Consider the following 113,477-nt stretch of genomic DNA (forward strand, 5'->3'; position numbering starts at 1 on the left):
AGTTTGATTATGACTGGGCAGATGACTCGTGAGGCAGCGCTTCAGCGTATTGCGAAACCGGAATTGGATGAACAGTTTCTTAAGTCAGAATTTGAGTATGTTGCAAATAAATTGGATTTGACCGTAGAAGAGCTGCAAGGCATTTTCGAAGGAGCTAATAAAAAGTGCCTTGATTACAAAAATAAACGTTTCATGATCGGAGTCGGTTCGCGTGTGATGAGTGCACTCGGGCTGGAAAGAAGGTTATTCAGATGATTACGATCATAGATTACGGTTTGGGCAACATCCAAGCTTTTGTGAATGTTTATAAGCGCCTGCATATCCCTGTTTCCGTCGCGAAGAGCATTGAAGAATTAGACGGTGCGACTAAACTGATTTTGCCGGGTGTTGGCGCTTTTGATCATGCGATGAAGACGCTCAACACCTCTGGTATGCGTCAAGCTTTGGATGATCTGGTTATCAATCAGAAAGTTCCTGTTATAGGCATTTGCGTTGGAATGCAGATGCTAGCCGAGTCTAGCGATGAAGGCGAGCTGTCGGGCTTAGGCTGGATTCCCGGCCGTGTGCGCAATTTTGGATCCGTTGAGAGCCTTAAAAATTTGCCGCTGCCCCATATGGGGTGGAATGATGTAACTCCAGTTTCCGGATGCCCTTTGTTTAGAAATTTCGAGGATAATCCGCGATTTTATTTTCTCCATTCCTATTATTTCGAGTGCTACCAGCAGCAAAATATCTCCGCGACAGCCTCCTATGGCTTGGATTTTAGCTGTGCGGTATCTACAGATACGGTTTTCGGTGTGCAGTTTCATCCTGAAAAAAGTCATCATTATGGCGTAGCGCTTCTAAAGAATTTTGCGGAGTTGTGAAATGCTGAGGCCAAGAATCATTCCCTGCCTATTGATTCAGGATGGTGGGTTAGTAAAAACGGTCCGTTTCAAGGAGCCGAAATATGTCGGCGATCCAATCAACGCCGTAAAAATCTTTAATGAGAAGGAGGCTGACGAGCTTATTGTTCTTGATATTGATGCCACAGTACGCGGTGTGGAACCGGACTATCGTCGTATTTCGAATTTGGCTTCCGAATGCCGAATGCCGTTGTGTTATGGCGGCGGAATTCGTTCGGTGGAACAGGCTCAGAAGATAATTTCTCTAGGGGTGGAAAAAATTGCGATCAGCTCCGCCGCGATTGAAAATCCTAAACTCATTTCGGAAATAGCTGAAGAGATCGGAAGACAAAGTGTTGTTGTTGTTCTAGACGTCAAGCAGCGGCTTTTATCACGCGGCTACGATGTATGGACTCACAATGGAACGCGCAATTCCAAACGTGACGTGTTGGAGCTTGCAGCGGAAGTTGAGAGGTTGGGGGCTGGTGAGATCGTTATCAATTCGATCGACAATGATGGTCGCATGAAGGGGTATGACCTTGGATTGGCTGCCAAGGTACGTCAGAGCGTACGAATTCCTGTCACCTTATTAGGTGGAGCAGGATCATTGGCTGACATCGGCAAGGTCATGGAGGCCTGCGGCGTCGTAGGAGTAGCCGCCGGCAGTCTTTTTGTGTTCAAAGGGACTTACAGGGCGGTATTGATCAGTTACCCTGATGCGTCACAAAAGGACGAGCTGATTCACTCTGCGCTAAAGTCTATCAAATAATCATCGAAATACACGCATTGCTCTAGGGTCTAATATGTTCAGCGGAAAAACGCTCCTCATCACTGGTGGTACAGGCTCCTTTGGGAATGCGGTCTTAAAACGCTTCCTCGACAGCGACATCGCTGAAATCCGAATCTTCAGTCGTGATGAGAAGAAGCAGGATGACATGCGTAAGCGATACTCCAACTCCAAGCTGAAGTTTTACATCGGTGATGTGCGTGATTACCAGAGCATATTAAATGCGACTCGCGGGGTCGATTACATTTTTCATGCTGCGGCACTGAAGCAAGTACCTTCATGCGAATTTCATCCTATGGAGGCAGTCAAGACTAACGTTGTCGGCACGGAGAATGTGCTGGAAGCAGCTATTCAAAATCTTGTCAGGCGCGTGGTCTGCCTAAGTACGGACAAGGCTGTCTACCCCATCAACGCCATGGGTATTTCCAAGGCAATGATGGAAAAGGTAATGATTGCGAAATCTCGAAATGTTGATGAACAGAAGACAATTATTTGTGGGACCCGTTACGGTAACGTAATGGCATCCCGCGGCTCGGTTATCCCTTTGTTTATCGAGCAGATTCGAGCTGGTAAGGCGTTGACGCTGACGGATCCCAACATGACCCGCTTCATGATGACGCTGGCCGATGCGGTGGATTTGGTGCTCTACGCCTTCGAGCATGGCAACAATGGTGATCTCTTCGTCCAGAAAGCTCCTGCTGCCACTGTCGAAACCCTCGCTCAAGCGTTAACAGCCATGCTCGGGCAACCGGATCACCCGATTCAAATCATTGGCACGCGCCACGGTGAGAAGCTTTACGAGGCACTGCTCAGTCGTGAGGAGATGGCCTGTGCTGAAGACATGGGTGCCTATTTCCGTGTACCACCAGACCTGCGCGACTTGAACTACAGCAAGTTCGTCGAGCTAGGCGAGGAGAAAATTTCACGCACCGAGGATTACAACTCGCATAACACCGAGCGCTTGGATGTTGAAGGCATGCAGATGCTGTTGTTGAAGCTGGACTTCATGCGGGCCATACAGCGTGGCGAGCCCGCCACTCCAGAGGAGTGATGCCCATGAAAGTGCTTATTACCGGCGCTGGCGGCTTTGTCGGCAAGAACCTTGTGGCTCACCTGCAAGAGCGCCAGGATGTTCAGGTGGTTCGATTTGGTCGTCAGGATGCTCCATCCGATCTGTTGTCGATGCTTGATGGTGTGGACTTCGTGGTTCACTTGGCGGGCGTCAATCGACCCCAGCGTGTCGAGGAGTTCAGCGAAGGTAATAGTGGCCTCACTGCAATGCTGTGTGCTGCCATCAGGGCCGCCGGCCGATCGATACCCGTGATTTACACCTCATCCATACAGGCTGAGGTCGACAATCCTTATGGGACGAGCAAGCGCGACGCTGAACGTGCCTTGCTAGAACTGTCGAAACAGCGAGGTTCACCGGTTTATCTTTATCGTTTGCCCAACGTTTTCGGCAAATGGGCGCGGCCAGACTACAATTCGGCGGTGGCGACGTTCTGCCATAACATCGTCCGTGGCTTGCCAATTACCGTCAATGATCCCGCAGCGCCTTTGCAGTTGGTCTATATCGACGATGTAATCAGAAGCTTCATCGACGTGATGGATGGCAACGCCCCGGAAGGTCCTTATCTGGATGTCCAACCGGTTTATGCCACGACGGTCGGGGCGTTGGCCGATCAGTTGCAGGCGTTCAAGCACAGCCGAGAGACGATGGTGACCGAACGGGTAGGGACAGGGTTGGTCCGCGCCTTGTATTCGACTTACCTGAGCTATTTCACGCCTGACGTGTTCACCTATGAGTTGCCCAAGCATGGTGACGCGCGTGGCGTATTCGTTGAGATGCTCAAGACCCCAGACGCCGGTCAGTTCTCCTACTTCACCGCTCATCCCGGCATTACGCGTGGAGGGCATTACCATCACAGCAAAACCGAAAAATTCCTAGTCATCAAAGGTCAGGCTTGCTTCCGTTTTCGGCACATTGTCAGCGGAGAGTTCTACGAGCTCTACACTGACGGCGAAACGCCACAAGTCGTTGAAACCGTGCCGGGTTGGAGCCATGACATCACCAACACTGGCGAAACCGAAATGATCGTAATGCTCTGGGCCAACGAAATTTTTGATCGTGAGCGGCCAGACACCTACACCATGGCTGTTGGCACTCAGGCCTGAAGGATTAGCGATGAATACTGCACTGAAGAAACTGAAAATCGTCACCGTAGTGGGCACGCGCCCTGAAATTATCCGTCTTTCCCGGGTCATGGCCGCATTGGATAAGTATTGCGAGCACGTGCTGGTGCATACCGGTCAGAATTACGACTACGAGTTGAACGAGATTTTCTTCCAGGATTTGGGCATCCGAAAGCCTGACCACTTCTTGAATGCTGCCGGGAGCACCGGCGCGGAGACCATCGGCAATGTGATCATCGCGGTAGACCGGGTACTGGCTACCATTGAGCCTGAAGCCTTGCTGGTACTGGGTGATACAAACAGTTGCATGGCCGTTATCCCCGCCAAGCGACGCAAGATTCCCACGTTCCATATGGAAGCCGGAAACCGTTGCTTTGATATGCGCGTGCCCGAAGAAATCAATCGGCGCATCGTTGATCACACGGCAGACATAAATCTGACCTACAGCACCATCGCCCGAGATTACTTGCTGGGTGAGGGGTTGCCTGCCGATCGTGTCATAAAGACTGGCAGCCCTATGTTTGAAGTGCTCAACCATTATCGCGAGAGCATCGAGGCGTCGGACGTCCTGAAGCGACTTGGCTTGGAGGCGGGCAAGTTCTTTGTGGTCAGTGCGCACCGCGAAGAGAACGTTGACTCGGATAAGAACTTCCTCAAGTTGGTCGAGGTGCTCAATACCGTGGCCAGTACGTTTGGTCAGCCCGTTATTGTCTCTACCCATCCGCGCACTCAAAAGCGTGTTGATGCCATGGGCATCGTATTTCATGAAAATGTCCGACTGCTCAAGCCCTTGGGATTCATGGACTACAACAAGCTGCAACTCGAGTCGCGTGCGGTCTTGTCCGACAGTGGCACCATCAATGAAGAGTCGTCGATTCTCAACTTCCCAGCCTTGAACCTGCGCGAAGCTCATGAGCGTCCAGAGGGGATGGAAGAAGCGGCTGTGATGATGGTGGGGCTGGAAGTCGGGCGAGTCCTGCAAGGACTGAATATTCTCCAGACGCAACTCTCGGGTAGCGAGCGCAGCCTTCGTCTGGTCGCGGACTACAGCATGCCTAATGTTTCCGAAAAAGTAGCCAGGATCGTGCACAGTTATACCGACTACGTAAACCGTGTCGTTTGGAAGCGGTATTGAGTCGAGTCGTGGATATGCCTGAGAGCAAGCTGAATATTTTGGTGGTCACGCAATACTTCTGGCCAGAAAACATGCGCATCAACGATCTGGTGCGTGACTTCACCGAAAAAGGACATTCGGTCACGGTGCTCACCGGGGTGCCTAATTATCCGGAAGGTAATGTGTTCGAGGCCTACAAGTCAGCGCCTGAGCAGTTCACCGAGTACCATGGCGCCCGCATTGTCCGGGTGCCCATGATCCCGCGCGGTAAACGCAGCATCCAGTTGATCCTCAACTACCTGAGTTTTTTTTCCAGTGCTTCGACCGTTGGTGCCTACGCTTTGCGGGGACGTACTTTCGATGCCGTATTCGTCTACGCAGTTTCCCCCATCATGGCGGCTATTCCTGCATTGGTGATCGGTCGCCTGAAAAAAGCCCCCGTGTTTATTTGGGTTCTGGATTTGTGGCCGGAAACACTGAGGGCGGTTGGTGTACTGAAAAAACCGGCGTTGCTATCGATGGTCGGTCGAATGGTGTCTTGGATCTATAATCGCGCCGACTACCTTTTGCTGCAATCGAATGGTTTTCTCGAAAACGTCAAAGGCTATTGTACTCGGCCCATAGACCCGCAACGCTTGGTCTACTTCCCCAGCTGGGCTGAAGACGATTTCTCTGCGACTTCGGATTATTCGAGCTCGATACTTGCACGCGACGAGTCGGTATTTACCGTGGTGTTCGCTGGCAATCTGGGCGAGGCCCAGGATTTTCCTGCCGTACTGGATGCTGCGGAGCAACTGCGTGGGAAAGTCGCCGTACGTTGGGCCATCGTGGGTGATGGCCGGATGAGCCAGTGGCTGAGTCAACAGGTAAGTGCGCGAGGTTTGGATAACGTCCTGCTCTTGGGCAGGCATCCGTTGGAGGCCATGCCGGCCTTGTTTGCCAATGCGGATGCTCTGTTGGTTTCACTGAAGACCAATGATGTGTTTGAAAAAACCATTCCCGGCAAAGTCCAGGCTTACCTGGCCTCGGGCAGGCCTCTGCTGGGCATGATCAATGGCGAAGCCGCGCGTGTAATCAATGAGTCCGGTGCAGGATTTACGTGTGCATCCGGTGATGCAGATGGCTTGGCACGTATCACTGAGACCCTGGCGGATTTTGCGCCATCCCAACGCAAGATCATGGGGGAGAGCGGTCGTGAATATTACCTCCAGCACTACTCCAAGCAGCGCTTGCTGGCGCGTTTGGAGGATATCTTCAGAAAAGCCACGCTACGCAAGGTAAACCACTGATGCAGAAAAGTATTCTTGTGACCGGAGCGAGCGGGTTTGTCGGTGGAGCGGTACTTACACGGTTGGAAGGGGACGCAGAAAAATCCGTGATCGCAGTGGTTCGTGGTGACCAGCATTTATCAGGTCCTATCAGCACTGTGCGGATCGAGTCATTTTCCGCGCAAACCCAATGGCAGTTGCATCTGGCCAAGGTGGATACAGTCATTCATTGCGCTGCTCGTGTGCACGTGATGAACGATACGGAGGCTGATCCGCTGGCTGTCTTTCGGCAGGTCAACGTGGAAGGTACGCTCAATTTTGCAAGGCAGGCGGCTGAAACCGGTGTTCGTCGATTTGTTTTCATCAGCTCCATCAAAGTGAATGGGGAGGGTACGACGCCCGGCTCTCCTTACACTGCCGACGATACCCCCGCGCCGGCGGACCCGTACGGCATATCCAAGCAAGAAGCCGAGCAAGGCCTGCGAGAAGTGGCGCAGGCGACAGGAATGGAAGTGGTCATCATCCGGCCTGTCCTGGTATACGGGCCTGGCGTGAAGGCTAATTTCTTGAACATGATGCGTTGGTTGGACAAAGGCGTGCCTTTGCCATTCGGCGCCATCGATAATCGGCGCAGTCTGGTGAGCATCGATAATCTGGTCGACCTCATCGTCACGTGTATTGATCACCCTGCGGCGGCGAACCAGACCTTCTTGGTCAGTGACGGGGAGGATCTGTCGACCACGGCGTTGCTCAGCCGGATGGCCGGTGCGCTGGGTAAACCTGCCCGGTTGATTCCTGTTCCCAGCTGGATACTCGAGCGCGGCGCCAGCATGCTGGGCAGAAAAGCACTGTCCCAGCGCCTGTGTGGTTCGCTGCAGGTCAATATCGAGAAGACCCGTACTCTTTTGAATTGGAACCCTCCCGTGAGTGTCGATGAGGCATTGGCCAACACCGCACGGCATTTCAGGATGAATCAAGCTAAATGATGTACTTCTGGTTGTTTGCCTCTGTCGCGGTGGCTTCGCTGCTCATGACCGCCGGGCTGCGGCGCTATGCTTTGGCGCGTAGCATCATCGATATTCCGAATGCACGTAGCTCCCACAGTATTCCTACACCCCGGGGCGGGGGCGTCGCCATTGTCGTGGCGTTCCTGCTGACATTGCCCTTGCTGGGTCAGCTGGGTCTGGCGCCGCTTCACTACCTGGTCGCGTTGGGCGGGGCAGGTGCGCTGGTCGCTATCGTGGGGTTCATGGATGACCATGGACACATTGCGGCGCGGTGGCGATTGCTCGGGCATTTCAGCGCCGCTGTCTGGGCGTTGGGATGGCTTGAAGGCTTGGCGCCGCTGAACCTGTTTGGTGTCAGTGTCGATCTATCCTGGATAGGGCATGCCCTGGCTGCCTTTTATCTTGTCTGGATTCTCAACCTGTACAACTTCATGGACGGTATTGACGGTATTGCCAGCATAGAGGCGGTGTCGGCCTGCCTGAGCGCGAGTGCCCTCTACGTACTGTCGGGTTTCACAGACTTGATCTGGCCTCCGTTGATCTTGGCCGCCGCGGTGCTGGGCTTTCTGTTTTGGAATTTCCCACCCGCGAAAATTTTTATGGGAGACGCGGGCAGTGGTTTTCTGGGGATCGCGCTTGGGATCATGTCCTTGCAAGCCGCCTGGGTCTCGCCGGCCTTGTTCTGGGCATGGCTGATCCTGCTGGGGGTGTTTATCGTCGACGCGACTGTCACCCTGATTCGGCGGTTTTTGCGGGGTGATAAAGTCTACGAGGCTCATCGTAGTCATGCCTATCAGTTTGCCTCGCGCCGTTATGGTCGCCATCGTCCGGTCACGTTGGCAGTGGCGGCGATCAACGTGCTGTGGCTGTTTCCCCTGGCGTGGTGCGTCGTGGTCCTGAAACTGGATGGGCTGACAGGTGTTGTGTTGGCCTATGTACCCCTTGTTTTATTGGCCTTCAAGTTCAAGGCCGGGCAGTTGGAGGGCGCCTGAATACTCAAGTTAAGTGTGAAATGGCTCATGGAAGGCTGCCGTCGGGCAGCCGGACATAACGAGAATGAACAGGAACAACAAGGTGCTGGAAACATTCATGGATAGACTTCGCGTTGCATTGCTAGGCCTGCCGCGTCGGCAGAAACGCTTGCTTCAGGTCATGACCGATGTGCTGCTGGTCTGGCTCGCCTTGTGGTTGGCGTTCGTGGTGCGCCTTGGCTTTGACGAGATGGTCAATCCGATGACCCACCATCCATGGCTCCTTGTCAGCGCCTCTTTGATTGCTATCCCATTATTCGTTCGTTTTGGCATGTACCGGGCTGTCATGCGCTACTTGGGTAACGATGCCTTGATCGCGATCATTAAGGCGGTCAGCTTGAGCGCGTTGATACTAGCGCTCGTGGTGTATTGGGGGGGCTCTTACATGGCGCCTGTTCCACGTTCAGTCATCTTCAATTATTGGTGGCTCAGCCTGGTGATGATTGGCGGTTTGAGATTGTTCATGCGCCAGTATTTCATGGGTGATTGGTTCATTCCCTCCAGTCATATGCCCTTTGTCAATCGTAATGCCAGTCTTACCAAAGTGGCGATCTACGGAGCCGGCGCCGCCGGTAACCAACTAGCAGTGGCCTTGCGCATTGGGCGAGATATGCAACCGGTGGCTTTCATTGACGACGATGCCAGTATCGCTAATCGAATGATTTCTGGTCTGCAGGTGTTCAAACCCAAGCATATCCAGAAGATGATTGAACTCACCGGGGCTCAAGAAGTGTTGCTGGCCGTTCCTTCGGCGAGTCGTGCACGGCGCCGGGAAATCCTCGGGTATTTGGAAGGTTATCCCCTGCATGTACGCAGTGTGCCGGGTTTCATGGATCTGGCCAGTGGTCGTGTGAAAGTCGACGATATCCAGGAGGTAGATATTGCCGACTTATTGGGTCGAGACGCGGTGCCTGCGCAACCCGAGCTTCTGTCACGTTGTATTCGAGGCAAAGTCGTTTTGGTCACGGGAGCGGGTGGGTCGATCGGCTCTGAACTCTGTCGTCAGATTCTCGCCCTGCAGCCGTCCACTTTGCTGTTGTTCGATCACAGCGAGTTCAATCTCTACAGTATCTTGAGCGAACTGGAAGAGACCATCGTCCGACAATCGATCCCGGTGACGTTGTTGCCGATTCTGGGATCGGTGCGTAATGCGTCTAAATTATTCGACGTCATGAATTCCTGGAGCGTCGAGACGGTGTATCACGCAGCAGCCTATAAGCATGTGCCCCTCGTGGAGCACAATATCGCCGAAGGTATGCTCAACAATGTCATCGGTACGTTGAACACCGCGCAAGCTGCGTTGAAGGCTCAGGTCCAGAACTTCGTGCTCATTTCCACGGACAAGGCCGTGCGTCCGACCAATGTCATGGGCAGCACCAAGCGCCTGGCAGAAATGGTTTTGCAAGCCCTGAGTCAAGAGCTCGCGCCGGTCCTATTCGCAGACAGCGGTAATGTGGCCCGGGTCAATAAGACCCGTTTTGTCATGGTGCGCTTTGGTAATGTGCTGGGGTCGTCCGGCTCAGTTATTCCGCGTTTCCGGCAGCAGATCAAATCCGGGGGGCCCATCACTGTTACGCATCCCAATATCACCCGCTATTTCATGACAATCCCGGAAGCTGCGCAGTTGGTGATTCAGGCGGGGTCGATGGGACGAGGCGGCGATGTGTTTGTGCTGGATATGGGGGAGCCGGTGAAAATCGCCGAGTTGGCTGAGAAAATGGTCCACCTGTCTGGCTTGAATGTGTGCTCCGAGAAGAATGTGCACGGTGATATTGCGATTGAGTTCACGGGGTTGCGGCCGGGTGAGAAGCTCTATGAGGAACTGTTGATCGGTGACAACGTGGTTGCGACCCAACACCCCATGATCATGAGCGCCGATGAAGACCATCTGCCGTGGGAGCAACTCAAGGCTAGACTGGATGAGTTGATGGTCGCCGTTACCCAGGATGAATATTCACGGGTTCGCATGCTGCTACGCGAAACCGTAAGCGGGTACACGCCCGAAGGAGAGATTGTCGATTGGATATTCCAGCAACGGCGCTTAATTCCAAAACACAAGGATTATTGAAGGAGCACTTAAGCTTCCTATTGGTGCTTGAGTAAGTCTAATCTGAGTGGCGGCGTAGGTTCGTTTTCAAATGATCGTTTTTACTAAGCGATGTCTAACGCTGCTACGTACAATAGAAAATGGATTCAAGGCGGGAATGTCCAAGGTGAGCAAGGGGTTTATGGGTAAGTTAAGAATAGCCCTGTTGGGATTGCCAAGACGCCACAAGCGGGCGATACAAGTGGCAACAGATATTGTCCTTGTCTGGATCGCCCTCTGGCTGGCGTTCGTCGTTCGTCTGGGCGTCGAAGCATTGGCCAGCCCAATTGCGACCCATTTGTGGCTTTTCGGCTCTGCACCGCTGGTCGCCATTCCCATTTTCATCCGCTTTGGCATGTATCGCGCGGTCATGCGGTATTTTGGTAACGACGCGCTGATCACGATTTGCAAGGCGGTCAGCCTTTCGGCCTTGTTGCTGGCCCTGGTGGTGTATTGGTACAGCAACCATAAAACAGTGGTGCCACGCTCCATCATTTTCAACTATTGGTGGTTGAGCCTGATCATGATTGGCGGTTTGCGCCTGATGATGCGGCAATACTTCCTGGGGGACTGGTTTACCGCGGCCCAGCATGTGCCCTTCACCAACCGTGACGACGGCCTACCCAAGGTTGCTATTTATGGTGCCGGGGCCGCAGGTAACCAGCTCGTGGCCGCCCTGCGAATGGGGCGAGTGATGCGCCCGGTCGCGTTCATCGATGATGACAACAGCATCGCTGACCGTGTGATCGCCGGGTTGCAGGTCTACGAGCCCAGGCATATCCAAAAGATGATCGACACAACCGGCGCACAGGAAGTTTTGCTGGCCGTGCCTTCCTCATCACGTGGGCGCCGTCGAGAGATCTTGACGCTGCTTGAAGGCTTCCCCCTGCATGTTCGCAGCGTCCCTGGGTTCATGGATCTCGCCAGTGGCCGGGTCAAGGTCGATGACATCCAGGAAGTGGACATCGCCGACCTTCTAGGACGCGATCCGGTTCCCGCACAACCTGACCTGCTGGAGCATTGCATCACTGGCCAGTCGGTCCTGGTCACTGGGGCCGGTGGTTCGATCGGCTCCGAGCTTTGCCGGCAAATCCTGGCGCTGAAGCCGACTACACTGCTGCTATACGAGCATAGCGAATTCAATCTCTATAGCATTCTGTCCGAGCTTGAGCCTCGGGTGATTCGGGAATCGTTGTCGGTTCGGTTGCTGCCTATCCTTGGATCGGTACGAGACCAAGACAAACTGCTGGACGTAATGAAGACCTGGAATGTCGACACGGTCTATCACGCCGCCGCTTATAAGCATGTCCCGATGGTCGAGCACAATATCGCTGAAGGCATCCTGAACAATGTGATCGGCACGTTGAACACAGCACAGGCTGCGTTGCAGGCAGGTGTATCGAACTTCGTGCTGATCTCTACGGATAAGGCGGTGCGTCCGACCAATGTGATGGGCAGCACCAAGCGGCTTGCAGAGCTGACCTTGCAGGCCCTAAGCCGCGAACTAGCCCCCGTGTTATTCGGCGATAAGGCCAACGTCTCAAGGGTCAATAAAACCCGTTTCACTATGGTCCGCTTTGGCAACGTGTTGGGGTCATCCGGTTCGGTTATTCCTCTGTTTCATAAACAGATCAAATCCGGCGGGCCGTTGACCGTCACGCACCCAAAGATCACACGTTACTTCATGACCATTCCCGAGGCCGCTCAGTTGGTGATTCAGGCGGGTTCCATGGGCTTGGGCGGAGACGTTTTTGTGCTGGATATGGGCGAGCCGGTAAAGATTGTCGAGCTGGCGGAAAAAATGATTCGGTTGTCCGGACTGAGTGTCCGTTCGGAAAAGAACCCCCACGGCGACATTTCAATCGAGTTCACCGGCCTGCGTCCAGGCGAGAAACTTTACGAAGAGTTGCTGATTGGCGACAACGTCGTCGCGACCCAGCACCCAATGATCATGAGTGCCAACGAAGACCATCTGTCTTGGGACGCTCTCAAGATCAAGTTGGCCGAGTTGCTGACCGCTATTGAGCACGATGACTACACCAGGGTCCGCCAGCTGCTTCGGGACACCGTCAGTGGTTACGCTCCGGACGGCGAGATTGTCGACTGGATCTACCAGCAACGCCGTCTCGAACCCTGATTGTTACATACGCTGTAACGTACACATTTTTGACAGCGAAGCATCATCGCCTAAGTTTGAGAGGCAGCTTCGGAAAAGCTGCTTCTCTCTTAACGATGTCATGGAGCGTCATTTATGCGTACAGGCTACTTCTACTCTTTGATTTTTGCCCTTCTGACCAGCGCCTCGATTGCTACCATCGCCGCCCCAGCGGTTAAACCCGAGTATGCCGCTACGCCGCAGGCCGTGGAGCAGCCAGCCAAAACACAGAGCGCCAGGGTGGATTTGAACGGGGCGGATGCTGCAACGCTGCAGCGCGAGTTGACAGGGATAGGCAAGGGTAAGGCTGAGGCGATTGTTGCGTATCGGGAGAGTAATGGGCCGTTCTCCTCGGTGGAGGAGTTGCTGGAGGTCAAGGGAATCGGCAAAGCGATTCTCGACAAAAATCGTGACAAGCTTGAAGTGAATTGAGTGTTTGCTTGAAGAAGGGCCGGTCGAACTGACCGGCCTTTCACTGTCTGGCCGGAGAAAATACCGGCCGAATGCGGAAGGTGTCCCTTTATAAGCGATTAGTATCCAATAGCATCTGAAAACATCCGAAATTTCTGCGTGGATGTTTACTTCCAGAGAACTACGGGTGCCATTCTGTCAGCTTAATCTCTCCGTTCAGGTTTTTCGTCACGCTGAGTATTGCAGAGTTTCCGGGTATGCCAACTTTATCAAAAGCGGAAGGATAGGCTTGTTGTAAAGACTGTAGTCCGTTCCCAATGAATACGTAGTGGAAGTTACCCAGTGCACGAATGAACTGTTCCTTAGACCAATTACAAGTTGTAGTGTCTCCCGGATAAAGAGGTGGGCCGAATGAGAAGCATCCACCCGTTTGAGTAGTCCGAGGCGTCAGTTCGTAACGCAAAATCCAGTATTCCAACCCTACATACGAAGGTTTATCAGCCTGCCAGATGACCAAGACGCTAACACGTGGATAGGTTTTATCTACAAAAGGATGTATCAGTGGTGAAATTAATGCATCGCGAGTGGGGAAGTACTCGGGGCCGCCCGCCCACAAGTATGACTGGATACTGTTTCGCCCTAATAACGCGCTCGGAATAATCAAAGCTAAACATAACCCTATGCTGATTGTTTTTTGACTCTTGGAGCGAAGTGGAAGAGTTGCCACACCCGCCAATAGCATGAAGGCCATCCCCAAGGCATACGAGCCAAAGTAACGCTCAAAAGATGTTAGTACGCGGCCTTCATAATCACTGAATCCATAAAGATAATATAGAAGCATTAAGCCGCAGTATAAAATGCCACCCGTGGCAAGACCAAGAGTTAGCAACCCAAACGTATATCGATCGACCTTGTTGGCTTGCATTACAGAAATAATGAATCCAATCAGCAACAAGGCAAGAACCAGTTTGCCGGGAGCATTCCAGTGAGTCCGGAGCATTTTCTCAACCGAGTCCCGGGTAGAAACGTGTGCATCTGAAACAGTCTTTTTTTCTATGCCAAGCATGCGGTCTGAGAAGGTTGATAGTATCGCCTGCTCTCTCTCAGTCGAGCAGCAATGTGACGCTTCCTTAACCATACCCATTAGGGAAATGCCAGCAAGTGAACGATTAAGTGATTGAGACTTTACATGTCCAGCCCACAACTGACTGACAGTGACGGGAATGACTATGCAAAGGAGGATAATCTTCCATATGCGACTAATACCGGAAAAATCGAAGAGAGCAGTACGCGTTCTAAACCAATGAGCGAAAATAATTAAAGCTATCGCAGCTACTGCAAAACTTACTCCTGAATCTTTCGTCAATACCAAAAAGCCAAAAATTGGGGGCAAGGCTACCCAGGCTTTAGGATTGTCACGTGTAACCCAATATACTGCTAATATTGAGCCAAACAGCGCACCAACCATTTGGTCAATCAAGATACTTGACCAGCCCTGCCCCATTAGCACAATTACCAAAAATGTTAGAGTAGCTAACAGCAGGGCATGAATCCGAGAGGATAAGTTAGACGCCGCGACCGCTGGCATGGCCGCAAACATCAGTATTGTAGCGTGAGACAGTATCGCTACATTTTCATAGAATCCGGTAAAGCGCACGAAAAAATAACCGAGATACGCAGTGCCTGGTGGGTAGTCCTGAAAATAGAGCCTATATCCTTGATTCTTTAGGTCAAGCGCGGTGTTAGTGAATTCAAGCAGCTTGATGATTGTTCCCCAATGGGAAAACATATCCCAGCTTACAAATTTTGAGTTCCAGTTAAAATCTATAAGAAGTGCCAGCGCCAAGCCAATAGATCCGCCTCCGACCAAAAATAGTTGGGACGCCGTAAAGCCATGAAGTTTGATGTAACGAACACTTTCAGCGAGCAGGAGCATCACGCCCAGCAACATCAAAAAAAGGCTGACAGGGCGTAATAATGAAATAAAATCCGATAAAAAAAGTACGAGAACTATCGTACTAACAATCGAAATCGGAGCAATACTCCATCCTATAATATTGCGTCGTACGAGTGCCGCAGCATAACCAAAAATCGAAAGTAAAGGAAAAATAATCAACCACGACATCACACCATATCCTTCTGGGTATTTGTAATGTTTGACACGACCTTCGACCTATGTGCGAGTGCTGGATGTACAGCGCGCTTCGGCACTGCGAGCATGTCATAGTTGAAGAATGCAAGAAAAAATTGAAGCCCTGCTAGTGTTGGCAGGGCCGCCAACATAACGGCTCCTGCCGATGCAGGGACACCTTCCTGTGCTGATAAATACCAGCGTGTGGAACCGTAAATAGCACCAAACGACATTAGAACCAAGCCAGCAATAAATTCAAGTGTTGCCAGAGAGAAGTCACGTAGTATGTAGCGATAAAGGAATCGCTTGGCTGCATTCCTGCAATGTTTGAATAAAAACTCTGGAATGATTTTTCTAATGTTTAGATTGCTTTCTTCGTCTGCATAATGGGCAAGCATTGGAAGGTCATAAACGACCGCTCCCTGAAGCCCCAAACGAAATAACAAATCCGTTTCAAAAAAATAGCGCCGACTGATTTTATGGAAATGAAGATGTTTGGCAACTTCAGAGTGGATGGCGGTATAGCCATTAGTTGGGTCAAATAAATGCCAGTATCCCGTGGATAATTTGGTGAAAAAAGACAGTACGGCATTTCCGAATAAGCGAATAAAAGGCATGCCAATCAACGATTCGGGATCAAAAAAACGATTTCCTTTCACGTAGTCTGCGTCGCCCGCAATAATGGGGGAGATAAAACTTGGTATCAAGGCCGGATCCATTTGGCCATCACCATCTACTTTTACGAAAATATCGTGACCGTCATTAATAGCAGCGCTGTAGCCCGCCATCACGGCGCCACCAACGCCTAAATTGACACTATTATAGAGAACATTAACGCGGGGATCGCTGCACTCATTTTTTACATGGTCGCCGGTGCCTTCGGGGCAGCAGTCATCAACCACATAAATAGCACAAACTTCAGGGCCGATTCGGCTTAACAGATCCAGAATGTGTTTTCGGGTTTTATAGCACGGGATGACTACCGCAACGCTTTCTGATATGTATGTGTTATTGATCATGAAGAAACCTAATCATCCAGAACTAGAGATATGAAATATGTATGTGTGGACATTGTATTTGTGTCCTAACGGGGCCAAACATACTTGAAAATCTCATAATTTGGAGTTGTGGATGGCAGCTCTAAATCTTTAAAGAATGCATTGCCCTCGCGCACATGGGCTCCGGTCCTTTTTGCATGCAAAGCAAACTCACTAAATAGCGGGATGGACCTATTTGCAATGTCAAGGGTCGTATTTGAATCCGCCGTCGCCCAGTATGAAAATTGATAAAATAGTCTAGTTGGTTGCCGTTCATCAACTTCAATTGCAAATGCTGGCGAGCCGCCAATCCTTGCTTCTTGTAAGCAGGCGGCGGCGTTTTGACACGCTTCGGCTGTCGAAAAAAAAGCATGCCCATCATTTGTCATACATTGTTCAACACGTGTTGGCTGTAAACCAATTCGCTGTAAAAAGCCTAAAGGGTTTATTTGCCTGTAGCAATAAAGCGCATCTTGATTGACGTTTTTTTGTGTGAATGCATTAAGCACAAGTACTCGTTGGGTCGTGTTGTCATTCAATAGTATGCCAAGAATTCGATTCAGGAATTCGAATACTGCGCGAGAGTCTTCGTCGATTTGATTGACGTTTTTCCAGTCATGATGTTGAAAGTGCGCGATGAGATTCAAAAAAACAAAGCTCACGTCGGGGTTGTGTTTTTTTCTCAATTTTACGAACAGTCTTGTCGACAGTAATTCAAAAGCACCAAACAAAAAGCAAGTATTAAATTTGGAGCCGCGCATTTGACGAAGTAGGAATACAAGGTCTCTGCTTAACATGCTAAATGGCAGCTGCTTGAAAATAGTGATCAATGTGGTGAAGGCGGCTTTAGCCGCTTGAATATATGATAAATCCATGTAGTTTTTTGAATAGTACACGGGTAACGCAAAGAAGCCTGCAACTGCTTTAGGATAGGGAGTTTCGGTGAAATTCCATGGGTCGGTGGTAAAAAAATGATTTAGCCGAGCGCCATTACGCCGAGCGTTCATTACCCCCCATACGCCGGTGCTGATTCCTTCCTCTCCCAAACGCTCCCAAATTTGTGGATGTTGAAGCTTATCGACATCCCCGAGTCGAATTACTTTGTGGTTCGCGGAAGGTTGTTCGGTATGTATCGATACCCATTGGCACCAAGGATCAAGCCCCTCGTGCTCTTTGTCGTGATCGGCTTGTGTTTCGCAATGAGACCAATTTAGAACCGACTGTACATGCTCCAGCCCGAAACGTTCAGCTGCTTGCTGCAGAAGTCCGACATTGAATTCATTAAGTTCGATAACTAATGTACGCTTCATCGCATCAACCCCCATCCTTAAGAGATACTACTACGTGCAAAAGAGGCTAAGGAAATACCCGCCATAATGAGTAAAGAAGATCCGATATTGATCCAGTCGAATTTTTCCGCGAAAAATAATGCGCCCGCTATCGGAACTAATAGAAAAGTGATCGACATGAGCGGATAGGCTTGCGAAAGCGGGACATGCCGCAGTACGTAAATCCAAACCAACGAAGATATACCATACACTGAAAATGCTAAAAGCAACCAAGATAATGTACGAATGGCGAGTAGTCCAGATTCGTTCCAGGAACTACTTGCTACTTTCATGAGTATTTGGCCGGCGGCAACTGCAACTGCACAACCGATGCAGACTAAAATATTAGTTTGATTCATGTCTGATATTGCGCCCCAATTAAAATTTTGATGGCCAGTATTTGTGTTTTGTTTAACGTCAAGGCCATATATATAGGCGATGCTGCGTAGGTTTAATTGCCATTTAAGCGAGCGCCTTTATTATCTGGTCTTTAAGTTTTTATGAGTGGCTAGCTAATTACATCCATGTCGATTGTAAACATGCATGTTAGTCTTTTTTTCAAATTGAGGCCACCCCCTATGGGGGCATGCGTTTAAATTTGGCAGAGGGATTTCTGCGGGAGAATCGTTTGCAAAGGTCAGCCCGTTGCTGGATGGAAGCTACATCAGCAATTGGGATTGTCAGGTGACAAGACACAACGGTGAATGCTGAAGGTCCTTACCTTGGGTAGGATTGCCCCTTGATCACGCGAACCCGTTGACTGTCAGTTGGAGCTGTGCCGCAATCGATAAGGCGCATGGGGTTGCTCCATGCCTCGTATGGCACGTTTGCAGTGGAATGAGCGGTTTTTGGCGAACTCATGGGGGCGATGTCCCCTTCATGAGAGCTACGCAAGCATCTTTCAACTCGCTTCGCAGTATGCAGTAGTTCTATATATATGAATCTGTATGGGGTCAGGTGACTCCCATTTCTATCGCGACCGACTCACCCCCTGATCAAGGACCCACCCCATGCACAAAAACTACCCAGCCGCCTACCAAGTCAGCAAAGGCTCGGCTCTGCAAGTGGACAAACCCTTCTACGACCGCATCCGCACCCAGCAGGACAAGCGCACCCTGATCGAACAGTTCGAGGTCCCCATCCGTACCGGCCGCGCTTGGCACGTACCCGCCGGGCATGTGTTCCGCGTTACGGCTCCGGTGGGCCCGCAGGTGGGGGACTTCAACGTGTGGAATGCCCACGATCCACGGGAACGCCTGTGGGCTGCGCGCACGCGTCAGCTGCAGGGCGCTCATGTCAGCACTCATGATCGGTTGTGGTCGAACCTGCCATTCTTGCGTCCATTGGTGACCATTACCGATGACAGTCTGGCCGATTATGGCATCGACGAGCATGGTGGACGATTGCACGACCTGCTGGGGACGCGCTGTGATCCGTACGTGAACAGGATGCTGACCGGCGAGGATTTTCACCATCACTGCCACTCGAACCTGACCCGTGCGGTATTACCCCATGGGCTGACCGAGTTCGATGTGCACGATGTGCTGAATATTTTCCAATGTACTGGGCTCAATCATGATGACATGTACTTCATGAAGGCCTGTCCGGCGAAGAAGGGCGATTATTTGGAGTTCTTTGCCGAGATCGATTTGCTGTGTGCCTTGTCCACTTGCCCCGGCGGCGATCTGTCGCTGGCGATGTGGGGGCCGGATGCGCAGGATCCCCTCAGTGTCTGTCGTCCGTTGGGGGTGGAGATCTATCGATTGGAGGATTCATTGCTGTCGGGCTGGAGCCAGCCTGAGCGGGCGGCGTACAAGGGGTTGCATGGCTTGCAGATTGCCAAGGCGGATTGGGAGCAGTGATGTAGCAAGCTCTGGCTTTTTGTGGCGAGGGAGCTTGCTCCCGCTGGGCTGCGTAGCAGCCCCAATAGCCCAAACCCGATTAGCCTGACACTCCGCGCCAGCAGATTCAGGGCCGCTTTGCGCCCCAGCGGGAGCAAGCTCCCTCGCCACAAAGCGTCATGCAATCAGGACTGTAGCGGCTCAACGATCCTTGGCCTCCTTCGCATCCATCTCGGCATTGCGCTCGGCAACACGCTTGCGTTGTTCATCCGTCAGTTCGACCTTGTGGGCGGTGTCGCGCAGCATCATCAAGCCACCCACGATCGAGCCGATTGCAACAATCAGAATTAACCAGGCGTACCAGGGCATAGGGTTCTCCTTGAGGGGGCGATGGACGACGAACGTTTCGCCTGTCCACCGCACCTACCACTTATGAGCGAAGGTTGTTCGCAGTGGTTCCATATTACGCCCGTTGTGCCGGGTTCACCTCAAAGCCCGGTGAGCATCGCATCGGCCGGGGCATCGGCGCGCAGTTGTGCGGTCAGCACAAAGTACAAGAAGCCTACCGCCATGAAACCGAGGAAGATCAGCCCGATCAGCGCATTGAACCAGGCCATCGCTACCAGGCACACCACTGCCAGTACCAGGGCGATACCCGGGATGATCGGATAGCCCGGCGCGCGGAAGGTGCGTTCCAGGTTGGGTTCGGTTTTACGCAGTTTGAACAGGCTGAGCATGCTCATGATGTACATGACGATCGCGCCGAACACCGCCATGGTGATCATGGCGGCGGTCAGGGTCATGCCGCCGAGGTTGATCAGGCCGTCGCTGTAGATCGCCGCGATGCCGATCAGGCCGCCGGCGATGATGGCCCGGTGCGGGGTCTGGAAGCGTGAGAGTTTGGCCAGGGAGGCGGGCAGGTAGCCGGCGCGGGCGAGGGCGAAGAACTGGCGCGAGTAGCCGAGGATGATGCCGTGGAAGCTTGCCACCAGGCCGAACAGGCCGATCCACACCAGCATGTGCAACCAGCCGGAGCTTTCGCCGACTACGGTTTTCATGGCTTGGGGCAGCGGGTCGTTGATGTTGGACAGGGTGCGCCAGTCGCCCACGCCACCGGCGAAGAACATCACGCCCATGGCCAGGAACACCAGGGTCAGGATGCCGCTGATGTAGGCCTTGGGAATTGTGCGTTTCGGGTCCTTGGCTTCTTCGGCGGCCATGGCCGCGCCCTCGATGGCCAGGAAAAACCAGATGGCGAAGGGGATTGCGGCGAACATCCCGGCGATGGCCGGCGCGCCGAACACATCGGAACCGGCCCAGCCGTTCAAGGCGAAGCTACTGAAGCTGAACGCCGGGGCGACTACGCCCATGAACACCAGCAGTTCGGCCACCGCCAGCACGCAGACGATCAGTTCGAAGGTCGCCGCCAGTTTTACTCCGAGGATGTTCAGGCCCATGAACACGATATAGGCACCGACCGCTGCGTGTTTCGGGTCCAGGGCCGGGAATTGCACGTTCAGGTAGGCACCGATGGCCAGGGCGATGGCCGGTGGTGCGAAGACGAATTCGATCAGCGTCGCCAGGCCGGCGATCAACCCACCTTTCTCTCCAAAGGCCCGGCGGCTGTAGGCGAATGGTCCGCCAGCGTGGGGGATGGCGGTGGTCAGCTCGGTGAAGCTGAAGATGAAGCAGGTGTACATGGCCGCGACCATGAATGATGTCACCAGAAAGCCCAGCGTTCCGGCAACGCCCCAGCCGTAGCTCCAGCCGAAGTACTCGCCGGAGATCACCAGCCCGACGGCAATGCCCCATAAATGCAGGGTGCCCAGGGTGGGTTTGAGTTGTGTGTTCATCGGTGGCTCCCCCTCGATCCATAGCAAAAGCGCTGGGGTGGGGCAGTGCAGTGGGCGTGCCAGTGTGGCGGCGGTGGTCGTAATGGGTGAAATTGTGTCGTATCGGGGATGTTCGCTGCCTGATGGCTCGATTTTGTGCTCCAGTTCGGAGCGTCAGCGCCGGGGCGGGCCTCATCGCGAGCAGGCTCGCTCCCACATTTGATCTGTTGTGAATAGAGAATTTGCCTCCACTGAAGATCCCCTGTGGGAGCGAGCCTGCTCGCGATGAGGCCCACCCAGCCAATCACCAACCCCTTTTTTACACATTCTTTATCCCCCAACCCCTCTCTCGATCTCGTTCCTTTACGCCCTCCCTGCCGACAATCACTCCACACACGGCATGACGCCGTACGACGGAGAAATCCCATGAGCCTTCTGGACGGGGTGTCGCTGCTGCTGGCAGCGGCGCTGTTCATTTATCTACTGATTGCGCTGCTGCGCGCGGATCGGAACTAGGAGTGGCTATGCACGGTTATGACTACGGGCTGATCCTCGCCTTCTTTGCGCTGGTGCTGATCCCTGCACCGTTTCTGGGGCGTTTCTACTACCGGGTGATGGAAGGCCAGCGCACTTGGCTTTCACCTGTTCTTGGCCCGGTGGAACGTGGTTGCTATCGCTTGGCCGGCGTCGATCACACCGTTGAGCAGAGCTGGCAGAAGTACACCCTGGCCTTGCTCGCTTTCAATCTGGCCGGCTTTTCGCTGTTGTTCGCGATTCTGCTGTTACAGGGGCATTTGCCACTCAACCCCGAAAAAGTGCCGGGTATGGAATGGACCCAGGCATTCAATACAGCGGTGAGTTTCACCACCAATACCAATTGGCAGTCCTACAGCGGTGAAGCGTCGTTGAGCTACCTGAGCCAGATGCTTGGCCTGGCTGTGCAGAACTTTGTCAGCGCAGCTACCGGCCTGGCCGTGCTGGTGGCGCTGTGTCGCGGAATTGGGCGCAAATCCGCTGCAACGCTGGGTAACTTCTGGGTCGACATGACCCGCGCCACCCTCTACGGGCTGTTACCGCTGTGCCTGTTGCTGGCCCTGTTCCTGGTGTGGCAGGGCGTGCCGCAAACCTTCGCGCACTATGTGCATGGGTTGACGATGCAAGGCGCGGATCAAGTGATTCCATTGGGCCCGGCCGCGAGCCAGATCGCGATCAAGCAACTGGGCACCAACGGTGGTGGTTTCTTCGGCGTCAATTCGGCACACCCCTTCGAAAACCCGACGGCCTGGAGCAACCTGTTCGAAGTTGCGTCGATCATCCTGATTCCCGCCGCGCTGGTGTTCACCTTCGGCCATTACGTCAAGGACCTGCGCCAGAGCCGGGCGATCATCGCCTGCATGCTCGTACTGTTTCTGATCGGCGGCGCTACCTCGTTGTGGGCCGAATCCCAACCCAACCCGGCGCTGCATAACGCTTCGGTGGAGCAGACCGCGCCACTGGAGGGCAAGGAGGCGCGCTTTGGCACCACGGCCACGGTGCTGTGGTCCGTCACCACCACGGCGGCCTCCAATGGCTCGGTCAATGGCATGCATGACAGCCTCAATCCTCTGAGCGGCATGGTCTCGCTGGTGAACATGATGGTCGGCGAAGTCATTTTTGGCGGCGTCGGCGCGGGGCTCTACGGGATGCTGCTGAACGTGCTGATCGCAGTGTTCCTGGCTGGATTGATGATTGGCCGTACCCCGGAATACCTGGGCAAGAAACTCGCAGCCAGAGAAGTGCAACTGCTGGTGGTGACCCTGTTGGTCATGCCGGTGAGCGTGTTGGGGCTGGGGGCCATTGCTGCGAGCCTGCCCGGACCTGCTGCAGCGGTGAGCAACCCTGGTGCCCATGGCTTCAGCCAGTTGTTGTATGCCTACACCTCGGCGGGTGCGAACAACGGTTCGGCCTTCGCCGGTTTTGGTGCCAACACACCCTTTCACAATCTGATGCTGGGCCTGGGCATGTTGATCGGTCGTTTCGGCTACATCCTGCCGGTGCTGGCCTTGGCCGGTAGCCTGGCGCTGAAGAAAACCGCGCCGATCGGCCCGAACAGCTTCCCGACCCACGGCCCGCTGTTCGTGACCCTGCTCACCGTGACCATTTTGTTGGTGGGCGGCCTGACCTTCCTGCCGACCCTGGCCCTGGGGCCGATTGCCGAACACCTGAGCCTGGGTTTCTGAGGATCTGATGATGAATATGCCAATGAGCAAAACCGTCGTCGCCAAGGCGTCGGAGCAACCGAAAACCGCGATTTCGGCCTTGTGGCGGCCAGCGCTGGTGCAAGCTTTCGTCAAGCTCGATCCGCGCCAGTTGCACCGCGCCCCGGTGATGCTGGTGGTGGAGCTGACCGCAATTCTCACCACGGTGTTGTGTTTCGTTCCGGACAGCAGCGTGCCGACTTTTGTTGCCGCGCAAATTGCCCTGTGGCTATGGTTCACGGTGCTGTTCGCCAACTTTGCCGAAGCCCTGGCCGAAGGTCGTGGCAAGGCTCGGGCAGACAGTCTCAAGGCCGGTAGCGAAGGCCTCAGCGCACGTCGCCAGACGGCCAACGGCTTTGAGGTGATAGCCGCCACCCGCCTGCGAAAAGGCGACGTGGTACGCGTCGAGGCGGGGGAGATGATTCCTGGCGATGGTGAAGTGATCGAAGGCATCGCCGCAGTGAACGAGGCGGCGATTACTGGCGAATCGGCCCCGGTCATCCGCGAGTCCGGCGGCGACCGTTCAGCCGTCACCGGCAACACGCGCCTGGTCTCCGACTGGCTGCTGGTGCGCGTCACCAGTAACCCCGGTGAATCCACCCTGGACCGTATGATCGCCCTCGTCGAAGGCGCCAAGCGGCAGAAGACGCCCAACGAAGTGGCGTTGGATATTCTGCTGATCGGCCTGACGCTGATCTTCCTGCTGGTGGTGGTGACGCTGCAGCCGTTCGCGCATTTCGCCAACGGTAATTTGCCGCTGGTGTTTCTGGTGGCGCTGCTGGTGACGTTGATTCCCACCACCATCGGCGGGCTGTTGTCGGCCATCGGCATCGCCGGGATGGATCGACTGGTACGCCTGAACGTGATCGCCAAGTCCGGCCGCGCCGTGGAAGCGGCGGGGGACGTGCATGTGCTGATGCTGGACAAGACCGGCACCATCACCTTCGGCAATCGTCGTTGTGCCGCGGTTCACGCCGCGCCCGGCGTGAGCGTCAAGGAGCTGACCGAAGGCGCGTTATTCGCTTCGTTGGCCGACGACACGGCGGAGGGCAAGTCCATCGTCGAGTACCTGCGGGGGTTGCATTCGCAACCCGAGCCTGGCGCCGAACTGCTGACCGCTGTGCCGTTCAGTGCTGAAACCCGCTTGTCCGGTGTCGATTACCAGGGCCGGGTGTATCGCAAGGGTGCCGTGGATTCGCTGCTGAGTTTTATCGGCCTGTCGAAAAGCGAACTGCCACCTGCACTGGCGCGGGAGATGGACAAGATCGCCCAGAGCGGCGGTACCCCCTTGCTGGTGTGCGTTGACGGCAAGCTGCTGGGGGCGATTCATCTGAAGGACGTGGTCAAGCCCGGTATCCGCGAGCGCTTTGCCGAGTTGCGCAAGTTGGGGATTCGCACGGTGATGGTCACCGGCGACAACCCACTCACCGCCGCCGCCATTGCTGCCGAGGCCGGCGTCGATGACGTGCTGGCCGAGGCCACACCGGAGAAAAAACTGGCGCGCATCCGTCATGAGCAGAATGACGGTCGTCTGGTGGCGATGTGTGGTGACGGTGCCAACGATGCGCCGGCCCTGGCCCAGGCTGACGTCGGCATGGCGATGAACGACGGCACCCAGGCGGCGCGAGAGGCGGCCAACATGGTCGATCTGGACAGCGATCCGACCAAGTTGCTGGACGTGGTGCAAATCGGCAAGGAACTGCTGGTGACCCGTGGGGCCTTGACGACGTTTTCCATCGCCAACGACATCGCCAAGTACTTCGCCATCCTGCCGGCGCTATTTGCCTCGATTTATCCACAACTGGGTGTGCTGAACGTGATGCACCTGAGCAGCCCGCAGAGCGCGATTCTGTCGGCCATTGTGTTCAACGCCTTGATCATCGTGGTGCTGATCCCGTTGGCGTTGCGTGGCGTGCGGGTGCAGGCCGCCAGCGCGGCGGCGCTGCTGCGGCGCAATCTGCTGATCTATGGCCTGGGTGGGATCGTGGTGCCGTTCGTGGGGATCAAGGCGATCGACATGTTGCTGACGGCGTTGGGGTTGGTTTGAGCGGATAACCAACGCTCGCCTTCACCTTGCGGGAGCAAGGCTTGCCCGCGATGAGCGATGACGCGGTGTTGGTTCAGACCGAGGTGACCGCATCGCGAGCAAGCGTTGCTCCCACAAAGTGGTTCCCACAGGTAATTTTTTCATTCAATTCGAGGATTTCTGGATGTTCACTCTGATACGCCCGGCCTTGAGCCTATTGCTTCTGATGACCCTGATCACCGGCGTTGCGTACCCCTTGCTGGTTACGGGCGTGGCGCAAGTCGCGTTTCCCGCCCAGGCCAACGGCAGCCTGATCGTTGATGCCGACGGCAAGGTCCGCGGCTCTCTGTTGATCGCCCAGGATTTCCAGGGCGATGCCTGGTTCCATCCACGTCCATCGGCGGGTGCTTTCGCCACGGTAGCCAGCGTCGCCAGCAACTTTTCCCCGAGCAATCCGGCCCTGGCCGCACGGGTGATCGGTGACGCCCAGGCCTTGCAAGTGCCGGGTCAAGGCCCAGTGCCGTTGGCGCTGCTGACCACCTCGGGCAGCGGACTGGATCCCCACTTGCCACCAGCAGCGATTGCCTATCAACTGGCGCGTGTCGCCGCCGCACGCAATCTGCCGGTATCGTCCGTGCAGCAACTGCTCGACGCTCACATCGAACAACCGCTGGTGGGGCCGCCGGTGGTGAATGTGCTGGCCTTGAACCTGGCGCTGGAAAAACTGTAGACCCCTGTGGGAGCAAAGCTTTGCTCCCACAGGGCGTTTGATCAACATCTGAAAGAGAACCCGAACACATGAGCGACTCCGGCCGCGCCGATGCACTGTTAGCCAAGCTGCCCCGCAATGACCGGGGCCGGCTCAAGGTCTTCCTGGGTGCGTCGCCGGGTGTCGGCAAGACCTACGCCATGCTGCAGGCGGCCCACACGCAACTGCGCCAAGGTGTCAGGGTGGTTGCCGGCGTGGTGGAGACTCACGGCCGCAGTGAGACTGAAGCGCTGCTCGGTGGTCTGGTGCAGCAGCCGCTGGTGCGTTCGGAGTATCGCGGTGTGATGCTCGAGGAAATGGACCTTGATGGTCTGCTCGCGGCTCGACCGGCCTTGGTGCTGGTGGACGAACTGGCCCACAGCAACGCGCCCGGCAGCCGACATGCCAAACGCTGGCAAGACATTCAGGAGTTGCTGGCCGCCGGCATCGATGTCTACACCACCGTCAATGTCCAGCACCTGGAAAGTCTCAACGATCAGGTGCGCGGTATCACCGGCGTGCAAGTTCGCGAGACGCTGCCCGACTGGGTCCTGCAGGAGGCCGATGAACTGCTGTTGATCGACCTGCCACCGCGCGAGCTGCTGGAGCGCCTGCGCGATGGCAAGGTTTATGTGCCGGAACAGGCGCGCGCTGCGATCGATGCATTTTTCAGTCAGACCAACCTCACCGCATTGCGTGAGCTGGCCATGCAAACTGCCGCTGCACAGGTGGACAACGATCTTGCCCAGGGCTATCGCCAACTGGGCCAGGCGGCTCCGGCGGTGCGGGGACGATTGTTGGTGGGGGTTGACGGTGATGCCCAGGCCGAACGTCTGGTACGCCACGCCAGCCGCGTCGCCCAGCGTCGGCATCTTCCCTGGAGCCTGGTACACGTGGACAACGGCAGCACGCGGGACGAGCCATCGCGCCAGCGCCTGCAAAATGCCCAGCAATTGGCCGAACGCCTGGGTGGGGAAGTGGTGCTGCTACGGGCCGGTGAAGTCGCCAGGACCTTGATCCAGCACGCCACCGAACGTCGCGCCACGCTGGTGCTGGTGGGGCAGTCCAGGCGGCGTCTGCGTCGGCGGCTGTTCGGTGGTGGCTTGGCTTCGCGTTTGCTGCGCGATGCCAGAGGGTTGGAAATCAACGTACTGGACCGCGATGAACAGCCCCCTGCGGCCCGTGAGCGTTCAAACGCCGCCCTGGCTGGTTTCGACTACGTGCTGGCGCTGTTGGCGACGGCGGCGGCCAGTGCGCTGGCTTGGGGGGTCTCCGGGCTTCTTCCCTTGCCTAATATCTCCCTGGTGTTTCTGATGGCGGTGTTGCTGGTGGCGGTTCGCAGCAGCCTCGGCCCTGCGCTGGCCTGCGCGGCGCTGTCGTTCCTGGCCTATGACTTTCTGTTCATCCCACCGAATTTTTCCTTCACCATCCAGCGTGAAGAAGATGTACTCACTCTGGTGTTCTTCTTGCTCATGGCGGCCCTGACCGGCAATCTTGCGGCCCGCCAGCGACGACAGTTGCAGGCGCTGCGCGAGACCCAGCAGGAAACCGGCGAGCTGCTTGATCTGTCCCGCAAACTCACCGCCGCGACCGACCGCCAGGCGGTGATCAGCGCCGCCGCGCAACACCTCAACGGCTGGCACGACCTGCAACTATGCCTGCTCAACCGTGACGGCCAGGACGGCTGGAAGGTTGAGACAGCTGAACCATTGACCTTCACTGAAGCTGAGCGCGCGGCCGCCGATTGGGCTTGGCAACACGACCAACCGGCCGGCGCCGGCACCGGGACGCTGCCGTCCGGGCGCTGGTGGTGGTGGCCGTTGTCGACAGAGGAGGGCCCGCTGGCGTTGCTGGGCGTTTGCCCGAAAGAAGGCAAGCCGTTGAGCGGCCAGCGGCGTCGTCTGCTGGCGGCCCTCAGTCAGCCACTGGCGCAGGCCCTGGCTCGGGCGCAACTGGCCCAGGATCTGGAAGCGGCGCGCCTGCACGGTGAAACCGAGCAACTGCGCAGTGCGTTGTTGGCGTCGGTGTCCCACGATTTGCGCACGCCGCTGACCTCCATGCGCGGCAGTATCGACAGCCTGCTGGCGTTGGGAGAGGCGATCCCGCTGGCCGATCGCCGCGAACTTCTGGAAGGCACCCGTGATGAAGCTGAGCGCCTGGATCGCTACATCCAGAACTTGCTGGACATGACTCGTCTCGGCCATGGGGCTCTGAAGCTGGCGCGGGACTGGGTGTCGCCGGCCGATATCGTCGGCAGCGCGTTGAACCGGTTGCGGGCGGTGCTGGCACCGTTGACGGTGGGCATCGAAGTGCCGGCCGAGTTGCCGTTGTTGTATGTTCACGCGGCGTTGATCGAACAGGCCTTGGTGAACGTGCTGGAGAACGCCGCACGATTTTCACCGACTCACGGGCGATTGCTGCTCAGCGCAGGGGCGACGGACAGCGAAGTTTTTTTCGCCGTGGCCGACGAGGGGCCCGGGATCCCTGAAGAAGAGCGCGAGAAAATCTTCGACATGTTCTATACCGCTGCGCGCGGGGATCGCGGCGGGCAGGGCACGGGGCTGGGGCTGGCGATCTGTCAGGGCATGGTCGGTGCCCATGGCGGGCGGATCAGCGTGGACACCGGCCTGGACGGACGCGGTACCTGCATCACCCTGCACCTGCCATTACAGACACAACCGGGCCTGGACGATGAAGCCTGAGCGGCGCTGGGTTACTCTCTTTCCACCTGATTGCATTGAACGGACCTCATGAGCCAGACCGCGACCCTTTTGGTCATCGATGACGAACCGCAGATTCGCAAATTCCTGCGCATCAGCCTGACTTCCCAAGGCTACAAGGTTCTCGAAGCCGGCACCGGCGCCGAAGGCCTGGCCCAGGCGGCGCTGAACAAGCCCGATCTGCTGGTGCTCGACCTGGGCCTGCCGGACATGGACGGCCAGCAGGTACTGCGCGAGTTTCGCCAATGGTCCACGGTGCCGGTGCTGGTGCTCTCGGTGCGGGCCAGCGAAGCGCAGAAAGTCGAGGCACTGGACAACGGCGCCAATGATTACGTCACCAAGCCGTTCGGCATCCAGGAGTTTCTGGCGCGCATTCGTGCCTTGTTGCGTCAGGCCCCGGCAGGCGAGGCGCGGGAAGCGGCGCTGACGTTTGGTCCGCTGACGGTGGACCTGGCTTATCGCCGGGTCCTGCTCGATGGCACCGAAGTGGCCCTGACCCGCAAGGAATACGCCGTGCTGGCGCAATTGGCGCGCCATCCCGGGCGGGTCATTACCCAGCAGCAATTGCTCAAGGACATTTGGGGCCCGACCCACACCGAAGACACCCATTACCTGCGGATCGTGGTCGGTCATCTGCGGCAAAAACTGGCGGACGACCCGACCCGGCCCCGGTTCATTGCGACCGAGGCGGGGGTTGGGTATCGGTTGTTGGGGGAGGGTGGACTTTGAGTTTGATGTTGGCTGAGCTGCCGTCATCGCGAGCAGGCTCGCTCCCACAGGCGTTGTGATGTTCTTGAATCCGCAGATCTAGTGTGGGAGCGAGCCTGCTCGCGAAGAGGCCCTCACCGCCACGAGCGCTCTATCAGTTCTGCTCATTCTCATAGCGATCCAACGTATCGCTGGCAATCTCCCGTCCCAGGGCGATCAGCTCCGGCGCCTTGTAGAATTCGAAAAACCGGCACACCCGTTTCGGCACGTTGATCAGCACATCCGGTGGATACCCGGCGATCTTGTATTGGGCCAGGGACGTCTGCATCACCTCGAAACTCTGGTTGATCAGATCCAGCAGCGAGGCCGGGCCAACGTTGTCGATGATGAACGAACCGGTCGCCGATTTCGGCGCACCTTCGGATTCCGGCGCGGCGGCCGGTTGTTGGCCCTCGGGCTCGGCGGATTCCAGCCATGGATTGATCTCGGCGGCTTCGGCTTTTAGCGCCTCCTGTTCCAGCAGCAGCAACTGCTCGGCTTGCTTGCGACGGAACGGTAGACGCGAGCCCAGGGAACTGACGAGGGTGTCGAAGCGACGCTTGAACGCTGCCGGGCGCTGGATGACCGGCAGTCGGTACTGTTTCTGGTTGGTGGCGTTGAGGTTGACCGCAATGATCAGGTCGCAATGGCTCGACACCACCGGCACGATGGGCAACGGATTGAGCAGGCCGCCATCCACCAGCATGCGGTTGCCTTGCATCACGGGGGTGAACAGGCTGGGGATCGCCGCCGAGGCGCGCATTGCCTGATGCAGGCAACCTTCCTGGAACCAGATTTCCTGCTGATTGGTCAGGTCGGTGGCCACGGCAGTGTAGGGAATACGCAGGTCTTCGATATTGAGTTCGCCGACGATCTTGCGAATTTGCCCGAAGACTTTCTCGCCGCGAATCGCCCCCAGGCGAAAGCTGACGTCCACCAGTCGCAGCACATCCAGGTAATCCAGGCTTTCAATCCAGTTACGGTAATCGTCGAGCTTGCCCGCGGCATAGATTCCGCCCACCACGGCACCCATGGAGCAGCCGGCGATGCAAGCGATGTCGTAGCCACGTCGTTCGATTTCTTCGATCACCCCGATATGGGCGTAGCCCCGGGCGCCACCCGATCCCAGTACCAATGCGACACGTTTTGTCATGACCCGGCCTCTTGTAAAACAGACTTTAACAATGCACTTATCGACGGCTGGGCTCAATCGTTGTGGCGCAGGTGTCGTTTTTTGATACGCCGTGCCGGCATTTGCGTATGCTCGCCCACACTTGTATTTACGCGGTCGGGCATTGGCACTTTTTGCGGGCTGGACCGTCTTACTTGCACGACTGTTGACCTGACTTGAGGTGTAATTGATGAAAGCCCGAATTTGTCTGCCCCTGGTGGCATCCTTGATGGTTTTGGCTCTGGCCGGTTGTGCCGGCAAGACCGCTTACCGCGATAGCTGCGGCAGCCAGCTCGACAGCGCCTGGCGCGAACTGGACCTGGCCAAGGCCGAAGGTTTTGCCGGCACCGTGAGTTATTCCAAGGCCCTGTCGTTGTTGACCGGCGCCAAGACCCAGCAGCAGTTCGAAGCGTTTGAGGGGTGCACCAAAAAGGCCGAGAAGGCCCGTTTCTACATCCGCGAATCCCGCGCAGGGCGTTAATAGCAGCGACAAGCTGTCAGCGGCAAGCTACAAGTTAGGGGAGCACTCTGCTCCTCACTTGAAGCTTGCCGCTTGACGCTCAACGCTACGTACGGAGTACGTCCCCATGATTGATCGGCTGGTGGCCCGGATACTGGGCCTGGAAGTCCGGCTGCTGGCCTGTCAGGCCCGCCTCAATGCCCATACCGACAGTGAAGCCCTGCATGACCTGCGGACCACAGTTCGCCGTTTGCGCAGCTTGCTTCGTCCGTTGCGCGGGTTGCCCGGTGTCGAGCAACTGGAAACGGCGGCTTCGGCGGTCGGCGCGCTGACCACGCCCCTGCGTGACCGGGAAGTGCTGGCCGCCTACCTTGAGCAGCACGGCAAGATCGAAGCCGCGCGGCGGCGCCAGGTGCAAATGGCCGATGCTTATCCCGCCGTTGCCGGCAGTCCGGAGCTGGCCCAATTGCTGATGGTGCTCGATGCTTTCCCGCGCTTCATTCGCGCGGCGCAACGTCAGGACCTGCTTAAAGGTCTGCGCCAACGCATCGAAAAGCGCCTGGACAAACAATGGAAGAAACTCGGCGAAGCCTTGGGCGATCCGGCCCATGATCGCCATCGTTTGCGGCTGCTGATCAAGCGCGTGCGCTACGCCATTGAAGCCTACCCCGAACTTGACCGCCTGCCCGAAGCAGCCATGCCACGGCTCAAGTCCGCCCAAGGCGCCTTGGGGGACTGGCACGATTGCTGGCAATGGCTGGCCCGGGCCAAGCAGGAAAGCGACTTGCAATCCTGCGTGCCGGTCTGGCTCAGCACCATGGAAAAGGCCGAGGCCAAGTCCGATAAAGTGCTCGATAAACTCGTTGCCAGTTGCTTCAAAAAATCCTGAGTCCTGCAGATATTCCCTTGTGGGAGCGAGCCTGCTCGCGATAGCGCCGCGTCAGTCACCAGTTATTCAAGCTGACTCACCGCTATCGCGAGCAGGCTCGCTCCCACAGTAGATTGGTGGGGTTGGGATGCCGCGGCCTATCTGTCAGTCTCTTTGGCCAGAATGAGCGGTGTGCCACCCGTCTGGGCTGGTTAAGATTCCTGCATCTTTTCCCATGTTTTCGAGGTTGTCATGCGCTTTTCCGATTTGATCGATGCCGTGCGTCGTCAGCCTGACTGCGTGATCATCGCGCCTGAATGGGGCCAGGGACGCGCCAGTTTTGGCGGGCTGGTGGCGGCGCTGCAATATGAAGCGATGCGTGCGCGGGTTCCGGCGGATCGCCCGGTGCGTTCGCTGGCGATCACCTTCGTCGGGCCGGTAGCGGCCGACGTACCCGTCAGTTTCGAAGTCGACGTATTGCGTGAAGGCAAGGCGGTCAGCCAGGTATTGGGGCGAGCGGTACAGAACGGTCAGGTAGTGACCGTGGTACAAGGCAGCTTCGGCGCCTCGCGCTCTTCCGTGGTGGCGGTCCAGGCCGACCCCGCGCCTGAGTTCAAAAGCGTGGAGCAATGCCAGGAGCTGCCCTACATCAAGGGCGCTACGCCGGAATTCATGCGTCACCTGGCGCTGTGCTGGAGTGTTGGTGGCCTGCCGTTTACCGGCAACAAATCCCGCAGTATGGGGGGCTGGGTGCGCTTGCGTGGTGATGTCAAAGAGGAGCCGCTGAACGAGGGGCACATCCTGGCATTGGTCGATGCCTGGCCTCCGGCGTTGCTACCCCATCTCAATCAAATGGCACCGGGCAGTACGCTCACCTGGACCATTGAATTCGTCCAGCCACTGCTGGAACTCACGACACTGGACTGGTGTAAATACCTGGCCGAGATCGAGCATGCTCAGGACGGTTACGGCCATGTCGCCGCCAGGTTCTGGAGCGCGGATGGTCGCTTGATCGCCCTGAGCCGGCAGACAGTGACAGTTTTCGCCTAAGGCTCTTCATGACCGTGGCACTGCAACACGAGTGCGGCAATCATGCCGAGGGAGCCGATGGCGACATTGGCCAGGCTTAGGCTGAACACCCCCGATACCATCAGCAAAAACGCGACGATGAACAGCGGCACGGCAATCTGGTGCAACACCGGATTGCTCGGGTGACCATGATGGTCAAGGCAGGTGCGCCATTGCCAGGCCGGGAAGTGGGGGTGACGTTTGCCCATGATGCTGATCCTTGAGTTCGCTAAACCGAATAACCCAAGCGTAAGCCCGGCCGGGCAGCGCGACGAATCGCGGTTGGCTATCGACGTGATAGGTGGCCATAGCCTTTCACCGTTGTGGGAGCAAGGCTTGCCCGCGATGCAGGCGCCTCGTTCCCCAGGGAGACCATATTGTCTTCATCGCGGGCAAGCCTTGCTCCCACAGATAACCCCCAGGCCAGGTCAATTGGCAGCGGGGCCCTAGAGCCTGAGCTGCCCGATCGCCTTGTTCAGCTCACCGGCCAACGTCGCCAGTTCATGGCTGGTGGTGGCCGAGTCCACCGTCTGGCGCACGGTGTTTTCAGTGACGTCACGAATACTCACGACCGCCCGGTTCATTTCCTCGGCAACCTGGCTTTGCTGTTCGGCCGCCACGGCGATCTGGGTGTTGCTCTCGCGCATCTGCGCCACCGCCCCGGTGATCTGCTCCAGAGCCTCACCGGCTTCCCGGGCCTGTTGCACGCAATCGTCGGCCTTGTAGGAGCTTTCCTGCATGAAATCCACCGCGTCCCGGGTTCCCGCCTGCAAGGCCGACACCATGGCGGTGATTTCATCCGTGGAGGTCTGTACCCGCTTGGCCAGGTTGCGTACTTCGTCGGCCACCACTGCAAACCCTCGACCCATTTCCCCGGCTCGCGCCGCCTCAATGGCCGCGTTGAGGGCCAGTAGATTGGTCTGTTCGGCGATGCTGTGGATCACGCTGACCACGCTGTTGATCTTCTGGCTGTCCTCGGCCAGGCGCTGGATCATTTCGGCGGTCTGCTGCACGCCGCGGGAGAGCCCGGTGATCGACTGTTGCACCCGGCTGACCACTTCGCGGCCATTGCCGGCCAAGGTATCGGCGCTTTTCGACAGGTCGCGGGTGGCGCCGGCATGTTGGGCGATGTGATAAACCGTAGCGGACATCTCGTTGATCGCCGTCGCCGCCTGATCGGTTTCGCTTTGCTGGCCGAGCATGCCGTGGCGAACATCGTTCATGCTCGATGCCAAGCGTGCTGCACCGCTGTCCAGTTGCCGGGCAGTGCTGGCAACGGTGTCAACCACACGTTGATATCCGGCTTGCATGGCATTGAACGCCGCCGCCATCTGGCCCACTTCGTCCTTGCAGGCCAAGGGGACGCGGGCGGACAGGTCACCGGTTTTTTCCACGTGCAGCATCACATCCTTCAGGGTGTTGAGTTGGCTGAGCAGAAACCGGATTAGCAGCTGCGATGCGCCCAGCATGGCCAGCATCAACACGAACACCGCCACGGCGTATTGGCTGAAGCGTTCCCTGAACACCTGGCTCAGGCTTGCGCCTTGGGCCAGCACGGCGAGCTGTTGGCCGTCACCGCCACGGATTACTTCGGCGCCCAGCAGTGGGTTGTCGCCCAACAGGGGGCTGGCCGAGAGTGCTACCCAGCCGTTGGCCTCTGCCAATGAAGGTAATGATTGATCGTTCAACGTGAGAGTCTGGCCGCGCTGGAATGCCAGCAGGTGATCGGCCTTGGGCAATGGCTGCCCGGCAGGCCAGGCATTGAGCAAGCGTGCCTGGGCCTGGGCGTTCGCCTGGGCCGCATGGTTGCGCGCTTGTTGTTCAAGCTGCACCGCGTAGAGTACGAGCAGCAAGGTCGTGACAAAGGCGACCGCATTGACCGCCCAGAATTTGTACTTCAGTGAGATATTGCTAAGCCAGGCACCCATGGAAGGTCTTCTCTGATAGCGGAAACAGTTTTGGCAAGGTGCCATTATTGTGCCGCTATCCAAGGTGCGGGGTGTTGATATGGGTCAACAGACAACGCCTATCCCCTGTGGGAGCGAGCCTGCTTGCGATAACGGTGTATCAGTCGGCCTATGGGCAAGCTGATCCACTGCTATCGCGAGCAGGCTCGCTCCAACAGGTTTTCATTGGGTCAGGAGAGGGTGGGCAAGCCAAAAAACGCGCGGGCACAGGCGGTGCTATGGGCAGCGAGGTCTTCCTGGCTTTCGCCCCGGTGCAAGGCGACTTCGCGCAACGTTTCCGTCAGGTAGGCCGGTTCGTTACGACCATTCTTGGGTTTGGGGCGCAGTGTGCGAGGCAACAGGTACGGTGCATCGCTTTCAAGCATCAAGCGAGTGCGAGGAATTTCCCGTACCAATGGATGCAGATGGGTGCCCCGGCGCTCGTCGCAGATCCAGCCTGTGATGCCTATATGCAAGTCCAGGTCGAGATAGCTGAACAGGGCCTTTTTCTCACCGGTAAAGCAGTGCACCACCGCTGCGGGCAATTGGTCGCGAAAATCCCGCAGGATTTCCAGCAGTCGCTGATCGGCATCACGTTCGTGAAGAAAGACCGGCAATTGCAACTCCACCGCCAGGGCGAGGTGTTCTTCCAGGACTTTTTCCTGCTGCGGGCGCGGGGAGAAGTCCCGGTTGAAATCCAGCCCGCATTCACCCACTGCGCGAACGCGGTCTTGTTTCAGCAGGTCTTTGAGGTGCCTGGCGCTATCGGCGGTCCAGTCGCTGGCGCTATGGGGGTGAACACCGGCGGTGGAAAACAGCCGCTCCCCGGTGTCATCGAGGCGCTGGCACAGCTCAAACGCCTGTTCGCTGCCGTCGACGCTGGTACCGGTCAAGACCAGTTGGCAGACACCGGCTGCATAGGCGCGCTCAAGCACGGCCTCATGTTTGTCGGCAAAACTGGGGTTGGTCAGGTTGACGCCGATATCGATGAGTTGCATGGTGCTACCTCGACCCAAAGGCCGCAAAGCATATCAGAGCTGTAGATTTATAAGAAAAGCCAAGAACTACAACGAGTTGAGGCTGTCTGTTGAGGCCGCCAGACCGGTCGGGTTGGTATAAACGCCAGCACTGTGCCAGTCTTTCGCACTTTTCAGCGCCCCAGGTGCTCTGTTTCTGTCGACCCCAGCTTCGATATTTCAAGGCTGCGGGCCGCGGTATCCTTTCGGAGAGTGGATGACACGTCCCCAAGTGTTGTTGCTGCTGTGTTGTTCGCTGTTGCTGCCGATGCCGGCCGAGGCGCGGCTGCCCGGCCCGGTACAGGTGGTAGCGCCGACTACGGTGCGCGACCTTGCGCAAATCCGCAGCAGCCGGGTGCTGAAAGTTTTGGTCAACCAGAGCCGCAACAGCTCTGGCGAAGTCAAGGGGCAACCCATTGGCGTCGAATATCATCGCTTACGTGCCTTCGAGCAATACCTCAACGGCCACGCTCGGGATGACCAGAAAATCACCCTCAAGATCATTCCCAAGGCCAAGGACCAACTGCTGGGCGCCTTGCAGCGCGGAGAAGGCGATCTGGTCGCGCCCGGCGAGTTGCTCGAGCCCCTGGCTGGCCTTGCGGTCAGCGCCAGCCATCCGATTCGCACCGACGTGCCGTTGCTTCTGGTGGGAGCCAAGGGCCAACGGCGCTACACACGCGTAGAGCAACTGTCGGGCAAAACCCTGGCCCTGCCCAACGGTAGCGCCGCAGGGGAGGCCTTGAGTCAGATCAACCAGAAGCTGGCACTGCGTAAATTACCGCCGGTGAAGATCGAGTGGGTCGACCCGACCCTGGCGGTGGAAGATGTGCTGGAAATGGTTCAGGCCGGGATTTTCCATCTGACCATCGTCGAGCAGCCCATTGCCGAACGCTGGAGCAAGATCCTGCCCAAGCTGCGTTTCGACCGGCAGGTGCTCATTGGCGAGCCGGCTGACGAGTACTGGTTTGTCCGTCGTGACGCCGCCATGCTGCGAGCGAGCATCGACCGCTTCCTGACGACTTATAAGGCGCCTTCCAATCAGGACGCGGCGTTTCTGCGCATCTATCGCCGCTTGTACCGGGTTCACTATCCGCTGGCCCGTGCCAATCGCCAGCGTCTTGAGAAACTGCGCCCAGTGCTGCAAAAACATGCCACGGCCCAAGGCATGGATTGGCTGAACCTGGCGGCACTGGCGTTCAAGGAGTCTTCCCTGCAACCCAATGCCCGCAGTGGCAGCGGCCCTACGGGTCTCATGCAGATTACCCCTTCAGCAGCCCAGAGGGTCGGGGTGCGCAACATCCAGAACCTGGACGCCAACGTGCAGGCTGGCGCCAAGTACCTGGCCTTGATACGCCGAAAGTTTTTCGCCAGCCCCAAGCTCAATGAGCGCGAGCGAATGGCCTTCGTCCTGGCCGCCTACAACATGGGGCCTGAGCGTGTCCAAGGCATGCGGGCCGAGGCCAGGCGGCGGGGACTCAATCCCAATCAGTGGTTCTTCCAGGTCGAACGCATCGCCATGGAGCAGGTGGGAATGGGCGCAGTAAGCTACGTTAATAGTGTGAACAAATACTATCTGGCATTTGATCGTGAACGGGAGTCGCTGGAACCCAGGGAACAAAAGGTTGTTGTGCGTAAATGATCGAGTAAACTGATTGGTATCACGGATTTTTTCCGCTTTTATCATGCATTTTGTTGATTAATATAGCGGCCAACCCACTTATCCCAAGGAATGAACCTAATGAGCACTTTCATCAACAAAGTTCTGTTTACTCGCGCTGGCTATGGCCTGACTGTCCTGCGCATCGTTGTCGGGATCATCTTCGCCGCCCACGGCTCCCAGAAACTCTTCGGTCTGTTCGGTGGCTACGGCCTGACGGGGACGGCGCAGTGGATGGAAAGCATTGGCCTGACCCCCGGTTATCTGATGGCGACACTGGCCGGCGGCACCGAGTTTTTCGCCGGGCTGGCCTTGATCATCGGTCTGCTGGCCCGTCCAGCGGCGCTGGGACTGGCCTTCCTGTCGCTGGTGGCGATTTTCTCCGTGCACATTGGCAACGGTCTGTTCATGGCCAACAACGGTTATGAGTTTGCCCTGGCTTTGCTGGCAGGCAGCGTCGCGGTGCTGATCGAAGGTGCTGGCAAGTTGTCGGTCGACCAGGCCATCGCCCGCTGATTGCATACCTGAATCATTGAAGGCCCGTCTGGAACGGGCCTTTTTTGTGCGCGCAGATTCTTGACACTGGCCGGTCAGCTTCTCTAGGATGCCGCTCATGCGCCGATTTAAACAGCTACTTGCGGGGCGCCAGGTGACTCATTCAGTCACCGATAGAAGCCGGTCACACGGGGCTTCGAAATACCGCTAAAGCGCTGGTTCGGTGTTGCCTCTCACCTGCCATGCAGACTTTTGAGGCAGAGACACGACACGATGAACGCATCCAGCCCCCTTGTACGTCTTGCGCCGATCACGGCGAACCTTCTGCAACGCAATCCAAAAATCCTTCTGGGCGGTACTCACCAGCCTACGTTATTGCGCTATCTCGACGGCTGGCCGCGACGCAACCACGGGCCGGCGGCGTTCCTTATCCAGTTTGTCGAAGACGGTGAGTCTCTGGCGCGTTTTGCCGATGACAGTTTCGATCTGGCCGTTATCCAGTCCCCCAGTGCGGCGCACGCCAGCGAAATGATCCGGCAATTGACCCGGGTGGCCCGACAGGGGCTGATTACCCGCCGCTGAGGTGAGCTGAGATGACTGGGTTTTTCGGGCCTTGGGCCGGTGAAGCTTTATATGTATTCAATGTGAGTGACATATAAAAGTTGTTCACCTGCGGGTGTCTGAACCTTGATCTCAGCATCCAGCGCTTTGCCGATCAACGCCCGCGCCAAGGGCGAGTCGATGCTGATGAGGTTCTTTTTCAGGTCCAGTTCGTCGGGGCCGACGATGCGATAGCGAGACTCTTTGCCGTCCTCATCTTCAACCGTGACCCAAGCGCCGAAATACACTTTGTTCGGGTCACTGGGTTTTTCACTGACCACCTTGAGGGCTTCCAGGCGCTTGGTGAGGAAACGCACGCGGCTGTCGATTTCCCGCAGCATTTTCTTGCCATAGGTGTATTCGGCGTTTTCCGAACGATCCCCCTGGGCCGCCGCCTCGCTGACTGCTTGGGTCACCTGAGGGCGGCGCACATGCCACAGTTCATGAAATTCAGCGCGCATCCGCGCCTCGCCCTCAGGGGTGATCAACGCGGTGCCGGCGGTGCGGGGTGGGCGATAACGGCTCATGGCAACTTCTTGTGGTGGCGAAGCCGGGAGTCTATCAACCCTCGCGCAAGACTGTCAGCGGGCTGGCATTGAGGGCTCGACGCGTGCCGAACACACCAGCAGCCCCGATCAATAATGCTCCCACCAAAGGCAGTACCAGCAGCCATGGATGCGGATGCCAGGGCAGGTCGAACGCGTAACGATAAAGCACCAGGCTCACCAGTTCCGAACCCAAGGCCGCGAGCAAGCCACTGACCGCACCCAACAGCCCGAACTCGATGCGCCGGGCCTTGACCAGCAGGGCTCGTTCGGCACCCAGGGCGCGGAGCAGCGCACCCTGGTGGATCCGTTCATCGAGGGTGGCTTGCAGGCCGGAGAACAGCACGGCCATTCCCGCAGCCAGTACAAACAGCAACACATATTCCACGGCCAGGGTGACCTGGGCCAGGATGCTGCGCAACTGCTCGAGCAGGGCTTCGACTTGCAGGATCGTCACCGCCGGGAAGGCCCTGGACAGGTCGACAATCTGCTGGTCGTGGCCCGCCGCCAGATAGAAGCTGGTCAGATAGGTGGCCGGTAGATCCTTCAGCGTGCCGGGTTGGAAGATCATGAAAAAGTTAGGCTGGAAGTTGTCCCAGTTGATTTCTCGCAAGCTGGTGACCTTCGCCTCGCGATTGACGCCGCCCACGTTGAAAACCAGACGGTCCCCCAGCTGGATCTTGAGGTTCTCGGCCACCTTGCCTTCTACCGAAACGCCCGGAATATCGTCCGGCGGTTGCTGCGGCCACCAGGTCCCGGCCGTGACGACGTTGCCCGCCGGCAGGTCCGCAGCCCAGGTCAGGCTCAGGTCGCGCTGCAGGGCCCGGTCACCAGCCGAGTCCTTGGTGACAAACTCCTTGGCCGGCTCGCCGTTGATACTGATCAGGCGTCCCGGTACCACGGGGTAGAGCGGCGCCGATTGCGCCGACAACGCTAGCAGCTTGTCGGTGAAGGCCTGCTTGTCGTTGGGCAAGATATTCAGGGCGAAATAGTTCGGGGCGTTTTTCGGCAACTGGTTTTGCCAGGTGTCCAGCAGCTCGCCGCGCAAGAGGGCGATCAGCGCCATGGACAACAGAATCAAGCCGAATGCCAACGCCTGGCCGGCCGCCGCCAAGGGGTGGCGCAGCAACTGGCCCAGGCCGAGCCGCCAGGGTAACGAGGCGCGGGCCAGCATCCTGCGCAAGCTTTGGAGCAGCAGCAACAGCAGGCCGCCGAGCACCAGTGCTGCGATGACGCCACCGCCGAGCAGGGCGAACGTCAGGACCAGGTCCAGGCTCAAGCGCCACATGATCAGGCCAAGGGCACCCAAGGCGGCCCCATAGACCACCCAGGTGCTGGAAGGAATCGGCAGCATGTCCCGGCGTAAAACGCGCAAGGGGGGTACCCGTCCCAGCGCGGCCAGAGGGGGCAGGGCGAAGCCGGCCAACGCCACCATTCCGGTGCCGATTCCGGCAATGGCCGGCAGCAGGCCACCCGGCGGGACGGTCGTGGGTAACAGGTCATGCAGCAGTGCAAACAGACCCAGTTGGGCGACCCAGCCAAGCAGCGCACCGCTGAGGCTGGCCAGCAGGCCCAGCACGGTCAATTGCAGGCTGAACAGCACCATGGTTTCCCGGCGTGACAACCCCAGGCAACGCAGCAGTGCGCTGGCATCAAAGCGTCGGGTGGCAAAGCGGTTGGCCGAGAGGGCGACGGCGACGCCGGACAGCAGCACCGCCACCAGGCTGGCCATGTTCAGATACCGTTCGGCCTTGCCCAGGGCGCCACCGATCTGCCGGTTGCCATCGCGTGCATCCTGCAGCCGCTGATTGGGCTCCAGGCCCGGCTTGATCAGGTCGCGGTAGGTTTGCAACGCTGGTGCCGGGCCGCGCCACAGGTCGCGATAACTGACGCGGCTGCCGGGCTGCACGACGCCGGTAGCGTCCAGGTCCTTGAGGTTGATCATGACCCGGGGCGTGAGGCTATAGAAATTGCCGGCGCGATCCGGTTCGTAGGTCAACACACGGCTCAGGCGCAGGGGCTGGTTGCCGACGTCGATGCTGTCGCCTATTTTCAGGTCCAGTGCCGTCAGCAGCCGTGCTTCAACCCAGGCCTCGCCTGGGTTCGGTCGCCCGCCGGTTTCTTCCGGGGCGAACGGGGCAGGGGCGCTTTTCAGTTCGCCGCGCAGGGGGTAGATGTCATCGACGGCCTTGACGCTGGAAAGTTGAATGCCATTGTCGGTGGCCACGACGCTGGAAAACTCCACCACCCGGGCATGTTCGAGGCCCAGATCGGTGCCGCCGCGAATCTGTTCGGGACGGGCAGGCGAGCTGCCTTCGAGCAGCAGGTCGGCGCCAAGGAATTCGGTGGCGCGCATCATCATCGCGCCGTTGAGACGGGCTCCGAAGTAACCGATGGCGGTACTCGCCGCCACCGCCACCAGCAGGGCGAAGAACAACACCCGCAGTTCGCCGGCGCGGGCGTCGCGCAGCAATTGGCGGACAGCGAGACTGAACAGACGCAACAGCGGCAAGCGTGCCATCAAGGCTCCAGGGGGGCGACCATCTGGCCGGCTTCAAGTCGAATCAGGCGCCGGCAACGATGGGCCAGGCGTTCGTCATGGGTGACCAGCACCAGGGTCGTGCCGCTTTCTTTGTTCAACTCGAACAGAAGATCGCTGATGCGCTCACCGGTGTGGCTGTCGAGGTTGCCAGTGGGTTCGTCGGCAAACAGCACGTCCGGCTCGGCCGCAAAGGCACGGGCAATCGCCACGCGTTGCTGCTCGCCGCCGGAGAGCTGGCGGGGCGAATGGGTCAGACGCTGGCCCAGGCCGACCCGCTGCAGCAACTCCGTAGCGCGTTCGCGGGCATCCTGGCGACCATCAAGTTCCAATGGCAGCATGACGTTTTCCAGCGCATTGAGGCTGTCGAGCAACTGGAACGACTGGAAGACAAAGCCGACATGCTCGGCGCGGATCCGGGCCCGCTGGTCTTCATCCAGAACGCTGAGGGCTTGACCTGCGAGAGTCACTTCACCGCTGCTGGGCAGGTCGAGGCCGGCCAGCAGGCCCAGGAGGGTGGATTTGCCGGAACCGGATGCGCCGACAATGGCCAGGCTGTCGCCCTTGTTCAGTTCCAGGCTGAGTTCGTGCAGGATAGTCAGTTCACCTTCCGCGCTGGGAACCACTTTGCTAAGGTCCTTCGCGGTGAGAATGCTTGAGCCCATGGAGAATCCGATGCGTGTGTGGTTTTTGAGTGCCGGCCTGGCCCTGATGTGCATGGCCCAGAACGCAGCGGCGGGTACAGTCCTGATCGTTGGCGATAGTATCAGCGCCGCTTTCGGCCTGGATACCCGGCAAGGTTGGGTATCCTTGCTCGAACAACGGCTCAAGGCCGAAGGTTTCGACGACAAAGTGGTCAATGCTTCTATCAGTGGTGACACCAGTGCAGGCGGCCAGGCGCGGCTGCCGGCGCTGCTTGCAGCCCATAAGCCGGACCTGGTGATCCTGGAACTGGGTGGCAACGATGGCTTGCGTGGACAGCCGCCAACGCAATTGCAACAAAACCTTGCAGCGATGATCGACAGCTCCCGCGCCAGCGGTGCCAAGGTACTGCTGCTGGGCATGCAGTTGCCGCCCAATTATGGGCAGCGCTACACCGATGCCTTCGCCCGGGTCTACAGCACCCTGGCCGAGGAGAAAAACGTGCCGCTGGTGCCATTTTTCCTTCAGGACGTTGGCGGTGTTCCGGGGATGATGCAGGGCGATGGCTTGCACCCGTCCGTCGCGGCTCAGGGCAAGTTGCTGGAAAATGTCTGGCCGACGCTAAAACCGCTGCTGTGACGCTTTTCTACAGGCGGTCTTTCGGCTAATGTGGCGCCCCCGATTTGGAGCCCCCGATGCCGCGTCCCGCCTGGTCCCTGTTTGCCTACCAACTGATCGAGCCTGACGAACAGCTGGACCTGTTCGCCTGCCAGGAAGTGCGGGTGCATCTGGTGACCCGGCAACTGGAGCTCGGTGGCTCGGCCGACCGGACCCTGTGCGGCAGCCTGCTGCCGGCCCAGCCGCGCTGGTCGGCTGTTGACCGCAAGATATTCCAGGACCATCGCCTGTGTTCATTGTGCCGGGCGATCCTGGAGTCCCAGAAGCGCGGCACCTCGCCGATCTGGCCGGAACTGCGGTTCGAATTGTAATTCCCCAGATCCCCGGTATGCCCCCTTGTGGGAGCGAGCCTGCTCGCGATGGCGGTGGGCCTGCTTGCATTGATGTTGGATGTGCCGCCGCTATCGCGAGCAGGCTCGCCCCCACAGGTTTTTATTTCAGTCTCCAGACATGCTAGGCATCGGACGCCTCATTGTCGCCCTCCCCGAAATAACGGGGGGCGGTGTACAATCACAGTCTTCATACCCTCTGTTCGACCTGCAAAGGATTTCCCGGATGTTGCTGCGCTTGCCTGCCGTCACCCGCTGCCTGTCTCTTGCCGCCCTGTGCATGGCTGGTCCCGTTGCCGCCCTGGAGCTGCCTCTGCCACCGCCAGGCGAAGACATTGTTGGCCAGGTGCAGGTCATCAAGGCCAAATACGAAGACACCTTCGCCGACCTGGGCACTACCTACGACCTGGGCTACACCGAGATGGTCGCTGCCAACCCGGGCGTCGATCCCTGGTTGCCGGGTGCGGGCACCGAGGTCGTGCTGCCGACCCGTTTCATCCTGCCGCCTGGCCCGCGCGAAGGCATCGTGATCAACCTCGCCGAGTACCGTCTCTACTACTTCCCCAAGGGCCGGAATGTGGTCTACACCTTCCCGCTGGGCATTGGCCGTGAAGGTTGGGGATCGCCGATCGCCCACACCAGCATCATTGCCAAGACCCCGAATCCGACCTGGACTCCGCCGGCCTCGATCAAGGCTGAGCATGCCGCCGACGGCGATCCGTTGCCGAACGTGGTGCCGGCCGGTCCCGATAATCCCTTGGGTCCGTTCAAGTTCACCCTGGGCACCCCGGGTTACCTGATCCACGGTTCGAACAAGAAGTTCGGCATCGGCATGCGCACCAGCCACGGCTGCTTCCGCATGTTCAACAACAACGTACTGCAGATGGCCGGCATGGTGCCGGTGGGCACCTCGGTACGGATCATCAACGATCCCTACAAGCTGGGTGTGAGCGGTGGGAAGGTTTATCTGGAGGCCCACACGCCGCTGGACGACAACGGCAACCCATCGGTGGTGGACAAGCACACCGCGGTGATCAACACGATGCTCAAGCGTGAGGACATCACCAGCAACCTGCGCATGGACTGGGATGTTGTGCGTGATGTGGTGGCGGCCGAAGACGGCCTGCCGGTCGAGATCGCCGTTCCGAATACTTCGGCACCGATGGTCTCCAGCGCGCCGATCGATCTGCAACAGTAAAACCTGCAATAGAGACCCGCCGGCGTTTCGCGATGTCGGCGGGTTTTTTATCGCCTGGGGAAACGCCGGGCAATAAAAAAGCCGACCCAAAAAATGGGTCGGCTCGATAACAATCCCGGAGGACTATTACTTGCGGCTAGCTTTTTCCAGCATGCGCAGAGCACGCTCGTTAGCTTCGTCAGCAGTCTGTTGTGCTTTTTGAGCAGCAGCCAGAGCTTCATCAGCTTTACGGTAAGCTTCGTCTGCACGAGCTTGGGCGCGAGCTGCTGCGTCTTCGGTAGCAGTCAGACGTGCTTCGGTTTCTTTCGATGCGCTGCTGCAACCGGTAGCCAGAACTGCGGCCAGGGCCAGAGCAGAGAATTTCAGAACGTTGTTCATCGTGTTCCCCTTCAAGGACTTTCTATTAAGTGACTGTCTCCTCACAGCGAGGAGTTAGCCGGCGTACATACTACCCATTACTTGTAGTAAGTAAACTGACGTCGCGCAAGAAGCAAAAAAATTGTAGGCGGTGATTCTTTTTCGAGCAACTTTTTGGGGTGTTGTTTAAAAAATATGCAGCCTCCGGCACCTGGCTTGAGCGCGTCATTGAGCAAAAGTTCCGTGCCCGGGAGAACTTTCCTTAAGCCGTTAACGTCGTTGTTTATTGATTCGTCTACACTTTTGAGCGTTTTTTGCTCAGGGGGGCGGCTATCTTTATTGGTGTTGGCGGTGACTTTAATAACCGGCGCTCGTCTCACGACTCAACAACTGGCGATGTTCAGCTATTGCGCCTTGGCCGACTAGCGCGTGACGGTGGCGCTCAATCGATAAACCCGACCGGGTTTTACCCCCATTGACGGGCGTGCCTTGAGCATTTGCGTCATTGGTGCCTACTATTCACGACGTGCTCGGGGTTGAGCGGTGGGTGTTGGCGCTCGGTGACCAGACAGGCACGGGGTGGCGTAGATGTTCCTTCGCCGGAAAAACATCGGTAAGGTAGGGGTCAGCATTCAGACCCGCGAGGAGTAGTGATGAGCGAGGCGTTGTCCATCCACCATGACCAGGCTGGTCATCAGTTCGAGACCAATGTGGACGGTCATCGTGCCTATCTGACTTATATGGACCTGGGCAAACAGACCCTGGATATCTATCGCACCTTCGTGCCCAATGCCTTGCGCGGACGCGGCATTGCGGCGGCGCTGACCGAAAGGGCGCTGCAATACGCCGACGAAATGGGCTACACGGTGATCCCGTCCTGCTCCTACGTGGAGCGCTACATGGAGCGTCACCAGCGTCACGCGGCCAAGCTCTGACCTTACGGATTCCCCAATAAAAACGCCGGGCTGAAAAGCCCGGCGTTTTTTTTAGCCTTGAAAAGAGCAAAGGTCGCAGCCTTCGCCTACACATAGCCGGCCTAGGCGCCGTCGAGTGCCACGAGGCTGCGATCCTTTTAGCCACGCTGACGTTTAGGCAACACGTCCTTGAGCTTGGCATGCATGCTGCGCAGGGTGTTCTCGGTTGCGCTCCAGTCGATGCAGGCATCGGTGATGGACACACCGTACTGCAAGTCCGCCAGATCCTTGGGGATCGCCTGGCAGCCCCAATTCAAATGGCTTTCGACCATCAGGCCGATGATCGACTGGTTGCCTTCCAGAATCTGGTTGGCCACGTTCTCCATCACCAGCGGTTGCAGCGCCGGATCCTTGTTGGAGTTGGCGTGGCTGCAGTCGACCATGATGTTCGGCTTGATCTTGGCCTTGTTCAGTGCCTGCTCACACAGCGCGACGCTGACCGAATCGTAGTTCGGTTTGCCGTTGCCACCGCGCAGCACCACGTGACCATAAGCGTTGCCCTTGGTGGTGACGATCGAGACGCCACCCTCCTGGTTGATGCCCAGGAAGCGGTGAGGGCTGGAAACCGACTGCAAGGCGTTGATCGCCACGGTGAGGCCGCCGTCGGTGCCATTCTTGAAACCCACGGCCGAGGACAAGCCGGAGGCCATTTCACGGTGAGTCTGGGATTCGGTGGTCCGCGCACCGATGGCCGACCAACTGATCAGGTCCTGCAAGTATTGCGGGGAGATCGGGTCCAAGGCTTCGGTGGCGGTGGGCAGGCCCATTTCGGCCAGATCCAGCAGCAATTGGCGACCGATGTGCAGGCCATCCTGGATCTTGAAGGAGTCGTCCAGGTACGGGTCGTTGATCAGGCCTTTCCAGCCGACGGTGGTGCGCGGCTTTTCGAAATACACCCGCATTACCAGGTACAGGGTGTCGGAAACTTCCGCCGCCAGCACTTTCAGGCGCTCGGCATATTCGTGGGCGGCCTTGATGTCATGGATCGAGCAGGGCCCGATGACCACGAACAGGCGATGGTCGGTGCCGTCGAGAATGTTGCGAATGACTTCCCGGCCCTTGGTCACGGTGCGCAGTGCAGCGTCGCTCAGGGGGATATCGCGCTTGAGCTGGTCAGGCGTGATGAGGGTCTCGTTGGAGGCGACGTTAAGGTCATTGATCGGTAAATCAGCCATCGTGTTACTCGTCAGGTCACGGGTGCCGGCCGCCAGCGATCCCCGCGCGGCGGTGCACAGCGGATTTAAGCGCGTCGGGGAGCGGAACCTTAGCGCGTTACGAGGTTGCTCGACAATGGGCAGGGACGGGTTAATTGCGGCGGGGGAGCTTGCTCGCGCTTGACGGCGCAGCCTTCACAAAAGGACCTGCTGCGCCCGAACGTGAACCGGCCCGGCGGAACCCGGCTGTCTCGCCACGTTGGCCCGCACCTATGTAATGATGCGCAGGGACTGTTAGCTGAGGAGTGGCAATGATGCAGGCAGGCGTTAAACCGCGGATCGGGATGATCGGCACCGGTGCGATCGGTGGGTTCTATGGCGTGATGCTGGCTCGCGCCGGTTTTGACGTGCATTTTTTACTGCGCAGCGAATTTGGGGCGGTGGCCGAGGGCGGCTTGCGAGTCGACAGCGCGGTTCACGGCGCCCTGACGCTCAACCCGGTCCAGGCGTATCGTTCGGCGGCGGACATGCCGCCCTGCGACTGGCTACTGGTCGGTGCCAAGACCACCAGCAATGCCGACCTGGCCCCGGCCATCATTCAAGCTGCCGCTCAGGGTGCAAAAGTCCTGTTGCTGCAAAATGGCCTGGATGTTGAGGACGACCTCCGACCGTTGCTGCCCGATTCGCTGCATCTGCTGGGCGGCCTGTGCCTGATCTGTGTGCATCGGGTCGGTCCTGGCGTCATTGCCCACCAGGCCCTCGGTGCAGTCAACCTCGGTTACCACAGCGGTCCTTGCCACGATCAGGCGCAACGCATGGCGATTGTCGAGCAGGGGGCCGGGCTGTTCCGTGCCGCCGGCCTGGATTCCCAGGCCATGCCCGACCTGCGGCAGGCGCGCTGGCAGAAACTGGTGTGGAACGTGCCCTACAACGGTCTTTCGGTTCTGTTGGGTGCCAGTACCACGCCGTTGATGGCCGACAGTGACAGCCGAGGCTTGATCCAGGCCCTGATGGGGGAGGTGGTGCGGGGTGCTCAGGCTTGCGGTCACCAGATTGCGCCGGGCTATGCCGAGTATCTGTTTGCGATGACCGAAAAGATGCCCGACTACTGGCCGAGTATGTATCACGATTATTCCCACCAGCGCGCGCTGGAGCTGGAGGCTATTTACAGCCGACCATTGGCGGCGGCGAAAAAAGCCGGTTGTGAGCTGCCGAAAATCGAAGCCTTGTATCAGGCGTTGGCATTTATGGACCGACGAAACCGCTGATCAGGCGAAAGGGGGAGCGACATGGCAAACAACATCGACGACAAACTGGTGCTGGCGATTTCGTCGCGGGCGCTGTTCGATCTGAGTGACAGCCATAAGGTGTATCTGTCGGGCGGCGTCGAGGCTTACCGGCAATATCAGATTGAGCATGAGGACGAAGTCCTCGAACCCGGCGACGCCTTCGCTCTCGTGCAAAAGCTGCTGAGTCTCAACGAGCATCTGGGGCGTGCGCGAGTCGAGGTAGTTCTGGTTTCGCGCAACAGCGCCGACACCGGCCTGCGGGTGTTCAACTCGATTCATCATTACGGGCTGGCGATTTCCCGCGCGGCGTTCGTCGGCGGCCGCAGTCCTTACCCCTATCTGAAGGCGTTCGGCTGTGATCTGTTTCTGTCCACCCACGCTGAAGATGTGCGCAGTGCCCTGGACGCCGGATTCGCCGCTGCGACCATTCTGTCGGGTGGCGCCAGCCGCGCCGCCAGCGAGGAACTGCGTATCGCTTTCGACGGCGATGCGGTGCTGTTTTCCGACGAATCCGAGCGTGTCTATCAGAGCGGCGGCCTGGCTGCATTCCAGGCCAGCGAACGGCAAGCGGCTCGTGAGCCGCTGCGAGGCGGGCCGTTCAAGGGGTTTCTGGCGGCACTCAATGCACTGCAACGCGAGTTCCCCGAAGACGCCTGTCCGATTCGCACGGCGCTGGTCACTGCCCGTTCGGCACCGGCCCACGAGCGCGTCATCCGGACGTTGCGCGAATGGGACATTCGTCTGGATGAGTCGCTGTTTCTCGGTGGCCTGACCAAATCGGCGTTTCTCGAAGCCTTCGCCGCCGACGTCTTTTTCGACGACCAGACCGGTCACTGCGAACTGGCTCGCGAGGTGGTCGCCACGGGTCATGTGCCTCACGGCATCAGCAATGAAGTGAAGCTCTGACTGCCCGTTGTTCAGGGCGTTACGCTGGACGTCGTACTCCTCAAGGCGCTGCTAAGCTGAATCCATCTCCGCCATTCTGGCACGCGAGGAGGTCACATGATTCGTTCGATGCTGTACGCCACAGACCTGGGACTTTACGCCCCTTATGTGATGCAGCATGCCTTGGCGTTGGCACGGACGTTCGAAGCCGAGTTGTATGTGGTGCATGCGGTAGAGCCGATGGGGCTGTTCGCGGAGTCGGTGTTGCAAAGTTATCTCGATGAGCAAGCGCTGAACGAATTTCATCGCCAGGGTCTGAATACGGTGATGGCCAACATTGAACAGCGGGTGCTCGACAGCTTTCGCGAAGAGTTGGGCGAGGGGCAGCAGGACTTGAAGCTGATCAAGTCGGTGCGGGTTTTCCAGGGCGATCCATCCCAGGTCATTCTCGATCAGGCTGCGAAACTCTCAGTCGATTTGCTGATCGTAGGCAGTCACTGTCAAGGGGCTAGCGGTGAAACACCGCTGGGCAGGACCGCTGCGCGGGTATTGCAGTTATCCCGGGTACCGGTCTACCTGGTGCCGCTGGTGCAGCGGCGACGTCAGGGGGAGGCTTGAGGCAAAGTAGTGGCTTTTTTATAAAAAGTTCTAGATTAATTAATACAACCATTCATATAGTTATATACCGTCGCTGATGCCCGTGGCGTCCAACTGCTTTGAGGGGTACATATGAAGCTTCAACAACTGCGCTACATCTGGGAAGTGGCGCACCACGACCTCAACGTTTCCGCTACTGCCCAAAGCCTCTACACGTCGCAACCCGGCATCAGCAAGCAGATCCGCCTGTTGGAGGATGAGCTGGGTGTCGAAGTTTTCGCCCGCAGCGGCAAGCACCTGACCCGCGTGACCCCGGCCGGTGAGCGCATCATCACCACGGCCGGAGAGATCCTGCGCAAGGTCGAAAGCATCAAGCAGATTGCCCAGGAATTTTCCAACGAGAAAAAAGGCACGCTGTCGATTGCCACCACCCACACCCAGGCCCGTTATGCACTGCCTCCGGTGATCAGCAACTTCATCAAACAATACCCGGACGTGGCCTTGCATATGCACCAGGGCTCGCCGATGCAGATCGCCGAAATGGCGGCGGACGGTACCGTGGATTTCGCCATCGCCACCGAGGCTCTGGAACTGTTCGGCGATCTGGTGATGATGCCGTGCTACCGCTGGAACCGCTGCGTGGTTGTGCCTCAGGGCCATCCGCTGACCAAGCTGCCAAAGTTGACGCTTGAAGCCTTGGCCGAATACCCCATCGTGACTTATGTGTTCGGTTTTACCGGCCGTTCGAAACTCGACGAAGCCTTCAGCCATCGCGGCCTGACCCCGAAAGTGGTGTTCACCGCCGCCGACGCCGACGTCATCAAGACCTATGTCCGCCTTGGCCTGGGCGTGGGCATCGTGGCGAAAATGGCCGTCGATACCAAGCTGGACGGCGATCTGGTGGTGCTGGATGCCAGCGAGTTGTTCGAGTCCAGCGTGACCAAGATCGGTTTCCGGCGTGGCACCTTCCTGCGTGGTTTCATGTGCGACTTCATCGAAAAGTTCGCCCCACACCTGACCCGGGAAGTCATGGCCAAGGCCATCCAGTGCCACAACAAGCAGGAACTCGAAGAGCTGTTCGACGGTGTGGAATTACCGGTGCACTGAACAGTGAGTGCTAGATCGCCTCGGTGACAGCGAACTGTTGCCGGGCGCCTGCGACGACGATCTCTACTTCATCCCCTTCGAACTTGCCCAGCAGGCTTCGTCCCAGCGGCGAGCGAGGGGTGATGACGGTGATCGGCTGGCCCACCAGCGACACTTTCAAGCCCGCGGCATCCGGTCCCAGAAACAACCATTGCTGGCGGTCATCTTCATCCGCCAGCCCGATCAGGGTGCCAATCTGAATGCCGCGCTGTTCGTCGTAGGGCCGGAGTATCAGGTTCTGGCAGAGGGCGAGGGCCTGGCGGATTTCTTCGACACGCCTGGCTTGCCCGGCAGCGAGGTAAGACGCTTCAAGACCCAGGGTGTCGTATTTGTTCTCGGCGATGTTTTCCTCGTGGGTCGCGGTTTCGTAGGCCGTTTGCGCGGCGCGCTCAGCGATACCCAGGTCAATCCTGAGTTTGTCGAGAATCAGTTGGTGAACGATCTGTTTGTTCATGATCAATCGCAAAACTGCAAAACGTTGGCCCGGCTCTTTTCACTGGGCGCGTTCTGGTCCTGTTGCAACCAGAACTGACACTTGGGGTTGGACAGGTTGCGAGGATCGCTGCGGGCTTGATCCAGGGCTTGTCGTTGTTCGTTTCGTTGCAGATTTTGCTGGTACTGCTCGAACATGGGGGTTGGCGGTTCCGGGGCCGGTTGCACCGCTGGCGGTTGCCCCAGTTGCTGCACGGCTGCGGCCACTGGCGCCAGTTGTTCGTTGAACAGGAATCTGGACAGCAGCCAGCCGGTCAATACGATGGCGAGGAACCCCAGCCACAGGCCCAGGGCAATGCTGACGGTCAATTGCAGGGCTGTAAGGCGTGGCGCTGGCGGGTGATCGGACATGGCTGCTTCCTGGCAATGAACACGTGATAGGCGGCGATTGTCGCATGAAGATTAATCGCCGTCGGCTCTTCTGCATCATCGGTTTAATGCGGGACAATCAGGCCTTTGCCACAGGGAGTCGGGAATGACCGTGCGCTGGGATATTTTTTGCACCGTCGTCGATAACTTTGGCGACATCGGCGTCACTTGGCGCCTGGCTCGGCAATTGGTGGCCGAGCATCAATGTGCGGTGCGGCTATGGGTAGATGACCTGCGGGCCTTTGAACGACTGTGTCCGCAAATCGACATCACGCTGTCCGAGCAATGGCAGCAGGGTGTGCAAGTCTGCCATTGGCCTGAGGTCTGGCCGTCCACCGACGCCGCCGATGTAGTCATCGCCGCGTTTGCCTGCCAGTTGCCGAGCGCCTACATGGATGCGATGGCCGAGCGGCAGACCACGCCGTTGTGGATGAACCTCGATTACCTGAGTGCGGAAGATTGGGTGATCGGGTGCCACGGATTACCCTCGGTCAAATACAAGCACGTGCAGAAATATTTCTTTTTTCCGGGCTTCCGCGAGGGCACGGGCGGGCTGCTGCGTGAAGCCGGCCTGCTGGAGCGGCGTCGGCAGTTTCAGCAGGATGCCCAGGCGCAACGGATTTTCCTGGAGGCGTTGGGCGTCCATCGGACGCCGGGCTCGCGTCTGATCTCGCTGTTTGCCTACGAAAACGCCGGGCTTGCCAGTTGGTTCGATGCCATGGCGACCGATACCCAGGCCTCTCATGTATTGATCCCCGAAGGTCGGGTGCTCGGCGATGTCCAGCGTTGGCTCGGCATCGATGGCCTGAAGGCCGGTGCGGTACAGCAACGTGGTGCCCTGACGGTGCAGGTGCTGCCGTTCGTCCGCCAGGATCAGTACGATCAACTGCTATGGTGCTGCGATTTCAACGCCGTGCGGGGTGAAGACTCCTTCGTGCGCGCCCAATGGGCGGGTCGGCCGCTGCTCTGGCATATCTACCAGCAGGAAGAAGACGTTCATCTGGAAAAACTCGAGGCATTCCTCCGGCTGTACACCCACGGCCTTTCGGAGCCGGCTGAAAAAGCGATCAGCGGTCTCTGGCGATCCTGGAATGCTGGTCAGGACATGGCCGAACACTGGAAAATGGTCGATCAACAGCAGCAGGAACTGCTCGATCATGCCCAGGCGTGGTGTCTGGAACAGGCCTCGCGACCCGATCTTGCCGCAGCGCTGGTGAAGTTTTATGTAAATTGGATATGATACGCGGCCTAGATTTTTGTAAATCCCATCCAAATTCGGATATTCGCAATGAAAACTGGTAAAGAACTGAAACCCGGGACCGTGATCCGTCTCGAAAACGATCCTTGGCTGGTTCAGAAAGCTGAGTTCACCAAGTCGGGTCGTAACAGCGCGATCATGAAGACCAAGCTGAAGAACCTGCTGACCGGTTACAAAACCGAGATCGTCTACAGCGCCGATGACAAACTGGACGACGTGATCCTCGACCGCAAAGAAGCGACCCTGTCCTTCATCAGCGGCGACACCTACACGTTCATGGACACCACTGACTACACCATGTACGAGCTGAACGCCGAAGACATCGAAAGCGTTCTGCCGTTCATCGAAGAAGGCATGACCGACGTCTGCGAAGCCGTGTTCTTCGAAGAGCGTCTGGTCTCCGTAGAACTGCCGACCACCATCGTGCGTCAGGTTGACTACACCGAAGGTTCCGCTCGCGGTGACACTTCCGGCAAGGTAATGAAGCCTGCCAAACTGAAGAACGGTACCGAGCTGTCGGTTGCTGACTTCATCGAAATCGGCGACATGATCGAGATCGATACCCGCGAAGGCGGTTCCTACAAAGGCCGCGCTAAATAAGCGAAGTCTTGTGTATGAAAAAGCCCGACCATTGAGTCGGGCTTTTTCATGCCTGCGGATCATGTTCAGACAGAGGGCAGGATGGAGGCGGTGGCGAGGGGATTTAATCCTGCCCTGTGGGAGCAAGGCTTGCCGCGATCCAGACGCCTCGGTTCCGCGCTGTGTTCATCGCGGGCAAGCCTTGCTCCCACAGGGTTGCGCCACAAGTCACTTCAGATGTTGTTTCAGTTCTTGGGATACCTGCAACATCGCCGAACGCACCGCTGGCACCTGGCTCACCACATTGAGCAAACCATAATCGTGAATCATGCCGTTGTAGCGCACCGCCGTGACCGGCACGCCAGCCGCGTCCAGTTTACGGGCGTAGGCTTCACCCTCATCGCGCAACACGTCGGCCTCCGCGGTCTGTACCAGCGCGGGCGGCAGGCCCTTGAGTTGCGCGGTGCTGGCGCGTAACGGAGAGGCATAGATCTCGCTGCGTTGCCCGGCATCGGTGGTGTAGTTGTCCCAGAACCACTTCATCATGTTTTTACTGAGGAAGTGTCCCTCGGCGAATTGGTTGTAGGACGCCGTCTCGAAGCTGGCATCGGTTACCGGCCACAACAAGGCCTGGAATTTGATCGCCGGGGTACCTTTGTCCTTGGCCATCAACGCCACGACCGCTGCCATGTTGCCGCCGACGCTGTTGCCCACCACGGCCAGGCGCTTGCCATCGACATTGATTTGCTTGCCATGCTCGGCCACCCATTTGGTGGCCGCGTAGGCCTGGTTGATCGCTACCGGGTAATGCGCTTCCGGCGAAGGCGTGTAGTTGACGAACACCGCGACGGCACCTGATCCGGCCACCAGATCCCGAACCAACCGTTCGTGGGTTGGGAAATCTCCCAATACCCAACCACCGCCGTGGAAGAACATGAACACCGGCAGCTCACCCTTGACGCCGGCCGGCCGGACGATGGTCAGGCTGATCGGCTGACCATCGACCTCAATAGTTTTCTCGCTGACGTCGGCCTTGGGCAAGCTCAGTTTCACCCCGGCCTGGGCGCCGACCAGTACCGCGCGGGCGTCCTTGGGCGACAGTTGCTCCAATGGCTTGCCGGTGCCGGCATTCAGCGCGTCGAGAAACGCCTGGGTGTTGTGTTCCACGATGCCGTCGGCGAACGCGCTGCCGACGCTCAGTGCCAGAAGGGTGCCGGTCAAGGCTTTGCTGAAGGTGTTCATGTGCATCTCCTTAAGTGCAGGCTGGAAGGCGTTGGTTAAACGGTGACGTGCAGGCGCACATCGACGTTGCCACGAGTGGCGTTGGAGTACGGGCAGACTTGGTGAGCTGCGTCCACCAGGCTCTGTGCATCGGCCAGGTCCAGACCGGGCAAGCTGATGTGCAGGTCGATGTCGAGGCCGAAACCACCGGGAATCTGGCCGATACCGACATGGGCGGTGATCGAGGCGTCATCCGCAATCTTGCGCTTGCTTTGGCTTGCGACGAATTTCAGGGCACCGATGAAGCAGGCCGAGTAACCGGCAGCGAACAGTTGTTCCGGGTTGGTTGCCGCGCCGCCTGCACCGCCGAGTTCTTTGGGGGTGGCGAGTTTGACGTCCAGGATGTTGTCGCTGGAGATTGCACGACCATCACGGCCACCGGTGGAAGTTGCGATTGCGGTGTAGAGCGTTTGCATGGTGAGAGCCTCGTTTTTGGTTGCTGTTGCAGCGCTAAATGTTTGTGCGCTAAGTAGGTGTGAGGCAAATGTATAGCGCTAATATTTTGCGCGCAAGATAAATTTTTAAGGGGAATTGAATTTCGCTCGCTCAAACGGCGTAGATCCCTTGAGATAGAGCGGTTTCATCAGCTGGAATTTTTTTTTAAGAGAGGGGGCAGGAGGTGATCGGACTGGTGCCATCGCGAGCAGGCTCGCTCCCACAACGATCTGTGTTGAACACAAAAAGTGCGTTCACCAAAGATCAAAATGTGGGAGCGAGCCTGCTCGCGATAGCGTTGGGGCAGTTGACGGTGCTGCTGGACAGGCTGCGTTTCAGAGGCTGTCTTGCAAATTCCCGCGCAGCTCTTGCAGGTCATGCTGCAGCTTCTTCAATTGCTCCAGGGTCTGGCCACTGGCGCCGAGAATGCACTGGGGAATGTTGAGGGCCTTTTCCTGCAGGGCGCGTCCCTGTTCGGTGAGCTCGACGATTACCACGCGTTCATCCTCACGACTGCGGGTGCGGCTCAGCAAGCCCTCGGCCTCCAGGCGCTTGAGCAACGGGGTCAGTGAACCCGGATCGGTGAGCAGGCGGTTGCTGATTTCCCCGACAGTCAGGCCGTCCTTTTCCCACAGCACCATCATCGCCAGGTACTGCGGATAAGTCAGGCCCAGGGCTTGCAGCAGCGGCTTGTAGACTTTGGTCATCAGCAGCGACGTGGAGTGCAGGGCGAAGCACACCTGGTTGTCGAGCAACAGGGCTTCGCAGGGGTCGGGGGTGTCGCGTTGGGTGCTCATGGCAGAACCTTCAATCAATGATCGCTACGAATCTAGCGGGCGAACCTTTAATGCGCCAGATAATTCTGACGTTCTGATCGGAAGTTGCGTTCCCCCGCGAGCGCCGACTGCGTAGGATAAGCGCCCTGGTCAAGGGGGAATCGGTGTGATCGAAGGTGTGGTGTATCTGGCGTTCGGTGCCGCATTGGGCACTTTGGGGGGATTGTTCGGGATTGGTGGCGGGTTGATCGCCATTCCGGTGCTGGGCCTGTTGTTCGGCCTCGATCAGCAGATCGCCCAGGGCACGGCCCTGGTGATGGTCGTGCCAAACGTGATGCTCGCCTTGTGGCGCTACCACCAGCGCAATCGCATTGAAATGCGTCATGTACTGCCACTGGCCTCCATGGGTTTTTGCTTTGCCTGGCTTGGCTCGATCTGGGCCGTGGGCATCGACGCGCAAAGCATGCGAATCGGCTTCGTGGCCTTCCTGATCGTGCTGGCGGCCTACAACCTGATCCGCATGTTCGCCGCCAGCCCCCCGGCTTCGGCGCAGATGCGTTATGGCTGGCCGTGGCTCGCCGTGTTGGGGGCGGCGTCGGGGACCATGGGCGGATTGTTCGGTGTCGGCGGGGCGGTCGTCGCGACGCCGTTCCTGACCAGCCTGTTCGGTACCAGTCAGGTGGTCGCCCAGGGATTGTCTCTCTCGTTGGCCTTGCCCAGTACTGGTGTGACCCTCGCCACGTATGCGGTGCATCACCAAGTGGACTGGTGGATCGGCCTGCCGCTGGCCGCTGGTGGCCTGCTCAGTATCAGTTGGGGGGTAAAAGTCGCCCACGCCATGCCGGAGCGGCTGCTGCGCGGGCTGTTCTGCGGTTTCCTGGTGCTGTGCGCGATCTTGCTCGCCTTTAAAGTTTGAAACCTTCGACGATGTGCTCGGCCAGGCACTCGGTGATCGGCGACGGATTATGCAGGTTGCGGATCAGCATGATGCTCGCTTCGGGCAACTGCGGCAGGTTTTCCGCCTCGCCCAGCACGCGCATGTCCGGGGTCAGCAGGCTTTCCAGTTGCGCGGTGATCGCCAGGCCCGCGCCAACCACTGCCATGAGCGCCGACAGGCTCGAGCTGTTGTACGCCACGCGATAATCGCGGCCCATGGCATCCAGTGCATTGCAGGCCCATTGCCGGCAGAAGCAATCACTGTTGAACATCGCCAGCGGCAACGGTGTTTGTTCGTGGACGTTGAAGCATGCCGCTTCGGCCCAGACAAAGCGCTCCTTGCGCAATAACTGGCCGATTTCGTCCCCCGGTTTGCGGGTGACGATGGACAGGTCCAGATCCTGGCGCAGCAGCAACTGCTTGGACGACTCGCAGTGCACTTCAATTTCGATCAAGGGATAGAACTGGGCGAAGCGCTGCAGGATCCCCGGCAAAAAACGCATCACATAATCGTCCGGGGTGCCGATGCGCACCGTGCCGACCATGTGTGGCTCACGCAGGGTGTTGAACACTTCGCTGTGCAGCTTGAGGATCCGCCGGGCGTAGCCGAGCAACACCTGGCCTTCGGCGGTCAGCTTGACCTGGCGCCCGTCACGCTCGAACAGCCGCCGCTGCAATACATCTTCTTCCAGTCGCTTCATCTGCATGCTGACGGCGGACTGGGTGCGATTGACCAACTCACCGGCACGGGTGAAACCGCCCTGGTCAGCGATGGCGACAAAGGTACGCAGCACTTCCGTATCGATGCTCGGGTAACTCGACAATTGATCAATCTCCGAGATGTATTGCATCAGAAACATTCGTTGGATTGATCTTAGCGTTAGCGTGAGACTTGAGCCATCCCCAACGGAGGACATCACGATGAAAGGTCAAAAAGGTTATCTACTGATAGAAAAACTCTCATCCCATGGCTTTTCCATCAGCGCTCTGCTGCACAAGTTTAGCCGCTGGTACGAATTGCACCACGAACGTGAACTGCTTGCCGGAATGAGCGATGAGGCGCTCAAGGACATCGGCGTCAGCCGTGCCGACGTCGAAAAGGAAGTGGTTCGGCCATTCTGGGATGACCCGATGCACAAATGAGCCATCCTTCCCTACACAAACCGCTTAATGGTGAGGTAGGTTGCGAGCAGACAAGGAGATCTTCATGCCCGCGACTCTGTCCTTTACCCTCAAACAGGCCCGGCGTCTGGCGCTGGCCGCCCAAGGATTCGACGGGCGGCCGACGTCAGCTTCGGTGCAACCGGCGCGCCTTAACCGCCTGATTGAACGCCTCGGCGTCCTGCAGATTGATTCGGTCAATGCATTGGTGCGTTCGCACTACCTTCCGCTGTTTTCCCGTCTCGGTCACTACCCCCCTGATTTGCTCGACCAGGCAGCCTGGAGCCAGGGCCGACGCCGTACGCTGTTCGAATATTGGGGGCATGAAGCCTCATTGCTGCCGCTGGCGATGTATCCGCTGATGCGCTGGCGCATGGAGCGTGCGTCCCGCGGTGAGGGCATTTATCGACAGTTGGCGCAGTTCGGTCAGGAGCGTCAGGATGTCATTCGTCGCGTACTGGCTTCGGTCCGCGAGCAAGGCGCCGTGGGGGCGGGCAGCTTGTCCACGCGCCAGGAAAAGGCCGGCCCCTGGTGGGACTGGAGCGCCGAGAAGCATGCGCTGGAATGGCTGTTCGCGGCGGGTGAAGTGACGGTGGCGGGGCGGCGGGGCTTCGAGCGGCTTTACGACTTGCCGGAACGCGTGTTTCCGTCCTCGGTCCTGCAACAACCGCTGCCGGACGAGCCCCAGGCTCAGCGCGCCTTGCTGCTGCATGCTACCCAAGCCTTGGGTGTGGGCACCGAGAAAGATTTGCGCGACTATTTTCGACTCGATCCGGCCGATAGCCGTGGACGACTGGCCGAACTGGAGGAGGCCGGTGAACTGGTGCGCTGCCAGGTGCAAGGCTGGAAGCAACCGGCCTGGTGCCGACCCACCGCGAAGATTCCCCGCAAGGTGGCGGCCAGTGCGTTGTTGTCGCCCTTCGATTCACTGGTCTGGGAGCGCAGCCGTACCGAGCGGCTGTTCGACTTCCGTTATCGACTGGAGATTTATACCCCGGCTCACAAGCGGGTGTACGGCTACTACGTGCTGCCATTCCTGCACAACGAACGTATCGCCGCGCGGGTGGATCTGCGGGCGGAGCGGGCTTTGGGTCGATTGGCGGTGCATGCCGTGCACGAGGAGGCGCCGGGGCTGGACGAGGAAGGGATGCAGGCTTTGGCGGTGAACCTGCGACGCTTGGCCGACTGGCTGGGGTTGGCGCGGGTCCAGCTCAATTGCGCTCGGGCGGGTGGGGTTCGGCTGGCGGGGGCGTTGGCTGAGGTGGGGGGTGACTGAACTGGCCTCATCGCGAGCAGGCTCGCTCCCACAGTTGACCTTTGGTGAACACAGGATTTGTGAACGCCGCGGTCAATGTGGGAGCGAGCCTGCTCGCGATAGCAATCCAACAAACGGCGAATGACTTACTGACTCACCGCCTCACCTGCTTCAACGTCTCGGCAATCAAAAACGCCAGTTCCAGCGACTGATCGGCATTCATCCGCGGATCGCAATGAGTGTGGTAACGGTCCGACAGCCCGTCCTCGGTGATCGGCCGCGCGCCGCCAATGCACTCGGTGACGTTCTGCCCGGTCATTTCGATGTGGATGCCCCCGGCATAGGTGCCCTCGGCTTCGTGAACCTGGAAGAACTGTTTCACTTCCCCGAGGATTTGCGCGAAGTCCCGGGTCTTGTAACCGCTACTGGCCTTGATGGTGTTGCCGTGCATCGGGTCCGAACTCCACAGCACCTGCTTGCCTTCTCGTTGCACGGCGCGCAATAGCTGCGGCAGGTGATCGCCGACCTTGTTCGCGCCCATTCGCGCGATCAGGTTAAGCCGCCCCGGATCATTGTCCGGATTGAGCACGTCGATCAGACGGATCAAGTCGTCGGGGTTCATGCTCGGGCCGACCTTGACGCCGATCGGGTTGTTCACCCCGCGCAGGAATTCGACATGGGCACCGTCCAACTGACGGGTGCGGTCACCGATCCACAGCATGTGGGCCGAGCAGTCGTAGTAGTCGTTGGTCAGGCTGTCGCGGCGCACGAAAGCTTCTTCGTAATTGAGCAGCAGCGCTTCGTGGGCGGTGAAGAAGCTGGTTTCGCGCAATTGCGGCGAGCTGTCCATGCCGCAGGCGCGCATGAAGGCCAGGGTTTCGTCGATACGGTCGGCCAGGTGGCTGTACTTCTCAGCCAGGGCCGAGTTGGCGATGAAGTCCAGGTTCCACTTGTGCACCTGATGCAGATCGGCGAATCCGCCCTGGGCGAAGGCCCTTAGCAGGTTCAAGGTGGCGGTGGACTGATGGTAGGACTGCAGCAGCCGCTCCGGGTCCGGTACGCGGCTTTTTTCGTCGAAGCCGATGCCGTTGACGATGTCGCCGCGATAGGCCGGCAGGGTTACCCCGCCAATCGTCTCATCGTTGGCCGAGCGCGGTTTGGCGAACTGTCCGGCCATACGACCGACCTTGACCACCGGGCAACCGGCGGCGAAGGTCATGACGATGGCCATTTGCAGCAACACCTTGAAGGTGTCGCGGATCTTCGCCGCCGAGAACTCGGCAAAGCTCTCGGCGCAGTCGCCGCCCTGCAGCAGGAAGGCCCGGCCTTGGGTGACTTCGGCGAACTGACGGCGCAACTCCCGGGCTTCACCGGCAAACACCAGCGGCGGATAACTGGCCAGGGTCTGCTCGACCTGCAGCAAATGCGCCGCGTCGGGGTATTGGGGTTGCTGCTGGATCGGCAGGGCGCGCCAGCTGTCAGGGCTCCAGGGTTGGCTCATCATGATCTCTAGGTGGTTTACGCTCGGGTTGCCATGTTATCAGCAAATTAGTGCGTGACCTGTTTGCGTCGCTTCGCGGACAATCGCGCTTTTGCCCCGGTTATGTTCAGGGTCAGCGCAGCCACAGGAGATGAAATGACAGAGGAGCGCGTCGAGCATTTGCTCGCCGAAGTGCATGACGAGTTCGGTGTTATCCGGGTTCTCGAAGTGGCGGACTACCGTTTTCTGGAATTTGGCGATGCCATCGAACAGAGCTGCGTGTTCACGGCCGACCCGAGCTGGCTCGAATATGATTACACCCGCGCCATGTTGATTGGCGCGTTGTGCCACGAGCAGCCGGAAAGCGCGCTGTTTCTTGGGCTGGGCGCCGGGACGCTGACCCAGGCTTGCCTCAAGTTTCTGCCGCTGGAAGATGTCGAAGCCATCGAACTGCGCCCCGATGTGCCGCGCCTGGCCATCCAATACCTGGGGCTGGACGACGATCCGCGGCTGTACATCCGCGTCGGCGATGCCCTGGAGCTGCTTGAAACCGCCGAGCCTGCGGATTTGATCTTTGTCGACCTCTATACCGACGTCGGCCCTGGCGTCGGGCACCTGGCCTGGGGTTTTCTGGAGAACTGCCAGAAACGCCTCAACCCCGGCGGCTGGCTGGTGATCAACCAATGGGCCACCGACGACGGCAAGCCATTGGGCGCGGCGCTGCTGCGCGGCTTGTACCACCGGCATTACTGGGAGCTGCCGGTTAAAGAAGGCAATGTCATCCTGATCGTGCCGGCGGATCTGGATCAGGAACTGGACATGCAAGGACTGGTCGCCCGGGCCGAAGGGCTGGCGCCGCGGCTGGGTTATTCGTTGCAGTCGTTGATCAAGGCCATTCGTCCGGCGACTTGATAGGCAAGCTGTCGGAAGGTAAATCGTTTAAGCCGGCTGTCCCGACGCCCACGACAGCCAGTCCCATAACCGGATTTGGCAATAAAAAATCTCCCTTTTCGGGCGATTTCCGGTATAGTGCGCGCCGGCCTTTAGCCGGGCCGCGTCAAGGTAGCGCAATTCCCCGAAGCCAGCTTCGGTTGCATGTCCGCACAACGGATGCTTCCACGACGTTCTTTTTCATTCATTCGTTTTCGCAAATCCCCGCCGACAAAGCAGCCAGGGCGACTCTTGAGTCTCAACACGGCATGCGCAGCTTTGGAGCATGGGTCTTTGCGGATGCACTTAGAGGCAGACCCATGACCCAGGAAACCGGCGGCTTCGTCGCTTTTAATCTTAATCCGAACATTCTTGCAGCCGTCATTGCGACTGGTTACGAAGAACCTTCGGCTATTCAGCAGCAATCGATCCCGATCATCATGGCCGGTCACGACATGATTGGTCAGGCACAAACCGGTACGGGTAAAACCGCCGCGTTCGCCCTGCCGATCCTGCATCGCATCGATCCTGCTAAGCGCGAACCGCAAGCCCTGATCCTGGCGCCAACTCGTGAGTTGGCGCTGCAAGTAGCAACCGCTTTTGAAACCTACTCCAAGCAGATGCCTGGTGTAACCGTTGTGGCTGTTTACGGCGGCGCTCCAATGGGCCCGCAACTCAAAGCCATCCGTAACGGCGCGCAGATTGTTGTCGCCACTCCGGGCCGTCTGTGCGACCACCTGCGTCGTGACGAAAAAGTCCTGGCCACCGTGAACCACCTGGTTCTCGATGAAGCCGACGAAATGCTCAAGCTGGGTTTCATGGATGACCTGGAAGTCATCTTCAAGGCCCTGCCAGCGACCCGTCAGACTGTATTGTTCTCGGCCACTCTGCCGCAGTCGATCCGCGCCATTGCCGAGCGCCACCTGCGCGATCCGCAACACGTAAAGATCCAGACCAAGACCCAGACCGTCACCGCGATCGAACAGGCTCACTTGTTGGTTCACGCCGACCAGAAGACCTCGGCCGTACTGAGCCTGCTGGAAGTCGAGGATTTCGACGCCCTGATCATGTTCGTACGTACCAAGCAAGCGACCCTGGACCTGGCCAGCGCCCTGGAAGCCAAAGGCTACAAAGCCGCTGCGCTGAACGGTGACATTGCCCAGAACCAGCGTGAGCGTGTGATCGACTCCCTCAAGGATGGCCGTCTGGACATCGTTGTGGCCACTGACGTTGCCGCCCGTGGCCTGGACGTTCCGCGCATCACCCACGTGTTCAACGTGGACATGCCGTACGATCCGGAATCCTACGTTCACCGTATCGGCCGTACTGGCCGTGCCGGTCGCGAAGGTCGTGCACTGCTGCTGGTCACCCCGCGTGAGCGCCGCATGCTGCAAGTGATCGAGCGTGTAACCGGTCAGAAGGTCGCCGAGGTTCGCCTGCCGGACGCCCAGGCAGTTCTCGATGCCCGCATCAAGAAGCTCACCAACAGCCTGTCGCCACTGGTGGCTGACGCCGAATCGACCCACGGTGATCTGCTCGATCGCCTGACCGCCGACATCGGTTGCACCCCACGTGCCCTGGCCGCTGCTCTGCTGCGCAAGGCCACCAATGGCCAGGCGCTGACCCTCGCTGCGATCGAGAAAGAACGTCCACTGGTGCCGAACAACGCACCGCGTGGCGATCGTCCAGAGCGTAGCGGTGATCGTCCGGACCGTGGTGATCGCGAGCGTCGTGCGCCGATCCCGCTGGCCGAAGGCCGTGCGCGCTGCCGTACTGCGCTGGGTGCCCGTGACGGCATCGCGGCCAAGAACCTGCTGGGCGCCATCCTCAACGAAGGCGGTCTGGCTCGTGAGGCCATCGGTCGCATCCAGGTACGTGACAGCTTCAGCCTGGTAGAGCTGCCGGAAGATGGTCTGGAGAAGTTGCTGACCAAACTGAAGGACACTCGTGTCGCCGGCAAGCAGCTTAAACTGCGTCGCTATCGCGAAGATTGATCCGCTCTCGGGCTGATTGATCGAACATAAAAAATCCCCGACTGGTTCGGGGATTTTTTTTGCCTGAAGCTGGGTGTCTTTTCAGGGCGAGCCCATCGCGAGCAGGCTCGCTCCCACAGTGGCACAGGTAAATGCAGTCAAATGTGGGAGCGAGCCTGCTCGCGATTGAACGCGACTCGGTTCATCAGTCAAACCGATAGATGTCCATCCCCAAAGCCCCCAGGGTGAACCCCTGATGGGCAACGCTGAATTCACCTCCCGCACCTCGGGCAAAATACAACGGCAACAAGTGCTCGTCACTGGGATGGCTGCGCACGGCGTGGGGTGCCTGGCGACGGTAATCATGCAGCGCGGCTTCGTCGTCCTCTGCCAATTTCTCCACCATCCAGTCACGAAAAGCCTTGGCCCAGGGCTCAATGCTTTCGGGGCCGGCGTTCCAGTCCAGGTCGCGCAGGTTATGGGTGATGCTGCCTGAGCCGATCAGCAACACGCCTTGCTGGCGCAGGCTCGCCAAGGCCCGGCCGACCTGGGTTTGCAGGGCCGGCCCTTGTCGGCTGGGCAGGGAGATCTGCACGACGGCAATCTCGGCCTTGGGGTACATCAAGGACAACGGCACCCACACGCCATGATCGGAGGGTCGCTCTGTGTCCAGGCGTGCCGGCAGGTGTGCGGCGTTGAGCAGGGCCGCCACTTGCCCCGCCAATTGTGGATCGCCCGGCGCCGGATATTGCACCTCGTACAGAGCCGGCGGGAAGCCGCCGAAGTCGTGCCAGGTTCGTGGATGCGGATTGGCGCTGACCAGCAGTTCACTGCTTTCCCAGTGCGCGGACACGATGACGATGGCTTTGGGTGTGGGCAGTTGCGCGGCGAGGCGAGCCAGTGCCGGGCCGCTGTCGCCGGGTTCCAGGGCCAGCATCGGTGAGCCATGGGAGATAAACAGGCTGGGCAGCATGAACGGACTCCTGAGCGTTAAGATGTCGCCATCTTCTGTCAGGTCTATGATCTAAATCTAATATAAGTTTTAGCCCGTTTTAATCGGTTTTTCTGGAGTGAGTGATGGAGCCTGAGTTTTGGCACAAGCGCTGGTCAACGAATCAGATCGGTTTTCATCTGCCAGAGGTGAATCCCTATCTGCAACGTTTCTGGTCGCAACTGGGGGTTGAGCAGGGCAGTCGGGTGCTGGTGCCCCTATGCGGGAAGACGCTCGACCTCTTGTGGCTTGCCCAACAGGGGTATTCGGTACTGGGGGTGGAGCTGTCGGAAAAAGCCGCCGCGGATTTCTTCCTTGAGCATCAGCTTGAGCCGAGCGTGAGTGAAGAGGGCGCATTCAAGGTGTTCCGTGCCGCTGACATTGAAATCCGCTGCGGTGACTTCTTTGCCCTGAGCCCGGAGGATGTGAGCGATTGCACGGCGCTGTACGATCGCGCTGCATTGATCGCCCTGCCTGGGCCGATGCGGGAGCGGTATGCGGCTCATCTGCAGAAGATTCTGCCGCAGTGTGTCGGATTGCTCATTACTCTGGATTACTCACAGGATGAAATGCCTGGCCCGCCGTTTTCCGTAGGGGATGGCGAAGTGCAGAGGCTGCTGGGCGAGGTCTGGCGGCTGGAGGTATTGCAGGAGCAGGATGTGCTGGGGGAAAGCTGGAAGTTCTTGCAGGCTGGGGTCAAAAGGCTGGATGAGCGGGTGTATCGGGTTTCCAGTCGTTGATGTGGCGTGCCCGCTGGCCTTATCGCAAGCAGGCTCGCTCCCACAGTTGATCCGTTGCGAACTGTGAATTGGCGCTCGCCGAAGACGCCCTGTGGGAGCGAGCCTGCTCGCGATGGGGCCAGACCAGGCAACTCATAAATCAGGCAGAAAAAAAGCCCGCATCGCTGCGGGCTTTTTCTTGAAGCTTGAACCTGTCAGCCGCGACGACGCAGTGCGTCGATACGCTCTTCCAGTGGCGGGTGACTCATGAACATGCGAGCCAGGCCTTGCTTGATGCCACCGTTGATGCCAAAGGCATTGAGGGTGTCGGGCATGTGTACCGGCAAACCTTGCTCGGCACGCAAGCGTTGCAGTGCGCCAATCATGGCGCTGGTGCCAGCCAGGCGTGCGCCGGCATCATCTGCGCGGAACTCACGTTTGCGCGAGAACCACATGACGATGGCGCTGGCGAGGATGCCCAGTACCAGCTCGGCGAAAATGGTCGCCACGTAGTAGGCGATGCCCTGGCCTTCTTCATTCTTGAAGATCACCTTGTCGACGAAGTTGCCGATGATGCGGGCAAAGAACATGACGAAGGTGTTCACGACGCCCTGGATCAGCGCCAGCGTCACCATGTCGCCGTTGGCGACGTGACCGATCTCATGGGCCAGCACAGCCTTGACTTCATCCGGCGAAAACCGCTCGAGCAAGCCCTGGCTGACGGCGACCAGCGCGTCGTTCTTGTTCCAGCCGGTGGCGAAGGCGTTGGCCTCGTAGGCTGGGAAGATGCCCACCTCCGGCATCTTGATGCCGGCTTCGCGTGACAACTGCTCGACGGTTTGCAGCAGCCATTGTTCGTGGCGAGTGCGCGGCTGAGTGATGATCTGGGTGCTGGTGCTCATCTTCGCCATCCACTTGGAGATGAACAGCGAGAACAGGGAACCGGCGAAACCGAACACCGCACAGAAGATCAGCAGCTGACTGAGGTTGAGGTCAACCCCGTTGGCCGCCATGAACCCGTTGAAGCCAAAAAGGCTCAGGGTGATGCTGGCAATCAGCACGACCGCCAGGTTAGTGGCCAAAAACAGCAGGATGCGCATCATGGTTGTGGAAATCTCCTCATGCTAAAGATGTAGCGTTATGCGGGGTATATAAGGTGCCGCCGCAGGCTATTCAACACGCCGACTATTTCAAACTGTGTCCTACACGCGTCGCAAATGTTTGAAAGACTTTTCTGAAAGTGACCGCGGAAAAGAAAAGGAGCGCCCGTACCCCGTGAACGTTGAGTCGCGCCGCGCACCGTCTGCCGCGCCTTCAGTGTAGAAGGCCTGCCGCAACGGGCGAAACGGATGTGTTGCTGAATCAAACAGCGTGCGAGTCGTCCCCTCGCACGCCACCTGGATTACTGGCGGTAGGACTTGAGGAAGTTGCCGATCCGGCCAATGGCCTGGTCCAGGTCGTCGACCCGGGGAAGGGTCACGACGCGGAAGTGATCCGGCCATGGCCAGTTGAACGCCGTGCCCTGGACCACCAGCAGCTTTTCGGACAGCAGGAGGTCGAGGACGAATTTTTCATCGTTGTGGATCGGGCAGACCTTCGGGTCGATCCGCGGAAAGGCGTACAACGCCCCCATTGGCTTGACGCAACTGACACCAGGAATGTCGTTGAGCAATTCCCAGGTACGGTTGCGTTGCTCCAGCAACCGGCCCTGGGGCAGGACCAGGTCGTTGATGCTCTGGTAGCCACCCAGCGCCGTCTGGATCGCGTGTTGGCTCGGTACGTTGGCACACAGGCGCATATTGGCCAGCATGTCGATGCCTTCGATGTAGCTCTGGGCGTGATGCTTGGGACCGGAAATAACGATCCAGCCGGAGCGGAAACCCGCCACCCGATAGGATTTGGACAGGCCGTTGAAGGTCAGGCACAACAGGTCCGGCGCCAGTGACGCGGTGCAGACGTGCACGGCATCGTCGTACAGGATCTTGTCGTAGATCTCGTCGGAAAACACCACCAGGTTATGCTGGCGAGCCAGTTCCAGCATGCCCAGCAGGACCTCCCTGGAGTACACCGCGCCAGTGGGGTTGTTCGGGTTGATGATCACCAGTGCCTTGGTGTTCGGGGTGATCTTGGCCTTGATGTCCGCCAGGTCGGGAAACCAGTTGGCCTGTTCATCGCACAGGTAATGCACCGGGTTGCCGCCCGACAGGCTCACGGCGGCGGTCCACAATGGGTAGTCCGGGGCCGGCACCAGCACCTCATCGCCGTTGTTGAGCAAGGCCTGCATCGACATCACGATCAGTTCGGACACGCCGTTGCCCAGGTAGATGTCTTCGATGCCGACACCTTCGACCTGTTTCTGCTGGTAGTACTGCATTACGGCCTTGCGGGCGCTGAACAGGCCCTTGGAGTCGCTGTAGCCCTGGGCGGTCGGCAGGTTGCGGATAACGTCCTGGAGGATTTCATCGGGCGCTTCGAAACCAAAGGGTGCCGGGTTGCCGATGTTCAGCTTGAGGATGCGATGGCCTTCCTCTTCCAGGCGTTTGGCGTGCTTGAGCACCGGGCCGCGAATGTCGTAGCAGACGTTGGCGAGCTTGTTCGATTTGCTGACCTGCATGGCGATGTGTTCCCGAAAATGAACGATCCAGGCGGCGAGTGAACTACCGTACTGGGGATCCTGCGTCTGTGCCCAGGCTTGACGCGGTACATGCGTGACAATCCGTTTGAATGCGCATGACGTGACTGCCAGACTGGCGCCTGACGAGGCGCAATCATACGTGCCGCCCGATCTGCGGAAAAGCGTCGGATCGGGCTTTTTCAATTGCCGAGGTAGGACGATGGAAAAGTTGCAGAAAACCCTTGAAGAATGGCGCGCCATGCTTGACCCGGAGCAGTACAACGTCTGTCGGTTGAAGGGCACCGAACGGCCATTCTCCGGTAAATACAACGACACCAAGACTGATGGTGTGTACCACTGCATCTGCTGCAACGAGCCATTGTTCGATTCGCAGACCAAATTCGATTCCGGTTGCGGCTGGCCCAGTTTCTACGCGCCGATCGAAGGCAGCGCAGTGGTGGAAGTGCGCGATGTCAGCCACGGCATGATCCGCACCGAAGTGGTCTGCGCCAAATGTGACGCGCACCTGGGCCACGTCTTCCCTGACGGCCCGCCACCCACGGGCTTGCGTTATTGCATCAATTCGGTGTGCCTGGATCTGGTGCCCCGAGGGTAACTCTGTGGGAGCAAAGCTTGCTCGCGATGAAGGCACCTCGATCTCTGAAAGACCGTGTCGCCTTCATCGCGGGCAAAGCCTGGCTCCCACAATCTGTGATGCGGGTATTTTTGGATAATTAAATTGCATGCAATTTAATTGCTCGCTATCTTCAGTGTCCTCTTCTTCCCATCTGGAGCCTTGCCATGAGCGACAACCTGCTGAGCATCCCGTGCACCACGATCAAGGGGGAGCAAAAGACCCTCGCCGATTTCGCCGGCAAGGCTGTGCTGGTGGTCAATACTGCCAGCCAGTGCGGTTTCACTCCCCAGTACAAGGGGCTTGAGGCGTTGTGGCAGACCTACAAGGACCAGGGCCTGGTGGTGCTGGGCTTTCCCTGCAATCAATTTGGCAAGCAGGAGCCGGGCAACGAGGGGGCAATTTCTGAGTTCTGCGAGCTGAACTTTGGTGTGAGTTTTCCGCTGTTCAAGAAAATCGAGGTCAACGGCGCCAATGCCCATCCGCTGTTTGTCCAGCTCAAGCAGCGGGCGCCCGGCGTACTGGGGTCCAAGGGCATCAAGTGGAATTTCACCAAGTTCTTGATCGGCAAGGACGGCCAGGTGGTCAAGCGGTTTGCGCCGACCACCAAACCCCAGGACCTGACCGGTGAGATCGAAGCCTTACTCAAATGAATGATCTGTCAGTCGATGCGCTGAAACTCGACAGCCAGTTGTGCTTCAAACTGTACGCCGCGTCGCGGGCGGTCATTCGTGGCTACAAGCCCATGCTCGATCAGCTCGGCCTGACTTATCCGCAATACCTGGCGATGCTGGTGCTGTGGGAGTGGCAGATAAATGCGCCGGAACAACCCACGGTCAAGGCTCTGGGTGAACGGCTACTGCTGGATTCGGGCACGCTGACGCCGTTGCTCAAGCGCCTGGAACAACTGAGCCTGGTTCAGCGCCAGCGTTCGGCCCGCGATGAGCGGGAGGTGCATCTGAGCCTTACGCAAACCGGCTGGGAATTGCGTGAGCAGGTCGGTCCGCTCAAGGCCCGCCTGTTATGCGACAGTGGGCTTGACCTGGACCGCCTGGGAGAGTTGCGAGACGGTCTCGATCATCTGTTGGGGCAGATCAAAGCGCTGACGTAAGCGGCACCCACTGGTCCAGTAACGCCGCCAGCTCTTCGCGCCGAAACGGCTTGGACAGGTAATCGTTCATGCCGGCGGCCCGGCATCGCTCACGTTCCTCAGGCATGGCGTTGGCTGTCAGTGCGACAATCGGCAGATCCGGCCAGCGCCCGCTGCGACGGATCTGGCGACTGGCTTCGTAACCGTCCATGACCGGCATGTTGCAATCCATCAGGACCAAATTGAAATCCCTCTGTTCGAGCAGGTCCAGGGCTTCGGCGCCATGGGCCGCGACGATGACTTCGCAACCGAGCTTCACCAGCATGCCCTTGGCCACCAGTTGGTTGACCGGATTGTCTTCCACCAGCAACACCCGCCCGCGTTTGGACGGCGCCAGGGTTTCGATCTGAGCGTCATTGATGGTGGTGGCGTCGCTTTGCAAGGCGCGACGCAGGATCTGATAGAGGGCATGGCGCGCCAGGGGCCGGGCCTGCTGTAACAAGGGGGCGAGGGCGGCGGCTTCTTCGCTGGGCAGAAAACTGCCATATGCGGTGACCAGCAGGATGGGCGCGTCGAAGGTGGGACGCATAGTGAACAGGCATTCCGGGCAGTCGGTAATCAGGACATCAGGCTTGAGGCCCAGCAATCCGTCATCCACCGAACGTCTTTCATAGTCCAGCCCCCAGCCGGGCAATAGCATGTTGAGCAATTCGGCCAGGCCGCTGCTGCGGTCGGTGATGGCCACAATATTGCCGCGCAAGGGCTCGACGGGCGTCGCCGGGGTATGGCAGGGCAGGGGCAGGTCAGCGCAGAACTGGCTGCCGAAACCGGCCTCGGAGGTGATCGTCAACTGGCCTTGCATGGCTTCACAGAGGTTGTAGGTCAGCGCCAGGCCCAGCCCGGTGCCACCGAATTGGCGGGTAATGCCAACACCGGCCTGGGTGAACGGCTGGAGAATTCGTGCTTGGGCTTCCTGGGGGATGCCGATGCCGGTGTCACAGATCTCGATTCGCACGCCGTCTTCATGTGGACTCAAACGTACGTCGACCCGGCCGAAGCGAGTGAATTTCAGCGCATTGGACAGCAGGTTGCTGACGATCTGGCGCACCCGGGTAGGGTCACCCAGGACCTGTGCTGGAAGCGCCGGGTCGATCAGGCAGGCTAGCTCGACGCTGGGAGCTGCGTTCTGGGAAAGCAGGTTGGCGGTGTCTTCGACCAGCGAGCCAAGGTCGAACGGGATGCGTTCGAGTTCCAGTTGACCGGCGTCGAATTTCGACAGATCAAGGATATCGTTGAGCAGTTCAACCAGCACCTTGCCCGAGTCATGGGCGATCGATAGCTGTTGCTGTTGTTCGGCCGTCAGGGGGCCATCCAGTGACAGCGCGATCATTCCCAACAGACCGTTGAGCGGCGTGCGGATCTCATGGCTCATGTTGGCCAGAAAGACGGAGCGGGCTTCGGCCATATCCAGGGCGGTGCGCCGGGCCACTTCCAACTCCTCGTTGGACTGGCTGAGGCGGGCATTGATGGCTTTGAGTTCGGCGGTACGGGCCGAGACAATGTTTTCCAACTGCGCCAGGTAATCGGTGAGGCGATTTTCGGCCGTGCGCCGTTGCTGGATCTCGGTGGCGATATTTTCGAACTGCTGGTTGGCCACCGAGACCAGTACACCGATCTCGTCCTGCTGGTGGCCGGAGGGGCATTCCAGACGACTCTGCTCGCCGCTACTGGGATCGCGGCTGCTCAGTTCGCGGATGACCCGAACCAGCGGCTTGGTCAGCATCACATAAAACAACGCCAGCAGCAGACCGGTCAGGATCAGGCTGCGGGCGAAACCATTGAGCAGCGTCACTTCGGCCCGGCGCAGGAACCGGCTGCCGAAAGCATAGGTGTCGACCTCCAGCCGCAGCACGCCCAGGGACTCGGCCGGCAGGTGGTCCAGATAGAGGCGGTCTTCGAACTGGCGCTGGGCACCGAAGAGAAAGTCGCTGATGAACCGGTAACTGCTCTGCAGTTCGGGGCGTTTGACGCTGGCCAGCACGGTGTTGTTGTTATCGATCAGTTGGGCACCGATGATGGCCGGTGAGCGCAACAGGCCCAAGGACAGCTCCTGGGCGAGTTCGGCATCGATGTTATAGGCGATACGCGATGCCGGGTTGTGGCTGATTTCCAGCAGCGACAGGATTTCACGGTTGATCGACGCGTCTTCGCTGGCATAATCGATGCCGATCTGCATCAGGCTGAGCAAAGTACCCAGCACGAAACCCACCAGAACGGTCAGCCGGGCCTGCTTGTAGGACAGCCGTTGGGTGAATCTGATGTCCATGGAATGATGAACCACTTACGTTTCCCTTCGCCGCTCAAGCATAGCTGATCATCTCTGAATACCGATGCAGCCGGTTTATGTTGTGTGGGATAGACCCGCCATTGGGTACGGCGTTTCGTCGCTGTAGCGCCATCATCACTGTGAACCTGTCCGAGGAGAAGACATGGACTCTCGATTGAATGCTTTTCTTGAGCGTGCCGATGCGGTGCTGGCTCGCATAGAGCCCTTGTTGCCTGCTCCACGGCCGGCTATCGATTGGACCCGAACGCTGGCGGCCCGTTGGCAGCGCGACGGGCGCAGTGGTTACCTGCTGCCGCTTGAAGTCAGCCTCGACATGCGCCTGTCGGACCTGATTGGCGTGGATCGTCAGGTTGAACAGCTGGGTCGCAACACCCGCCAGTTCATCGATGGCATGCCGGCCAACCATGCGTTGCTGTGGGGCTCGCGTGGCACTGGCAAGTCGTCTCTGGTGCGCGCGTTGCTGGCCGAACATGCCCAGCATGGCTTGCGGTTGATCGAGATCGAGCGCGATCACCTGGCCGATCTGCCGCGGGTGGTCGAACAAATCGCAAAGCTGCCGCAGCGCTTTGTGCTGTTCTGCGATGACCTGTCGTTCGAGTCCGGGGAGGGCGATTACCGCGTTCTTAAAAGCGTGTTGGACGGGTCTCTGGAACAGGCGCCGGACAACGTGCTGTTGTACGCCACCTCCAACCGCCGTCACCTGGTGCCGGAAAAGGAAAGCGACAACGAGAACTGGAAGCGGGTCGATGGCGAGCTTCACCCCAGCGAGGCCGTGGAGGACAAGATCGCCCTGTCTGACCGTTTCGGGTTGTGGCTGTCGTTTTATCCGTTTACCCAGGAGCATTTCCTCAACGTGGTGGAGCACTGGATCGGCGAGCTGGCGGCCAAGGCCGGGCTGGCCTGGCAGCGTGATGAAGCGCTGGATGTGCAGGCAGTGCGTTGGGCCACCGGGCGCGGCAACCGCAACGGACGTTGCGCTTATCAGTTTGCCCGATATTGGGTGGGCCTCAAACTTCTGGAGAATAAGGCATGATCGATTTGAAAGGCACGGGCGAAGGTCTCGACGGCTATGGCTTGTTAGCGGCACAGCTTGAGTCCTTGCTGGCCGATGAGCGGGACTTCATCGCCAATGCCGCGCAGTTTTCGGCCTTTCTGTTCAGTCAGTTGGACGACTTGAACTGGGCCGGCTTTTACCTCAATCGCAACGAAGAACTGGTGCTGGGCCCATTCCAGGGGCAGATCGCCTGCGTGCGAATTCCCTTTGGCCGTGGTGTGTGCGGGACAGCGGCGGCGACCCGCCAGACTCAGCGTGTTGAAGACGTCCATGCCTTTGCCGGGCATATCGCCTGCGACAGCGCGTCGAACAGCGAACTGGTGGTGCCGCTGGTCAAGGGCGGGCGCCTGATCGGCGTGCTCGACCTGGACAGTCCGAAACTGGCACGTTTTACCGAGCATGACCGGGCCGGTATCGAGCAACTGGCCGATATCTTCCTGCGCCTGACAGACTGCTGACCCGCTTGCCGTAGCAGTTGGCCAAAGCTCGGACCGCGTTCGGCTCGGCAGCGCCTACAACGGCGGCTTTCATGCCTTCAGTCCAGCCTTGTCCAACAGGCTGTCCGGGTCGACCTCATCGATCTGGCGCGGATCGAGAAACTGGTTGGCGTAGCTCAGGTAGATCTTTTCATCGATGAACAGCCCGAACAGCTCTGGATCGATGTGGGCGTCACGGCACATGGTGGCCATGATGCCCAGGGCTTCACTCAGTTTCTTGGCCTTCTTGTAAGGACGATCGGCAGCCGTCAGTGCTTCGAAAATGTCCGCAATCGCCATCATGCGTGCCGGCAGGCTCATCTCCTCGCGTTTGAGCCGCTTGGGATATCCCGTGCCGTCCATCTTCTCGTGATGCCCGCCAGCGATCTCCGCCACGTTGCCCAAATGGCTGGGAAAGGGTAACTGGCTGAGCATCAGGATTGTTTGCACCATGTGATGGTTGATGACGTAACGCTCTTCACGCGTCAGCGTGCCTCGTTTGATGCTGAGGTTGTAAAGCTCGCCGCGGTTGTACTTCCAGGGCGGCACGTCGAGCTGGAACCCCCACGGGTTGTCTGTCGGGATCAGCTCGGCTTCGTGCCGCTCCAGCAGGTGCTCGGGCTTGTCCGCCAACAACCGTTCAGTGACTGGAAGCGCAGGCTTGGGCGTGCGTGCCTGGCGCCGGTTCTCTTCCCAGGAAACCCCCAGGCGGTCATCCAGGGTCCGGGTCCAGGGGCGTTGGGCGATATCTTGCAAACGTTGCAGGTCGGCGTCGGCCATGGCCTCGGAGCCGAGGTTGCAGCGGGCGACGAAAGCAAAGTCGTCATCGAGGCTGGCCAGTGTGGCGTCGCGTCGCTGGGCCAGGGATGACGGCTCGCCACCCGTTGCCAGGGCCTGCCAATAATCGACCCAGGCGTCGCGCTTGAGCACCTCGAAGCGCGTGCGGATCTCGTGGATCCGGTCGTTCAGGGTTTCCAGTTTGGTGGCTTTGTCGACCACGTATTCGGGGGTGGTGACCTTGCCGCAATCGTGCAGCCAGGCGGCGATGTGCAGCGCTTCCCACTCATCTTCCGTGGGACGGTAGGCCTGGAATGCCGACGCCTGGCTGGCAGCGGCGGCCTGGGCGAGCATCAGCGTCAGGGCTGGCACCCGCTGGCAATGACCGCCGGTGTAAGGACTCTTGGCATCGATCGCCCCAGCCAGCAGTTGAATGAACGAATCGAGCAGTTGTTTTTGCCGGGCTTGCAGGCGCTGGCCTTCAATGCTCACGGTGGCGGCGCCGGACACGGCCTGCAGGAAGGCGATGCGGTCTGGCTGCAGTTTTTCCAGGTCGGCTTCGGTGCCGCTGTCGGTTATCAGCAACACCAGAACCCCGACGGTTTCCTGGTGACGATTGCGCAGGCGGATGCCGATCAGGTGAACCCGTGGCGCATCCAGTGCCAGCAGGACACTCTTGAGGTCGCCGACCTGCTCGAAGCCCAACGAGGTGACGAGGTTGTCCGAGGCGTCCAGTTGCTGCAGCCATGGCGGGCTGTCCTGTGCCTTGAGCGCATGACCTTGCAAGCCGAAGGCAGCAAGGTCCCGAGGCCTTCCATCGATGACCAACCCATAGGGCCTGACCTGATCGTCATCGTTCTCGCGCAGGTAAATCAGGCCGGCCTGGGCCTGGCCGATTTTCACTGTTTCGAACAGCACCCGCTCCAGCAACGGGGCAAAGCGGGTTTCGGCGCGCAGACTGGCGGTGATTTCGAAGAAGCTTGCCAGGGTCTCTTTCATTCGCGCCATCGAGACGCCCAACTGATCGACCTCCAGCACGGGGGAGCGACGGGACACCGGGTAGTTGAAATCGAAGCTGCGAATGGCGTCCGCCTCCTGCACCAGTGCGCGCAGGGGCTTGACCAGAATCCTGGAGGTCAACCAGCCCAGGGGCAGGCACAGGAGCAGAGTGGCGAGGGTAATCAGCGCGCCTTGCCAGCGCATGCGATAGGCATCGGCCAGCAACTCATCCTCAGGGACCAGCAACGCCAGTTCCAGGCCCTGCGGCCCGCCTTCCTGCATGTGGCTGCGCGAAACGATCCATTGGCGTCCACCAGCCTCCAGGCGTGGGGTGTCGGTGTTGTCGTCGAGTGCGGCGGCGATGGCCGGGCTGAGGTCGCGTGCCTTGATCAGGCGTGCCGACTGGATGTCGGTGATCAGCCGATGACTGTCGGGGTAGGCGACTGTATTGCCCTGGGGGTCGAGCAGCACAATTTCGGTGCCGGCGGTCACCCTGTGCTTGGCCAGGGTCTGGGACAGGGACGCCAGGGTCAGGTCGGCAGCGATGACCGCCTGTTCGCCACTGCGCCGGGCGAGGGTGGTGCCCAGGTTTTGGGTGGAGAAGAATACGTAGGGTTCGGTGGTGATTTGCTCGGCGCTTCCCAGCGCGCTGCGAAACCAGCCTCGGTTGCGTGGATCGTAGGATTCGTCGGCAATGTCCTGACGGCTGACGAGCGTCAGGCTCTGGTCGTAGAACAGCGACTGGGCACGAACCTGGCCGGGGGTAGCTGTCCTATCCACGGTCCAGACCTGGTAGGCCGCGTTGGCCGGTGCTTTCAGCGCGGTCTTCAGGGCTTCGGTACGCAAGGGACGGACCATCAGGAAGTCGCCATTGCTGTCGCCCAGGTACAGCGACGCCAGGTTCGGGTTGTCCCGCAGCGCCTGGCTGAAGGGGGCGAGCAGGGCCAGGCGCTGAGCGATCCTGGGTTCACGTGTCGCCGGGTAATCGGCTAGCAGGCCCAACAGGTGGCGGATGGGTTCATAGGTGTCATACAAATCCAGGCGTACGTCCTGCTCGATGCGGTTGAACAGTTTTTCACTGCTGGACAGGATGATTTGTGTGGTTTGGTGATAGTTGAAAATGCCTAGCACCACACCGGTCAGCAGCAGGAGCAACGTAAACATCACGCTGATGTGTACGTGCAAGGGGAACCGGCGTTGTTGCGGACGCGGTGCGCTGGGCATTGCAGTCACTCCAAGTGTTGATGGGCGTTCCCAACTCATTCCCTGCCGCGCCGGGGGAAACCAATCGAGAACGCCCCTGGTGCGCACTGCTGAGCGATCAGCATAGTAAACGCTGGATTATTTTGCCTTGGCGATCTCTGTTTCCAGGGCGCGCTCCAGTTCGGTCATGGCCTGGTCGAGCGCCTCGGTACATTCGCCAATGGGTTGCGCACCCTGTGCCTGGTGGCAGGCGTGTTCCAGCGCCTCACATCTTTGTATCAACGAGGTCGCCTGCACGATTCGGGCGACGCCTTTTATTTTGTGCGCGGCCTCGGTCAGTGCCTGTCGGTCCCCACTGCGGGCAATATCGAGCAACTCCCGGCGGTCCGAGCGATTGCTGCTGAGCAGTTCTTCCAACAGGCGCCGGATGGACAAGGGGTTGCCACCGGTCAAGGTCTGCAGGCTTTGCACATTGAAAGCCTTGGGCCGGCTGGTGGATCTGACTGTTTTCATCCATTGGCTCAGGGCGCTCAGGCTGATCGGTTTGAACAGGCAGTCGTCCATTCCGGCGTCCCGGCAGCGTTGTTTTTCCTCCGGTTGTGCGTTGGCGGTAAACCCCAGGATGGTGCAGCGCGGCAGTTCGCGTTCGCACTCATGGCGACGAATCGAACTGGCCAGTTCGTAGCCACTCATGATGGGCATGTTGCAATCGGCGATGACCAGGTCGAAATCCCCTTCATGCCAGGCTTTGAGTCCTTGTGCGCCATCATGGGCGACCTGATGGTGATGACCCAGGTACTCCAGTTGTTGCGACATCAACAAGCGATTGGCCGGATGGTCATCCACGACCAGAACGCTCAAGGCGGCCGTGGCCGTTTCAACGACAGGTTCCGGGGGCACGCAAACCGTGGTGGTCGGCAGGGTAGTCAGTTGCAGTGAAATCTGGACCCGGGTGCCGATGCCCGGCTCACTGCTCATGTGCAGACTGCCGCCCATCATCTGACACAGGTTGCGACTGATCACCAGGCCAAGTCCTGCGCCCGTTCGCGCCATCCGGCCGGTGTTGTCGACCTGGGAAAACGGCTCGAACAGACGTTGCAGGTCTGCCGCACTGATGCCGATGCCGCTGTCGCTGACCTCCAGTTGCATGTGCAGGGTGTCATCCGGGGCGGCCGGAGACAGTTGGACCTTGATTTGAACTTGACCCTGTTCGGTAAATTTGAGGGCATTGCTGATCAGGTTCGAGAGCACCTGTTTGAATCGCAAGGGATCTATCAGGACGTCCGGGTTGCCTTCGGCCGGGTCGAACAGCAGCGACAATGCCAGGTTCTTCTGTCGAGCAACGCCTTCGAAAACCCGTATGACCGATTGCAGCAAGGCCCTGAGATTGACCCGCTCGGGCGCCAGGCTCAGGTGACCTGACTCGATCCGTGCAATGTCCAGGATGTCGCCGATCAGCTCGAGCATGCCGGAAGCCGATTCGTACGCCACTTCTATGGTCGAACGGTCCAGATGGCCCTTGTCGGCATGTTTCAAAGCCAGCTCCAGCATGCCGATCACCGCGTTCATGGGGGTGCGGATCTCATGGCTCATGGTCGCCAGGAACGTGCTTTTGGCGCGGTTCGCATTATCGGCCCGCTCCTTGGCGGCGCGCAGTTCGTCGAACAATTGGCGTCGTTCGCTGATGTCGATCCAGCCGCCAATGATGCCCTGTACTTCGGCGTTTGAGTTGCGATAGGGGAGAATCCAATGGTAGATGGTCAGCTTGTCAGCCCCGATATGTAACGGGCGATCCAGGACCAGCGGAGTGCCTTCGGCCATGACCCGCTGATAGTCCGCCTGGTACTCCTGCGCTTCGAAAGCATTGCTCATGGACCCAGGCATGACGTTCTTGCCGATGACCTCTTCGCGTTTCACGTTGAACGTCTGCAAGTAACTGTCATTGCAACTTTGCAGGAAACCGTTGCGATCTCTGACGTAGATCGGGTGGGGGGTGCCGTTGAGCAGCGAGTGCATGAACTCAAGCTGGTCATTGAGGGCCAGCTCCGCCCGTTGACGTTGCCTGATCTGGCGCTGCATGTAGGCATTCCATGCCAGCGACAGCAGCAACAAGAGGCCGACGCCGGCGACGATCTGGAAAAACAGGCGGTTATAGGTGCGCCACGCGTGTTCCGATGCCGACACGTAACCTCGCCAACGATTATTGATCACGCCCAGTTCGTCCGGGTCGATGCTGGTGAGGGCTTTGTCGAGAATGGAGTTCAGCTCCACGGCGTCTTTGGCAGTGGCCAACGAGAACATGGCCTGGCGGGTTCCTACGGTGCTGCTGATTTGCAAGGTGTCTCGCAACGAGTGCGACGAGATGAAGTAATTGGCCATGACCAGAGAGTTCACGCTGCCGTCGATCTGGCCCTTGGCGAGCATTTCAACGGCATGGAGAGGGTCGTCGGTTTCGATGATCTTGATGTCCGGATACTGGCTGCGTAGCCATTCAATGACCGGATTGCCTTGAGTGATGGCCAGGCTTCGGTCGCCGAACTGGTCGAGGGTTGCCGGGGTGTCGGCTTGCTTGCGGGTCAGCAGGACGAATGAGCTGTCGACGTAGGGGCGGCTGAACTTCAACTGTTGCTGCCGCGCGCTGCTCGGCAAAAGCGCTGCAATCATGTCGGCCTGACCGTTCAGGACCGCGGCAATCATTTCGCTGTCATTCTGAGTGCGTTGGATCTCCAGGCGGATGCCGGTGCGCAACCGGATCAGCTCCAGCAGGTCGGCACTGATGCCGCGAAAGTCACCATCGGAGTCGAAAAAAGTGAAGGGCGCCGCGGTTTCGTTGACCACGACTCGCACCACCGGGTGCCGTGCCAGCCAGCGTTGCTCCCGGGCGGTCAGTTGTATCTTGTGTTCCGTGAGATACAAGTCGCTGCCAGCGCTCCAGCGTTTGGAAATGGCCGCTTGCTCGGTGATGGAAATCTGGTTCAGCGTGGCATTGATGGCCTCCAGCAGCCGGGTATCGTGACTTCGAACCGCGAAACCGAATCCATAGGACTCATGCTTGCCGAAGCTGGCCATGCGGATGTTGCTCAGGTAACCCTTGCTGATCATGTAGTGGGTGGAAATGGTATCGCCGAGAAAGACATCCGCCTGGCCGAAAGCGACGGCGTTTATGGCGTTCTGGTAGGAGGGGTAGGTGCTGATGATTGCCTTGGGGTAAAGCTTTTCGATTTCCCGCAGCGGCAGGTAGTGATAAACCATGCTCAGCCGCAATCCCTGGAGATCTTCGGTCAGGGAACGGCTTTCATTCGTCCGGGTGACGAGAACGGGCTGGTCCACTGCATAAGGGGTCGATAGCACAATGCCGGGGGTGCGCGCTTCGAAACCATTGGCGGTGCCGAGCAGGTCGATTTTTCCATTCTTGAGGGCCGCAATGGCCTCGTCCCGGGAAGCGAAACGCAAAACCCGCATTGGCAGACCGATCGCCCTGGCGATGACGCCGGCGTAGTCGGCAGTCATGCCCTCGTAGTCTTGCCCGCTGGTGGACAGATCGAAGGGCGGATAATCAGGGGCAGACGTTCCCAGTACCAATTCCTGCCGGTCCTGTAACAGGCTACGGTGAGCGTCATCCAGCAGGACCTCGACATGAGCCGCCGTCGAACGACCCAAAAGCGTGTAGTGCTCGGGCGTGCCCGGCGTCGCCATGAGGACGTGCGCATATAACCCCGCGCTTAATAGCAGGAGGCATCTACTTATGCATTTGAGCATCCGGTCTTTTCTCACACCAGCGCGTTGCGCTTCGCCATTTCAATCAGTTCTACCAGGGACTTGACCTTGAGTTTTTGCATCAATCTTTTTTTGTAAGTGCTGACGGTCTTATTACTTAGAAACATACCTTTGGCTATTTCCTTATTGGTGCGGCCCTGAGCAAAAAGTTGCAGCACCATCAACTCTCGGTCATTGACGCTCTTGAACAGATCCAGCTCTATGCTGCGAGGATCATCCTGGCGGACCGGGTTCAGTGCCTGGCTGGGGAAATAGTTATAACCGGACAAAACGGCCTTGATTGCGCTGACCAGCTCGCTGAGGTCTTCCTGTTTACAAACGTATCCAGAGGCACCGGATTGCATGCACCGGATACCGAAAAGCGTTGGGGACTGAGCGGTGAGCACCAATGTTTTAAGGGGCGTGGTCATGGCGTTGAACCGTGAGAGAATTTCCAGCCCGTCAAGCCTGGGGATGCTGATGTCCAGAATGACCAGGTCCGGCATGCATTCGCGCACCATTTGCATCGCATCCACACCGTTGTCAGTTTCCCCTACGACTTTATAGCCCTCATGCTCCAGGAGCATGCGAACGGCGAGGCGGATGACCGGGTGGTCGTCGACAATGAAAACGGAGTTCATGAATAAAGTCCCTACGAGCTTAATAAAGCGCGCACCTTAGCCCAGTTAATGCCGGGGTCGTATGAGGAGACAGGCATACATATTCAATTTCAGAAGTTTCCTACAAAAAAAGAGGCGGGGTACTACGATGTGATTGGGTTTTTAGTAGGTGAATGAACTAGGAAGGGGGATTATTGCCCGTTTTGAAGGGGAGATTTCTTTCGGTATGTTGTTTATACAAACAAATAGAGCAAGGGTTTTATTCAGTATTAAATGGCAGGTCACCGACTTTTCAGAAACGAGTACGACGCTTCATTGCCGTTTACCCCGCCCCGTAGGGCGGGCCTGCCAAACCTCAATGACTGTGCCTTCGCATTCAGGCTTGCCGCCGACGCCCTCTCATTGGCGAGTACGGCCCGTCATCTCCTGAGCCATTTCGCTGGCGTAGCTGTCGGTCATCCCGGCGATAAAATCGATCATCCGCAAGAATGCACCATGCAACGAACCGTTCGGATCGGGCGCGTTGTTACCCAGCAGGTCGAGAATTCGCCGATTCTTGAACGAAGGCGTGCGACCGCCATGTTGCTCCAGGGCGGCGCCGCAAAATCCGTTGAGCAGGATTTCCAGCGTGGTGTAGGCGCCGATCTCATGCAGGGTCTTGCGCTTGTCTTGGAAGATTTTCTTGCGCGCCATGTCCTTGGCATTCAATACGCAACGTTTGGCTGGGCCATGCATGTGTTCCACCAGGTCCCCTGGCAGCGTACCGGCCAGCAACGCTTGCTGCTGCTCGACGAAAGCCCTGGCTGCGGCGTTGGTCAGATGTTCGATGGCCTTGCCCCGCAGGATCGCCAGTTTGCGTCTTCGCGAGTCCAGTGGTCCAAGTTGACGGTAAGTGTCCGGGAGATCGTCGCCCACCAGGTCCAGAAGCAGCGACTCCACTTGCGGGTATTCCAGCAGCTCCATTTCCACGCCGTCTTCCAGGTCGATCAGCGCGTAGCAGATGTCATCGGCGGCTTCCATCAGGTAAACGAGCGGATGCCGTGCCCAGCGCTGGTCTTCGAGCTGAGGCAGGCCGAGCTTGTGGGCGATCTGTTCCAGCAACGGCAGTTCGCTCTGGTAGCAACCGAACTTGTGCTTCTTGTAGCCCAGGGAGTCCGCGTGACGGGCGGTCCAGGGGTATTTGAGGTAAGTACCGAGGGTGGCATAGGTCAACCGCGTACCACCGTCGAACTGGTGATATTCAAGCTGGGTGAGCACCCGGAACCCCTGGGCGTTGCCTTCGAAATTGAGAAAGTCGTTGCGCTCGGCCTCGGTCATGGCGTCGAGCCAACCGCGGCCGGCGGCCTGCTGGAACCAATAGCGGATGGCGTCTTCACCGGAATGACCGAATGGCGGGTTGCCGATGTCATGGGCCAGGCAGGCCGATTGCACCACCATGCCCAGGTCACTTGGCTCGCACCATTCAGGCAGGGCGCTGCGGATGGTTTCTCCCACGCGCATGCCCAGGGAGCGTCCGACGCAACTGACTTCCAGCGAATGGGTCAGGCGTGTGTGGATGTGGTCGTTGCTGGAGACCGGATGCACTTGGGTCTTGCGTCCGAGGCGCCGGAACGCGCCGGAAAAAATGATGCGGTCATGGTCTTTGTGGAACGGGCTGCGGCCCAACTCTTCCGGGCTGTGCAGCGTTTTTCCGAGGCGCTCGCGAGTCAGCAGGGTGTGCCAATCCAAGGCTGGTTGCTCCGTTTGATAAGGTCGATGTCCTAGCTTCGCGGTTCGCGGGGCACCTCGCAAGGCCTATAGGCTATTGCTACGTCAGGGTTTGCGCACACTTTTGGCCAGCTTGATGAGCGGCAGCAGGGTCGTTGCCAGCCGGATCAGTCCCGTCAGGCTGCTGGTACGGCCGCTGCGGGTCCGTTTGCCGGTGAGAAAACCGAGCAAGGACACCGCCGCCACGCCCCAGAGCGGCGCGTGCTTGATGCCGAAGCCCTCGTGCCAACTCTGTGTGAAACCGCGCACCCGCTGCAGAGGTTGCAACAGTTGACGGGTTTCCTGGCGGATTTCCTGTCGGTGCATTTCCATGCGCAGACGTACCAGCGCCTTGCGCATTTCCTGGCGTGTCCGGGCTTGAGGAATATCAGGCAGGCTCATGGCAACAGGCGCTCCCGGTCGTTGGCCAATTCTTCCAAAGTGGCATGGAAAGGGGAGGACTCGTCATAAATCGCTGCTTTGAGTCGCAGGCCGCAGAACAGGGCGGCCAGCAGATAAAACAGACACAGGCCAATAATCCCCGCCAGACGATAGGTATCCCATACCAGGATCAGTACCAGCGCCGACAGCCCCACCAGCAGCAACAACGCAAATACCAGCGCCAGCCCGGCGAACAACAACAGGCTGACTGTGCGTGCTTTCTGTTCCTGCAATTCGATGCCGAACAATTCGACATGACTGTGCAGCAAGCCAAGGAACGCGGCGCCCAGGCGGCGTGCTGTAGGTTGTGTGCCCGCTTCGGACGAGCCGGATTCGTCAATGCCCATCATTAGCGCCGTGTCGCCAGCAGGCCGATCAGAAAGCCCACGCCCGCGGCGATGCCGACGGATTGCCAAGGATTGGCCTGTACGTATTCCTCGGTGGCGATCACCGCCGCCTGGCCGCGCTCACGCACCGAGTCTTCGGTCAACTTCAGGGTCTCGCGGGCGCGCAGAAGGGTTTCATGGATCTGACTGCGCAGCTCATCGGCCTGGTCGCCAGCCAGTGTTGCGGTGTGATCCAACAGCCGTTCGGTGTCGCTGACCAGCGTCTGAAAATCTTCCATCAGGATTTCTTGAGCAGTCTTTGCCTGGGTTCTGGCCATGGGGGAATCTCCGTAAGTGACGTCTGAAGCGTTCGAGTATGAGCCATACCGGAAGGTTCAGTGAAACTGACTGGTACAACTTTTGCTCAGGGTTTTGCCATGTACTGGTGCGTCCCCCTGCGCCTGTGCGCTGAAGCTGGGCGTCAGCCCGCAAAACCTTAACCCAGAAAAACAAAATCCGCGAAGCACTCCAAGCGCAACACCGCATTGTCGATTTTTTGTGCACTCATTCGGTTCATCGGTTTTTCGGTAGTCAGATGAGATGTCTCGACTTGGTGCGTCGTCTGGGTGGGCGAACCGGTTTGGTGCTTTTTTCAACTTTTCAGGTCTGCCAACCATGGAAAACATGCAAAGCGCTGTGGACACTCTGGTCCACAGCTCCAACACGCTGTTCATTTTGCTCGGTGCGGTCATGGTTCTGGCGATGCACGCCGGTTTCGCGTTCCTTGAAGTGGGAACTGTCCGACAGAAGAACCAGGTCAATGCACTGTCGAAAATTCTCAGTGATTTCGCCGTCTCCACCCTGGCCTATTTCTTCGTGGGCTACTGGGTTTCCTACGGCGTGACCTTCCTGCAACCTGCTGCGGCGCTCAACGTCGATCATGGTTACAGCCTGGTGAAGTTTTTCTTCCTGTTGACGTTCGCCGCCGCGATCCCGGCGATCATTTCCGGCGGTATTGCCGAGCGTGCCCGATTTGCCCCTCAGTTGTGTGCCACGGTGTTGATCGTCGCGTTTGTGTATCCATTCTTCGAAGGCGTGGTCTGGAATGGCAATTTCGGCCTGCAGGCCTGGTTGCAAGCCCAGTTCGGCGCTGGCTTCCATGATTTTGCCGGTTCGGTGGTCGTGCATGCCATGGGCGGATGGCTGGCGCTGGCGGCCGTGCTCTTGCTGGGGCCGCGTAACGGCCGTTACCGCGACGGTCGCCTGGTGGCGTTCGCGCCATCGAGTATTCCTTTCCTGGCCTTGGGTTCGTGGATTCTGATTGTCGGCTGGTTCGGCTTCAACGTGATGAGCGCCCAGACGCTGCCGGCGGTGAGCGGGTTGGTGGCGATCAATTCATTGATGGCCATGGTCGGCGGGACCGTGGCGGCGTTGGTCGTCGGACGCAATGACCCCGGCTTTCTGCACAACGGTCCGTTGGCCGGGCTGGTAGCGGTCTGTGCCGGTTCGGACCTGATGCACCCGATCGGCGCACTCGTGACCGGAGCTATCGCCGGTGCCTTGTTTGTCTGGTTTTTCACCGCGGCCCAGGGCAAGTGGAAGATCGACGATGTGCTCGGTGTCTGGCCGCTCCACGGGTTGTGTGGTGTCTGGGGCGGCATTGCTTGCGGCATCTTCGGTCAGAGCGCTCTGGGCGGCCTGGGCGGGGTCAGTTTGATCAGCCAACTGATCGGCACCACGCTGGGCGTTGTCGTTGCCCTGTGCGGCGGGTTCGCGGTCTATGGTGCGATCAAGGCTGTGGTGGGACTGCGGCTGACTCAGGAGCAGGAGTATTACGGCGCCGACCTTTCGATCCACAAGATCGGCGCGGTCAGTCAGGACTGATCCTAAGGCTCTTTGTCCTGATTCCCAGGATAAAAACCGTGTAGCAAGCGATAGCGGTCGTGGCGGACCTGATCCACATGCTGCTGGACCTGCTGGTTCGGCAGCCCAAGCATGATCAGGGCGTGGGAGGCCAGCATCAGGCTTGACTCCAGCAGCTCCGGGACCACTTCGCTGGCCCCGGCAGCCTGCAACTCCGCCAATTGGCTGTCATCGCGGGTGCGCACCAGAATCGGCACCTGGGGATTGAGCCGGCGGGCTTCCTTGAGCACGCTGATGGCGATGTCGGTTTTGTCCACGGCGATCACCAGCAGCTTGGCGCGACTCAGTCCGACGGCGGCCAGCAGGTCGCCCCGGCGTGAATCTCCATAGTGCACGCAGCTTTCCCCGACGCTGGCCTCCTGAATGATGACCGGATCGTCGTCCAGGGCCACGAACGCCTGGTGTTCCCTGCGTAGAAACCTGCCGATTGACTGGCCGACGCGACCATACCCGCAAATGACTACATGACCCGACAAATCGGCGTTGAGTGCGCTTATCTGGTCCAGCTGTGCCTCTTCGTTGGGTTTGCGGTGCAGGCGGGCAGCAATGCGCGGCGCGGCACGCAACAGCAGTGGCGTCAGCAGCATCGAGCAGAAGGTCGCTGCCAGCAGCAGGCCGCTGATGTCGGCGGGCATGAGGCGGTTCTGCTGCATCAGTGCCATCAGGGCAAAACAGAATTCGCCGCCCTGGGCCAGGGCCAGGCCACTGCGCCAGGAGGTTTCGCCGTCGTCCCCTTGCCATTTCACCAGCACTGCGACCACGCAGCCTTTGATAAGCATCAATCCCAGGGTCAACCCGAGGATCAGCAAGCCGTCCTCCACAAACAACTGCAGATCGATCAGCATGCCGATGCTGACGAAAAACAGCCCCAACAGAATGTCGCGGAACGGCCGTATGTCTGCCTCGATCTGATGTCGGTAATGGCTTTCCCCCAACAACATGCCTGCCAGAAACGCCCCAAGCGCCGGTGACAGACCCAGCAGATGGGTCAGCCAAGCCGTCAGCAATACGATCACCAGGGCCAGCAGCACGAACAGCTCAGCGGACCGGGATTCGGCCACTTCATGGAACAGCCGCGGCAGCAGTAGACGACTGGCCAGCAGTAAACCGCCGAACAGCACCAGGGTCTTGCCCAGGGTCAGGGGCAACGCCCAGTACCATGGTTGCTCGCTGCTGCCGGCGAACACGGGGACGAGGGTCAACAGCAACACCGCGACGACATCCTGAAACAGCAGCACACCGATTGCGTTCTGGCCATGGCTGCTGAATATTTCCCCCAGGCTGGTCAGCTCCTTGCTGACAATAGCGGTGGAGGACAAGGCCAGCCCGGCGCCGAGCAGCATGGCCGCGACAGGCGGGGCGCCGAAGAGCAGCAGCAGACTGCCCAGCAGTATCCCTGAGCACAGCACCTGCAGGCTGCCAAGGCCGAACACGACCCTGCGCAGTTCGATCATCTTCGCCAGGGAGAACTCCAGCCCCAGCGAGAACAACAGGAAAACCACCCCGAGCTCGGCCAGGTCTGGCAGTTCCTCGCTGTCGTTCACCCAGTCCAGGGCGGTGGGGCCGACCGCCAGACCGACACAGAGATAACCCAGTACCGGCGGCAGGCGCAGTCGCCTGAACAGGGCGATGACCACCAGGGACGAGGCAAGAATGATCAGCAGATTGGCAAACAAGGGGTACTCCGTTTCAAGGTTTGCGCCACACAGCGTAGAAGGAAAATAAGCGCCGGGCATTGCCGGAAAAGTATTGGCGCTCAATGATTTGCACAGCGTTTTACCGAAGCACTGTCAGATTTTCTACCCGGCTCGACGGTTTTGCAGGGTGGGCCTAGAATGACCGTCTCTCTTTAGTGGGTCTACCTGCCATGCCTCCTGAATGCCAGTTGTTCGGCACCCTGGGTTGTCATCTTTGTGAAGTTGCCGAAGGTGTATTGATGTCTTTCGTCGAGCATGGATTGTTGGTGGAGCTGGTGGATATCGCCGAGAGCGAGGTTTTGTCCGAACGTTATGGGCTACGAATCCCGGTCCTGCGCCGGATCGATACGGGCGCGGAACTGGATTGGCCTTTTGACGATGCTGATCAGGTGGCCGCTTTCCTGAGTTGAAGCCTGCCATACGTCGCGTCCGGGCACTGCCATTGGCGAAAATCCCCTTCTTCGGTTACTGTATGCCCATACAGTTATCTGGAGTGCGTCCCTTGGTCAATGTCGAACAACTGAAGAACAGCGTGAACAGGATGTCCGTGGACGTTGTGCGCGAGGCGGTCCAGGAGTTGCGCCTGGACGGGCTGGTAACCGAAGGCAAGACGCCCTTCAACAAACTGCATTTCAACACCTGCTTCGCCGAGATCGAAGCATTGTTCCAGCGTGCCGGCTACCACAAGCAACTGGATGTGGTGGGTTACCAGGGCCTGTTGTATGCATTGTACGATCCGGGTCGCTGGGAGGCGGTGGAGGTGCTGCGCTGGCTGAAAGAGTTCACTGAAGCGGCAGCAAAGACGACGTCGATCCCGGCGTGAAGCAATCATTGCTGGGCTGACATGCGCGGCTGGCGGATAATGCCGCCCTGCCAAAAGATTAGAGTTTTCAATGTCCCGGTCATCATTTTGCGCCGCTCACCATCAGGCCAGTACCTTGTATCTTCCGCCCGGCTCCTGGCAGACGGTGCTGGAGTGCCTGTGCGAGCATTTCAGCACCATCAGTCGCGAGCAGTGGCTGGACCGCATCACCCGGGGGCGGGTATTGGACGGCGAGGGCAGGGCCATTGCTGCCGACCTGCCGTACCGGGAAGGCCTGCGCATCCACTACTTTCGTGAGGTGCCTGACGAGAAGCCGATCCCGGTCGTGGAATCGATTCTGTATGCCGACGAACATCTGGTGGTAGCAGACAAGCCGCATTTTCTGCCTGTCACTCCAGCGGGCGAGTATGTCGAGCAGACCCTGTTGCGACGTCTGATCCGACGTCTGGACAATCCCCATCTGGTGCCCTTGCACCGTATCGACCGGCATACGGCGGGGCTGGTGCTGTTTTCAGCCAACCCGCAGACCCGTTCGGCTTATCAGTCGCTGTTTCCAACGCGCAAAATCGAGAAACGCTACCAGGCCATAGCCCCTGCGTTACCTCAGATGACCTTCCCTCGGGTGCATAAGAGCCGAATGATCAATGGCGAGCCGTTCTTCCGGATGCAGGAAGGGCCGGGCGAGCCCAATACCGAAACGGCCATCGAAGTCCTGGAAAAGAACGGCGAGTTGTGGCGCTACGGTCTGTCTCCGGTCACGGGCAAGAAGCACCAGTTGCGAGTGCATATGAATGTCCTCGGGGCGGCTATCTGTAACGACCCGTTCTACCCGAACGTGCTGCGGGACGTGGAGGACGATTACGCCAACCCGCTCAAGTTGCTGGCCCAGGGGTTGAGTTTTATCGATCCTGTCACCGGCCAGGAACGTGTTTTTCAAAGCGATATCAGCTTGCAGTGGTAATCGGGCTGACTTTCGAACAGGCATCAAAAAGCCCGCAAGTATCGCGGGCTTTTCTGTATCTGGCTGTGGCGTTGGAGGTTACAGGTCTTTAACGGTACGAACCTGATCCTTGTTCACGCGAGTCTCTTTACCGTCCAGTTGCTCGAATTCGTAGAAGCCGGTGTCTTCATCGTACTCGGGGGTGTCGACGGCCTGGATTTCGCGACCGTCATTCAAGGTAATCACTGTTGGCGATGCGCACCCGGCGAGAGTGGCGAGGCCCAGTGCGAGCATGAAAGTGGCGAGGGTCCGTTGAGTCATGGTGTTTCTCCGAAATAGGATTCTTCAAGTTACTGACCTTCAGACGTATACATTGCGCGCAAGTTCCTGGCTAGTGTCAATCTGACACACCTTTGTGGCCGCTGAGCAGTTCCGGCGTGTTCAGATTTGCCAGGCGAATATCGTTGGCAGGGCATTGCAGTGCAGTCGCATGCAGCGCCCGCATGATGCGTCCCGGGCTGCGTTCGCCTTCGCTCCAGGCCTGTTCGAAAGCCGGGGCCAGCGCCACAGGAATGACGCACAGCAGCGGTTCCCAATGTTCACCATGACGTACCATCAGTGGTTTGTCGGGATGCTGGCTCGCCTCGCTGAGCATGCTGTCGAGCAGGCTGGAGTCGATCTGCGGCACATCACACGGCAGCACCAGCAGAGAAGGGTATCGTGCCACCTTGAGGCCTGCCCGGATGCCTGCCAACGGACCGGGGAAGCCCCCTTCATCGTCATGCACCAATTGATCGGCATACAGCGCATAGCGTTCCGGATTGCGGTTGCAGGAGATAATCAGGTCGTCGCTCAGTGCGCGCGTCCGTCGATGCAGATGGGCGATCAACGGTTCGCCCTGCCACTGCAACAGGCCTTTGTCCTGCCCACCCATGCGTTGTCCGCGCCCCCCCGCCAGTAGCAGGATGGAGCATGATGGCGAGGAAGTGTTCGAGGTCATGGTGCATCTCCGCACGGGCGAAAAAATGAAGCGCTGTGATATAACACCGGGCTGTTTCCTCTACAACTGGACGAGCCTATGAAAGCCAAGGCTGATGTACCTTTCGTGCCGCTCAATATCGCGGTGCTGACAGTCAGTGATACCCGCACCCTTGAAACCGATACGTCGGGGCAGGTCTTTGTCGATCGGCTCACGGCGGCCGGTCACAACCTGGCGGCGCGGGTTCTGCTCAAAGATGATTTGTACAAGATCCGCGCGCAAGTCGCGAACTGGATCGCCGAGGACGTCGTGCAAGTGGTGCTGATTACTGGCGGCACCGGTTTCACGGGACGCGACAGCACACCGGAAGCCGTCGCGTGCCTGCTGGACAAACAGGTCGACGGCTTCGGTGAACTGTTTCGCCAAATATCGGTGGCGGACATCGGCACTTCCACCGTCCAGTCTCGGGCGCTGGCAGGTCTGGCCAATGGCACGCTGGTTTGTTGCCTGCCTGGCTCAACCAACGCGGTGCGTACTGGCTGGGACGGGATACTGGCCGAGCAACTGGATGCGCGGCATCGTCCGTGTAACTTCGTGGCCCATCTGAAACAGGCAGCGCCTTGTGAATCCCGTGGGTAAACCGGGCAAGGCCGGTGCCTTGATGGCCGTGGAGGTGGCGTTGGAGCGTTTGCTCGAGATGGCGGCGGCTACGCCGATTGTCCAGCGTGAACGTTTGCCTTTGGCCGCGGCGCAAGGCCGGGTGCTTGCAGAAGATCTGGTATCGACCCTTGATTTGCCGCCATGGCCCAACAGCGCCATGGACGGCTACGCGTTGCGGCTGGCTGACTGCACAGGTGAGCCGCTGGTGGTCAGTCAGCGAATTTTCGCCGGCCAGGCCCCGGAGCCGCTGGCTGCAGGAACCTGTGCACGGATCTTCACCGGAGCGCCTGTCCCTGCCGGCGCTGACTGCGTCGAGATGCAGGAAAACGCCGTGGTTGAAGATGACCTGCGCATACGCTTTACCGAGCCGATGGTGAGCGGGCAAAACATCCGCCCGCAGGGGCAGGAGACAACTGTCGGAGAAACGGTTCTTTCCTGCGGTACTCGCCTGGGGCCGATTGAACTGGGGCTGGCGGCGTCTCTTGGCTGCGCGTCGCTGGAGGTGGTGCGCAAGGTGCGTGTTGCAGTGCTCTCCACCGGTGACGAACTGGTAGAGCCAGGTCAGGCGCTGGGCCCTGGTCAGATCTATAACAGCAATCGCGTACTGCTCTGTGGCTGGTTGCAGCAGCTGGGTTGTGAGGTGGTCGACGCAGGTATTCTGCCCGACGACTTGCCCGCCACCCGCCAGCGTCTGGGGCAGTTGTCGGATGTCGATCTGATCCTGTCCACTGGCGGCGTATCGGTGGGGGAGGCTGACTTCCTGGGGACCGCCTTGCGCGAAGAGGGTGAACTCGCGCTCTGGAAGCTTGCCATCAAGCCTGGGAAACCGCTGACGTTCGGGCATTTTCGTGGTGTGCCTGTGATCGGCCTGCCCGGAAACCCTGCCTCGACCTTGGTGACGTTCGCATTGTTAGCCCGGCCTTACTTGTTACGCCGCCAGGGTGTTCAGGCGGTAACGCCGCTCAAGTTCAAGGTACCGGCTGGCTTCGACTGGCCGAAGGCAGGCGGTCGACGAGAATACTTGCGAGGTCGCCTCGAGAACGGTCGGGCGATCATCTACCGCAATCAAAGCTCCGGTGTGCTGCGCAGCGCGGCCTGGGCTGAAGGACTGGTTGAGGTGCTTGAGGGGCGAACCCTGGTCGAAGGCGACGAAGTGGGTTTTATTCCCTTGAGCGAGGTCCTGGGCTAACGCTGCGGCAGTGGGAGCATTCGGCCCGAGTCGAGTGCTCGGGCTTTTCATGCCTGTCGGCTTTATCGCGAGAGCAGCATGACCAGTTGATCGAATCGACTGTTCGCAATCCAGCCCAGCAGGCCAAAGACCACCGCTGCTGCGCCTGCCGAATAGGCGAGTCTGTGGCGGATGACTTTCACATCGGTTCGGATTTCATCCATGTCTTTACGGATGTATTTAAGGTGGGTTTCCAGTTCAACGACGCGCGGTTCCAAATCAATTCCTCCTGCGGGATTACTGCAACTTTTGCATTCGTTTTGAACGTTGGCCTGTTCGCTTCCAAATGATGCGAGCTGCCGGGGCGACAGCTTGTATTTATGGTTATGCATGGGGTGTTTCATCCCCTTGGCCATAACTGTTCGAACCACTGTTCCGGCCCCTGCGGGCCGTGATGTATCCATCCATGGGTTAAGACATCCTTGTGTAATGAGCATTTAAACGATCCAGCACAACAGAGCACCAAAGTGTCTCAATACCGTTGACGGGTCAATTGAGCTGATTCGCCAGTTCTTGTAAGAAAATTCTTCGAGTCGAGAAGTGGACGGCGAGGCTGTCCGCCGGTTTTCCCCATGGGCGCGCGGCGCAGTCTTTTATTTAATTTGAATCGGTCCGGGCTTTTTCGGCCGTGTGAGTGGTCCCATTCTCTGAACCTTCCCATGACGGAGATAACAATGAGCAAAGGCAAGGCGCTGTTGATTTTGCATGGCAAGCAAGCGCTCAACGATGAGGTTCGCGCCGCAGTGATGCTCAAGCGCAAGCAGGGCTGGGACCTTGCGGTCCGAGTGACGTGGGAGGCCGGCGATGCCCGACGCTGTGTCGATGAGGCGCTGGATGCCGGTTACACGACGCTGATCGCCGGCGGTGGGGACGGGACCTTGCGTGATATCGCCGAGGCGATCGTGCGTAAATCGAGTGAGGTCAGCCTGGTATTGCTGCCGCTGGGTACGGCCAATGACTTTGCCCGTGCCGCCGGTATCCCGCTGGAGCCGGAGCAGGCCCTGGATCTGCTGGATGTCACGCCCCAGGCTATCGATTTGGGCGAAGTGGGCGGTCAGATCTTCCTGAATATGGCCACGGGCGGTTTTGGCAGCCAAGTGACGGCGAACACCTCCGAGGACTTGAAAAAGGTCTTGGGTGGCGCCGCCTATTTGTTCACCGGTTTATCACGTTTCAGTGAGCTGAGTGCGGCCTACGGTGAGCTGCAGGGCCCGGATTTCCACTGGCAGGGCGATTTGCTGGCGCTGGGCATCGGCAATGGCCGGCAGGCCGGAGGGGGGCATGTACTGTGCCCTGAGGCGCTGGTCGATGATGGATTGCTGGACATCAGTGTCCTGCCGGCGCCTCAGGAAGTGGTCAGCACCCTGAAGGATTTGCTGGCCGGTGGCCTGGGGATCGACAACATGTTCGTGCGCGCACGCCTGCCATGGGTGGAAATCAAGGTCGCTCAAGGCCTGGATATCAATCTTGATGGCGAACCGTTGCAGGTCGACAGTTTGCGTTTCACTGTGCAGGCCAAAGCGCTGCGTGTTCACCTGCCCGCCGATTCGCCTTTGCTGAGTACCTCGGTGGCGCTTAATCGTCCAGGCTGATGATCTGCTCGCGCACGGCGAACAGCACCAGCCCGGCCACATCATGGATCTGCAGGCGTTTCATGATCTGCGCCCGATGGGTTTCTATGGTCTTGATGCTCAAGCTCAGGCCGTTGGCGATTTCCCGGGTGGACTTGCCACGCACGATCAGCCGCAGGATCTCCAACTGGCGGGCGGTCAGATTATGAGCTTGGCCAGGATCGGGTTGCGGTTTCTGGGTACGAGTCAGTGCCTGGTTGATCACGGTGTGGGCAATGGCAGGGCTCAGGTAGCGTTCGTTGTTGCGCAGCGCTTCCAGCGCGTGTTCCAGCTCGGTGGCGGTGGTGTCCTTGAGCAGATAGCCATGGGCTCCGGATTCCAGCGCCTGCATGATTAACGCCGGATCGGTGTGCATCGACAGAATCAGCACTTTGCTCTGGGGACGCACGCGCTTGAGCTGTTGCAGCGCGTCCAGGCCGCAGGTGTCTTTCATGGAGATATCCAGCAAGACGATATCTGGAACCAGCCGTTCAACCAGTTCCAGCAATTGCGTCCCGTCACTGGCTTCGCCGATCACGGCATATCCGGGCAGATCCATGACCAGGGCGCGCACACCGGCCCTGATCAGCGAGTGGTCATCTATCAGAAGCAAATTACAAATCAATGGAGAACCTTATTCTTGCTGGCCCGTTCCAGGGCGCGAGGTGTCCAGGGAAAGCTTGCCTCAATATGGGTACCTTTGCCGGCCTCGCTGATGACCTTCAAGGTGCCGCCCAGTTGTTCAACCCGCTCCGACATGCCGGCCATGCCGCGTTGTCCTTCGTGAGCGGGGTGGGAGGCCGGGACGAATCCCTTGCCATCGTCACTGATCAACAGGGTCAGGCCTTCGGGCAAGCGTTGCAGGCGCACCAGCAGGTTTTTCGCCTGGGCATGGCGCAAAATATTGGTCACGGCTTCCTGGGTGATTCGAAACGCGGCGACCGTCATTTCCTCAGGGATGCCGGTCATGCGTTGTTGGCAGTCCAGGCTCCATTTCAGCGGCGTATTAGCCAGCGTCTTGAGCAGGTGCGCGCGCAGGCTGGCTTCAAGTCCCAGGCTGGTCAGTTGTCTTGGGTTGAGAATGGCTGATACGTCGCGAACCTTATTGAGCGTTTCGTCCAGCGTCTCGCAGAGGATCCTGCACTGGCCGTGCAGTTCTTCCGGAATACGGCGCTTGAGCCATTCGCTTTGCAGTTTGGCTGCGGTCAGCAACTGGCCGATATCGTCGTGCAATTCACGGCTGAGCCGGTGACGCTCGTTTTCCTGGACCTCAAGCAACCGATCGGCCAATTCCTGGGGCTGGAACTTGATGGATTTGTGTGACAGGCGATGCTGGATCCAGACACAGGTCATGGCTGCGCTATTGAGCGCCAGCAAACTCAACGGGACGGTCGAGGCGAACAGATAGGCCAGCAGGCTGCCAAGGGTCGAGCAGATGCACAACAACAGCGTGAAACGGCGGGCATTTTCTCGGGAGGGTGGCCAGGTGATGATTGACTTGAGGCTGGCGTACATGACGGATGGAGCCAATGAATGTTCGCTGCGGGCAGGCTGGTCAGCGTATCTGACAGGCCGGGACGGATAAACGTTTCAGGTCGAAGATGGCCTCAGTTGGCGGCTTAATGCCACTATCTTGAAGCCTCTGACGCGGGAGATAGTACCACTTCATATTTCGTTGGTCGCGTTCAGCATGGTGGCGTGAAAGTGCCAAGTGTCAGCCGCATCGGGTCGAACCGCACTCATCGGCCTCAGGCCTGCTTTTGTGAGTAGGGCACCAAACCCAGGGGGCGCGAAGCAGGCAATGTCTGGCCAGGACTCTGGCCTACCTGGAAGGCAAAGGCTTCGATCAACGAGGTCTGTTCGCTGCTGTCCAGGCTGAGCTGGCCGGTGGTGTGATCGACCAGTTCCAGTTGCCAGGCCATCAGGGTGAAGCAATCCTTCAGCGCGCCCAGCGCCTGCTCATGCAATTCAACGTGACTCTGCGCGTTGCTGAGCAAGCCATGGATATGCAGCGAAAATTCTGAAATGGCTTCCAGCGCCAGGGCGTCGGCCTTGTTTGCCAGCTTCAGCAAGGTGCTGAGCATGCAATCAATGGCGTCCCTGTCGTCGTTGATCAGCTGCAGATGGGTCAGGCATTCCTCTGACTTGGCCAAAAGCGTTTCGGCCTCGATCAGAAATTCGGGAAGGCGCTGATTCCAGTTTTTACGATCGTTCGGCATGCTTATCTCCACAACATCATGTCAGACGCAAGAAAATCGCGTGTGGCGAACGGCTGGACTTCTCGGCCGGCAACTGACGAAGACCCGCAGGCACTCTTTCGCCCGTAGACAAAGGCATGCGCGCAAACGATTGCACTGGCGGGATCGGCCAAATGGCTGGAAGTCCGGTGTCCTGCGGTCGCGCACAAAGGCCTGACTCCGTTCAGCAATGAGAATGGCGTCACATTAATGGCTATTGGATAGCGGGAATATCAGGTTGGACCTGATTGTCCCTAGGGGAAACCCCTAGGCGGGGGAACTTTGTGCGCAAACTGAGGTCGCGCAGCGGCAGAGCTGGGGGATGAAATCCGTGAAGCAAGTAAAGCATGATGCTAATGTGACATCAATGCCCTGCGCGAGATTTTATACAGGGGTCAAGATCCCGTCTGCACGGCCGATATCTCCTTCATGGATTCATCCGAACAAGCCCAGGAGTCATAGATGGCCGGCATTCTCGACACAGTAGATCAACGAACCCAACTGGTGGGTGAGAATCGCCTGGAAATTCTCATGTTTCGCCTGGCAGGGCGGCAGTTGTTCGCCATTAACGTGTTCAAGGTCCAGGAAGTGCTGCAGTTGCCGAAGCTGACGTTGATGCCGCAGCGCCATCCGTTTGTGTGCGGTGTAGTCAATTTGAGGGGCCAGACCTTGCCGGTGATCGACCTGTCCCAGGCCATCGGTATGCGTCCGCTGGTGCCGGGAGCTAACAGCACCATTATCGTCACTGAATACAACCGTTCGGTTCAGGCGTTCCTGGTGGGCGGCGTGGACCGCATCGTCAATATGAACTGGGAAGCCATCTTGCCGCCCCCGACCAGCGCCGGGCGTGAGCACTACCTGACGGCGATCAGCAAGGTTGACGACCAGTTGGTGGAAATCATCGACGTGGAAAAAGTCCTGGCCGAAATCGTGCCTTACAACGCCAAGGTTTCCCGGGACAAGCTCGAAGATCCGGTACTGGAGCGCGCCCGCGGACGCGAAGTGCTGCTGGTGGACGACTCCAATGTCGCGCTCTCTCAACTGCGCGATACGCTGGGTCAGTTGGGTGTGAAGATGCACGTTGCCAGCGACGGTTTGAAAGCCCTGAACATGCTCAAGGCCTGGGCCGATACTGGCGAAGTGATGACCGACAAATTACTGATGATTTTCACCGACGCGGAAATGCCGGAAATGGACGGCTATCGCCTGACTACCGAGATCCGCAACGACCCGCGTTTGCGCGGGCTCTACGTGGTGCTGCACACCTCGCTGTCCGGCAGCTTCAACGATTCGATGGTCAAGAAGGTCGGCTGCGACAACTTCCTCTCCAAATTCCAGCCGGACAAGCTGGTTGATGTGGTGCGCCAGCGACTGATGCTCGACTGAGGCTGATCATGGTTTGCTTCAATGGCCGGCTCGTATAAGGTGGCGTTTTTTCGTCACCGGGGAAGTCGACTATGTTGCGGCTGAGCGCGCTGTATCGTTATCCGTTGAAGTCCGGCAAGGGCCAGCTCCTGCAAGGCATAGGCCTGGACAAGCTGGGCCTGGACGGTGACCGGCGCTGGATGCTGGTGGACGAGGGCACCGGGCGTTTCCTGACCCAGCGGGCGGTGCCCCAGATGAGCCAGCTCTCGGCATTGTGGAATGAGGCCGGCGGTCTGACGCTCAGTGCGCCAGGTTTTGCCACCCTGGATGTGCCCCTGCCACCTGTTGACGAAGAGCAACGGCGCGGTGTGATCATCTGGCGCGACACCTTGCGCGTACCGGATGCCGGTGACGAGGCGGCGGCCTGGGTCAGCGAGTTCATCGGCAAGCCCACCCGGCTGGTTCACGTTCCGGTGGAAATGGCGCGCACCACCGCCGCCGGTTACGGCAAGGATGACGACAAGGTGGCGTTCGCGGACGGTTTCCCCTTGCTGCTGATCGGCCAGGCCTCTTTGCAGGACGTGTCCGATCGGGTCGGCCGCCCTTTGGAGATGCTGCGCTTTCGTCCCAACCTGGTTATCGAGGGCAGTGAGGCATTTGCCGAGGATGGCTGGAAGCGCATTCGTATCGGCGATGTGGAGTTCCGGCTGGTCAAGCCCTGCTCACGCTGCATCATGACCACGGTCGACCCGCAAACCGGCGAACGCGACCCTGACCGCGAACCCTTCGCCACGCTGCAGCAGTATCGTTCGACACCGGACGGTGCGATGTTCGGCCAGAACCTGGTCAATGACAGCAATGGTTGGCTTGAAGTGGGTATGCCGGTTGAAGTGCTCGAATAAACACCGCTTTTGAAAAAACAATGCCCGTGTCCACTGGACACGGGCATTTTTCATTACCCGATACCACGCCGGGGCTTTTGTGGCGAGGGGATTTAGCGAAACGTCGCACCGCCCCTCGCCACAGGCTTAGCCGCGGTATTCACACAGGTAGGCGGTGTCGACGGCGACCTTGAGCTGGAACTTGCTATTGGCCGGTACATTGAACTGGCTGCCGGCCTCGAAGGTTTCCCAGTCGGTGCTGTCGGGCAGTTTCACGGTCAGGGCGCCGGAGACGACGTGCATGATTTCCCGCTGGGCCGTGCCGAATTCGTATTCGCCCGCAGCCATGACGCCGATGGTCGCAGGGCCTTCGGCAGTGCCGAAAGCGATCGACTTGACGGTGCCGTCGAAGTACTCGTTGACTTTAAACATGGGCGATTCCTCGAAAAAAGGGGCTGGAAAAGGCCGGCCAGTATGCACAAGGCTTCAACGTTCGTCATCTGCCGCGCCGCAGTCTTGGCTCGCGTTCAGCCTGGGAGTACCAGGGGTAATAACCGCGCTGTATTGCGCGCATCTTCCAGGGCCCGGTGTTGTTGACCGCAGAATTGCAGGCCGGCCAGTTGCAGCGCCCCGTTGAGCCCCAGGGGGCGCTCCAGTCGGCGGGCTTTGGCGAAGCGCTGCTTGAGGTTCATGTGCGGCACCTGGCCGAGAAAACTGTGCAACCGCTGATGCTGCCATTCCTGAAGCAATTGCTTGCGGTCGTAATCGCCCCAACTGACCCAGCTCTCCAGGTTTGCGTGATACTGCGCCAGCCAGCGTTCGAACGCCGGCCAGACCTCGGTCAAAGGCGCGGCGCTGTCGATATTGGCCTGGGTGATATGGGTCAGCTCGCGACAGAAAGGTGTGAGCAAGGGACGCCTCAACGGCTTTACGAACCGCTGGAAGTGGTCCAGCTCGCGGCCATCCCGATTCACCAGCGTGGCGCCGATTTCGATAATTTCCATTTCGGTTACCGGCCAGCCACCTTCATCGGTGGTGGCCTCCAGATCAATCACCAGCCAGTGAGGCATCGCAAGGTTCCCGGTATCGGCGTGCTGATGGGTTTGAGCGTAGTCAAACCCTGCGCATCCGCCTAGTGCGCTGTTTCAACCTGCAATAATAACTGGCGGTTTTTCACCTGATCGCCTGGCTTGACGTGTAAGGTCCTGACCACTCCATCAATACCTGCCTTGAGTGGGTGCTCCATTTTCATCGCTTCGAGCACCATCAGTAGCTGTCCCTGGCGTACTGCCGTCCCTTCGCTGACCAGTACTTCGACGATAGCGCCGTCCATTGGCGCCTTGAGGGAGCCATCGCTGACGCTGGCCCTGGCGGCGACGGGGGCCTGGGTCCGATCCTGTAAATGCAGGCCGCCTGGGCGAGTGAACAGCCACAGGTCATTACCATCGAGGTGCCAGGCATGGCGTTGGCGAATACCGTCGATCATCAGCGTTGCGCCGCACTGATCAGCTTCGAGCAACTTCAACTCGATCACTCGCTCGGCTATCTGGATATGCAGCGTGCCGCCGGTTGCGGCTGTCAGGGTCAGGGACCAGTCGTGCTCGCCCAGGCCAATGCGATAGCGCCGCACCGCGCCGCTATTGTTGCTCCATCCTCCCAGGCCGGGCGCATGACGTGCATGCATGGCCTGATAGAACAAGGCTGCGGCGATGGCGAGCTGCTCAGCCGAGGGGGCGTGGATCTGCAGGGCGGGATGATCGGCGAGGTGTTGCTGGATGAAACCGGTGCCGAAATCTCCATCAATGAATTGTGGATGAGCCAGCAACCCCGCCAGCAAGCGCTGATTGGCCTGTACACCCAGGAGCACGCAGTCCTCCACGGCTCGCAGCAATTTGCGTCGGGCCTCTTCACGGGTAGCGCCGTGGGCGATGACTTTGCCCAGCATCGGGTCGTAGAACGGGCTGATGGTCTGGCCTTCAAGCAAACCATGGTCGATTCGTACACCGTCGCCGATAGGGGGTTCCCAACTGAGCAAATGGCCGGTTTGCGGCAGAAAGTTCGCAGCCGGGTCTTCGGCATACAACCGCACCTCCATGGCGTGACCACTGAACCGGACCTGGTCCTGGCGCAGGGGCAGTGGCAGGCCGGCGGCCACATCCAGTTGCCAGGCCACCAGGTCCAGTCCGGTGATCAGCTCGGTGACCGGATGTTCGACCTGTAGGCGCGTATTCATCTCCAGAAAGTAAAAACCGCCGTCCGGGGCGAGCAAAAACTCCACGGTCCCGGCACCCACATAATTGACCGCGCGGCCAGCCTTGAGCGCGGCGTCACCCATGGCCTGGCGCAGATCGGCGGTCATGACCGGGCAGGGCGCTTCTTCAATGATTTTCTGGTGGCGTCGCTGGATCGAGCAGTCCCTTTCGCCCAAATGGAGCAGATTGCCGTGATGGTCAGCGAAAATCTGGATTTCCACATGCCGTGGATTGATCAGAGCCTGTTCGAGGATCAACTCATCGTTGCCAAAACCATGCAACGCCTCGGAGCGCGCGGTGCGTAACTGTTCCAGCAGGTCTTCAGCCCGCCAAACCAGGCGCATGCCTCGGCCTCCACCGCCGGCGCTGGCCTTGATCATCAACGGATAGCCGATGCGTTCGGCTTCACGGCACAAGGTGTCGTCGTCCTGATCGGTGCCTTCGTAACCGGCGATGCACGGTACGCCGGCGGCGATCATGGCGACTTTCGAACGGCGTTTGCTGCCCATCAGGTCGATGGCGTCGGGGCTGGGGCCAATGAACACGATACCGGCCTCTGCGCAGGCCTTGGCGAATCCGGCGTTTTCCGAGAGAAAACCGTAGCCAGGGTGGATGGCGTCGGCGCCAGTACGCCGGGCCGCATCGAGAATGGCCGGCTGATTGAGGTAGGACTGCGGCACCGGTGCTGCGCCGATGAGTACTGCTTCATCGGCCATGCGCACGTGCAGCGCGTCGGCGTCGGCCTCGCTGAACACCGCCACGGTGCGATAGCCCAGGGCCTGGGCGGTACGCTGGATCCGGCAGGCGATTTCACCGCGGTTGGCGATGAGGATCTTGCTGAAGGCGGGCATGGTGGTCATTCCTGGGTTTTTCGGTGGCAGTCAGGGCCTCATCGCGAGCAGGCTCGCTCCCACAATGGAGAGTGAGCACAGTCATTTTTTCTTGCCCGGTAAAATGCCCATGAGTTTGCAGATGATGCCCAGCATGATCTCGTCCGCACCGGCGCCGATGGACACCAGTCGCACGTCGCGATACGCCCGCGCCACCGGGTTGTCCCACATGAAACCCATGCCGCCCCAGTATTGCAGGCAACTGTCGGTGACTTCCCGGGCCAGGCGCCCGGCCTTGAGCTTGGCCATGGACGCCAGCCGCGTCACATCCTGGCCGTTGATGTACTGCTCGGTGGCCTGGTAGACCAGCGCCCGCAGGCATTCGATCTCGCTGGCCAGTTCCGCCAGGCGAAAGTGGATCACCTGGTTGTCGATCAGGGCGGTGCCGAAGGTCTTGCGCTCCTTGCAGTACTCGATGGTGCTGTCGATGCAGTGCTCCAGCCCCTTGAGCATGTTCGCCGCGCCGAACAGGCGTTCCTCCTGGAACTGCAACATCTGCATCATGAACCCGGCGCCTTCCTGGCCAACGCGATTGCATTGCGGCACCCGTACGTCGTCAAAGAACACCTGGGCGGTTTCCGAACTGCGCATGCCGAGTTTGTCCAGGTGCCCGCCGAGGCTGATACCCGGGCTGTTCATCGGCACCATGATCAGTGATTTGTTGATGTGGGGCTTGTCGTCCGAAGTGTTGGCCAGCAGGCACATGAAATCGGCACTCGGTGAATTGGTGATCCACATCTTGCTGCCGTTGATGACGTAGTCATCGCCATCCTTGCGGGCCGTGGTCTTGAGCCCGGCGACATCAGAGCCGGCGCCGACTTCCGAGACGCCGATGCAACCGACCTGCTCACCGCTGATGGCCGGGCGCAAGAATGCTTCACGCAGCTCATCGGAGCCGAAACGCGCCAGGGCCGGGGTGCACATGTCGGTCTGCACGCCGATGGACATCGGCACGCCGCCACAATGAATGGTGCCGAACTCCTCGGCGGCGACGATCGAATAGCTGTAGTCCAGGCCCATGCCGCCGAACTGCTCCGGCTTGGATATACCCAGCAACCCCAGTTCACCGGCCTTGCGGAAAACCTCGTGGATGGGAAACCGTCCAGCCTTCTCCCATTCGTCGACATAGGGGTTTATCTGCTGGTCGACAAACTGGCGAACGGTGCGCCGCAGAGCTGCGTGTTCCTGGGTGAAGATCATTTTATTGTTCTCCTGTGAGCAGCGATCAAAAGTCCTTCACACGTTCAGAAACGGGCCACACCGAAACTGTTGGGTTGCAGCGGGCGAAGCTCAGCCGCGTGGCAGATGTCCAGCAGGTAGCCTAGCAACGTGCGGGTGTCGCGCGGGTCGATGAGCCCGTCATCCCACAGGTTGGCGCTGCCGTATAGCGCAGTGGACTGGCTGTCGAGTGTCTGCGCGGTGGTGTGTTCGAGCTGGTCCAGCATCTTCGGGTCGGGGGTGAGGCCATTCTTGATCTGCGTCGCCTGTGTGACGATGCGCAAAACCTTGCCGGCCTGGGCGCCGCCCATCACCGCCGTGTGGCTGTTGGGCCAGGCGAAGATGAAGCGTGGGTCCAGCCCTCGGCCGCACATGGCGTAGTTGCCGGCGCCGTAGGAACCGCCCACCACGACCGTCAGCTTCGGCACTCGGGCGTTGGCCACGGCCTGGATCATCTTCGCCCCATGCTTGATCACCCCTTGTTGTTCCGACTCGGTGCCGACCATGAAGCCGGTGGTGTTGTGCAGGAACAGCAGCGGTGTGCGGCTCTGGTCGCACAGCTGGATGAACTGCGCGGCCTTGCTCGCGCCCTTGGGCGTGATCGGGCCGTTGTTGCCGATCAGGCCACAGGCATGACCACGAATGCGCAGGTGGCCACAAATCGTCTGTTGATCGAACTCGCTTTTGAATTCGAGGAAGTCCGAACCATCGGCGATGCGGGCGACGATTTCCCGCACGTCATAGGGCTTTTTCGGGTCGTCGGGGATCAACCCCAGCAACTCATCGGCCGGGTAGAGCGGCTCTTTCCAGGTGCGTTCAGGCGGTGTCGGCCGTTGCTCGTTCCAGGGCAACAGGCTGACGATCTCCCGGGCCAGGCGTATGCCATCGGCGTCATTCTCGGCCAGGTATTCAGCGGTGCCGGCCACCTGCGCATGCATTTGCGCACCGCCCAGTTCTTCTTCCGTGGCGACTTCGCCAGTGGCGGCCTTGAGCAACGGAGGGCCGGCCAGAAACAGCCGTGCTTTGTCGCGCACCACTACTACGTAATCCGAGAGCCCCGGCTGGTAGGCCCCGCCCGCCGTGGCCGAACCATGCACCACAGTAATCTGCGGCAAGCCCATGGCGGACATCCGCGCCTGATTGGCGAAGCTGCGTGCTCCTTCGACAAAAATCTGCGCGGCATAATTGAGGTTGGCGCCGCCGCTTTCGGCCAGGGTGATGACCGGCAGTTTGTTCTCCATGGCGATCTGTTGCAGACGCAGGGTCTTGTTCAAACCGCTGGGGGAGATGGTCCCGCCCTTGATCGCGCTGTTGTTCGCCACCACCAAGACCTGAGCGCCGGAGACGTAGCCGATCCCCGCGATCAAACCACCACCGGCCTGGCTGCCGTCCTTGTCGTCATCGAGTTTGTAGCCGGCCAGGCTCGCCAGTTCCAGGAACGGCGCGCCGGGGTCCAGCAGCAGGTTCAGACGCTCGCGCGGCAGCAGTTGGCCGCGTTGCTCGAACCTGGCCTGGGCCTGGGCGGCTTTCTCCAGCACCGCCTGTTCGATCTGACGCAGGTGTGCGACGCCAGCCAGCATGGCCGCGTGGTTGCGGGCGAAGTCGGCGCTGTGTGGGTCAAGGTGCGATTCGATGACTGGCATGGGTGTTCCTTGTGCTCGAACCGAACGCCATGGCGATCGTCCTTTAATTGACCTGATCGGCGATGCTCTGTGGCACCGGTATCTGGATCTCCAGCAACTGCTGAGCGAACGCCTTGCCCTGCGGGTCGATGCGCAGGCTGGCGACACCGCCGCCGCCAAGGGCATTTTCCAGCACGAAGTTCAGGCTGTGGGTGCCCGGCAGATACCAGCGTTCGACGCGCCCCAGCAGTGGGTCGAGCGCGTGGCTCATCCAGTCAACCAACACTTGGGGCGTCAGCGCCTCGGCGATCCACGGCAAGTATTCGGGGGCGCGGGCGAGTACACCGATGTTGCTGTGGTTGCCCTTGTCGCCGGAGCGCGCCACCGCCAGTTTGACCAACGGCACGCTGGCATCAGCCCGGCCCTGGGGTTTGGGCAGGTCGGGAGCGACCGGCAAGTCGCGGGTTTTCAGCGCTTTGACGGCGGGCAGCAGGCAAGGATGACTCTGCCCGTCGAGTTCGATGTGGAGCCGGCAGGCGGATTTGTCGATCAGGAACGAGAACAGGCGAATCAACGGATACACCGTCGGGCGACCGCCCATCAGGCCGGTCAGCCCCGGCACCATGCCGGTGGCGGCCTGGGCGATTTCCCTGGAAAACAGCACCAGCGGCTGTTTGTCGGGGTGGCGCACCGCCAGTTTGATCACCACTTCACGGCTGTCCTGGCGCCGGCCGTGCTGGCCGTAAGTGGCTTCGCTGCCCAGAAGCTCGATGTTCACCTCGCTGTAGGGCGCCCAGCCGCGCGAACTGAACAGCTGCGAAGTCCTGGCGATGATCGCCTGGCTGACCCGTTCGGCCTTGGCCACCGCATCGATGCCGGCGATCAGGCACAGAGCGGTGCAGCGAAAACCATCGGCCCAGGTGGCGCAGACCTTGTATTGTTCGGTGGGCGGCAAGCCCTTGGCGCCTTGGACGCGCACCGCGTGTTTGCCTTGCTGGATCAACCTGACCTGGCTGAAGTCGCAGATCACGTCCGGCAAGAGATAGCCTTGGGGATCGCCGATTTCATAGAGCAGTTGCTCCCCGACCGTCAGCGGCGTGACCAGCCCGCCGCTGCCTTCGGCCTTGGTGACGATGAATTGGCCGTCGGCGCTGACTTCAACGATGGGAAAACCGATGTGCTCGTAATCCGGTACTTCCCGCCAGTCGGTGAAATTACCGCCCGTGCATTGGGCCCCGCACTCAATGAGGTGCCCGGCCAATGCGGCCTGGGCCAGTTTGTCGTAGTCGTGCCAGGCCCAGCCAAACTCATGCACCAGGGCCGCGCTGACCACGGCGCTGTCCACCACTCGGCCGGTGATCACGATGTCGGCTCCCAGACGCAAGGCCTCGACAATGCCGGGGGCACCCAGGTAAGCGTTGGTGGACACGCACACCGCCGGCAGGGGCGCGCCGCTGAACATCTCGATAATGCCCTGGCTGGCGAGCTGTTCGAATTGTGGTTGCAGGTCGTCCCCCTGCAGCACCGCGATCTTCAAGGGCACGCCGGCCTTGTCGCAGGCCGCTTGCAGAGCGGCGGCGCAGGCCTGGGGGTTGACCCCGCCGGCATTGCTGATGACGCGGATCTTGCGTTCATGCAAACGAGCAAGCAGCGGTGAGAGCACTTCGATGAAGTCCGTGGCATAGCCGCCCCGAGGGTCTTTCATGCGCGCCCCGGCCATGATCGACATCGTGACCTCGGCCAGGTAATCGAACACCAGGTAGTCCAGTTCGGCGCCTTCGACCAGTTGCGCCGCAGCGGTACAGGTGTCGCCCCAGAAGGCGCTGGCACAACCGATACGTATCGTTTTTGGCATGGTGCTCCCTCCGGCCGACGTCGCCCGAGACTACCAAGCAAGCGCTTGGTTTGTAAACGACCGCCGGTTCTTCGATCCAAGCGCTTGCTTGGGTGCCCCGGCCAGCTTAAATTGCCCGCGCCACCTCGTCGGTTCCGCAAGCGTGGCCCGACGTTGATCGATCGACTGTAGGAGAGAATGGGTGGATGAGCAAAAAGCCCTGAACGTGATGCGTGAGCTGGTCGATAACGGGCAACTGACCGATCCTGACAGCGCTCGCGGCAAACTGCTCCAGACCGCCGCCCATCTGTTTCGCAACAAAGGGTTCGAGCGCACCACGGTGCGCGACCTGGCGAGCGCGGTGGGCATCCAGTCGGGCAGCATCTTTCATCACTTCAAAAGCAAGGACGAGATCCTGCGGGCGGTGATGGAAGAGACCATTCGCTACAACACGGCGTTGATGCGCGCGGCGCTGGCCGAGGCCGATAGTGTGCGCGAGCGGGTCCTGGCGCTGATTCGCTGCGAGTTGCAATCAATCATGGGCGGCAGCGGCGAGGCGATGGCGGTCCTGGTCTACGAATGGCGTTCGTTGTCTGAGCAAGGTCAAAGACAGGTGCTGGCTTTGCGTGATATTTATGAGGCCCTGTGGCTTGAGGTTCTTGGGCAGGCCAAGGACGCGGGGTATATTCGGGGCGACGTGTTCATCACCCGTCGTTTCCTGACCGGCGCCCTGTCCTGGACCACCACCTGGTTTCGCGCCGAGGGCAGCCTGAGTCTTGATGAGTTGGCCGAGCAAGCCTTGATTCTGGTGCTTGAAGAAAAATAAAAAGAGGCAGCAATGCCGCTGAGTGGTCGCCTTGCGTGCCCTGCGTAATGTGCATTGAGATGCCTGGTTGGATTCACTGATGATTAACTTTCTGGGGAGTGAGCTGTCTTGACGTTTTCAACGAAGGGGATAGCCTCGCGCGTCTTGCTGGCTGCGTTTATTGCAGTGTTCGCGTTGCCGGTCACGGCGGCGCAACTGGTCCGGATTGGCGCAGCGCATTTTCCGCCCTACACGATACGCCCCGAAACTGGCGCGGATACCGGTTTGCTGCCGCAGTTGGTCGAGGCCTTGAACCGGTCCCAAAGCGACTATCAATTCGTGCTGGTTCCGACGTCGATTCCGCGCCGCTTCAATGATTTCAAGCAGGGCCGGGTCGACATGGCCATTTTCGAGAACCCGGACTGGGGCTGGAAGGATGTGCCTCATACTGCGGTAGACATGGGTCTGGAAGATGCGGAAATCTTCGTTGCCCAGCGTCAGCCGGATCGTCAGCAAGACTATTTCTCTGATCTGAGGGGCAAGCGCCTGGCGCTGTTCAGCGGTTACCACTACGCCTTTGCCGAATTCAACGCCGACCCCAAGTTCCTGACCGGCCAATACAACGCCACGCTGACGTATTCCCATGACAGCAACCTGCTGATGGTCTTGCGCGGGCGTGCGGACATTGCGCTGGTCACCCGTTCGTACCTCATCGACTACGTGCTGCGCAATCCTGACGTAGACCCTCAATTGCTGATATCCGAACGTATCGATCAGATTTACCACCATTACGCGCTGATCCGCCCCCAGGCGCCGATCTCTGGCGAAGCGTTCGAGCGGCTGCTGCAAAAGCTGCGGGACGACGGGCAGATGCTGGCGATTTTCAAGCCCTACCAGATACAGCTGGTGCCAGCGCACGATCATTGAACGGGGCACTAAATTTCCCTGCCTGGCTCACGTCACACGTTGACTACCGACGACTACGTGAGCCCCGCCCATGTCCAATCTCAAGCACCCGACGACGCTGCCTTTACCCGGCGGTCGCCGTCTCGGCGCCGATGAAACCGAACGCCACCTGAGCCTGATGCTTGAGGGCGCGCCGCTGATCCGGCTGCGCCTGGAGCGTGGTACCGAGCTGCATGTGTATTTGCAGGAAATCAACGATCGGCCCGTAGGCCCGGCGCTTTGGGCGGCCTGCTATTGGCTGTTCGCCCGCGATCCTGAATGCCGACGCCTGACTTGGCATCTGCCCGAGCGCCCCGGTGAAGCCTTGCTCAGCGGACTGCTGACGCCCGGCGAGTGTGCCGACGAATTCATCTGCGAGCGCACGATGTTCTGGCAACTGCCGCAACCCTGGCTGGGGGAGTCGTTCAACGGCAGCTATCCGCAACAAATGATCATCACCGATGGCAAGCGTCATCCGCGCCGGCCCATGAAGCCGCGAGGCGAGGTGTATCGGCGCTTCGATGCGCGCCTGGGAGCCTGGGTGTCGTTGCGCACCCTGGAAATCGAACAGGACCTGACGCGCTTCAACCGCTGGCAGAACAGTCCTCGGGTGGCGAGTTTCTGGCAGGAGGAGGGCAGCCTGGAACAACATCGCGAGTATCTGAGCACACTGCAGCGCGATCCCCGGGTGCTGACCTTGATCGGTTGTTTCGACGACCAGCCTTTCGCCTACTTCGAAGCCTATTGGGCCAAGGAGGATCGGATCGCGCCGTTCTATGACGTGCACAATTATGATCGCGGCATTCACATGTTGGTGGGCGAGGAGCAACACCGCGGCCCGCACAAGGTGGCGAGCTGGCTGTCGGCGCTGGTGCATTACCTGTTTCTCGACGACCCGCGCACCGAGCGGGTGGTGGCCGAACCTCGAGCCGACAACGCCCGGATGATCGGTCATCTGCACAACCAGTGTTTCCACTGTGAAAAGGAATTCGATTTCCCCCACAAGCGCGCGGCGCTGATGATTCTGGGGCGTGAGCGGTTTTTTGATCGGTGTGGGTTGAGGTGAGGTTGTAAGCCCCTAGGGCTCCATCGCGAGCAGGCTCGCTCCCACAGGGATTGCGCACAGCACAGACTTTGTGAGTGCGCAGATCCATTGTGGGAGCGAGCCTGCTCGCGATAAGGCCCGAAAAATCAGTGCAAAATCACCGCCGGGCAAAGGTATCCCCACGCACTCCCGACACCTTGCGGCAATGCACCAGGGCGTCGCGGATCATGAAGTTCACCAGGGTCGGCGAGACCCCCAGCTCCTTGGCGATATCCTTCTGTGGCACACCGTGCAGGCGGTACATCTCGAAGGCATAGCGGGTGCGGCTGGGCAGTTCGGTGAGCGCGTCGGCGATGTGCTCCAGCGTCGAGAAATTGATGTGTGACGTTTCTGGCGAAGCCCCCTGGATCACCACATTCAACCCTTCCTCTTCCGGCCCCGAGTATTTCTGTTCCAGCGCCTGCTTGCGGTAATGGTCGATCGCCAGGTTGCGCACGATCTGAAACAGGTAACTGAGCTGAGCCTTGAAGGACGAGGTGATCTGGGGCGCCGATTGCAGCCGGAAAAACGCATCCTGCACCACGTCTTCTGCCCGGGACCGGCAACCGGTGATTCGGGCTGCGATCTTGACCAGGATCATCCGGTTATCCACGAATGCCTGAAGTAACGGTGAGTCGCACCTGCTTGTGGATACTTGTTCCGTCATGGAATTCACCTTGTTGCAAAAAGTTAGCAGGACGAGGGATCTGTCCGACTCGTCCTGCATATCGAGCGACAAATTAGGCTGAATGATAATGATTGTCAATTGAGAAGAAGAATTATTGATGCTGATAAGTCCAGCGTGAGAACTGCGACCCGTTGCCGCGGTGTTCTGCTTTCCGGCGGGTCTGGATCAAGAGGCCGCTGACTAATTATTTGCCGGCGGTATCCGTTCTCAGGGATGAAGGTTTCGGGCGGCAGTCCCGATGCCGAACCGCATTCCGCAGGCCACCAGATACCACTCGCAAGCCGAATTTCAGGCAGGAAACCTCATGACCGACGCGTTCGAACTCCCCAGCACCCTGGCTCATGCCCTTCAGCGCCGCGCCGCGTTGTCGCCGGACCGTGTGGCCTTGCGCTTCCTTGCCGACGATCCGGAGCAAAGTGTTGTACTGAGTTATCGCGACCTGGACCTGCGTGCCCGGACCATCGCCGCCGCCTTGCAGGCCGAGGCGGCGTTTGGTGACCGTGCGGTTTTGCTGTTTCCCAGTGGCCCGGACTACGTCGCGGCGTTTTTTGGCTGTCTGTACGCGGGTGTGATCGCGGTGCCGGCCTATCCGCCGGAGTCCGCCCGTCGCCACCACCAGGAACGCCTGCTGTCGATCATTGCCGATGCCGAGCCGCGCCTGTTGCTCACCCGCAGCGATCTGCGCGAGCCGCTGCAAGCCATCGAGTCGGCTCCGCCCGTGCTGTGCGTCGATACCCTTGACCCGGCCCGCGCCGGGAAATGGCTGCAACCGAATCTGCAGGAACATGACATCGCTTTCCTGCAATACACCTCCGGCTCCACCGCATTACCCAAGGGGGTACAGGTCAGCCATGGCAACCTGGTGGCCAACGAATTATTGATCCGCCACGGCTTCGGCATCGATCTGAACCCTGATGACGTGATCGTCAGCTGGCTACCGCTGTACCACGACATGGGCCTGATCGGCGGCCTGTTGCAGCCGGTTTTCAGCGGCGTGCCCTGCGTGCTGATGTCGCCCGCGTACTTCCTAGCCCGGCCGTTGCGCTGGTTGGAGGCGATCAGCGAATACGGCGGCACCATCAGCGGCGGCCCGGACTTCGCCTATCGGCTGTGCAGCGAGCGGGTCAGTGAATCAGCCCTCAAGCGCCTCGACCTGAGCGGCTGGCGCGTGGCTTATTCAGGCTCCGAGCCGATCCGTCTCGACAGCCTGGAACGCTTTGCCGAGAAATTCGCGCCGTGCGGCTTCACGCCGGACAGTTTCATGGCGTCCTATGGCCTGGCCGAAGCCACCTTGTTCGTCGCGGGCACACCGCGCAGTCAAGGCATCCCGTCGTTGCAAATGGACGACACGGCACTGGCGCACCATCGTGCCGAGCCAGGGCAGGGCAGTACGGTGATGAGTTGCGGCGTGAGCCAGCCCGGGCATGCGGTGCTGATCGTCGAGCCCAACACCTTGCAGCCGCTGACCGACAACCGGGTCGGCGAAGTCTGGGCCTGCGGGCCGAGCATTGCGCATGGCTACTGGCGAAACCCTGAGGCCAGCGCCAAGACATTCGTCCAGTACGATGGCCGCACCTGGCTGCGCACCGGCGACTTGGGTTTCCTGCGTGAGGGTGAGCTGTTCATTACCGGCCGCCTGAAGGACCTGATGATCGTGCGCGGTCATAACCTCTATCCCCAGGACATCGAGCAAACCATCGAGCGGGAAGTGGAAGTCGTGCGCAAGGGTCGGGTGGCGGCGTTCGCGGTCGACGATGGCGGCGAGGAAGGCATCGGTATCGCGGCGGAAATCGGCCGCAGCGTGCAGAAGATCCTGCCACCCCAAGCGTTGATCAAAGCCATTCGCCAGGCGGTGGCCGAAGCCTGTCAGCAAGCGCCGAGTGTGGTGGTGTTGCTCAATCCGGGCGCGTTGCCCAAGACCTCCAGCGGCAAGTTGCAACGCTCGGCGTGCCGGACCCGATGGGCCGACGGCAGTCTCGACAGCTATGCGCAGTTCCCTTCAGTCGAGGTTGAAGCAAGCCCTGACGCCCGCTCGTCATCGCCGTTGCAAACATTGATCGGCCAAGTCTGGTGCGAGCAGTTGCAGATTGAACAAGTCCATGGCGACGATCATTTCTTCCTGTTGGGCGGTAACTCCATCGCCGCCACTCAAGTGGTCGCACGGCTGCAAGAGCGGCTAGGGCTGGCGCTGAATCTGCGCTTGTTGTTCGAAGCGCCGACCCTCGCAGCGTTCACGGCAGCGGTGGCGAATCAGCAACTGGAAGGGGGCGAGGCCCAAGGCGTGATCAGCCCGTTGCCGCGCCACGAAGCGTTGCCGCAATCCCTTGCCCAGAATCGGTTGTGGATCACCTGGCAACTGGATCCGGCGAGCAGCGCCTACACCATCCCCGGCGGCTTGCACCTGCGCGGTGAGTTGGACGAAGACGCACTAAGGGCCAGTTTCCAGCAACTGCTCGAACGCCACGAAGCCCTGCGCACACGATTTCTGGAGCGCGAGGGTGTCGCCCTGCAACAGGTCGATCCGGCCGGTGAGTTCAAGCTGCGCGTGATCGACCTCAGCGACCTGCCCGCCGACCAGCGCGAAGCCCAGGCGCGGCAGATGCGTGACGATGAAGCGGCGCTGCGGTTCGATTTGCAGAAGGGCCCACTGTGGCGGGTCACCTTGTTGCGTCTCGATGAGGGTGACCACCAATTGTTGGTCACGCTGCACCACATCATCGCCGACGGCTGGTCGATGAGCGTACTGATCGATGAGTTTGCCCGGTTGTACGCTGCTGCATGCCAGGGGCAGGTCGCCGCGCTGGCGCCGTTGCCGTTGCAGTACGCCGACTACGGCAGTTGGCAGCGCCAGTGGTTGGCTCAAGGGGAGGCCGAGCGGCAACTGACGTACTGGAAACAGCAACTGGGCGACGAACATCCGACCCTGACCCTAAGCACGGACCATCCCCGCAGCGCACAACGCCAGCGCAGCGCCGCCCGCCATAGCCTGCGCCTGGACAAAGGCCTCGGCGATGCCTTGCGCCAAGTGGCCCAGGCCCACGATGCAACCCCGTTCATGCTGTTGCTGGCGGCCTTCCAGGCGCTGTTACAGCGTTACACCGGCCAGTCCGACATCCGCATCGGCGTGCCCAACGCCAACCGTCCACGCCTGGAGACCCAGGGGCTGATCGGCTTTTTCATCAATACCCAGGTGCTGCGCGGGCAGGTCGATTCGCGCCAGCCGTTTGCCGCACTGTTGGCCCAGGCCCGGGAGGCCACGCTCGGTGCCCAGGCCCATCAGGACCTGCCGTTCGAACAACTGCTCGAAGCGTTCCCCCAGGCGCGCGAGCAAGGTCTGTTCCAGGTGATGTTCAACCATCAACAGCGAGACCTGAGCGCCTTGCGTCGTTTGCCGGGGCTGTTGGCCGAGGAGTTGCCGTGGCACAGCCACGAAGCCAAGTTCGACCTGCAACTGCACAGCGAAGAGGATCGCAACGGCCGGCTGACGCTGTCGTTCGACTACGCCGACGAGCTGTTCGAGGCGCCGACCATTGCGCGGTTGGCGATGCATTACTGCAACCTGTTGCACGCGGTCTGTGCCGATCCGCAGCAGGCCATCGGCGATGTGCCGTTATTGAGCGCCGATGAATACACCCAACAGCAGCAGTGGGGCGCGGCCCCGTGCGCGCCGGCCCGCCAATGGCTACCGGAGCTGTTGAACGAGCAGGCCCGGCGCACGCCGCAACGCACTGCGCTGCTGTGGGACGATGGCTGCCTGGATTACGCCGAGCTGCACACCCAGGCCAATCGCCTGGCCCATTACCTGCGCGACAAAGGCGTCGGTCCGGACGTGTGCGTGGCGATTGCCGCCGAGCGTTCGCCGCAGTTGCTCATCGGTGTCC

The 113,477-nt window shown here is 59.1% G+C and carries 105 protein-coding genes and 1 pseudogene (2 of these 106 cut by a window edge); 59 read left to right on the top strand and 47 right to left on the bottom strand.

The window, feature by feature from the left end; translation table 11 throughout:
• From MKS85_RS06520 to MKS85_RS06575, 12 genes are all read left to right on the top strand, one after another.
• A protein-coding gene (locus tag MKS85_RS06520; protein ID WP_188251166.1) for an N-acetyl sugar amidotransferase crosses the window boundary here: on the top strand, positions 1-255 show its 3' end. The gene continues 885 nt to the left of window position 1, outside the view; 255 of the gene's 1,140 nt are visible here — the last part of the coding sequence; the start codon falls outside the window, past its left edge; the stop codon is at positions 253-255.
• Positions 252-866 (top strand): imidazole glycerol phosphate synthase subunit HisH, encoded by a 615-nt coding sequence (gene hisH / locus MKS85_RS06525; protein WP_188251167.1) that lies wholly within the window; start codon positions 252-254, stop codon positions 864-866. The genes MKS85_RS06520 and hisH overlap by 4 nt, the downstream gene beginning before the upstream one ends.
• A 1-nt stretch (position 867) precedes the next feature.
• Positions 868-1,653, top strand: a complete 786-nt coding sequence (locus MKS85_RS06530) for an AglZ/HisF2 family acetamidino modification protein (protein WP_188251168.1) — start codon at positions 868-870, stop codon at positions 1,651-1,653.
• 34 nt (positions 1,654-1,687) lie between these two features.
• Positions 1,688-2,722 carry a polysaccharide biosynthesis protein gene (locus MKS85_RS06535; RefSeq protein WP_188251169.1) on the top strand — a complete coding sequence of 345 codons (1,035 nt, stop codon included), beginning with the start codon at positions 1,688-1,690 and terminating at the stop codon, positions 2,720-2,722.
• 5 nt (positions 2,723-2,727) lie between these two features.
• The gene (wbjC, locus tag MKS85_RS06540; protein WP_188251170.1) at positions 2,728-3,846 is read left to right on the top strand and encodes a UDP-2-acetamido-2,6-beta-L-arabino-hexul-4-ose reductase; all 1,119 of its coding nucleotides are present in this window, start codon (positions 2,728-2,730) and stop codon (positions 3,844-3,846) included.
• A 22-nt stretch (positions 3,847-3,868) separates the two neighbouring features.
• Complete coding sequence (wecB, locus tag MKS85_RS06545; protein ID WP_188251218.1) at positions 3,869-4,999, top strand: non-hydrolyzing UDP-N-acetylglucosamine 2-epimerase; 1,131 nt, start codon at positions 3,869-3,871, stop codon at positions 4,997-4,999.
• Between the two features lie 14 nt (positions 5,000-5,013).
• On the top strand, positions 5,014-6,267 hold the full coding sequence (locus MKS85_RS06550) for a glycosyltransferase family 4 protein (RefSeq protein ID WP_188251171.1): 1,254 nt from the start codon (positions 5,014-5,016) through the stop codon (positions 6,265-6,267).
• Positions 6,267-7,232: an SDR family oxidoreductase gene (locus tag MKS85_RS06555; RefSeq protein WP_188251172.1), complete on the top strand. Its 966-nt coding sequence runs from the start codon at positions 6,267-6,269 to the stop codon at positions 7,230-7,232. Before MKS85_RS06550 ends, MKS85_RS06555 begins: the two co-directional genes overlap by 1 nt.
• The gene (locus MKS85_RS06560) at positions 7,229-8,245 is read left to right on the top strand and encodes a glycosyltransferase family 4 protein (protein ID WP_188251173.1); all 1,017 of its coding nucleotides are present in this window, start codon (positions 7,229-7,231) and stop codon (positions 8,243-8,245) included. Before MKS85_RS06555 ends, MKS85_RS06560 begins: the two co-directional genes overlap by 4 nt.
• A gap of 97 nt (positions 8,246-8,342) precedes the next feature.
• Entirely contained in the window at positions 8,343-10,352 is a 2,010-nt protein-coding gene (locus tag MKS85_RS06565) for a nucleoside-diphosphate sugar epimerase/dehydratase (RefSeq protein WP_188251219.1), read from the top strand.
• A gap of 160 nt (positions 10,353-10,512) precedes the next feature.
• The gene (locus tag MKS85_RS06570; protein WP_188251220.1) at positions 10,513-12,507 is read left to right on the top strand and encodes a nucleoside-diphosphate sugar epimerase/dehydratase; all 1,995 of its coding nucleotides are present in this window, start codon (positions 10,513-10,515) and stop codon (positions 12,505-12,507) included.
• Positions 12,508-12,621: 114 nt separating this feature from the next.
• Positions 12,622-12,957 (top strand): ComEA family DNA-binding protein, encoded by a 336-nt coding sequence (locus MKS85_RS06575; protein ID WP_188251174.1) that lies wholly within the window; start codon positions 12,622-12,624, stop codon positions 12,955-12,957.
• A gap of 160 nt (positions 12,958-13,117) precedes the next feature.
• Here MKS85_RS06575 and MKS85_RS06580 read toward each other — a convergent pair whose 3' ends face one another.
• The 4 genes from MKS85_RS06580 to MKS85_RS06595 all read right to left on the bottom strand — a co-directional run bounded on the left by MKS85_RS06580 (position 13,118) and on the right by MKS85_RS06595 (position 17,791).
• On the bottom strand, positions 13,118-15,061 hold the full coding sequence (locus MKS85_RS06580; RefSeq protein ID WP_188251175.1) for a hypothetical protein: 1,944 nt from the start codon (positions 15,059-15,061) through the stop codon (positions 13,118-13,120).
• Entirely contained in the window at positions 15,061-16,086 is a 1,026-nt protein-coding gene (locus tag MKS85_RS06585; RefSeq protein WP_188251176.1) for a glycosyltransferase family 2 protein, read from the bottom strand. The genes MKS85_RS06580 and MKS85_RS06585 overlap by 1 nt, the downstream gene beginning before the upstream one ends.
• A 65-nt stretch (positions 16,087-16,151) precedes the next feature.
• Complete coding sequence (locus MKS85_RS06590; RefSeq protein ID WP_188251177.1) at positions 16,152-17,414, bottom strand: hypothetical protein; 1,263 nt, start codon at positions 17,412-17,414, stop codon at positions 16,152-16,154.
• Between the two features lie 17 nt (positions 17,415-17,431).
• Positions 17,432-17,791, bottom strand: a complete 360-nt coding sequence (locus MKS85_RS06595) for an EamA family transporter (RefSeq protein WP_188251178.1) — start codon at positions 17,789-17,791, stop codon at positions 17,432-17,434.
• Between the two features lie 651 nt (positions 17,792-18,442).
• Here MKS85_RS06595 and MKS85_RS06600 point away from each other — a divergent pair.
• Entirely contained in the window at positions 18,443-19,294 is an 852-nt protein-coding gene (locus MKS85_RS06600) for a DUF1989 domain-containing protein (protein ID WP_188251179.1), read from the top strand.
• Between the two features lie 180 nt (positions 19,295-19,474).
• Here the strand turns inward: MKS85_RS06600 and MKS85_RS06605 are convergent, their stop codons facing one another.
• Together MKS85_RS06605 and eat are read right to left on the bottom strand one after the other, a co-directional pair.
• Complete coding sequence (locus tag MKS85_RS06605; protein ID WP_014337248.1) at positions 19,475-19,642, bottom strand: DUF2897 family protein; 168 nt, start codon at positions 19,640-19,642, stop codon at positions 19,475-19,477.
• A 119-nt stretch (positions 19,643-19,761) separates the two neighbouring features.
• Complete coding sequence (gene eat / locus MKS85_RS06610; protein WP_047226332.1) at positions 19,762-21,126, bottom strand: ethanolamine permease; 1,365 nt, start codon at positions 21,124-21,126, stop codon at positions 19,762-19,764.
• A gap of 405 nt (positions 21,127-21,531) precedes the next feature.
• Here eat and kdpF point away from each other — a divergent pair, with 405 nt between their 5' ends.
• The 6 genes from kdpF (at position 21,532) to MKS85_RS06640 (ending at position 29,565) form a co-directional block, all read left to right on the top strand.
• The gene (gene kdpF / locus MKS85_RS06615) at positions 21,532-21,621 is read left to right on the top strand and encodes a K(+)-transporting ATPase subunit F (RefSeq protein WP_047226333.1); all 90 of its coding nucleotides are present in this window, start codon (positions 21,532-21,534) and stop codon (positions 21,619-21,621) included.
• A gap of 8 nt (positions 21,622-21,629) precedes the next feature.
• Positions 21,630-23,324: a potassium-transporting ATPase subunit KdpA gene (gene kdpA / locus MKS85_RS06620; RefSeq protein WP_188251180.1), complete on the top strand. Its 1,695-nt coding sequence runs from the start codon at positions 21,630-21,632 to the stop codon at positions 23,322-23,324.
• A gap of 10 nt (positions 23,325-23,334) precedes the next feature.
• Positions 23,335-25,389: a potassium-transporting ATPase subunit KdpB gene (kdpB, locus tag MKS85_RS06625; protein WP_188251181.1), complete on the top strand. Its 2,055-nt coding sequence runs from the start codon at positions 23,335-23,337 to the stop codon at positions 25,387-25,389.
• Between the two features lie 163 nt (positions 25,390-25,552).
• A complete protein-coding gene (gene kdpC / locus MKS85_RS06630) occupies positions 25,553-26,098 on the top strand; it encodes a potassium-transporting ATPase subunit KdpC (protein ID WP_188251182.1) in 546 nt (181 codons plus the stop codon).
• Positions 26,099-26,166: 68 nt separating this feature from the next.
• On the top strand, positions 26,167-28,818 hold the full coding sequence (locus MKS85_RS06635; protein WP_076385734.1) for a sensor histidine kinase KdpD: 2,652 nt from the start codon (positions 26,167-26,169) through the stop codon (positions 28,816-28,818).
• Between the two features lie 48 nt (positions 28,819-28,866).
• Positions 28,867-29,565, top strand: coding sequence for a response regulator (locus MKS85_RS06640; protein WP_047226338.1), 699 nt, complete (start codon positions 28,867-28,869; stop codon positions 29,563-29,565).
• A 133-nt stretch (positions 29,566-29,698) separates the two neighbouring features.
• Here MKS85_RS06640 and MKS85_RS06645 read toward each other — a convergent pair whose 3' ends face one another.
• Positions 29,699-30,736 carry a patatin-like phospholipase family protein gene (locus MKS85_RS06645; RefSeq protein ID WP_047226339.1) on the bottom strand — a complete coding sequence of 346 codons (1,038 nt, stop codon included), beginning with the start codon at positions 30,734-30,736 and terminating at the stop codon, positions 29,699-29,701.
• 208 nt (positions 30,737-30,944) lie between these two features.
• Between MKS85_RS06645 and MKS85_RS06650 the strand changes: the two genes are divergently transcribed.
• From MKS85_RS06650 to MKS85_RS06660, 3 genes are all read left to right on the top strand, one after another.
• The gene (locus MKS85_RS06650) at positions 30,945-31,235 is read left to right on the top strand and encodes a hypothetical protein (RefSeq protein WP_039588883.1); all 291 of its coding nucleotides are present in this window, start codon (positions 30,945-30,947) and stop codon (positions 31,233-31,235) included.
• Positions 31,236-31,341: 106 nt separating this feature from the next.
• Complete coding sequence (locus MKS85_RS06655; RefSeq protein WP_188251183.1) at positions 31,342-32,103, top strand: CHAD domain-containing protein; 762 nt, start codon at positions 31,342-31,344, stop codon at positions 32,101-32,103.
• Positions 32,104-32,334: 231 nt separating this feature from the next.
• A complete protein-coding gene (locus MKS85_RS06660) occupies positions 32,335-33,132 on the top strand; it encodes an acyl-CoA thioesterase II (RefSeq protein WP_139050771.1) in 798 nt (265 codons plus the stop codon).
• 8 nt (positions 33,133-33,140) lie between these two features.
• Here the strand turns inward: MKS85_RS06660 and MKS85_RS06665 are convergent.
• The 3 genes and pseudogenes from MKS85_RS06665 to MKS85_RS06675 form a co-directional block, all read right to left on the bottom strand.
• Positions 33,141-33,359: pseudogene (locus MKS85_RS06665) on the bottom strand (terminase); the annotation flags it as partial.
• A gap of 237 nt (positions 33,360-33,596) precedes the next feature.
• Complete coding sequence (locus MKS85_RS06670) at positions 33,597-35,078, bottom strand: methyl-accepting chemotaxis protein (RefSeq protein WP_188251184.1); 1,482 nt, start codon at positions 35,076-35,078, stop codon at positions 33,597-33,599.
• A 209-nt stretch (positions 35,079-35,287) separates the two neighbouring features.
• Positions 35,288-36,094: a TatD family hydrolase gene (locus MKS85_RS06675; RefSeq protein WP_076385724.1), complete on the bottom strand. Its 807-nt coding sequence runs from the start codon at positions 36,092-36,094 to the stop codon at positions 35,288-35,290.
• Positions 36,095-36,329: 235 nt separating this feature from the next.
• On the opposite strand from MKS85_RS06675, the gene MKS85_RS06680 reads away from it, so the two are divergent.
• From MKS85_RS06680 to MKS85_RS06690, 3 genes are all read left to right on the top strand, one after another.
• Complete coding sequence (locus MKS85_RS06680) at positions 36,330-37,751, top strand: transglycosylase SLT domain-containing protein (RefSeq protein WP_188251185.1); 1,422 nt, start codon at positions 36,330-36,332, stop codon at positions 37,749-37,751.
• A gap of 99 nt (positions 37,752-37,850) precedes the next feature.
• Positions 37,851-38,285, top strand: a complete 435-nt coding sequence (locus MKS85_RS06685) for a DoxX family protein (protein WP_047226345.1) — start codon at positions 37,851-37,853, stop codon at positions 38,283-38,285.
• A 252-nt stretch (positions 38,286-38,537) separates the two neighbouring features.
• Positions 38,538-38,846 carry a hypothetical protein gene (locus MKS85_RS06690; protein ID WP_047226346.1) on the top strand — a complete coding sequence of 103 codons (309 nt, stop codon included), beginning with the start codon at positions 38,538-38,540 and terminating at the stop codon, positions 38,844-38,846.
• Between the two features lie 47 nt (positions 38,847-38,893).
• Here the strand turns inward: MKS85_RS06690 and greB are convergent, their stop codons facing one another.
• From greB to MKS85_RS06705, 3 genes are read right to left on the bottom strand one after another with little or no spacing between them, the layout of a single operon-like run.
• Positions 38,894-39,391, bottom strand: a complete 498-nt coding sequence (gene greB / locus MKS85_RS06695) for a transcription elongation factor GreB (RefSeq protein WP_047226347.1) — start codon at positions 39,389-39,391, stop codon at positions 38,894-38,896.
• Positions 39,392-39,425: 34 nt separating this feature from the next.
• Positions 39,426-41,930, bottom strand: a complete 2,505-nt coding sequence (locus tag MKS85_RS06700; protein WP_076385720.1) for an ABC transporter permease — start codon at positions 41,928-41,930, stop codon at positions 39,426-39,428.
• Positions 41,930-42,613, bottom strand: a complete 684-nt coding sequence (locus tag MKS85_RS06705) for an ABC transporter ATP-binding protein (RefSeq protein WP_092397715.1) — start codon at positions 42,611-42,613, stop codon at positions 41,930-41,932. The genes MKS85_RS06700 and MKS85_RS06705 overlap by 1 nt, the downstream gene beginning before the upstream one ends.
• Positions 42,614-42,623: 10 nt before the next feature.
• Here MKS85_RS06705 and MKS85_RS06710 point away from each other — a divergent pair, with 10 nt between their 5' ends.
• The 3 genes from MKS85_RS06710 (at position 42,624) to MKS85_RS06720 (ending at position 44,795) form a co-directional block, all read left to right on the top strand.
• Positions 42,624-43,229, top strand: a complete 606-nt coding sequence (locus MKS85_RS06710) for an arylesterase (protein ID WP_047226350.1) — start codon at positions 42,624-42,626, stop codon at positions 43,227-43,229.
• A gap of 56 nt (positions 43,230-43,285) precedes the next feature.
• Positions 43,286-43,579, top strand: a complete 294-nt coding sequence (locus MKS85_RS06715) for a hypothetical protein (protein WP_047226351.1) — start codon at positions 43,286-43,288, stop codon at positions 43,577-43,579.
• 244 nt (positions 43,580-43,823) lie between these two features.
• On the top strand, positions 43,824-44,795 hold the full coding sequence (locus tag MKS85_RS06720; RefSeq protein WP_047226352.1) for a L,D-transpeptidase family protein: 972 nt from the start codon (positions 43,824-43,826) through the stop codon (positions 44,793-44,795).
• Positions 44,796-44,921: 126 nt separating this feature from the next.
• Here the strand turns inward: MKS85_RS06720 and oprI are convergent, their stop codons facing one another.
• Positions 44,922-45,173 (bottom strand): outer membrane lipoprotei OprI, encoded by a 252-nt coding sequence (gene oprI, locus MKS85_RS06725; RefSeq protein ID WP_011335311.1) that lies wholly within the window; start codon positions 45,171-45,173, stop codon positions 44,922-44,924.
• Positions 45,174-45,805: 632 nt separating this feature from the next.
• Here oprI and MKS85_RS06730 point away from each other — a divergent pair.
• Positions 45,806-46,087 (top strand): GNAT family N-acetyltransferase, encoded by a 282-nt coding sequence (locus MKS85_RS06730; RefSeq protein WP_047226353.1) that lies wholly within the window; start codon positions 45,806-45,808, stop codon positions 46,085-46,087.
• A gap of 137 nt (positions 46,088-46,224) precedes the next feature.
• On the opposite strand, the gene MKS85_RS06735 is transcribed toward MKS85_RS06730, so the two are convergent.
• On the bottom strand, positions 46,225-47,301 hold the full coding sequence (locus MKS85_RS06735; RefSeq protein ID WP_003199364.1) for a 3-deoxy-7-phosphoheptulonate synthase: 1,077 nt from the start codon (positions 47,299-47,301) through the stop codon (positions 46,225-46,227).
• 293 nt (positions 47,302-47,594) lie between these two features.
• On the opposite strand from MKS85_RS06735, the gene MKS85_RS06740 reads away from it, so the two are divergent.
• The 4 genes from MKS85_RS06740 to cysB all read left to right on the top strand — a co-directional run bounded on the left by MKS85_RS06740 (position 47,595) and on the right by cysB (position 51,158).
• A complete protein-coding gene (locus tag MKS85_RS06740) occupies positions 47,595-48,548 on the top strand; it encodes a putative 2-dehydropantoate 2-reductase (RefSeq protein WP_047226421.1) in 954 nt (317 codons plus the stop codon).
• 21 nt (positions 48,549-48,569) lie between these two features.
• Positions 48,570-49,475 carry a 5'-nucleotidase gene (locus MKS85_RS06745; protein WP_173407177.1) on the top strand — a complete coding sequence of 302 codons (906 nt, stop codon included), beginning with the start codon at positions 48,570-48,572 and terminating at the stop codon, positions 49,473-49,475.
• A gap of 96 nt (positions 49,476-49,571) precedes the next feature.
• Positions 49,572-50,072 (top strand): universal stress protein, encoded by a 501-nt coding sequence (locus MKS85_RS06750; protein ID WP_047226355.1) that lies wholly within the window; start codon positions 49,572-49,574, stop codon positions 50,070-50,072.
• A 111-nt stretch (positions 50,073-50,183) separates the two neighbouring features.
• Positions 50,184-51,158 carry an HTH-type transcriptional regulator CysB gene (gene cysB / locus MKS85_RS06755; RefSeq protein WP_018603112.1) on the top strand — a complete coding sequence of 325 codons (975 nt, stop codon included), beginning with the start codon at positions 50,184-50,186 and terminating at the stop codon, positions 51,156-51,158.
• Between the two features lie 10 nt (positions 51,159-51,168).
• Here cysB and MKS85_RS06760 read toward each other — a convergent pair whose 3' ends face one another.
• Both MKS85_RS06760 and MKS85_RS06765 read right to left on the bottom strand, forming a co-directional pair.
• A complete protein-coding gene (locus MKS85_RS06760; protein ID WP_047226356.1) occupies positions 51,169-51,651 on the bottom strand; it encodes a GreA/GreB family elongation factor in 483 nt (160 codons plus the stop codon).
• Positions 51,652-51,653: 2 nt separating this feature from the next.
• Positions 51,654-52,040 (bottom strand): hypothetical protein, encoded by a 387-nt coding sequence (locus tag MKS85_RS06765; protein ID WP_092458927.1) that lies wholly within the window; start codon positions 52,038-52,040, stop codon positions 51,654-51,656.
• A gap of 124 nt (positions 52,041-52,164) precedes the next feature.
• Between MKS85_RS06765 and earP the strand changes: the two genes are divergently transcribed.
• Together earP and MKS85_RS06775 are read left to right on the top strand one after the other, a co-directional pair.
• The gene (gene earP, locus MKS85_RS06770; RefSeq protein WP_047226358.1) at positions 52,165-53,298 is read left to right on the top strand and encodes an elongation factor P maturation arginine rhamnosyltransferase EarP; all 1,134 of its coding nucleotides are present in this window, start codon (positions 52,165-52,167) and stop codon (positions 53,296-53,298) included.
• Between the two features lie 48 nt (positions 53,299-53,346).
• The gene (locus MKS85_RS06775; protein WP_003199385.1) at positions 53,347-53,916 is read left to right on the top strand and encodes an elongation factor P; all 570 of its coding nucleotides are present in this window, start codon (positions 53,347-53,349) and stop codon (positions 53,914-53,916) included.
• 207 nt (positions 53,917-54,123) lie between these two features.
• Here the strand turns inward: MKS85_RS06775 and MKS85_RS06780 are convergent, their stop codons facing one another.
• From MKS85_RS06780 to MKS85_RS06790, 3 genes are all read right to left on the bottom strand, one after another.
• Positions 54,124-55,137 carry an alpha/beta hydrolase gene (locus MKS85_RS06780; protein WP_076385714.1) on the bottom strand — a complete coding sequence of 338 codons (1,014 nt, stop codon included), beginning with the start codon at positions 55,135-55,137 and terminating at the stop codon, positions 54,124-54,126.
• 35 nt (positions 55,138-55,172) lie between these two features.
• The gene (locus MKS85_RS06785; protein WP_047226360.1) at positions 55,173-55,592 is read right to left on the bottom strand and encodes an organic hydroperoxide resistance protein; all 420 of its coding nucleotides are present in this window, start codon (positions 55,590-55,592) and stop codon (positions 55,173-55,175) included.
• A 354-nt stretch (positions 55,593-55,946) separates the two neighbouring features.
• Positions 55,947-56,408 (bottom strand): MarR family winged helix-turn-helix transcriptional regulator, encoded by a 462-nt coding sequence (locus MKS85_RS06790; RefSeq protein WP_047226361.1) that lies wholly within the window; start codon positions 56,406-56,408, stop codon positions 55,947-55,949.
• Positions 56,409-56,568: 160 nt separating this feature from the next.
• On the opposite strand from MKS85_RS06790, the gene MKS85_RS06795 reads away from it, so the two are divergent.
• The gene (locus MKS85_RS06795) at positions 56,569-57,303 is read left to right on the top strand and encodes a sulfite exporter TauE/SafE family protein (protein WP_047226362.1); all 735 of its coding nucleotides are present in this window, start codon (positions 56,569-56,571) and stop codon (positions 57,301-57,303) included.
• On the opposite strand, the gene MKS85_RS06800 is transcribed toward MKS85_RS06795, so the two are convergent.
• The gene (locus MKS85_RS06800) at positions 57,293-58,147 is read right to left on the bottom strand and encodes a LysR substrate-binding domain-containing protein (protein ID WP_171061402.1); all 855 of its coding nucleotides are present in this window, start codon (positions 58,145-58,147) and stop codon (positions 57,293-57,295) included. The genes MKS85_RS06795 and MKS85_RS06800 overlap by 11 nt on opposite strands.
• 97 nt (positions 58,148-58,244) lie before the next feature.
• Here MKS85_RS06800 and MKS85_RS06805 point away from each other — a divergent pair, with 97 nt between their 5' ends.
• Positions 58,245-58,466, top strand: a complete 222-nt coding sequence (locus tag MKS85_RS06805) for a DUF1127 domain-containing protein (protein ID WP_047226364.1) — start codon at positions 58,245-58,247, stop codon at positions 58,464-58,466.
• 64 nt (positions 58,467-58,530) lie between these two features.
• Entirely contained in the window at positions 58,531-59,760 is a 1,230-nt protein-coding gene (locus tag MKS85_RS06810) for a winged helix-turn-helix domain-containing protein (protein ID WP_310662772.1), read from the top strand.
• Positions 59,761-59,893: 133 nt separating this feature from the next.
• Here MKS85_RS06810 and MKS85_RS06815 read toward each other — a convergent pair whose 3' ends face one another.
• Entirely contained in the window at positions 59,894-61,240 is a 1,347-nt protein-coding gene (locus MKS85_RS06815) for a class II 3-deoxy-7-phosphoheptulonate synthase (RefSeq protein WP_047226366.1), read from the bottom strand.
• A gap of 135 nt (positions 61,241-61,375) precedes the next feature.
• Between MKS85_RS06815 and MKS85_RS06820 the strand changes: the two genes are divergently transcribed.
• Together MKS85_RS06820 and MKS85_RS06825 are read left to right on the top strand one after the other, a co-directional pair.
• Positions 61,376-62,131: a spermidine synthase gene (locus MKS85_RS06820; RefSeq protein ID WP_047226367.1), complete on the top strand. Its 756-nt coding sequence runs from the start codon at positions 61,376-61,378 to the stop codon at positions 62,129-62,131.
• Positions 62,132-62,469: 338 nt separating this feature from the next.
• The gene (locus tag MKS85_RS06825; RefSeq protein WP_047226368.1) at positions 62,470-64,143 is read left to right on the top strand and encodes a DEAD/DEAH box helicase; all 1,674 of its coding nucleotides are present in this window, start codon (positions 62,470-62,472) and stop codon (positions 64,141-64,143) included.
• Between the two features lie 184 nt (positions 64,144-64,327).
• Here the strand turns inward: MKS85_RS06825 and MKS85_RS06830 are convergent, their stop codons facing one another.
• Positions 64,328-65,095: a class III extradiol ring-cleavage dioxygenase gene (locus MKS85_RS06830; protein WP_047226369.1), complete on the bottom strand. Its 768-nt coding sequence runs from the start codon at positions 65,093-65,095 to the stop codon at positions 64,328-64,330.
• Positions 65,096-65,199: 104 nt separating this feature from the next.
• On the opposite strand from MKS85_RS06830, the gene MKS85_RS06835 reads away from it, so the two are divergent.
• The gene (locus MKS85_RS06835) at positions 65,200-65,853 is read left to right on the top strand and encodes a thiopurine S-methyltransferase (protein WP_188251187.1); all 654 of its coding nucleotides are present in this window, start codon (positions 65,200-65,202) and stop codon (positions 65,851-65,853) included.
• A 194-nt stretch (positions 65,854-66,047) separates the two neighbouring features.
• On the opposite strand, the gene htpX is transcribed toward MKS85_RS06835, so the two are convergent.
• A complete protein-coding gene (gene htpX / locus MKS85_RS06840) occupies positions 66,048-66,935 on the bottom strand; it encodes a protease HtpX (protein WP_047226371.1) in 888 nt (295 codons plus the stop codon).
• 299 nt (positions 66,936-67,234) lie between these two features.
• A complete protein-coding gene (locus MKS85_RS06845; RefSeq protein WP_047226372.1) occupies positions 67,235-68,446 on the bottom strand; it encodes a pyridoxal phosphate-dependent aminotransferase in 1,212 nt (403 codons plus the stop codon).
• 220 nt (positions 68,447-68,666) lie between these two features.
• Between MKS85_RS06845 and msrB the strand changes: the two genes are divergently transcribed.
• The 3 genes from msrB (at position 68,667) to MKS85_RS06860 (ending at position 70,191) form a co-directional block, all read left to right on the top strand.
• Positions 68,667-69,062, top strand: a complete 396-nt coding sequence (msrB, locus tag MKS85_RS06850; RefSeq protein WP_047226373.1) for a peptide-methionine (R)-S-oxide reductase MsrB — start codon at positions 68,667-68,669, stop codon at positions 69,060-69,062.
• A gap of 185 nt (positions 69,063-69,247) precedes the next feature.
• Positions 69,248-69,733, top strand: a complete 486-nt coding sequence (locus MKS85_RS06855; RefSeq protein WP_047226374.1) for a glutathione peroxidase — start codon at positions 69,248-69,250, stop codon at positions 69,731-69,733.
• Entirely contained in the window at positions 69,730-70,191 is a 462-nt protein-coding gene (locus MKS85_RS06860; RefSeq protein WP_188251188.1) for a MarR family winged helix-turn-helix transcriptional regulator, read from the top strand. Before MKS85_RS06855 ends, MKS85_RS06860 begins: the two co-directional genes overlap by 4 nt.
• On the opposite strand, the gene MKS85_RS06865 is transcribed toward MKS85_RS06860, so the two are convergent.
• A complete protein-coding gene (locus MKS85_RS06865; RefSeq protein WP_076385708.1) occupies positions 70,175-72,496 on the bottom strand; it encodes a response regulator in 2,322 nt (773 codons plus the stop codon). The two genes, MKS85_RS06860 and MKS85_RS06865, sit on opposite strands and share 17 nt — an antisense overlap.
• A gap of 163 nt (positions 72,497-72,659) precedes the next feature.
• Between MKS85_RS06865 and MKS85_RS06870 the strand changes: the two genes are divergently transcribed.
• Positions 72,660-73,550, top strand: coding sequence for an ATP-binding protein (locus tag MKS85_RS06870; RefSeq protein WP_047226377.1), 891 nt, complete (start codon positions 72,660-72,662; stop codon positions 73,548-73,550).
• Positions 73,547-74,029, top strand: coding sequence for a GAF domain-containing protein (locus tag MKS85_RS06875; protein WP_047226378.1), 483 nt, complete (start codon positions 73,547-73,549; stop codon positions 74,027-74,029). The genes MKS85_RS06870 and MKS85_RS06875 overlap by 4 nt, the downstream gene beginning before the upstream one ends.
• 69 nt (positions 74,030-74,098) lie before the next feature.
• Here MKS85_RS06875 and MKS85_RS06880 read toward each other — a convergent pair whose 3' ends face one another.
• From MKS85_RS06880 to MKS85_RS06910, 7 genes are all read right to left on the bottom strand, one after another.
• Positions 74,099-77,047, bottom strand: coding sequence for an HD domain-containing phosphohydrolase (locus MKS85_RS06880; RefSeq protein WP_107322175.1), 2,949 nt, complete (start codon positions 77,045-77,047; stop codon positions 74,099-74,101).
• A gap of 117 nt (positions 77,048-77,164) precedes the next feature.
• Entirely contained in the window at positions 77,165-80,722 is a 3,558-nt protein-coding gene (locus tag MKS85_RS06885) for a transporter substrate-binding domain-containing protein (RefSeq protein ID WP_223194396.1), read from the bottom strand.
• A gap of 74 nt (positions 80,723-80,796) precedes the next feature.
• Positions 80,797-81,423 carry a response regulator transcription factor gene (locus MKS85_RS06890; RefSeq protein WP_047226381.1) on the bottom strand — a complete coding sequence of 209 codons (627 nt, stop codon included), beginning with the start codon at positions 81,421-81,423 and terminating at the stop codon, positions 80,797-80,799.
• A 378-nt stretch (positions 81,424-81,801) separates the two neighbouring features.
• A complete protein-coding gene (locus MKS85_RS06895) occupies positions 81,802-83,130 on the bottom strand; it encodes a deoxyguanosinetriphosphate triphosphohydrolase (protein ID WP_047226382.1) in 1,329 nt (442 codons plus the stop codon).
• 84 nt (positions 83,131-83,214) lie between these two features.
• The gene (locus tag MKS85_RS06900) at positions 83,215-83,550 is read right to left on the bottom strand and encodes a hypothetical protein (protein WP_047226383.1); all 336 of its coding nucleotides are present in this window, start codon (positions 83,548-83,550) and stop codon (positions 83,215-83,217) included.
• Positions 83,547-83,936, bottom strand: coding sequence for a phage holin family protein (locus tag MKS85_RS06905; protein ID WP_047226384.1), 390 nt, complete (start codon positions 83,934-83,936; stop codon positions 83,547-83,549). Before MKS85_RS06905 ends, MKS85_RS06900 begins: the two co-directional genes overlap by 4 nt.
• 2 nt (positions 83,937-83,938) lie before the next feature.
• A complete protein-coding gene (locus tag MKS85_RS06910) occupies positions 83,939-84,253 on the bottom strand; it encodes a YqjD family protein (RefSeq protein ID WP_047226385.1) in 315 nt (104 codons plus the stop codon).
• 337 nt (positions 84,254-84,590) lie between these two features.
• Between MKS85_RS06910 and MKS85_RS06915 the strand changes: the two genes are divergently transcribed.
• Positions 84,591-85,799: an ammonium transporter gene (locus MKS85_RS06915; protein WP_047226386.1), complete on the top strand. Its 1,209-nt coding sequence runs from the start codon at positions 84,591-84,593 to the stop codon at positions 85,797-85,799.
• A 2-nt stretch (positions 85,800-85,801) separates the two neighbouring features.
• Here MKS85_RS06915 and MKS85_RS06920 read toward each other — a convergent pair whose 3' ends face one another.
• Complete coding sequence (locus tag MKS85_RS06920; RefSeq protein WP_047226387.1) at positions 85,802-87,514, bottom strand: monovalent cation:proton antiporter-2 (CPA2) family protein; 1,713 nt, start codon at positions 87,512-87,514, stop codon at positions 85,802-85,804.
• Positions 87,515-87,705: 191 nt separating this feature from the next.
• Between MKS85_RS06920 and MKS85_RS06925 the strand changes: the two genes are divergently transcribed.
• From MKS85_RS06925 to MKS85_RS06935, 3 genes are all read left to right on the top strand, one after another.
• Positions 87,706-87,945 (top strand): glutaredoxin family protein, encoded by a 240-nt coding sequence (locus MKS85_RS06925; RefSeq protein WP_047226388.1) that lies wholly within the window; start codon positions 87,706-87,708, stop codon positions 87,943-87,945.
• 92 nt (positions 87,946-88,037) lie between these two features.
• Positions 88,038-88,358 (top strand): transcriptional regulator, encoded by a 321-nt coding sequence (locus tag MKS85_RS06930; protein WP_047226389.1) that lies wholly within the window; start codon positions 88,038-88,040, stop codon positions 88,356-88,358.
• Positions 88,359-88,428: 70 nt separating this feature from the next.
• Positions 88,429-89,319, top strand: coding sequence for a pseudouridine synthase (locus MKS85_RS06935; protein WP_188251190.1), 891 nt, complete (start codon positions 88,429-88,431; stop codon positions 89,317-89,319).
• 78 nt (positions 89,320-89,397) lie between these two features.
• On the opposite strand, the gene MKS85_RS06940 is transcribed toward MKS85_RS06935, so the two are convergent.
• Together MKS85_RS06940 and mobA are read right to left on the bottom strand one after the other, a co-directional pair.
• Complete coding sequence (locus MKS85_RS06940; RefSeq protein WP_047226391.1) at positions 89,398-89,619, bottom strand: YgdI/YgdR family lipoprotein; 222 nt, start codon at positions 89,617-89,619, stop codon at positions 89,398-89,400.
• A gap of 76 nt (positions 89,620-89,695) precedes the next feature.
• The gene (gene mobA / locus MKS85_RS06945) at positions 89,696-90,298 is read right to left on the bottom strand and encodes a molybdenum cofactor guanylyltransferase MobA (RefSeq protein ID WP_188251191.1); all 603 of its coding nucleotides are present in this window, start codon (positions 90,296-90,298) and stop codon (positions 89,696-89,698) included.
• Positions 90,299-90,376: 78 nt separating this feature from the next.
• Here mobA and moaB point away from each other — a divergent pair, with 78 nt between their 5' ends.
• Positions 90,377-90,916, top strand: coding sequence for a molybdenum cofactor biosynthesis protein B (moaB, locus tag MKS85_RS06950; RefSeq protein ID WP_047226393.1), 540 nt, complete (start codon positions 90,377-90,379; stop codon positions 90,914-90,916).
• A gap of 22 nt (positions 90,917-90,938) precedes the next feature.
• Positions 90,939-92,126 (top strand): gephyrin-like molybdotransferase Glp, encoded by a 1,188-nt coding sequence (gene glp, locus MKS85_RS06955; protein WP_188251221.1) that lies wholly within the window; start codon positions 90,939-90,941, stop codon positions 92,124-92,126.
• A gap of 62 nt (positions 92,127-92,188) precedes the next feature.
• Here glp and MKS85_RS06960 read toward each other — a convergent pair whose 3' ends face one another.
• The gene (locus MKS85_RS06960; RefSeq protein WP_223194406.1) at positions 92,189-92,497 is read right to left on the bottom strand and encodes a hypothetical protein; all 309 of its coding nucleotides are present in this window, start codon (positions 92,495-92,497) and stop codon (positions 92,189-92,191) included.
• A 342-nt stretch (positions 92,498-92,839) separates the two neighbouring features.
• Between MKS85_RS06960 and yegS the strand changes: the two genes are divergently transcribed.
• Positions 92,840-93,757 carry a lipid kinase YegS gene (gene yegS, locus MKS85_RS06965; protein WP_047226396.1) on the top strand — a complete coding sequence of 306 codons (918 nt, stop codon included), beginning with the start codon at positions 92,840-92,842 and terminating at the stop codon, positions 93,755-93,757.
• Here the strand turns inward: yegS and MKS85_RS06970 are convergent.
• From MKS85_RS06970 to MKS85_RS06980, 3 genes are all read right to left on the bottom strand, one after another.
• A complete protein-coding gene (locus MKS85_RS06970; protein WP_047226397.1) occupies positions 93,741-94,400 on the bottom strand; it encodes a response regulator transcription factor in 660 nt (219 codons plus the stop codon). The genes yegS and MKS85_RS06970 overlap by 17 nt on opposite strands.
• Positions 94,397-95,290 (bottom strand): sensor histidine kinase, encoded by an 894-nt coding sequence (locus tag MKS85_RS06975; protein WP_310662800.1) that lies wholly within the window; start codon positions 95,288-95,290, stop codon positions 94,397-94,399. The genes MKS85_RS06970 and MKS85_RS06975 overlap by 4 nt, the downstream gene beginning before the upstream one ends.
• Before the next feature lie 233 nt (positions 95,291-95,523).
• A complete protein-coding gene (locus MKS85_RS06980) occupies positions 95,524-95,994 on the bottom strand; it encodes a hypothetical protein (RefSeq protein ID WP_047226399.1) in 471 nt (156 codons plus the stop codon).
• A gap of 480 nt (positions 95,995-96,474) precedes the next feature.
• On the opposite strand from MKS85_RS06980, the gene MKS85_RS06985 reads away from it, so the two are divergent.
• Together MKS85_RS06985 and MKS85_RS06990 are read left to right on the top strand one after the other, a co-directional pair.
• Positions 96,475-97,398 (top strand): chemotaxis protein CheV, encoded by a 924-nt coding sequence (locus MKS85_RS06985; protein ID WP_076385689.1) that lies wholly within the window; start codon positions 96,475-96,477, stop codon positions 97,396-97,398.
• Between the two features lie 71 nt (positions 97,399-97,469).
• The gene (locus MKS85_RS06990) at positions 97,470-98,279 is read left to right on the top strand and encodes an MOSC domain-containing protein (RefSeq protein WP_310662773.1); all 810 of its coding nucleotides are present in this window, start codon (positions 97,470-97,472) and stop codon (positions 98,277-98,279) included.
• A gap of 126 nt (positions 98,280-98,405) precedes the next feature.
• Here MKS85_RS06990 and MKS85_RS06995 read toward each other — a convergent pair whose 3' ends face one another.
• The 6 genes from MKS85_RS06995 to MKS85_RS07020 form a co-directional block, all read right to left on the bottom strand.
• The gene (locus tag MKS85_RS06995) at positions 98,406-98,690 is read right to left on the bottom strand and encodes a pyrimidine/purine nucleoside phosphorylase (protein ID WP_047226402.1); all 285 of its coding nucleotides are present in this window, start codon (positions 98,688-98,690) and stop codon (positions 98,406-98,408) included.
• A gap of 95 nt (positions 98,691-98,785) precedes the next feature.
• Positions 98,786-99,328 carry an exonuclease domain-containing protein gene (locus tag MKS85_RS07000; protein ID WP_047226403.1) on the bottom strand — a complete coding sequence of 181 codons (543 nt, stop codon included), beginning with the start codon at positions 99,326-99,328 and terminating at the stop codon, positions 98,786-98,788.
• Between the two features lie 62 nt (positions 99,329-99,390).
• Positions 99,391-101,361 (bottom strand): acetyl/propionyl/methylcrotonyl-CoA carboxylase subunit alpha, encoded by a 1,971-nt coding sequence (locus MKS85_RS07005; protein ID WP_310662774.1) that lies wholly within the window; start codon positions 101,359-101,361, stop codon positions 99,391-99,393.
• Positions 101,362-101,442: 81 nt separating this feature from the next.
• Complete coding sequence (gene atuD, locus MKS85_RS07010) at positions 101,443-102,600, bottom strand: citronellyl-CoA dehydrogenase (RefSeq protein WP_310662775.1); 1,158 nt, start codon at positions 102,598-102,600, stop codon at positions 101,443-101,445.
• A 44-nt stretch (positions 102,601-102,644) separates the two neighbouring features.
• The gene (gene atuC / locus MKS85_RS07015; protein ID WP_310662776.1) at positions 102,645-104,261 is read right to left on the bottom strand and encodes a geranyl-CoA carboxylase subunit beta; all 1,617 of its coding nucleotides are present in this window, start codon (positions 104,259-104,261) and stop codon (positions 102,645-102,647) included.
• 43 nt (positions 104,262-104,304) lie between these two features.
• The gene (locus MKS85_RS07020) at positions 104,305-106,095 is read right to left on the bottom strand and encodes an acyclic terpene utilization AtuA family protein (RefSeq protein WP_310662777.1); all 1,791 of its coding nucleotides are present in this window, start codon (positions 106,093-106,095) and stop codon (positions 104,305-104,307) included.
• A 181-nt stretch (positions 106,096-106,276) separates the two neighbouring features.
• Between MKS85_RS07020 and MKS85_RS07025 the strand changes: the two genes are divergently transcribed.
• The 3 genes from MKS85_RS07025 (at position 106,277) to MKS85_RS07035 (ending at position 108,890) form a co-directional block, all read left to right on the top strand.
• On the top strand, positions 106,277-106,900 hold the full coding sequence (locus MKS85_RS07025; RefSeq protein ID WP_047226408.1) for a TetR/AcrR family transcriptional regulator: 624 nt from the start codon (positions 106,277-106,279) through the stop codon (positions 106,898-106,900).
• A 108-nt stretch (positions 106,901-107,008) separates the two neighbouring features.
• A complete protein-coding gene (locus MKS85_RS07030; protein ID WP_310662778.1) occupies positions 107,009-107,806 on the top strand; it encodes a PhnD/SsuA/transferrin family substrate-binding protein in 798 nt (265 codons plus the stop codon).
• A gap of 70 nt (positions 107,807-107,876) precedes the next feature.
• Positions 107,877-108,890: a GNAT family N-acetyltransferase gene (locus MKS85_RS07035; protein ID WP_310662779.1), complete on the top strand. Its 1,014-nt coding sequence runs from the start codon at positions 107,877-107,879 to the stop codon at positions 108,888-108,890.
• 136 nt (positions 108,891-109,026) lie between these two features.
• Here the strand turns inward: MKS85_RS07035 and MKS85_RS07040 are convergent, their stop codons facing one another.
• Positions 109,027-109,575, bottom strand: a complete 549-nt coding sequence (locus tag MKS85_RS07040) for an RNA polymerase factor sigma-70 (RefSeq protein ID WP_025212663.1) — start codon at positions 109,573-109,575, stop codon at positions 109,027-109,029.
• A gap of 325 nt (positions 109,576-109,900) precedes the next feature.
• On the opposite strand from MKS85_RS07040, the gene MKS85_RS07045 reads away from it, so the two are divergent.
• Positions 109,901-113,477, top strand: the 5' portion of a protein-coding gene (locus MKS85_RS07045) for a non-ribosomal peptide synthetase (protein ID WP_310662780.1). 9,410 nt of this gene lie beyond the right edge of the window; only the first 3,577 of its 12,987 coding nucleotides appear in the window; it begins with the start codon at positions 109,901-109,903; its stop codon lies off the right edge, out of view.

Origin of the sequence: Pseudomonas sp. JL2 (genome assembly GCF_031570495.1) — a bacterium.
Lineage (GTDB): Bacteria > Pseudomonadota > Gammaproteobacteria > Pseudomonadales > Pseudomonadaceae > Aquipseudomonas > Aquipseudomonas rhizophila.

Excerpts from the sequence above, each read along its gene's own strand:
- hisH (WP_188251167.1), top strand. The coding sequence starts at position 252 with ATGATTACGATCATAGATTACGGTTTGGGCAACATCCAAGCTTTTGTG.
- MKS85_RS06530 (WP_188251168.1), top strand. The coding sequence starts at position 868 with ATGCTGAGGCCAAGAATCATTCCCTGCCTATTGATTCAGGATGGTGGG.
- MKS85_RS06535 (WP_188251169.1), top strand. The coding sequence starts at position 1,688 with ATGTTCAGCGGAAAAACGCTCCTCATCACTGGTGGTACAGGCTCCTTT.
- wbjC (WP_188251170.1), top strand. The coding sequence starts at position 2,728 with ATGAAAGTGCTTATTACCGGCGCTGGCGGCTTTGTCGGCAAGAACCTT.
- MKS85_RS06550 (WP_188251171.1), top strand. The coding sequence starts at position 5,014 with ATGCCTGAGAGCAAGCTGAATATTTTGGTGGTCACGCAATACTTCTGG.
- MKS85_RS06555 (WP_188251172.1), top strand. The coding sequence starts at position 6,267 with ATGCAGAAAAGTATTCTTGTGACCGGAGCGAGCGGGTTTGTCGGTGGA.
- MKS85_RS06560 (WP_188251173.1), top strand. The coding sequence starts at position 7,229 with ATGATGTACTTCTGGTTGTTTGCCTCTGTCGCGGTGGCTTCGCTGCTC.
- MKS85_RS06565 (WP_188251219.1), top strand. The coding sequence starts at position 8,343 with ATGGATAGACTTCGCGTTGCATTGCTAGGCCTGCCGCGTCGGCAGAAA.
- MKS85_RS06570 (WP_188251220.1), top strand. The coding sequence starts at position 10,513 with ATGGGTAAGTTAAGAATAGCCCTGTTGGGATTGCCAAGACGCCACAAG.
- MKS85_RS06575 (WP_188251174.1), top strand. The coding sequence starts at position 12,622 with ATGCGTACAGGCTACTTCTACTCTTTGATTTTTGCCCTTCTGACCAGC.
- MKS85_RS06580 (WP_188251175.1), bottom strand. The coding sequence starts at position 15,061 with ATGTCGTGGTTGATTATTTTTCCTTTACTTTCGATTTTTGGTTATGCT.
- MKS85_RS06585 (WP_188251176.1), bottom strand. The coding sequence starts at position 16,086 with ATGATCAATAACACATACATATCAGAAAGCGTTGCGGTAGTCATCCCG.
- MKS85_RS06590 (WP_188251177.1), bottom strand. The coding sequence starts at position 17,414 with ATGAAGCGTACATTAGTTATCGAACTTAATGAATTCAATGTCGGACTT.
- MKS85_RS06595 (WP_188251178.1), bottom strand. The coding sequence starts at position 17,791 with ATGAATCAAACTAATATTTTAGTCTGCATCGGTTGTGCAGTTGCAGTT.
- MKS85_RS06600 (WP_188251179.1), top strand. The coding sequence starts at position 18,443 with ATGCACAAAAACTACCCAGCCGCCTACCAAGTCAGCAAAGGCTCGGCT.
- MKS85_RS06605 (WP_014337248.1), bottom strand. The coding sequence starts at position 19,642 with ATGCCCTGGTACGCCTGGTTAATTCTGATTGTTGCAATCGGCTCGATC.
- eat (WP_047226332.1), bottom strand. The coding sequence starts at position 21,126 with ATGAACACACAACTCAAACCCACCCTGGGCACCCTGCATTTATGGGGC.
- kdpF (WP_047226333.1), top strand. The coding sequence starts at position 21,532 with ATGAGCCTTCTGGACGGGGTGTCGCTGCTGCTGGCAGCGGCGCTGTTC.
- kdpA (WP_188251180.1), top strand. The coding sequence starts at position 21,630 with ATGCACGGTTATGACTACGGGCTGATCCTCGCCTTCTTTGCGCTGGTG.
- kdpB (WP_188251181.1), top strand. The coding sequence starts at position 23,335 with ATGAATATGCCAATGAGCAAAACCGTCGTCGCCAAGGCGTCGGAGCAA.
- kdpC (WP_188251182.1), top strand. The coding sequence starts at position 25,553 with ATGTTCACTCTGATACGCCCGGCCTTGAGCCTATTGCTTCTGATGACC.
- MKS85_RS06635 (WP_076385734.1), top strand. The coding sequence starts at position 26,167 with ATGAGCGACTCCGGCCGCGCCGATGCACTGTTAGCCAAGCTGCCCCGC.
- MKS85_RS06640 (WP_047226338.1), top strand. The coding sequence starts at position 28,867 with ATGAGCCAGACCGCGACCCTTTTGGTCATCGATGACGAACCGCAGATT.
- MKS85_RS06645 (WP_047226339.1), bottom strand. The coding sequence starts at position 30,736 with ATGACAAAACGTGTCGCATTGGTACTGGGATCGGGTGGCGCCCGGGGC.
- MKS85_RS06650 (WP_039588883.1), top strand. The coding sequence starts at position 30,945 with ATGAAAGCCCGAATTTGTCTGCCCCTGGTGGCATCCTTGATGGTTTTG.
- MKS85_RS06655 (WP_188251183.1), top strand. The coding sequence starts at position 31,342 with ATGATTGATCGGCTGGTGGCCCGGATACTGGGCCTGGAAGTCCGGCTG.
- MKS85_RS06660 (WP_139050771.1), top strand. The coding sequence starts at position 32,335 with ATGCGCTTTTCCGATTTGATCGATGCCGTGCGTCGTCAGCCTGACTGC.
- MKS85_RS06670 (WP_188251184.1), bottom strand. The coding sequence starts at position 35,078 with ATGGGTGCCTGGCTTAGCAATATCTCACTGAAGTACAAATTCTGGGCG.
- MKS85_RS06675 (WP_076385724.1), bottom strand. The coding sequence starts at position 36,094 with ATGCAACTCATCGATATCGGCGTCAACCTGACCAACCCCAGTTTTGCC.
- MKS85_RS06680 (WP_188251185.1), top strand. The coding sequence starts at position 36,330 with ATGACACGTCCCCAAGTGTTGTTGCTGCTGTGTTGTTCGCTGTTGCTG.
- MKS85_RS06685 (WP_047226345.1), top strand. The coding sequence starts at position 37,851 with ATGAGCACTTTCATCAACAAAGTTCTGTTTACTCGCGCTGGCTATGGC.
- MKS85_RS06690 (WP_047226346.1), top strand. The coding sequence starts at position 38,538 with ATGAACGCATCCAGCCCCCTTGTACGTCTTGCGCCGATCACGGCGAAC.
- greB (WP_047226347.1), bottom strand. The coding sequence starts at position 39,391 with ATGAGCCGTTATCGCCCACCCCGCACCGCCGGCACCGCGTTGATCACC.
- MKS85_RS06700 (WP_076385720.1), bottom strand. The coding sequence starts at position 41,930 with ATGGCACGCTTGCCGCTGTTGCGTCTGTTCAGTCTCGCTGTCCGCCAA.
- MKS85_RS06705 (WP_092397715.1), bottom strand. The coding sequence starts at position 42,613 with ATGGGCTCAAGCATTCTCACCGCGAAGGACCTTAGCAAAGTGGTTCCC.
- MKS85_RS06710 (WP_047226350.1), top strand. The coding sequence starts at position 42,624 with ATGCGTGTGTGGTTTTTGAGTGCCGGCCTGGCCCTGATGTGCATGGCC.
- MKS85_RS06715 (WP_047226351.1), top strand. The coding sequence starts at position 43,286 with ATGCCGCGTCCCGCCTGGTCCCTGTTTGCCTACCAACTGATCGAGCCT.
- MKS85_RS06720 (WP_047226352.1), top strand. The coding sequence starts at position 43,824 with ATGTTGCTGCGCTTGCCTGCCGTCACCCGCTGCCTGTCTCTTGCCGCC.
- oprI (WP_011335311.1), bottom strand. The coding sequence starts at position 45,173 with ATGAACAACGTTCTGAAATTCTCTGCTCTGGCCCTGGCCGCAGTTCTG.
- MKS85_RS06730 (WP_047226353.1), top strand. The coding sequence starts at position 45,806 with ATGAGCGAGGCGTTGTCCATCCACCATGACCAGGCTGGTCATCAGTTC.
- MKS85_RS06735 (WP_003199364.1), bottom strand. The coding sequence starts at position 47,301 with ATGGCTGATTTACCGATCAATGACCTTAACGTCGCCTCCAACGAGACC.
- MKS85_RS06740 (WP_047226421.1), top strand. The coding sequence starts at position 47,595 with ATGCAGGCAGGCGTTAAACCGCGGATCGGGATGATCGGCACCGGTGCG.
- MKS85_RS06745 (WP_173407177.1), top strand. The coding sequence starts at position 48,570 with ATGGCAAACAACATCGACGACAAACTGGTGCTGGCGATTTCGTCGCGG.
- MKS85_RS06750 (WP_047226355.1), top strand. The coding sequence starts at position 49,572 with ATGATTCGTTCGATGCTGTACGCCACAGACCTGGGACTTTACGCCCCT.
- cysB (WP_018603112.1), top strand. The coding sequence starts at position 50,184 with ATGAAGCTTCAACAACTGCGCTACATCTGGGAAGTGGCGCACCACGAC.
- MKS85_RS06760 (WP_047226356.1), bottom strand. The coding sequence starts at position 51,651 with ATGAACAAACAGATCGTTCACCAACTGATTCTCGACAAACTCAGGATT.
- MKS85_RS06765 (WP_092458927.1), bottom strand. The coding sequence starts at position 52,040 with ATGTCCGATCACCCGCCAGCGCCACGCCTTACAGCCCTGCAATTGACC.
- earP (WP_047226358.1), top strand. The coding sequence starts at position 52,165 with ATGACCGTGCGCTGGGATATTTTTTGCACCGTCGTCGATAACTTTGGC.
- MKS85_RS06775 (WP_003199385.1), top strand. The coding sequence starts at position 53,347 with ATGAAAACTGGTAAAGAACTGAAACCCGGGACCGTGATCCGTCTCGAA.
- MKS85_RS06780 (WP_076385714.1), bottom strand. The coding sequence starts at position 55,137 with ATGAACACCTTCAGCAAAGCCTTGACCGGCACCCTTCTGGCACTGAGC.
- MKS85_RS06785 (WP_047226360.1), bottom strand. The coding sequence starts at position 55,592 with ATGCAAACGCTCTACACCGCAATCGCAACTTCCACCGGTGGCCGTGAT.
- MKS85_RS06790 (WP_047226361.1), bottom strand. The coding sequence starts at position 56,408 with ATGAGCACCCAACGCGACACCCCCGACCCCTGCGAAGCCCTGTTGCTC.
- MKS85_RS06805 (WP_047226364.1), top strand. The coding sequence starts at position 58,245 with ATGAAAGGTCAAAAAGGTTATCTACTGATAGAAAAACTCTCATCCCAT.
- MKS85_RS06810 (WP_310662772.1), top strand. The coding sequence starts at position 58,531 with ATGCCCGCGACTCTGTCCTTTACCCTCAAACAGGCCCGGCGTCTGGCG.
- MKS85_RS06815 (WP_047226366.1), bottom strand. The coding sequence starts at position 61,240 with ATGAGCCAACCCTGGAGCCCTGACAGCTGGCGCGCCCTGCCGATCCAG.
- MKS85_RS06820 (WP_047226367.1), top strand. The coding sequence starts at position 61,376 with ATGACAGAGGAGCGCGTCGAGCATTTGCTCGCCGAAGTGCATGACGAG.
- MKS85_RS06825 (WP_047226368.1), top strand. The coding sequence starts at position 62,470 with ATGACCCAGGAAACCGGCGGCTTCGTCGCTTTTAATCTTAATCCGAAC.
- MKS85_RS06830 (WP_047226369.1), bottom strand. The coding sequence starts at position 65,095 with ATGCTGCCCAGCCTGTTTATCTCCCATGGCTCACCGATGCTGGCCCTG.
- MKS85_RS06835 (WP_188251187.1), top strand. The coding sequence starts at position 65,200 with ATGGAGCCTGAGTTTTGGCACAAGCGCTGGTCAACGAATCAGATCGGT.
- htpX (WP_047226371.1), bottom strand. The coding sequence starts at position 66,935 with ATGATGCGCATCCTGCTGTTTTTGGCCACTAACCTGGCGGTCGTGCTG.
- MKS85_RS06845 (WP_047226372.1), bottom strand. The coding sequence starts at position 68,446 with ATGCAGGTCAGCAAATCGAACAAGCTCGCCAACGTCTGCTACGACATT.
- msrB (WP_047226373.1), top strand. The coding sequence starts at position 68,667 with ATGGAAAAGTTGCAGAAAACCCTTGAAGAATGGCGCGCCATGCTTGAC.
- MKS85_RS06855 (WP_047226374.1), top strand. The coding sequence starts at position 69,248 with ATGAGCGACAACCTGCTGAGCATCCCGTGCACCACGATCAAGGGGGAG.
- MKS85_RS06860 (WP_188251188.1), top strand. The coding sequence starts at position 69,730 with ATGAATGATCTGTCAGTCGATGCGCTGAAACTCGACAGCCAGTTGTGC.
- MKS85_RS06865 (WP_076385708.1), bottom strand. The coding sequence starts at position 72,496 with ATGGACATCAGATTCACCCAACGGCTGTCCTACAAGCAGGCCCGGCTG.
- MKS85_RS06870 (WP_047226377.1), top strand. The coding sequence starts at position 72,660 with ATGGACTCTCGATTGAATGCTTTTCTTGAGCGTGCCGATGCGGTGCTG.
- MKS85_RS06875 (WP_047226378.1), top strand. The coding sequence starts at position 73,547 with ATGATCGATTTGAAAGGCACGGGCGAAGGTCTCGACGGCTATGGCTTG.
- MKS85_RS06880 (WP_107322175.1), bottom strand. The coding sequence starts at position 77,047 with ATGCCCAGCGCACCGCGTCCGCAACAACGCCGGTTCCCCTTGCACGTA.
- MKS85_RS06885 (WP_223194396.1), bottom strand. The coding sequence starts at position 80,722 with ATGGCGACGCCGGGCACGCCCGAGCACTACACGCTTTTGGGTCGTTCG.
- MKS85_RS06890 (WP_047226381.1), bottom strand. The coding sequence starts at position 81,423 with ATGAACTCCGTTTTCATTGTCGACGACCACCCGGTCATCCGCCTCGCC.
- MKS85_RS06900 (WP_047226383.1), bottom strand. The coding sequence starts at position 83,550 with ATGAGCCTGCCTGATATTCCTCAAGCCCGGACACGCCAGGAAATGCGC.
- MKS85_RS06905 (WP_047226384.1), bottom strand. The coding sequence starts at position 83,936 with ATGGGCATTGACGAATCCGGCTCGTCCGAAGCGGGCACACAACCTACA.
- MKS85_RS06910 (WP_047226385.1), bottom strand. The coding sequence starts at position 84,253 with ATGGCCAGAACCCAGGCAAAGACTGCTCAAGAAATCCTGATGGAAGAT.
- MKS85_RS06915 (WP_047226386.1), top strand. The coding sequence starts at position 84,591 with ATGGAAAACATGCAAAGCGCTGTGGACACTCTGGTCCACAGCTCCAAC.
- MKS85_RS06925 (WP_047226388.1), top strand. The coding sequence starts at position 87,706 with ATGCCTCCTGAATGCCAGTTGTTCGGCACCCTGGGTTGTCATCTTTGT.
- MKS85_RS06935 (WP_188251190.1), top strand. The coding sequence starts at position 88,429 with ATGTCCCGGTCATCATTTTGCGCCGCTCACCATCAGGCCAGTACCTTG.
- MKS85_RS06940 (WP_047226391.1), bottom strand. The coding sequence starts at position 89,619 with ATGACTCAACGGACCCTCGCCACTTTCATGCTCGCACTGGGCCTCGCC.
- mobA (WP_188251191.1), bottom strand. The coding sequence starts at position 90,298 with ATGACCTCGAACACTTCCTCGCCATCATGCTCCATCCTGCTACTGGCG.
- moaB (WP_047226393.1), top strand. The coding sequence starts at position 90,377 with ATGAAAGCCAAGGCTGATGTACCTTTCGTGCCGCTCAATATCGCGGTG.
- glp (WP_188251221.1), top strand. The coding sequence starts at position 90,939 with ATGGCCGTGGAGGTGGCGTTGGAGCGTTTGCTCGAGATGGCGGCGGCT.
- MKS85_RS06960 (WP_223194406.1), bottom strand. The coding sequence starts at position 92,497 with ATGCATAACCATAAATACAAGCTGTCGCCCCGGCAGCTCGCATCATTT.
- yegS (WP_047226396.1), top strand. The coding sequence starts at position 92,840 with ATGAGCAAAGGCAAGGCGCTGTTGATTTTGCATGGCAAGCAAGCGCTC.
- MKS85_RS06975 (WP_310662800.1), bottom strand. The coding sequence starts at position 95,290 with ATGTACGCCAGCCTCAAGTCAATCATCACCTGGCCACCCTCCCGAGAA.
- MKS85_RS06980 (WP_047226399.1), bottom strand. The coding sequence starts at position 95,994 with ATGCCGAACGATCGTAAAAACTGGAATCAGCGCCTTCCCGAATTTCTG.
- MKS85_RS06985 (WP_076385689.1), top strand. The coding sequence starts at position 96,475 with ATGGCCGGCATTCTCGACACAGTAGATCAACGAACCCAACTGGTGGGT.
- MKS85_RS06990 (WP_310662773.1), top strand. The coding sequence starts at position 97,470 with ATGTTGCGGCTGAGCGCGCTGTATCGTTATCCGTTGAAGTCCGGCAAG.
- MKS85_RS06995 (WP_047226402.1), bottom strand. The coding sequence starts at position 98,690 with ATGTTTAAAGTCAACGAGTACTTCGACGGCACCGTCAAGTCGATCGCT.
- MKS85_RS07000 (WP_047226403.1), bottom strand. The coding sequence starts at position 99,328 with ATGCCTCACTGGCTGGTGATTGATCTGGAGGCCACCACCGATGAAGGT.
- MKS85_RS07005 (WP_310662774.1), bottom strand. The coding sequence starts at position 101,361 with ATGCCCGCCTTCAGCAAGATCCTCATCGCCAACCGCGGTGAAATCGCC.
- atuD (WP_310662775.1), bottom strand. The coding sequence starts at position 102,600 with ATGATCTTCACCCAGGAACACGCAGCTCTGCGGCGCACCGTTCGCCAG.
- atuC (WP_310662776.1), bottom strand. The coding sequence starts at position 104,261 with ATGCCAGTCATCGAATCGCACCTTGACCCACACAGCGCCGACTTCGCC.
- MKS85_RS07020 (WP_310662777.1), bottom strand. The coding sequence starts at position 106,095 with ATGCCAAAAACGATACGTATCGGTTGTGCCAGCGCCTTCTGGGGCGAC.
- MKS85_RS07035 (WP_310662779.1), top strand. The coding sequence starts at position 107,877 with ATGTCCAATCTCAAGCACCCGACGACGCTGCCTTTACCCGGCGGTCGC.
- MKS85_RS07040 (WP_025212663.1), bottom strand. The coding sequence starts at position 109,575 with ATGACGGAACAAGTATCCACAAGCAGGTGCGACTCACCGTTACTTCAG.